The 115,343-nt window shown below is 63.4% G+C and carries 103 protein-coding genes and 3 rRNA genes (2 of these 106 only partly in view); 66 read left to right on the top strand and 40 right to left on the bottom strand.

All coding sequences use genetic code 11. From position 1 onward, the window contains the following. Window positions 1–536, top strand: partial view of an ABC transporter permease gene (locus CXR25_RS18010; RefSeq protein WP_096178216.1) — the 3' portion only. The gene continues 199 nt to the left of window position 1, outside the view; 536 of the gene's 735 nt are visible here — the last part of the coding sequence; its start codon lies beyond the left edge, outside the window; it ends in the stop codon at window positions 534–536. Window positions 537–563: 27 nt separating this feature from the next. Here the strand turns inward: CXR25_RS18010 and CXR25_RS18005 are convergent, their stop codons facing one another. The 6 genes from CXR25_RS18005 to CXR25_RS17980 form a co-directional block, all read right to left on the bottom strand. Next, a complete protein-coding gene (locus CXR25_RS18005; RefSeq protein WP_101557461.1) occupies window positions 564–1,145 on the bottom strand; it encodes a GNAT family N-acetyltransferase in 582 nt (193 codons plus the stop codon). A 46-nt stretch (window positions 1,146–1,191) separates the two neighbouring features. Further along, on the bottom strand, window positions 1,192–1,935 hold the full coding sequence (locus CXR25_RS18000; RefSeq protein WP_096178221.1) for a hypothetical protein: 744 nt from the start codon (window positions 1,933–1,935) through the stop codon (window positions 1,192–1,194). Between the two features lie 149 nt (window positions 1,936–2,084). Beyond that, window positions 2,085–3,035, bottom strand: coding sequence for a hypothetical protein (locus CXR25_RS17995; protein ID WP_125240844.1), 951 nt, complete (start codon window positions 3,033–3,035; stop codon window positions 2,085–2,087). Beyond that, window positions 3,032–3,676, bottom strand: a complete 645-nt coding sequence (locus tag CXR25_RS17990; RefSeq protein WP_096178227.1) for a SipW-dependent-type signal peptide-containing protein — start codon at window positions 3,674–3,676, stop codon at window positions 3,032–3,034. Before CXR25_RS17990 ends, CXR25_RS17995 begins: the two co-directional genes overlap by 4 nt. 95 nt (window positions 3,677–3,771) lie before the next feature. Next, complete coding sequence (locus CXR25_RS17985) at window positions 3,772–4,362, bottom strand: alternate-type signal peptide domain-containing protein (protein WP_164513861.1); 591 nt, start codon at window positions 4,360–4,362, stop codon at window positions 3,772–3,774. 147 nt (window positions 4,363–4,509) lie between these two features. Then, a complete protein-coding gene (locus CXR25_RS17980) occupies window positions 4,510–5,154 on the bottom strand; it encodes a signal peptidase I (RefSeq protein WP_164513860.1) in 645 nt (214 codons plus the stop codon). A gap of 207 nt (window positions 5,155–5,361) precedes the next feature. Between CXR25_RS17980 and CXR25_RS17975 the strand changes: the two genes are divergently transcribed. Genes CXR25_RS17975 through CXR25_RS17960 form a run of 4 tightly spaced genes read left to right on the top strand, consistent with a single transcriptional unit; the run spans window position 5,362 to window position 8,980 of the window. Then, complete coding sequence (locus CXR25_RS17975; RefSeq protein ID WP_338027621.1) at window positions 5,362–6,288, top strand: ABC transporter ATP-binding protein; 927 nt, start codon at window positions 5,362–5,364, stop codon at window positions 6,286–6,288. A 1-nt stretch (window position 6,289) separates the two neighbouring features. Then, a complete protein-coding gene (locus CXR25_RS17970) occupies window positions 6,290–7,174 on the top strand; it encodes an ABC transporter permease (protein WP_096178238.1) in 885 nt (294 codons plus the stop codon). Window positions 7,175–7,205: 31 nt separating this feature from the next. Continuing rightward, complete coding sequence (locus tag CXR25_RS17965; protein ID WP_096178241.1) at window positions 7,206–8,378, top strand: sensor histidine kinase; 1,173 nt, start codon at window positions 7,206–7,208, stop codon at window positions 8,376–8,378. Beyond that, window positions 8,375–8,980 (top strand): response regulator transcription factor, encoded by a 606-nt coding sequence (locus tag CXR25_RS17960; protein WP_096178244.1) that lies wholly within the window; start codon window positions 8,375–8,377, stop codon window positions 8,978–8,980. Before CXR25_RS17965 ends, CXR25_RS17960 begins: the two co-directional genes overlap by 4 nt. A gap of 4 nt (window positions 8,981–8,984) precedes the next feature. On the opposite strand, the gene CXR25_RS17955 is transcribed toward CXR25_RS17960, so the two are convergent. The 3 genes from CXR25_RS17955 to CXR25_RS18730 all read right to left on the bottom strand — a co-directional run bounded on the left by CXR25_RS17955 (window position 8,985) and on the right by CXR25_RS18730 (window position 11,699). Further along, window positions 8,985–10,154 (bottom strand): ABC transporter permease, encoded by a 1,170-nt coding sequence (locus CXR25_RS17955; protein WP_096157782.1) that lies wholly within the window; start codon window positions 10,152–10,154, stop codon window positions 8,985–8,987. After that, window positions 10,151–11,038 carry an ABC transporter ATP-binding protein gene (locus tag CXR25_RS17950; RefSeq protein ID WP_125240841.1) on the bottom strand — a complete coding sequence of 296 codons (888 nt, stop codon included), beginning with the start codon at window positions 11,036–11,038 and terminating at the stop codon, window positions 10,151–10,153. Before CXR25_RS17950 ends, CXR25_RS17955 begins: the two co-directional genes overlap by 4 nt. A 253-nt stretch (window positions 11,039–11,291) precedes the next feature. Then, window positions 11,292–11,699, bottom strand: coding sequence for a hypothetical protein (locus CXR25_RS18730; protein ID WP_164513999.1), 408 nt, complete (start codon window positions 11,697–11,699; stop codon window positions 11,292–11,294). A 145-nt stretch (window positions 11,700–11,844) separates the two neighbouring features. On the opposite strand from CXR25_RS18730, the gene CXR25_RS17945 reads away from it, so the two are divergent. Genes CXR25_RS17945 through CXR25_RS17935 form a run of 3 tightly spaced genes read left to right on the top strand, consistent with a single transcriptional unit; the run spans window position 11,845 to window position 16,146 of the window. Next, a complete protein-coding gene (locus tag CXR25_RS17945) occupies window positions 11,845–13,824 on the top strand; it encodes a SpaA isopeptide-forming pilin-related protein (RefSeq protein ID WP_164513998.1) in 1,980 nt (659 codons plus the stop codon). 10 nt (window positions 13,825–13,834) lie between these two features. After that, complete coding sequence (locus CXR25_RS17940) at window positions 13,835–15,217, top strand: SpaH/EbpB family LPXTG-anchored major pilin (RefSeq protein ID WP_125240933.1); 1,383 nt, start codon at window positions 13,835–13,837, stop codon at window positions 15,215–15,217. After that, window positions 15,214–16,146 (top strand): class C sortase, encoded by a 933-nt coding sequence (locus tag CXR25_RS17935; RefSeq protein WP_125240839.1) that lies wholly within the window; start codon window positions 15,214–15,216, stop codon window positions 16,144–16,146. The genes CXR25_RS17940 and CXR25_RS17935 overlap by 4 nt, the downstream gene beginning before the upstream one ends. Here CXR25_RS17935 and CXR25_RS17930 read toward each other — a convergent pair. The 7 genes from CXR25_RS17930 to CXR25_RS17900 form a co-directional block, all read right to left on the bottom strand. Further along, window positions 16,118–18,802, bottom strand: a complete 2,685-nt coding sequence (locus CXR25_RS17930; protein ID WP_125240838.1) for a helix-turn-helix transcriptional regulator — start codon at window positions 18,800–18,802, stop codon at window positions 16,118–16,120. The two genes, CXR25_RS17935 and CXR25_RS17930, sit on opposite strands and share 29 nt — an antisense overlap. 165 nt (window positions 18,803–18,967) lie before the next feature. Then, window positions 18,968–19,618 (bottom strand): response regulator, encoded by a 651-nt coding sequence (locus tag CXR25_RS17925; RefSeq protein ID WP_125240837.1) that lies wholly within the window; start codon window positions 19,616–19,618, stop codon window positions 18,968–18,970. Further along, entirely contained in the window at window positions 19,615–20,955 is a 1,341-nt protein-coding gene (locus CXR25_RS17920) for a histidine kinase (RefSeq protein WP_125240836.1), read from the bottom strand. The genes CXR25_RS17925 and CXR25_RS17920 overlap by 4 nt, the downstream gene beginning before the upstream one ends. Before the next feature lie 142 nt (window positions 20,956–21,097). Further along, a complete protein-coding gene (locus CXR25_RS17915) occupies window positions 21,098–21,982 on the bottom strand; it encodes an anti-sigma factor (protein WP_125240835.1) in 885 nt (294 codons plus the stop codon). Continuing rightward, window positions 21,979–22,608 (bottom strand): sigma-70 family RNA polymerase sigma factor, encoded by a 630-nt coding sequence (locus CXR25_RS17910; protein ID WP_069601116.1) that lies wholly within the window; start codon window positions 22,606–22,608, stop codon window positions 21,979–21,981. The genes CXR25_RS17915 and CXR25_RS17910 overlap by 4 nt, the downstream gene beginning before the upstream one ends. 169 nt (window positions 22,609–22,777) lie before the next feature. After that, window positions 22,778–23,455 (bottom strand): fasciclin domain-containing protein, encoded by a 678-nt coding sequence (locus CXR25_RS17905; RefSeq protein ID WP_069601115.1) that lies wholly within the window; start codon window positions 23,453–23,455, stop codon window positions 22,778–22,780. Between the two features lie 260 nt (window positions 23,456–23,715). Further along, on the bottom strand, window positions 23,716–25,245 hold the full coding sequence (locus CXR25_RS17900) for a molybdopterin-dependent oxidoreductase (protein WP_125240834.1): 1,530 nt from the start codon (window positions 25,243–25,245) through the stop codon (window positions 23,716–23,718). Between the two features lie 125 nt (window positions 25,246–25,370). Between CXR25_RS17900 and CXR25_RS17895 the strand changes: the two genes are divergently transcribed. The 3 genes from CXR25_RS17895 (at window position 25,371) to CXR25_RS17885 (ending at window position 27,651) form a co-directional block, all read left to right on the top strand. Further along, the gene (locus CXR25_RS17895) at window positions 25,371–25,871 is read left to right on the top strand and encodes an OsmC family protein (protein WP_125240833.1); all 501 of its coding nucleotides are present in this window, start codon (window positions 25,371–25,373) and stop codon (window positions 25,869–25,871) included. 143 nt (window positions 25,872–26,014) lie between these two features. Continuing rightward, entirely contained in the window at window positions 26,015–26,698 is a 684-nt protein-coding gene (locus tag CXR25_RS17890; RefSeq protein WP_125240832.1) for a trimeric intracellular cation channel family protein, read from the top strand. A gap of 89 nt (window positions 26,699–26,787) precedes the next feature. Then, complete coding sequence (locus CXR25_RS17885) at window positions 26,788–27,651, top strand: PPK2 family polyphosphate kinase (protein WP_009884512.1); 864 nt, start codon at window positions 26,788–26,790, stop codon at window positions 27,649–27,651. A 19-nt stretch (window positions 27,652–27,670) separates the two neighbouring features. Here CXR25_RS17885 and CXR25_RS17880 read toward each other — a convergent pair whose 3' ends face one another. Continuing rightward, window positions 27,671–28,093, bottom strand: a complete 423-nt coding sequence (locus tag CXR25_RS17880; RefSeq protein ID WP_069601111.1) for an OsmC family protein — start codon at window positions 28,091–28,093, stop codon at window positions 27,671–27,673. A 19-nt stretch (window positions 28,094–28,112) separates the two neighbouring features. Beyond that, the gene (locus CXR25_RS17875; protein ID WP_050773420.1) at window positions 28,113–28,697 is read right to left on the bottom strand and encodes a cysteine hydrolase family protein; all 585 of its coding nucleotides are present in this window, start codon (window positions 28,695–28,697) and stop codon (window positions 28,113–28,115) included. A 22-nt stretch (window positions 28,698–28,719) separates the two neighbouring features. Here CXR25_RS17875 and CXR25_RS19170 point away from each other — a divergent pair, with 22 nt between their 5' ends. Next, a complete protein-coding gene (locus CXR25_RS19170) occupies window positions 28,720–28,854 on the top strand; it encodes a hypothetical protein (RefSeq protein WP_257784999.1) in 135 nt (44 codons plus the stop codon). Further along, window positions 28,851–30,125, top strand: coding sequence for an MFS transporter (locus CXR25_RS17870; protein WP_125240831.1), 1,275 nt, complete (start codon window positions 28,851–28,853; stop codon window positions 30,123–30,125). The genes CXR25_RS19170 and CXR25_RS17870 overlap by 4 nt, the downstream gene beginning before the upstream one ends. Before the next feature lie 72 nt (window positions 30,126–30,197). On the opposite strand, the gene kynU is transcribed toward CXR25_RS17870, so the two are convergent. Then, window positions 30,198–31,463, bottom strand: coding sequence for a kynureninase (gene kynU / locus CXR25_RS17865; RefSeq protein WP_125240830.1), 1,266 nt, complete (start codon window positions 31,461–31,463; stop codon window positions 30,198–30,200). A 110-nt stretch (window positions 31,464–31,573) separates the two neighbouring features. Here kynU and CXR25_RS17860 point away from each other — a divergent pair, with 110 nt between their 5' ends. After that, a complete protein-coding gene (locus CXR25_RS17860) occupies window positions 31,574–32,056 on the top strand; it encodes an Lrp/AsnC family transcriptional regulator (protein WP_241212353.1) in 483 nt (160 codons plus the stop codon). A gap of 57 nt (window positions 32,057–32,113) precedes the next feature. Here CXR25_RS17860 and CXR25_RS17855 read toward each other — a convergent pair whose 3' ends face one another. Continuing rightward, a complete protein-coding gene (locus tag CXR25_RS17855; RefSeq protein WP_009884519.1) occupies window positions 32,114–32,818 on the bottom strand; it encodes a CPBP family intramembrane glutamic endopeptidase in 705 nt (234 codons plus the stop codon). A gap of 261 nt (window positions 32,819–33,079) precedes the next feature. Here CXR25_RS17855 and CXR25_RS17850 point away from each other — a divergent pair, with 261 nt between their 5' ends. Together CXR25_RS17850 and CXR25_RS17845 are read left to right on the top strand one after the other, a co-directional pair. Next, window positions 33,080–33,661 carry an OsmC family protein gene (locus CXR25_RS17850; protein WP_009884520.1) on the top strand — a complete coding sequence of 194 codons (582 nt, stop codon included), beginning with the start codon at window positions 33,080–33,082 and terminating at the stop codon, window positions 33,659–33,661. An 86-nt stretch (window positions 33,662–33,747) separates the two neighbouring features. Beyond that, complete coding sequence (locus CXR25_RS17845; RefSeq protein ID WP_096158901.1) at window positions 33,748–34,179, top strand: VOC family protein; 432 nt, start codon at window positions 33,748–33,750, stop codon at window positions 34,177–34,179. A 30-nt stretch (window positions 34,180–34,209) separates the two neighbouring features. Here CXR25_RS17845 and recQ read toward each other — a convergent pair whose 3' ends face one another. Continuing rightward, window positions 34,210–36,045, bottom strand: a complete 1,836-nt coding sequence (recQ, locus tag CXR25_RS17840) for a DNA helicase RecQ (RefSeq protein ID WP_069601107.1) — start codon at window positions 36,043–36,045, stop codon at window positions 34,210–34,212. Between the two features lie 743 nt (window positions 36,046–36,788). On the opposite strand from recQ, the gene CXR25_RS17835 reads away from it, so the two are divergent. The 4 genes from CXR25_RS17835 to CXR25_RS17820 all read left to right on the top strand — a co-directional run bounded on the left by CXR25_RS17835 (window position 36,789) and on the right by CXR25_RS17820 (window position 42,854). After that, window positions 36,789–38,322 (top strand): 16S ribosomal RNA (locus CXR25_RS17835). Window positions 38,323–38,732: 410 nt separating this feature from the next. Beyond that, a 23S ribosomal RNA gene (locus tag CXR25_RS17830) occupies window positions 38,733–41,845 on the top strand. A 157-nt stretch (window positions 41,846–42,002) separates the two neighbouring features. Beyond that, window positions 42,003–42,121: ribosomal RNA gene (rrf, locus tag CXR25_RS17825) — 5S ribosomal RNA — on the top strand. The 16S, 23S and 5S rRNA genes sit together here, the layout of an rRNA operon. Before the next feature lie 304 nt (window positions 42,122–42,425). After that, window positions 42,426–42,854, top strand: a complete 429-nt coding sequence (locus tag CXR25_RS17820) for a Rieske (2Fe-2S) protein (protein ID WP_205676721.1) — start codon at window positions 42,426–42,428, stop codon at window positions 42,852–42,854. A 97-nt stretch (window positions 42,855–42,951) separates the two neighbouring features. On the opposite strand, the gene CXR25_RS17815 is transcribed toward CXR25_RS17820, so the two are convergent. From CXR25_RS17815 to CXR25_RS17800, 4 genes are all read right to left on the bottom strand, one after another. After that, complete coding sequence (locus tag CXR25_RS17815; RefSeq protein ID WP_125178470.1) at window positions 42,952–43,224, bottom strand: hypothetical protein; 273 nt, start codon at window positions 43,222–43,224, stop codon at window positions 42,952–42,954. An 88-nt stretch (window positions 43,225–43,312) separates the two neighbouring features. Then, window positions 43,313–43,690, bottom strand: coding sequence for a hypothetical protein (locus CXR25_RS17810; protein ID WP_101597962.1), 378 nt, complete (start codon window positions 43,688–43,690; stop codon window positions 43,313–43,315). Then, entirely contained in the window at window positions 43,687–44,862 is a 1,176-nt protein-coding gene (locus CXR25_RS17805) for a serine hydrolase domain-containing protein (RefSeq protein ID WP_101597961.1), read from the bottom strand. The genes CXR25_RS17810 and CXR25_RS17805 overlap by 4 nt, the downstream gene beginning before the upstream one ends. Window positions 44,863–44,891: 29 nt before the next feature. Further along, window positions 44,892–45,470 carry an ArsR/SmtB family transcription factor gene (locus CXR25_RS17800; RefSeq protein WP_164513855.1) on the bottom strand — a complete coding sequence of 193 codons (579 nt, stop codon included), beginning with the start codon at window positions 45,468–45,470 and terminating at the stop codon, window positions 44,892–44,894. 103 nt (window positions 45,471–45,573) lie between these two features. Between CXR25_RS17800 and CXR25_RS17795 the strand changes: the two genes are divergently transcribed. Beyond that, window positions 45,574–46,317: an HdeD family acid-resistance protein gene (locus CXR25_RS17795; protein ID WP_009882204.1), complete on the top strand. Its 744-nt coding sequence runs from the start codon at window positions 45,574–45,576 to the stop codon at window positions 46,315–46,317. A 105-nt stretch (window positions 46,318–46,422) separates the two neighbouring features. After that, the gene (gene otsB, locus CXR25_RS17790) at window positions 46,423–49,068 is read left to right on the top strand and encodes a trehalose-phosphatase (RefSeq protein WP_101597960.1); all 2,646 of its coding nucleotides are present in this window, start codon (window positions 46,423–46,425) and stop codon (window positions 49,066–49,068) included. 50 nt (window positions 49,069–49,118) lie between these two features. Here otsB and CXR25_RS17785 read toward each other — a convergent pair whose 3' ends face one another. Next, window positions 49,119–49,571, bottom strand: a complete 453-nt coding sequence (locus tag CXR25_RS17785; protein WP_009882206.1) for a MaoC family dehydratase — start codon at window positions 49,569–49,571, stop codon at window positions 49,119–49,121. Window positions 49,572–49,725: 154 nt separating this feature from the next. Between CXR25_RS17785 and CXR25_RS17780 the strand changes: the two genes are divergently transcribed. After that, window positions 49,726–50,229, top strand: a complete 504-nt coding sequence (locus tag CXR25_RS17780; protein ID WP_009882207.1) for a DUF1990 family protein — start codon at window positions 49,726–49,728, stop codon at window positions 50,227–50,229. Window positions 50,230–50,297: 68 nt separating this feature from the next. Here CXR25_RS17780 and CXR25_RS17775 read toward each other — a convergent pair whose 3' ends face one another. From CXR25_RS17775 to CXR25_RS17765, 3 genes are read right to left on the bottom strand one after another with little or no spacing between them, the layout of a single operon-like run. Further along, window positions 50,298–51,578, bottom strand: coding sequence for a sensor histidine kinase (locus tag CXR25_RS17775; protein WP_096146097.1), 1,281 nt, complete (start codon window positions 51,576–51,578; stop codon window positions 50,298–50,300). Window positions 51,579–51,582: 4 nt separating this feature from the next. Next, window positions 51,583–52,599: a response regulator transcription factor gene (locus CXR25_RS19165; RefSeq protein ID WP_009882209.1), complete on the bottom strand. Its 1,017-nt coding sequence runs from the start codon at window positions 52,597–52,599 to the stop codon at window positions 51,583–51,585. Then, the gene (locus CXR25_RS17765) at window positions 52,599–53,276 is read right to left on the bottom strand and encodes a hypothetical protein (RefSeq protein ID WP_240517934.1); all 678 of its coding nucleotides are present in this window, start codon (window positions 53,274–53,276) and stop codon (window positions 52,599–52,601) included. Before CXR25_RS17765 ends, CXR25_RS19165 begins: the two co-directional genes overlap by 1 nt. Before the next feature lie 141 nt (window positions 53,277–53,417). On the opposite strand from CXR25_RS17765, the gene CXR25_RS17760 reads away from it, so the two are divergent. Both CXR25_RS17760 and CXR25_RS17755 read left to right on the top strand, forming a co-directional pair. Further along, a complete protein-coding gene (locus tag CXR25_RS17760; RefSeq protein ID WP_009882211.1) occupies window positions 53,418–53,681 on the top strand; it encodes a hypothetical protein in 264 nt (87 codons plus the stop codon). Between the two features lie 114 nt (window positions 53,682–53,795). Continuing rightward, on the top strand, window positions 53,796–55,442 hold the full coding sequence (locus CXR25_RS17755; protein ID WP_125240828.1) for a long-chain-fatty-acid--CoA ligase: 1,647 nt from the start codon (window positions 53,796–53,798) through the stop codon (window positions 55,440–55,442). A gap of 13 nt (window positions 55,443–55,455) precedes the next feature. On the opposite strand, the gene CXR25_RS17750 is transcribed toward CXR25_RS17755, so the two are convergent. The 3 genes from CXR25_RS17750 to CXR25_RS17740 are packed head-to-tail and all read right to left on the bottom strand — an operon-like array spanning window position 55,456 to window position 58,186. Then, on the bottom strand, window positions 55,456–57,663 hold the full coding sequence (locus tag CXR25_RS17750; RefSeq protein WP_096146094.1) for a heavy metal translocating P-type ATPase: 2,208 nt from the start codon (window positions 57,661–57,663) through the stop codon (window positions 55,456–55,458). Then, window positions 57,663–57,875 (bottom strand): heavy-metal-associated domain-containing protein, encoded by a 213-nt coding sequence (locus tag CXR25_RS17745; protein WP_009882214.1) that lies wholly within the window; start codon window positions 57,873–57,875, stop codon window positions 57,663–57,665. The genes CXR25_RS17750 and CXR25_RS17745 overlap by 1 nt, the downstream gene beginning before the upstream one ends. Before the next feature lie 17 nt (window positions 57,876–57,892). Next, window positions 57,893–58,186: a metal-sensitive transcriptional regulator gene (locus CXR25_RS17740; RefSeq protein WP_009882215.1), complete on the bottom strand. Its 294-nt coding sequence runs from the start codon at window positions 58,184–58,186 to the stop codon at window positions 57,893–57,895. Between the two features lie 92 nt (window positions 58,187–58,278). Here CXR25_RS17740 and CXR25_RS17735 point away from each other — a divergent pair, with 92 nt between their 5' ends. From CXR25_RS17735 to CXR25_RS17715, 5 genes are all read left to right on the top strand, one after another. Then, the gene (locus CXR25_RS17735; RefSeq protein WP_096161884.1) at window positions 58,279–60,075 is read left to right on the top strand and encodes an MOSC domain-containing protein; all 1,797 of its coding nucleotides are present in this window, start codon (window positions 58,279–58,281) and stop codon (window positions 60,073–60,075) included. Between the two features lie 100 nt (window positions 60,076–60,175). Continuing rightward, window positions 60,176–62,182: a sensor histidine kinase gene (locus CXR25_RS17730; protein WP_096168248.1), complete on the top strand. Its 2,007-nt coding sequence runs from the start codon at window positions 60,176–60,178 to the stop codon at window positions 62,180–62,182. A gap of 148 nt (window positions 62,183–62,330) precedes the next feature. Next, entirely contained in the window at window positions 62,331–63,548 is a 1,218-nt protein-coding gene (locus tag CXR25_RS17725) for an acetyl-CoA C-acetyltransferase (RefSeq protein WP_069601095.1), read from the top strand. Between the two features lie 207 nt (window positions 63,549–63,755). Then, entirely contained in the window at window positions 63,756–64,490 is a 735-nt protein-coding gene (locus CXR25_RS17720) for a response regulator (RefSeq protein WP_125240827.1), read from the top strand. A gap of 103 nt (window positions 64,491–64,593) precedes the next feature. Continuing rightward, window positions 64,594–66,513: a penicillin-binding transpeptidase domain-containing protein gene (locus CXR25_RS17715; RefSeq protein WP_226823882.1), complete on the top strand. Its 1,920-nt coding sequence runs from the start codon at window positions 64,594–64,596 to the stop codon at window positions 66,511–66,513. A gap of 36 nt (window positions 66,514–66,549) precedes the next feature. Here the strand turns inward: CXR25_RS17715 and CXR25_RS17710 are convergent, their stop codons facing one another. Next, a complete protein-coding gene (locus CXR25_RS17710; RefSeq protein ID WP_180959453.1) occupies window positions 66,550–68,142 on the bottom strand; it encodes a succinic semialdehyde dehydrogenase in 1,593 nt (530 codons plus the stop codon). A gap of 69 nt (window positions 68,143–68,211) precedes the next feature. On the opposite strand from CXR25_RS17710, the gene CXR25_RS17705 reads away from it, so the two are divergent. The 3 genes from CXR25_RS17705 (at window position 68,212) to CXR25_RS17695 (ending at window position 72,334) form a co-directional block, all read left to right on the top strand. After that, entirely contained in the window at window positions 68,212–69,417 is a 1,206-nt protein-coding gene (locus CXR25_RS17705; protein ID WP_125240826.1) for an amino acid deaminase/aldolase, read from the top strand. Then, on the top strand, window positions 69,381–70,781 hold the full coding sequence (locus CXR25_RS17700) for a D-arabinono-1,4-lactone oxidase (protein WP_236850549.1): 1,401 nt from the start codon (window positions 69,381–69,383) through the stop codon (window positions 70,779–70,781). Before CXR25_RS17705 ends, CXR25_RS17700 begins: the two co-directional genes overlap by 37 nt. Window positions 70,782–70,936: 155 nt before the next feature. Then, window positions 70,937–72,334, top strand: coding sequence for an MFS transporter (locus CXR25_RS17695; RefSeq protein WP_125240825.1), 1,398 nt, complete (start codon window positions 70,937–70,939; stop codon window positions 72,332–72,334). A gap of 2 nt (window positions 72,335–72,336) precedes the next feature. Here CXR25_RS17695 and CXR25_RS17690 read toward each other — a convergent pair whose 3' ends face one another. Both CXR25_RS17690 and purB read right to left on the bottom strand, forming a co-directional pair. Then, window positions 72,337–73,269 (bottom strand): alpha/beta hydrolase family protein, encoded by a 933-nt coding sequence (locus CXR25_RS17690; RefSeq protein ID WP_241212352.1) that lies wholly within the window; start codon window positions 73,267–73,269, stop codon window positions 72,337–72,339. A gap of 69 nt (window positions 73,270–73,338) precedes the next feature. Next, window positions 73,339–74,772: an adenylosuccinate lyase gene (gene purB / locus CXR25_RS17685; RefSeq protein WP_009882229.1), complete on the bottom strand. Its 1,434-nt coding sequence runs from the start codon at window positions 74,770–74,772 to the stop codon at window positions 73,339–73,341. A gap of 222 nt (window positions 74,773–74,994) precedes the next feature. On the opposite strand from purB, the gene CXR25_RS17680 reads away from it, so the two are divergent. From CXR25_RS17680 to CXR25_RS17655, 6 genes are all read left to right on the top strand, one after another. Further along, on the top strand, window positions 74,995–75,246 hold the full coding sequence (locus CXR25_RS17680; protein ID WP_226823884.1) for a hypothetical protein: 252 nt from the start codon (window positions 74,995–74,997) through the stop codon (window positions 75,244–75,246). Next, on the top strand, window positions 75,243–75,995 hold the full coding sequence (locus tag CXR25_RS17675; RefSeq protein WP_101584374.1) for a hypothetical protein: 753 nt from the start codon (window positions 75,243–75,245) through the stop codon (window positions 75,993–75,995). The genes CXR25_RS17680 and CXR25_RS17675 overlap by 4 nt, the downstream gene beginning before the upstream one ends. Next, window positions 75,992–77,509 (top strand): hypothetical protein, encoded by a 1,518-nt coding sequence (locus CXR25_RS17670; RefSeq protein ID WP_096146087.1) that lies wholly within the window; start codon window positions 75,992–75,994, stop codon window positions 77,507–77,509. Before CXR25_RS17675 ends, CXR25_RS17670 begins: the two co-directional genes overlap by 4 nt. 348 nt (window positions 77,510–77,857) lie before the next feature. Continuing rightward, entirely contained in the window at window positions 77,858–79,012 is a 1,155-nt protein-coding gene (pdhA, locus tag CXR25_RS17665; protein WP_069601087.1) for a pyruvate dehydrogenase (acetyl-transferring) E1 component subunit alpha, read from the top strand. After that, window positions 79,012–79,989 carry an alpha-ketoacid dehydrogenase subunit beta gene (locus tag CXR25_RS17660; protein ID WP_096157744.1) on the top strand — a complete coding sequence of 326 codons (978 nt, stop codon included), beginning with the start codon at window positions 79,012–79,014 and terminating at the stop codon, window positions 79,987–79,989. The genes pdhA and CXR25_RS17660 overlap by 1 nt, the downstream gene beginning before the upstream one ends. 16 nt (window positions 79,990–80,005) lie before the next feature. Further along, window positions 80,006–81,430 (top strand): dihydrolipoamide acetyltransferase family protein, encoded by a 1,425-nt coding sequence (locus tag CXR25_RS17655; protein WP_125240824.1) that lies wholly within the window; start codon window positions 80,006–80,008, stop codon window positions 81,428–81,430. Between the two features lie 237 nt (window positions 81,431–81,667). Here CXR25_RS17655 and CXR25_RS17650 read toward each other — a convergent pair whose 3' ends face one another. After that, window positions 81,668–82,612 carry a protein kinase gene (locus CXR25_RS17650; RefSeq protein ID WP_125240823.1) on the bottom strand — a complete coding sequence of 315 codons (945 nt, stop codon included), beginning with the start codon at window positions 82,610–82,612 and terminating at the stop codon, window positions 81,668–81,670. A gap of 611 nt (window positions 82,613–83,223) precedes the next feature. Here CXR25_RS17650 and rpmB point away from each other — a divergent pair. The 7 genes from rpmB (at window position 83,224) to CXR25_RS17615 (ending at window position 89,051) form a co-directional block, all read left to right on the top strand. Next, a complete protein-coding gene (gene rpmB, locus CXR25_RS17645) occupies window positions 83,224–83,460 on the top strand; it encodes a 50S ribosomal protein L28 (protein WP_009882238.1) in 237 nt (78 codons plus the stop codon). Beyond that, on the top strand, window positions 83,460–83,627 hold the full coding sequence (gene rpmG, locus CXR25_RS17640) for a 50S ribosomal protein L33 (RefSeq protein WP_009882240.1): 168 nt from the start codon (window positions 83,460–83,462) through the stop codon (window positions 83,625–83,627). Before rpmB ends, rpmG begins: the two co-directional genes overlap by 1 nt. 6 nt (window positions 83,628–83,633) lie before the next feature. Next, the gene (rpsN, locus tag CXR25_RS17635; protein WP_009882241.1) at window positions 83,634–83,939 is read left to right on the top strand and encodes a 30S ribosomal protein S14; all 306 of its coding nucleotides are present in this window, start codon (window positions 83,634–83,636) and stop codon (window positions 83,937–83,939) included. Between the two features lie 69 nt (window positions 83,940–84,008). Beyond that, window positions 84,009–84,296 (top strand): HU family DNA-binding protein, encoded by a 288-nt coding sequence (locus tag CXR25_RS17630; protein WP_009882243.1) that lies wholly within the window; start codon window positions 84,009–84,011, stop codon window positions 84,294–84,296. Window positions 84,297–84,452: 156 nt separating this feature from the next. Further along, window positions 84,453–86,531 carry a bifunctional copper resistance protein CopD/cytochrome c oxidase assembly protein gene (locus tag CXR25_RS17625; RefSeq protein ID WP_101557183.1) on the top strand — a complete coding sequence of 693 codons (2,079 nt, stop codon included), beginning with the start codon at window positions 84,453–84,455 and terminating at the stop codon, window positions 86,529–86,531. 256 nt (window positions 86,532–86,787) lie between these two features. Next, a complete protein-coding gene (locus tag CXR25_RS17620) occupies window positions 86,788–88,143 on the top strand; it encodes an MFS transporter (RefSeq protein ID WP_096157741.1) in 1,356 nt (451 codons plus the stop codon). A 161-nt stretch (window positions 88,144–88,304) separates the two neighbouring features. Then, window positions 88,305–89,051: a 3-hydroxybutyrate dehydrogenase gene (locus CXR25_RS17615; RefSeq protein WP_096157740.1), complete on the top strand. Its 747-nt coding sequence runs from the start codon at window positions 88,305–88,307 to the stop codon at window positions 89,049–89,051. 29 nt (window positions 89,052–89,080) lie between these two features. Here the strand turns inward: CXR25_RS17615 and CXR25_RS17610 are convergent, their stop codons facing one another. Further along, window positions 89,081–89,956 (bottom strand): LysR family transcriptional regulator, encoded by an 876-nt coding sequence (locus CXR25_RS17610; RefSeq protein WP_101557182.1) that lies wholly within the window; start codon window positions 89,954–89,956, stop codon window positions 89,081–89,083. A 141-nt stretch (window positions 89,957–90,097) separates the two neighbouring features. Between CXR25_RS17610 and mmsB the strand changes: the two genes are divergently transcribed. The 3 genes from mmsB (at window position 90,098) to CXR25_RS17595 (ending at window position 94,108) form a co-directional block, all read left to right on the top strand. Continuing rightward, window positions 90,098–91,003 (top strand): 3-hydroxyisobutyrate dehydrogenase, encoded by a 906-nt coding sequence (gene mmsB / locus CXR25_RS17605; protein WP_125240822.1) that lies wholly within the window; start codon window positions 90,098–90,100, stop codon window positions 91,001–91,003. Window positions 91,004–91,264: 261 nt separating this feature from the next. Then, on the top strand, window positions 91,265–92,023 hold the full coding sequence (locus CXR25_RS17600; protein ID WP_009882249.1) for a YggS family pyridoxal phosphate-dependent enzyme: 759 nt from the start codon (window positions 91,265–91,267) through the stop codon (window positions 92,021–92,023). Between the two features lie 141 nt (window positions 92,024–92,164). Next, window positions 92,165–94,108 carry an NHL domain-containing thioredoxin family protein gene (locus CXR25_RS17595; protein WP_009882251.1) on the top strand — a complete coding sequence of 648 codons (1,944 nt, stop codon included), beginning with the start codon at window positions 92,165–92,167 and terminating at the stop codon, window positions 94,106–94,108. A 71-nt stretch (window positions 94,109–94,179) separates the two neighbouring features. Here CXR25_RS17595 and CXR25_RS17590 read toward each other — a convergent pair whose 3' ends face one another. The 3 genes from CXR25_RS17590 to CXR25_RS17580 form a co-directional block, all read right to left on the bottom strand. After that, complete coding sequence (locus CXR25_RS17590; RefSeq protein ID WP_009882252.1) at window positions 94,180–95,139, bottom strand: hypothetical protein; 960 nt, start codon at window positions 95,137–95,139, stop codon at window positions 94,180–94,182. A gap of 118 nt (window positions 95,140–95,257) precedes the next feature. Further along, window positions 95,258–96,262: an ATP-binding cassette domain-containing protein gene (locus tag CXR25_RS17585; RefSeq protein ID WP_226830077.1), complete on the bottom strand. Its 1,005-nt coding sequence runs from the start codon at window positions 96,260–96,262 to the stop codon at window positions 95,258–95,260. Window positions 96,263–96,358: 96 nt separating this feature from the next. Continuing rightward, window positions 96,359–97,840, bottom strand: coding sequence for an LPXTG cell wall anchor domain-containing protein (locus CXR25_RS17580; protein WP_125240821.1), 1,482 nt, complete (start codon window positions 97,838–97,840; stop codon window positions 96,359–96,361). A gap of 287 nt (window positions 97,841–98,127) precedes the next feature. On the opposite strand from CXR25_RS17580, the gene dcd reads away from it, so the two are divergent. The 17 genes from dcd to CXR25_RS17495 all read left to right on the top strand — a co-directional run. Further along, window positions 98,128–98,706 (top strand): dCTP deaminase, encoded by a 579-nt coding sequence (gene dcd, locus CXR25_RS17575; protein ID WP_125240820.1) that lies wholly within the window; start codon window positions 98,128–98,130, stop codon window positions 98,704–98,706. Then, on the top strand, window positions 98,703–99,704 hold the full coding sequence (locus CXR25_RS17570) for a hypothetical protein (RefSeq protein WP_009882256.1): 1,002 nt from the start codon (window positions 98,703–98,705) through the stop codon (window positions 99,702–99,704). The genes dcd and CXR25_RS17570 overlap by 4 nt, the downstream gene beginning before the upstream one ends. Window positions 99,705–100,003: 299 nt before the next feature. Then, a complete protein-coding gene (locus CXR25_RS17565) occupies window positions 100,004–103,066 on the top strand; it encodes a Na+/H+ antiporter subunit A (RefSeq protein WP_125240819.1) in 3,063 nt (1,020 codons plus the stop codon). Then, window positions 103,063–103,695: a Na(+)/H(+) antiporter subunit C gene (locus CXR25_RS17560; protein WP_009882258.1), complete on the top strand. Its 633-nt coding sequence runs from the start codon at window positions 103,063–103,065 to the stop codon at window positions 103,693–103,695. The genes CXR25_RS17565 and CXR25_RS17560 overlap by 4 nt, the downstream gene beginning before the upstream one ends. Then, entirely contained in the window at window positions 103,692–105,275 is a 1,584-nt protein-coding gene (locus CXR25_RS17555) for a Na+/H+ antiporter subunit D (RefSeq protein ID WP_009882259.1), read from the top strand. Before CXR25_RS17560 ends, CXR25_RS17555 begins: the two co-directional genes overlap by 4 nt. 17 nt (window positions 105,276–105,292) lie before the next feature. Further along, window positions 105,293–105,862, top strand: a complete 570-nt coding sequence (locus tag CXR25_RS17550; protein ID WP_241212351.1) for a Na+/H+ antiporter subunit E — start codon at window positions 105,293–105,295, stop codon at window positions 105,860–105,862. Next, complete coding sequence (locus CXR25_RS17545; protein WP_069601074.1) at window positions 105,859–106,569, top strand: MrpF/PhaF family protein; 711 nt, start codon at window positions 105,859–105,861, stop codon at window positions 106,567–106,569. Before CXR25_RS17550 ends, CXR25_RS17545 begins: the two co-directional genes overlap by 4 nt. Continuing rightward, window positions 106,566–106,961: a monovalent cation/H(+) antiporter subunit G gene (mnhG, locus tag CXR25_RS17540; protein WP_009882262.1), complete on the top strand. Its 396-nt coding sequence runs from the start codon at window positions 106,566–106,568 to the stop codon at window positions 106,959–106,961. The genes CXR25_RS17545 and mnhG overlap by 4 nt, the downstream gene beginning before the upstream one ends. Beyond that, window positions 106,951–107,703: a response regulator transcription factor gene (locus CXR25_RS17535; protein ID WP_009882263.1), complete on the top strand. Its 753-nt coding sequence runs from the start codon at window positions 106,951–106,953 to the stop codon at window positions 107,701–107,703. The genes mnhG and CXR25_RS17535 overlap by 11 nt, the downstream gene beginning before the upstream one ends. Further along, window positions 107,700–109,040 carry an ATP-binding protein gene (locus CXR25_RS17530; RefSeq protein ID WP_009882264.1) on the top strand — a complete coding sequence of 447 codons (1,341 nt, stop codon included), beginning with the start codon at window positions 107,700–107,702 and terminating at the stop codon, window positions 109,038–109,040. The genes CXR25_RS17535 and CXR25_RS17530 overlap by 4 nt, the downstream gene beginning before the upstream one ends. Beyond that, window positions 109,040–109,732 carry a hypothetical protein gene (locus CXR25_RS17525; protein ID WP_009882265.1) on the top strand — a complete coding sequence of 231 codons (693 nt, stop codon included), beginning with the start codon at window positions 109,040–109,042 and terminating at the stop codon, window positions 109,730–109,732. Before CXR25_RS17530 ends, CXR25_RS17525 begins: the two co-directional genes overlap by 1 nt. Window positions 109,733–109,815: 83 nt before the next feature. Next, complete coding sequence (locus CXR25_RS17520; RefSeq protein ID WP_069601072.1) at window positions 109,816–111,837, top strand: S9 family peptidase; 2,022 nt, start codon at window positions 109,816–109,818, stop codon at window positions 111,835–111,837. A gap of 16 nt (window positions 111,838–111,853) precedes the next feature. After that, window positions 111,854–113,095, top strand: a complete 1,242-nt coding sequence (locus tag CXR25_RS17515; protein ID WP_240513647.1) for an N-acetylglucosamine-6-phosphate deacetylase — start codon at window positions 111,854–111,856, stop codon at window positions 113,093–113,095. Between the two features lie 5 nt (window positions 113,096–113,100). Then, the gene (locus tag CXR25_RS17510) at window positions 113,101–113,736 is read left to right on the top strand and encodes a hypothetical protein (RefSeq protein ID WP_125240817.1); all 636 of its coding nucleotides are present in this window, start codon (window positions 113,101–113,103) and stop codon (window positions 113,734–113,736) included. A gap of 117 nt (window positions 113,737–113,853) precedes the next feature. Beyond that, window positions 113,854–114,501, top strand: coding sequence for a hypothetical protein (locus CXR25_RS17505; RefSeq protein ID WP_009882271.1), 648 nt, complete (start codon window positions 113,854–113,856; stop codon window positions 114,499–114,501). A gap of 230 nt (window positions 114,502–114,731) precedes the next feature. Continuing rightward, window positions 114,732–115,340, top strand: coding sequence for a copper chaperone PCu(A)C (locus CXR25_RS17500; RefSeq protein WP_009882272.1), 609 nt, complete (start codon window positions 114,732–114,734; stop codon window positions 115,338–115,340). Continuing rightward, window positions 115,330–115,343: the 5' end (the start) of a Dyp-type peroxidase gene (locus CXR25_RS17495; protein WP_206430639.1), read on the top strand. It continues 1,306 nt past the right edge of the window; 14 of the gene's 1,320 nt are visible here — the first part of the coding sequence; its start codon is at window positions 115,330–115,332; its stop codon lies beyond the right edge, outside the window. Before CXR25_RS17500 ends, CXR25_RS17495 begins: the two co-directional genes overlap by 11 nt.

The raw sequence follows: 115,343 nt of genomic DNA, 5'->3' as shown, positions 1-115,343 counted from the left end.
TCACGAGCATCGCCACGCTGCGCGAACGTCGCAGCGGAACGCTCGAGAGACTGCTGTCGATGCCGATGGGGCGCGGCGATTTCATCCTCGGCTACACGCTGGCTTTCGGGCTGCTCGCCGTCATCCAGACGGCGATCGCGGTGGGCTATGCCACGTGGGTCTGCCGACTCGAAATCGAAGAGTCGGTGCTCCTGCTCTTCGCCGTCGCAATAGCCGATGCGCTTCTCGGTACGGCCTTGGGATTGCTGGCCAGCGCCTTTGCTCGCACCGAGTTCCAGGTTGTGCAGTTCATGCCGGTATTCGTTTTCCCACAGATTCTTCTCGGCGGCATCTTCCTGCCTCGGGACCAGCTGCCAGATGTCCTCGAGACGATCGGCGACTGGTTGCCGCTCTCCCATGCGATCGATGCACTGACGGCGGTGTCGACGGGCAACGAAGACGCCGCGTACATCTGGCTTCGCATCCTCTTCATCGGATGCTGGATCATCGGTGCCATCATCGTCGGTTCGCTGACTCTGCGCCGGCGGACGCCGTAGGACTCACACGCTCACACTCTCTGAAGCTCACGCCACCTGACGGTCGCTGCTCAGCATCCCGAAGATGAGGGTGTCAGTCCACTCGCCCTTCGACCACCAGTCCCGGCGCAGGTGAGCTTCCTGCTGCATGCCGATGCGGGTGGCCAGCTTCGCCGAGGCGGTGTTCCGGGCATCCATCTGTGCAACGACCCGATTGAGTCCGTAGTGGTCGAAGCCGATATTGAGCATGGCAGTGGCCGCTTCAGAGGCGAATCCATGGCCGCCGGCCGCAGGGTTGAGAACCCAGCCGATCTCGGCCTTCTCCGATGACTCGCCATCGAACCAGATCGCGATGTCGCCGATGACGACCGAGCCCTCGATGCCCTCGAGCCCGTCCGCAGTTTCGATGACCAGCGCGAGTGCGCGAGCCTCAGTGCCCAGGCCGGTTCTCGGAATACGCTTGGACACCTCTGTTCGCGCCACCTCGGCGGTCCAAGGCTCGCAGAGGAGGAATCGCGCGACGTCTTCGCGGGAGTAGATGGGCAGCAGCGCCTCGGCGTCGGATTCTCGATATGCACGCAGATTGAGTCGGTTGGTGGACAGCGGCAGTGGCAGCTCCGGCGAATTCATATGAGTAACGCAATCACGAGTCACAGCGGTGTGCAAGGGGTTGGAGTCAGCTGTCCCGGCTGCTTGAGCTGCTGCGTTTCCGGGCTGTGCGGACGGCGAAGGTGCCTGCAGCCAGGAGTCCTGCCGCTAAGAGGAGCGCAGCGAAGACATTTGCACCGGTGCGAGGCAGATCCCCACCTGGATCGGATGATCCGTCGGCATCGGCAGACGACGTCGAATCAGCGGACACGCTTGCCTCGGCAGAAGTGCTTGTTTCTGCGGATCCTCTGGAATCGGTCGAAGTATCAGCGGAGCTGGCAGATGAACCAGCAGACGAGTCGTCGGCATCTGCGGAGCTCCCTGCATCAGAAGAGCCATCGGCAGTGGAATCCTCGTCGCTGGACGCATCGCTGGGGTCAGTCGGTGAGTCTGTGGGCGTCGGTGACGAAGTAGGGGTCGGAGCGGTGCCGCCTTCACCTTGAGCGGTCACGATGATGCGGAACCGTGCCTGTTCTCGCTGTGTGTCGTTTCCCGAAGACTCTGGAAGGTGAACGCGGATCGTAATGGTGGCCTCGTCGTCAGGCGACAAGCTCCCGAGCCAGAAGGGGGATTCGGCATCGAGTCCCTCGCCCAAGGGGACCGTTGTCGAGCTTCCGAGCCCATCGATTGTGAGGTCAGCGTCGTCGTGCAGCGGTCCATGTGGCGACTGTGATTCGAATCGGACGCCTGTCTTCACAGATTCGTCGGTGTTCTGGGAGACGATGAGCGTCTCTTCGGTAGTGCTGCCAGGGACGAGGGTCGTATCTGTCAACAGTTCCTTAGGCGTGCTGCCATCCGGGAGGGTGACAGCGAGCTGTCCTTGGGCGTTGGCGGGGGACGGGGGAGTCGCCGTTAAGACAAGGAAAACAGCTGAGGCTATTGCAACAGCCTTCGTAAGAGCCGCTCGAGGAGTGCTGAGTCTCATCGGACGAAAACCTCGAGGACCATGTCATCGGTCGGGGCAGTTGATCCCCACCATTCCATGACGACCCATTCCACCTGGCGTCCGTCTGTGCTTGCCGGGCCTGTGCCGTTTGCGAAGGGCGGTTTGGGCGAACCGGAATAGGCGGTGAGATTCACGGGCTGTTCTGTCGGTCTGGTAACAACTCCCCCCGTCCAGGTCCCAGCATTTTTCCAGTACGACGAGGCGAGGTACTCAACACTGTTCTTCGCCTCCCGTGTGCCTGCCGTGTCGGCTTGGAAGCCAGCGGAGAAAGTGGGGTAGGGGTCGATGTTCAGTGTGCACAGGATAGTGAGGCACGTGGGCGACGCGGAGGTGGACGATCTGTCCCGGCCTGACGACATCAGCCATGTATAGCGCTGTCGATCATTGAGAATGAGCCCTGCGCCCAGGAGGTTGGTCGAACCTTCTCGATGGAGCTTTGCCAGTTGGGCGCCGAAATCGCTGGTGAGGCTGAGACGGTGCGAGGCGAATCCATCGCCTCCCACTCGATTGAGCCAGTTCATGGTGCCTTGATTGCTCGAGGCATTCCTCCAGGAGGTGATCTTGATCGATGAACTGGTGGTGAGCGAGCTGCTTTGGCAAGCCCAAGCGCGCACACCAAGACGACCATCACCCCCGCCTGGCCCGAACTCTCCGTTGCGGACGACGGGGACGATGATCATGGATGAAGTGCCGGATCCGCTCCATTGGTGAGTTGGGAAATCTTTGAGCCGGTAGACATTCGGTTGCTTCTCCGGGGTCGGCACCGAGCACCACCGGCCTGTACCTCCGGACGTGTCGGCTGCGGTCTTTGTGTCGGTGAGGTAAGCCGTGGTGAACCCGATGGGGAGGACGAGGATGAGCGCGGCGAACACGGCCGCAATGGTCCAGACTTGCCGCGCATGCCCGTTCGAGCTTGGATTTCTCATGAACGGCCGGCTTGCTTCAACTTCGCGGAGTTCTTCATTGTGAAGACTTGATGGGTAGAAGTGTTCGCGCTGCGGTATTTGAGCAGTTCAACGGCGACATCGACTGTTTTGCCCTGCGAATTCGTAATCGTGGCAGGCATTGAGATGGTGAGTTCGACGTTCACCGTTTTACCGGGTTTGAGCGGCTCACCGAGTGCGATCGTGTGAGAGAAGCCTGTAGAAGTGAACGCGGAGTTCGGAATCGTGCGCGCGTTTCCTGCGACAGTGGCCGAGGCGCGAAGATAGGGAAGGATCGCTGCGTAGTCAGCCGCACTCGAGATCGATCCCTTGATTTCGAGTGTTCCGCCGGCGGCGACGTCAGAGTCTGAGGAATTTGTCACGGTGTAGGTCCAGCGCTGCGCTTGGATTCCCGGGATGATTCCGCGGCTGCCATTTGTCGGATAGATGCCTGGGCTGGTTCCGGTCTTGACAGCGCTCGGACCGGTCTGCGCGATTTCGGCTCGGAGATCGCCGGCGGTGATCGTCGTGCGTTCGGAACTGTCGGAATCCGACCACGCCGCGTAGGTGGCATTGCCGCCGAGGAGGAGAGCACCCGCGGCCGCAGCAGCGACGGCGACGAGTATGGCGCGGCGTACGGGCATGCGCAGACTCCTCGGACTTTGAAGCGATGGAAGGTGAAACGATCACCGAGGTTGGGGCACGGCCGATGCCGACCCCAACCTCGGCTGCGTCAGATTCAGTTGCCTGGAACCTGGGTGAGTGTGTAGTCGACAGCGAAGTTCAGTGATCCGAGCTTCGCCGGGTTGTAATCGCCTTCGGCACCCCATGGGAAATTGACCGTTGTGGTGACTTCGACATTCCCGGTGCCTTCGCCCGTCAGCTTGCCATTGTCGAATGAGAGGTCGCCCGTCGCTCCAGTGATTCCGGTAGCGGCGAGATCTTCTGTCTCAAGCGCTTCTGCCAGAGCCGCGTCGTTTGCTTCGCCGCCGGCTGCGGTGACATCGATGGCGCCGTCGAACTGTGCCGCGATGTTCTCACCCTCAAGGGTGACAGGGATGTCCTGGGTGTAGGTGAGGATGTCGCCCGGGACGATCTGATCGGACGCGGGGGTGAATGCGACGGGGTCGGTAGCAGCGCCTGAGCCGTCGCCGGCGTGGCTGATCTCCCAACCGCCGCCGGCCGGAGTGCCGAGCTCGAGAGTGCCGGCAGTGATCACTCCGTCACCTCCTGACTCTTCGTCGGTCCAGAATGCGACGGTGCTTGCACCGCCGACGAGGAGAGCGACGCCGATGCCGCCTGCGATGAGTGCTTTCGTGGATTTCTTCAAGGTCAGTCCTGAGGGTGAGTGGATGAAAAAGGAATGAAAGTCGCCGCGAGCCACCCGCTCCTACTATGGCAGGCGTTGTCTACAGCTACTACTTAGATGGTAGCCAATATCAGGCGGACCAGCAATGTAGTTTTGCGCACATGCTTTTTAATGTCTGGCGCGCTTCGATTGAACCGTTTCGCCAGAATTCCTTGTATCCTCAGAATTATTTCTATGACCTAAAGCGCTTCTGATCAGAACAATCACTGCATAGGCGATGAGCGCGATGCCCAGGCCGGTGGCAAGCCCCTCCCTCGCCCCCATCGGAACGAGCTGACCCAGGTAGCCGACGAAGGGCACGTGATAGCTGACAACTCCACGGATCTGCTCGGGCCGTACCGGCTCAGGATCGGGAGAGGTGTTCGCGTCCCCTTGTGTTTTGAACCGAGTCTCTCCGTCAATGTTGTCGACCCCGATGACGCGGTGAGTGACCGTCAGCGGCTCACCTGAATTCAACTGATACGTGACCACATCGCGAAATGCCACCGTGTCGGGACTGACATGTTTGGAGACGACGACCGAGCCGGTCGGAATGGTCGGCTCCATCGAACCGGAGACGACAGTGAAAGGCTCGGCTCCGATGATGCGGGGGACGAGCACCGTGACCACGATGATGAGAGCGAAGACGCCTGCGATGAACCAGGCGATGGTCTGCAGCCCGATGCTCAGTACTCGCCGCCACGCTGGCTGCGATACCTTCGTCTCCGCACGCGAGCGCTCCTTGCGACTCAGCTCAGATTGCTCTTTCGCCACTGCTGCGGACCCCTTTTGAGAAATGATTCACGGTTCTTAACGTCCAGTGTGCCAGGAGACGAAGAGAATCGTTCGCGAACGTAGTGACAAATGGCATCATCAGGTGCGCCTGTATCTTCCTAATCTGAAGTCATGAGCACACAGACGAATAATCCACTTAAACGATCTGAGCAGGCAGCCATGCCTCCAGCCGTGACCCTTGACCACTTGACGAAAAGCTTCGGCAGTCTCACAGCCGTCGACGACATCGACCTGAGCATCCGGCCCGGTGAGGTGGTGGCCTTCCTCGGCCCCAACGGTGCAGGCAAGACTACGACCATCGATATGCTCCTCGGGCTCTCCCGACCCGATGAGGGATCGGTCGAGATCTTCGGTATGCCGCCTCGGCGAGCAGTCAGTCGTGGACTGGTCAGCTCGGTGATGCAGACCGGGGGGCTCCTCGATGACCTCACGGTGCGCGAAACGGTCGAATACACCTCGGCGATCTTCGCTTCCTCACTAGACGTCGATGTCGTCCTCGAACGGGCCGGCATTGCCGACATCGCCCACTCGGTGGTCAAGAAGTGCTCGGGCGGACAGAAGCAGAGGCTGAGATTCGCCATGGCACTGCTGCCGGACCCTGCGCTCATCGTCCTCGACGAACCGACCACAGGCATGGATGTCACCGGGCGCCGGGATTTCTGGCATGAGATGCGCGCCGACGCACTGCACGGGAAGACGATCCTCTTCGCCACCCACTACCTCGAAGAGGCCGACGAATTCGCCGACAGAGTCATCCTCGTGTCAGGCGGTCGCATCGTCGCCGACGGTCCCGCTCATGAGATCCGGGCCATGGCCTCGGCAAAGACCGTCAGCGCCACCCTTCCCAATTCAGGTGCCGATGACCTCATCACGCTGCTTCGCGGCTTGGCCGGAGTCGAATCCGTCGATAGGCAGGGACGGCGTCTGAAGATGCGGACCACGGACTCGGATTCGGTCGCACGCACAATGTTCGACCATGCCTGCACCGCCCTGGAGATCACCTCCCACTCGCTCGAAGACGCCTTCATCAGCCTCACCTCAAGCAGCAGTCCCGCCTCAAGCAATAGTCCCAGCCCCACCTCGAACAGCACTCTGACCTCGAAAGGGGCATGACATGTCCACCCCGATACCTCACCCGACAGCCACCGAGACCGCAAGCTCAGCGACCGCAGCCACCGAGACCGCCAACCCTGCGACAGCCAACCCAGCGACCGCCTCGGCGACGGCCTTCCTCGAATCTCTTGACGCACGCAGACCACCGCGACTGGGCGGATTCTCTTCGACACTGGTGCGACTCGAGTTGCTGCGCAAGCTGCGCAATCGACGCACCCTCATCTTCACCATGGTCATGCCTGCGGTCTTCTACCTCATCTTCGGACTGACCAACCGCGGTCAGATGCTGGGCAACACAGACGCGGCACTCTACATCTCTGTGTCCCTGGCGACCTACGGGGCGATGGTGGCGACGACCACCGGCGGTGCCCAGGTAGCCGTCGAGCGGGCACTGGGCTGGAGCCGACAGCTGGCACTGACCCCGTTGCATCCGGCGGCCTACATCATCACCAAGGTGCTCGTCTCGATGGTCCTGGGTGCGATGTCCGTCATCGTCGTCTTCGGGCTCACCGCGGTCACCGGAGTTCATGCACCACTGGGCACCATGGTCGTCTGCGGTCTCCTCGTCGTTCTCACGTCCTCAGTGTTTGCGGCCTTCGGCGTCATGCTCGGCTATCTGCTTCCTGCCGAAAACGCCATTCAGATCTCCAGCATGGTCCTCGGCATTTTCTCCCTCATCGGCGGACTCTTCGTTCCCCTCGCCGTGTGGCCCGAAACTCTGCAGACGATCGCCCGCTTCACTCCGGCATACGGGGCGGGGGAAATCGCCCGCGCGCCACTCGGCGGGGGTTACGATCAGTGGGCAGTGGTCAATATCCTCGTCTGGTTGGCTGTCTTCATCGCCGGTTCGGCCTGGGCTCTGCGCAAAGACACCACCAGGGTGTGAGCGATACCAGCAGCGAAGGAGGGAAGTCGCAGTGACCTCAGAATCACCAGTGCGACTTCCCTTCATCAGGTGGTTCTTCCCCGCCATCTGGATGGTCTTCCTCGTCTACCCAGTGACCGGGGCATGGGACCAGACCGGTGCCGTCCGGTACTGGGGTGTGGGACTGACTGTCCTCTTCGCAGCGGTGTTCTACCTGGCTATGTGGGTCAGCGGGCTCAACCTCGGCACCTTGTCTCGAAGCACAGGTTCCGACCCTGTGGGTGTAGGACAGAGGGGGCCACGGGGTGAGGTTGGTTCCCGGCGACTCCCAGTCATCATCTGCCTCGTTGCGATGATCGTCATCGGCCTCATCGTCACCGATCTCATCGGTGAGGAGGGACTGTCGTTCCTCGCCTACGTCTCCGTCATCCTCGTCATCGTGGTCCGGCGGTTGGTGCCTGGACTGATCGTGGCCGGTCTGACGCTCATCGCCGCCGAGGTGACCCAACGTCTCGTGCCCGGCTGGACCCACGACTACGCCACCACCTTCGGCATCTCCATCTCGAGCTTCGCCATGGTCATGGCCATCATGGCCGGCGATCGAGCCCGTGCAGCGCGTGCGGCCGAGGAGGAGAACCGCCGACTCGAACACGAGGCTGAACGGCTGCGGGTATCCCGGGACGTCCACGACGTCCTCGGCCACTCCTTGACCGTCATCGCACTCAAAGCCCAGTTGGCCGCGAAGCTTCAAGCTGCTGGTGCGCCGGAGGCTGCGAAGCACATCGGCGAGATCGAACAGTTGGCGCGGGGTGCCCTGGCCGATGTGCGCACCACGGTGCAGGGAACACGATCGATCTCCTTGGCAGAAGAACTCGTTGCGGCCACCCGAGCGCTGCGCGCCGCTGGCATCGAGGTCGAGGCGCCCACGTCGGTGGACAGTGTCGATGCGCAGCTGCGTGAACTCTTCGCCTGGAGCGTGCGCGAGGGCAGCACCAATGTCCTCCGCCATGCCCAGGCCAGACGCTGCGCGATCACCCTCGAACCCGATCGGCTGACGATCCGAAACGATTCCTCAGGTGAACGCTCCGACCTCGCCGAGGTGGGTGCCGGTTCCGGTCTGCGTGGCCTGAGCGAGCGGGCGAAGGCGGTGGGCGCCGTTGTCACGACTGAGAACACCGACGAGGGATTCGTCCTGAGCGTCGAACGCCAGGAGGCATCCGCATGACTACATTGCTTATCGCCGATGACCAGACCATGGTCCGAGAAGCGCTCGCCGCACTGCTCGGAATGGAACCAGACTTCGAGGTCATCGCCCAATGCGCGCGCGGTGATGAGGTGCTGCCAGCAGTTCGTCACCGGTCTCCTGAGGTGGCGCTGCTCGACGTCGATATGCCCGGCCTAGACGGTCTCGAGGTTGCGGCCTTACTGGCCGAAGAGTTTCCGCAGGTCAGAGTTGTCATCGTCACGACCTACGGGCGTCCGGGGTGGGTGAAGCGAGCCCTCGACGCCGGCGTGAGCGGGTTCATGGTCAAGGACGCACCGGTCGACCGCCTCGCCGAGGGGATCCGCCGTGTCATGGCAGGCCTTCAGGTCATCGACCCCGAACTCGTCGTCGAATCCACCGTTCACGGGCGCTCGCCGCTGACCGAACGGGAGACCGAGGTCCTGCGGGCCGCTGCAGACGGTGGCAGCGTCGGCGAGATCGCCTCGGCGCTGTTCATCTCCTCCGGCACCGTGCGCAATCGACTGTCGGCAGGCATCGGCAAGACCGCCGCCCGCAACCGCGCCGACGCCGTGCGCATCGCTCGCGACAACGGCTGGCTGTAGAAACTCACCCCTTCGACCTGCTCAGCGCCTGCTTCCACGACACCTTCGGACCCGACTGCAGGATGGAGCGTTCGAAGATCCGGGTCGCCAGCAGCAGAGCCAGAATCGTGGTGACTGCCAGGATGAGCAGCGATACCAACGGCTCCCACCATTCGATCGTGCCGAGGAAGACGCGCATCGGGACCGCGACCGCTGCGGAGAACGGTATGTAGGACATCACAGCCATCACGGCCTCGTTGGACGAGAAGAGGATGACCGCCATATAGGGCAGGAAGATGAGCATCATGATCGGGCTGGACGTCGAGCCCAGATCTTCCGTCCGAGAGACCATCGATGCGGCCGCTGCATAGAGGGAAGCAATCATGACGAAGCCGACGATGAAGAGTGGAATGAACCAGGCGATCGGCTCCGTGACCTTGCCGAGGACCAGATCGTTTCCGCTGATGGCGGCGCCGATGAGGACGGAGAGCGCGGTCAGTCCGATCTGTGCGAAGGCGAGGAGGGAACACGCAAGAACCTTGCCGAACATCAGCACCTTCGCCGAGGTGGAGGCCAGCAGGATCTCGACGATCCGGGACTGCTTCTCCTCCACCACAGAGGAGGCGATGGTCGTTCCGAAGGTCACCGCCGACATGAAGAACACAAGGCCGAGGCCCAGTCCGATCATGTAGGTCAGGCCCGGATCCGGGGCGTCGGGGTCGAGGAGTTCGACAGTCGGGACCTGGCTGAGCTCGCCGGTCAGCGACTCGGGTGCGGAGCGTTCGGCGATGACGGTGACACCGACCGGGGACGCCGGGTCATCGACGACAGCAGCCGTGACGTCTTCCGACTTCACAAGTTCCTTCGCCTCATCGACGCTGTCCACGGAGACGAGTTCGATCCCGTCGATTCCTTCGACAGCCTGTGCCCCCGCCGAGGTGACCGCCACTTTGTCCGTGGAGGAGAACAGTGAGGGCAGCGACCCTGACACCGCGACGAGTGCACCGAAGAGGACGATGCTCAGCAAGGTCGAGACCATGAACGCCTTCGACTTGATGCGGACCATGATCTCGCGTTCGATGACGAGGCCGATGGCGGTGGTGAAGCTGGCGCGCGGTGTCTGCGCTGTCGTCGCCAGCCCGGACTTCTTGGGGACGTTGGTGTCGAGCGAGTTCGAATCCTGTTGGATGCTCATGCCTGCGTGACCTCCTGGAAGAGACGGTTGAGGGCGACGGTGTGCGGGGCGAAGGACTTCACGGAGGACACGGTGATGGCCTGGTGCAGGACCGCCTCGGCGATGTCCGGATTCGGTGCGGCGAAGCGCACCCAGTTGCCGTCGAACTCGACGACGGTGATGTCGGGGATCTCGCGCACCCAGCCCATGTCCGTATCGGTCTGCAGTATCCACTCAGGGGTGCTGCGCTGACTGCGCAGCTCATCGGCGGTGCCGCCCGCAACAAGCCGGCCGCCGTCGATGATGACGAGGTCGTCGACGAGACGCTCGACCAGGTCGAGCTGGTGACTGGAGAAGAGGACGGGTGCACCGGTGTCGGCGAAGTCCTTGAGCACCTCGAGGGTGCGTTCGACGGCGACGGGATCGAGTCCGGAGAAGGGCTCGTCGAGGACCAGGGCACGGGGGCGGTGGATGAGCGCGGCAGCGATCTGCACCTTCTGCTGGTTGCCGAGGCTCACGGCCTCGAGGTTGTCGCTGGGTTTGCCGTTGAGGTCGAGCTGCTCGAGGAGTTCGAGGCCACGTCGACGGGCGGAATGGCGGCTGAGGCCGTGGAAGCGGGCGAGGTAGATGAGCTGATCGATGATCGGCATCTTCGGGTAGAGGCCGCGCTCCTCGGGCATGTAGCCTATCGCGCTGCGGTGCGCGGGAGTGATGGTCTCGCCGTCGACGGTGATGCTCCCGGAGTCCGCGGCGAGCACGCCGAGGATGATGCGCATGGTCGTCGTCTTGCCGGAGCCGTTGGAACCGACGAACCCGGTCATCCGCCCCGAGCCGATGGAGAAGGACAGGTCGTGAAGAACCTGTTTGTCGCCGAAGCTGCGAGAAATTGAGTCCAAGGTGATCATGACTCAAACCTATGCGGTGCCTCGGCGATGCGAATCCGTCGTTCGGGCTATTTCGGCCTCACCGGTACGGGGGAGGCCGGTGGTAGTTGAATTGGGAACTACTGAGTAGTTCCTGCTGCGGGCGTGATGTCACACAGCAACTACTGATCTATTGCTGAAGTGGCCGCTCCCAGCAATGTCTTTGCGCATTCAACTTCCTAATCTGAAGAAGTTCGTCAAGCTCTGCCCCTCTGTTTCCCTGCCTGTCCGCAGCTCACACGCTGTCGTGTGCGCGGACGGGATCGTGAGGTGCCACGGGCGAGATCGTTTGGTACCGGAATGAGGAAAGTATGCCGCTGACACGTTTGCGTGTGCGTTCTGTATGGGCTGCGTTGACCGCATTGGTCATGGTTCTTTCCGGTATGGGCATCGTGCTGATGCCGGCTGTGCCCGCGCACGCTGGCATGTCGGCTCCCGCTACGTCGGCACCCGCAACGAAGGCCCCTGCGACGGACGCTCCGGAAACGAAGGCCCCCGCAGCAGCACGTGCAGCCGCGAGTCCTGTCTCGCTGACCTGCGAACCGGGGAATGTGTACTCGGTGTCGAGTTCGGGGCAGATGCGCAGAATCACCCAAGGAACGAGCGGTGTCGAAGCAGGCTCGCCAGCTAGCAATGTCAGCAATTTCAACGGTTTAGGCATCGGTAAGAACGGCTCGACAGCCTTCGCATACGAGCGCAATTTCAGCTGGTGGACCGGCGCAGAAACTGGCGTTACCGTCTACGAATTCTCACCCTCCACCGGGAACTGGTCGTCGACCGGAAGAACGGTGAATACCAGCGGCATCGGATTTGTCGGTGGTGCCGTGGATCTGGCTGCAGGTTCGTACTATTTCGGTGGATACAGCAGCAGCGGCACACGATTCACCCTTTATCGCTATGATTCGTCATCGAGCAGCATCTCGATCAAGGGATGGATCGACACCAGCGCAGGCGCCGGAAGCGCAGCCAACGGTGACATCGCCTTCGATTCCAACGGCAATCTGTTCGTGATTCGTGGGTCGGACACCACCACGACCGTGTTCTCTGTGACGGCAGAGAATTTGGCAGCGGGCAGCGGAGGAAAAATTGCCGCTGCAAAGTCCTCGGGGTTCACTACCAACTCGAACGTCAATGGTGTGGCATTCGATTCGGCGGGCAAGGCGTATCTCGGCACAGGTACAGCAGTCACGAACTATGACATGCCGGACTGGTCGAACAAGTCCTCGTTCGCCAGCAATAACAACTGGGGCAGCACAGACCTTGCCTCGTGCTCCTCGCCAGCGACCCTCACCCTGCAGAAGGATGTCGTAGGTGGACGTGCAAAAGCGGATGACCAGTTCGGGTTGTCGCTCAAGCAGGGCAGCACTGATCTTGGAACGGCCACCACCACCGGCAGCTCCACTGGCCTGCAGGAGGAGATCGTCGGGCCTCAGCCTGTCAAGCGTGGAGCGACGATCAAGTTCTCCGAAACCGGAGCCAACGGAGCTGACCTCGATGACTACGCCAGCGCATATTCGTGCACAGTAGATGAAAAGCCGATCAGCGGCGCCTCCGGAACCGGCACCTCGGGCACTGTGACCATCCCCAACACCGGCAAAGCGGTCGTCTGCACGATCACGAACTCGCCGCTGACTGCCAACGTGTCGATCCACAAAGATGTCGCCGATGAAGACGGCAAGAACGTCAAGCCGGGCAAGGACTGGACCGTCGGAGCGAAGACGACTGCCACAACCGACACCGTCACTTCGACACCCACTGCAGCCACGCAGAAGACCAACGCCAACGGCGACGCCAAATGGGCACTGAAGTTCAACAAGACGACGGGCCGAGCCACCCTGGCAATCTCCGAGACTCAGCAGGACGGCTTCGAATTCTCCTCCGGCTCCTGCGAGATCACGCATCTCGACGGAACTAAGGGCACGAAGAAGCTCGACAACGAGAAGAGCACCAACCTCACGGGCATCAAGCCCGGTGACGATGTGAAGTGCGGCTACCTCAACAAGGTCAGCGACACCTCGCTCACCCTCGTGAAGAAGGTCGACAACAAGGACGCAGCCGGTACGGCCAAGGCCACCGACTGGACGCTCAAGGCCATCGGTGACAAAGCCACAGGCGACAAGACCATCTCCGGCAAGACCGGCACGAACGACATCACCGACGTCAAGGTCAAGGCCGGCGAATACGCACTCTCCGAACTCGACGGACCCGAGGGTTACGAGGCTTCTGCCTGGGACTGCGGACCGAAGAACACGGTCACGGCGGACAAGGTCACCATCAAGGCCGGCGAGACGGTGACGTGCACGATCACGAACACCGCGAAGACCGGAACCGTGACCTGGAATAAGACCGACGAGGGCGGCAACGCACTCAAGGGATCCGTGTGGACGATGACCGGCCCCGACGGAACCGCGGTCGAGGTCGAGGACTGTACGGCCACCTCGGCGGACGGATGCACCGGTCCTGACAAGGACCCAGCCGCGGGCAAGTTCGCGCTCAGCAGCCTCAAGTGGGGCGAGCACACACTCGTCGAGAAGTCCGCCCCGGCGGGATACGTCCTCGACGACACCAAACACACCTTCACGGTCTCCGGATCGACGCTCAAGCAGTCGATCGGATCGTTCACCAACAAGCAGAAGCCGCAGGTCGCGCTGCCGCTCACGGGTGGAACAGGAAGCCAGATTTTCATCATCGCCGGAGTCGCACTGTGCGCAGCCGGTGGTGTGGGAGCACTTCTCAAGGGCCTGCGCCGCAGGAACCGGAAGCACTGAAAGGGAAAACATGAAAAGCAGGAAACTGGGTCTGTGGCGGCGTCTGACCGCTGTGGCAGCAGTATCGGCGCTGAGCGTCCTTGGGATGGCTGGCACGGCGCAGGCCACTGACCATGTGGGCAATATCGATTCGAGCAAGTCCGGGTCGATCGTCATCCACAAATTCGACGGCAACGAGGGAGGCGACGGCGGCAATGGCTCCGTCCTCGCAGACACCTCGGGAATGGGCAAGCCGCTGGCCGGCGCCGGATTCACCGTCAAGCAGGTCACTGCCAAGGGTGGTCAGGCCATCGACCTGACCACGCCCGATAGCTGGGATGCGATCTCCGGTCTGCAGGCCTCGGCGGTCACCGAAAGCGGCTACACGCTCGTCGACAAGGGAACCAAGACCACCGACGCCAACGGGCTCGCGACCTTCGGTGGACTGCCGCTGGGTCTCTACCTCGTCACGGAGTCGAGCGCTCCGGCCAATGCCACCTCGACGACGGCACCCTTCCTCGTCACCCTGCCGCTGTCACAGAACAACGGCAAGTGGCTCTACGACGTCAACGTCTACCCGAAGAACTCGGTCAACGACACGACGCCCACCAAGACGGTGGCGAACCCGGCCGCACCAGTACTCGGTTCGACCGTCGACTGGACGATCACCGCTCCGGTCCCACGCGCAAACCACGGCTACAACTCTTTCGTCATCTCCGACAAGCTGGACAAACGACTGGAGTTCCAGTCCGCGTCGCTGGCCGGATTCACCTCCGGCACCGACTACACCGTCAGCAACTCGGACGGCACCGTGAAGATCAGCTTCACCGCCGCCGGACTGCAGAAGCTCAAGGCCGGCAATGATGTCGTCGCCACGATCACCACGAAGGTGACCAGCCAGGGTGACGGCACCATCGAGAACACCGCACTCGTCAACGTCAACGACTCCGGCGTCGAGACCCCCGCTGTCAGCTCGAACTGGGGATCACTGACGATCCACAAATTCGCCAAGGGCGACAAGACGAACACCCTCGCCGGTGCCGAATTCGCGATCTACTCAGACGCCGCGGCCACCAAGTCCGTCGGCAAACTGACCACGAAGGCCGATGGCACCGCCTCGATCACCCTGTGGGTCGGCAACAATGACGACACCACCCAGAAATACTGGATCAAGGAGACCAAGGCACCTGCCGGCTACGTCCTCGACGACACCGTCAACGAGGTCACAGTGAAGGCCGGAGAGACATCCGCAGCCGTCGGGTTCGACTTCGCGAACACCCAGCAGGGTCACCCGAACCTGCCGCTGACCGGTGCCGATGGCAAGATGCTCGCGATGATCGCCGGCATTGGCCTGATGCTCATCGCCGGTGGTGCAGCCATCGTCGTGGCCAACCGTCGCAAGAACCAGGTGTGACACTCTCACCTGAACGCACGCGGCGCCCGTCAACCGACGGGCGCCGCTGGCGCGTCCCCGCATTCGCCCTGGTCATCGCCCTCATTGCGTTCACCGGCCTGGGCATCTGGACGTACCCGAGCGCCGCAGCCTGGTTCTCGCAGCTGGATCAGTCGAAGATCCTCGGCGACTCAGCGAAGACCACCGAATCCGACCGTGTCGAAGACGCCCGGCAGCTGAAAGACGCACACCTGTACAACGACGCCCTGCAGTCCGGTGCCCTGCTCGAGTCGAACCACCGCCTGCCCTCAGGCAGCGGCACCTCGTCCAACGGTGCTCCCGTCTACGACGAGGTCCTTAACGACGGCAGCACCGAAGTGATGACCCGGCTGCGGATCCCCTCGATCAAGCTGGATCTGCCCACGTACCACGGCACGAGCGATGAGACCCTGCTCAAGGGGTTGGGGCACCTCGAAGGCACGAGCCTGCCCGTCGGCGGAGATGACACCCACTCCGTGATCACCGGCCACCGCGGGCTGGCCGACGCAACCATGTTCACCCACCTCGACAAGGTGACCAAGGGCGACATGTTCACTCTGACCACGTTCGGGGAGGTCCTCGCCTACCAGGTGGTGCGCACTCAGGTCGTCGAACCCGATGAGACCGAATCACTGCAGCCGGTCATCGGGAAGGACCTCGTCACTCTGGTCACCTGCACCCCTCTGGGGATCAACTCACAGCGCATCCTCATCACCGCCGAACGCGTGCTCCCGACTCCGGCCGCCGACCGCGAAGCAGGCACCGCCGAACCCGACCTTCCGGGCTTTCCGTGGTGGATCGTCATCATGGGGGCCGGGCTAGTCGTTGCGAGTATCTATGTGCGGTGGTCGGGGCGACCGGTGAAAGTCAGACCCGTGAAAGTCACCTCGGCGAGCGGTCCACGGCATTGATCCGTCCGGCATCGCGAAGCTTGAGCATCTCCATGGGGATGTCACGGCGGCGATCGGCACCTAATTTCGCTCGCGCCTGCAGCACGTGCGATTCGACCGTTCGCACCGACAGCACGAGCCGCTGGCTGATCTGCACATTGGTCAGCCCCTCGGCCACCAGGCGGCAGACCTCGAGCTCGCGTTCCGTCAGTGTCACGGCGGGTGAGGAATCGGTCGACATCACCGATGCATCGCTCGTGGGGCGGGGGTCCTCGGGTGCTGTCGAAGCTCTGATGCGCAGCGCGTCCAGCGCTTCACCGGCGACTCGGGCACGGGCACTCATCCGCTCACCAAGGAACATAGCGCGAGCCTGCCCGAAGGCGTGACGAGCTGCTCCCCGGTACCCGACCTGCTGCAGTTCATGACCGGCCGCAAGGACCGCCTCGGCATCGTCACCGGCGACCGCATCAATATGTCTGCGAGCTGCGCGAGGTCCCGGCAGATTGATGTCGGGGTCTCCGCTCAGGGACGCGCTCGCCTCCGCGGCGGTGATGGTGCCGTCGAGGAAGCGTGCGTGGGTGAAGACGGTCCGCATCCATGTGGGCATCTCCGCCGGAGTCGTGGCTCCGGGACCGAAGAGCAGGGCTGTCAGGCCGTCATGGAGTCGGTATCCCTGTGCTGCTGTCTCCTCGCCCGAAATGGACAGACGGTAATAGGGAGCGTTGCTGCGCTGCCAGCGGTCGACGGTGTCGCGCAGGCCCCAGCCGACGGCCAGCAGCGCAGGGTTGATCGATGCTGCACATGCCTCGTAATCGCGTGCTGCGGTGTCGACTTCGCCTTCGAGCAGGCGCAGAATCCCGGTGCACCACGCGGCCGTGGCCGTCAGCTGCCATCCGCTGTGCGCCGATGCCCCGCACGCAGTTTCGAGCAGCTGCCGCACGGCGAGCTCGGAACGCTCGGGCTCGATACCGGCGAGGAGACAGTTGGCGGTGACTCCGATGGCGAAGTACCAGGCCATCGTGTGGGTGAAGTCGTCAAGGATCCGCGACTGGACGGTGACGAGTTCGGTGATGTATTCGAATCCCTCCACCGCGGCGGAGGCGAGGCCATCAGCGTCGTCATTCTTGAGGTGATGCTGGCACACGGCCGCCATAGCAGCCAGCCGGAGCGCCGGTGATGCCTGCGGAGAATCGAGGACCGCTCGGACCTCGTCGACGTCGGTCATCACACTGCCGGTGAAAGACGAGACGAGGTTCGCGGCTCCAGGCACCAGCGGGTCAATTACGTCCCGGAGGAAATCCGTCCACCACTGCGGGAGTTCATTGTTCGAAGCCAGTGCTGCGCTTGCGACGAAGAGCAGCTCGACGCAGACCGGGTCGCGTTCACGTCCCATGGGTCCGTGGTCGATTCCAGTCTGGATGAGTTCCACTGCGCCCTCGCGGTCGCCGTTGACCAGCCGCGCGGTGATCGACTGCAGTTCCCATTCGAGGAACAGTTTGGGATCGTCCTTGACCTCGTCCTCGACGGTCAGGAGCATCACCGTGGCTTCCATCGGGTCGCCGAGGCGGTTGAGCGATCGGGCCGCTGCGAGCAGCAGGCGCACTCGAGACGGGTTGAGCTCACGACCGTCGTTGATGAGTTCGCGGGCCAGGCTGATTGAGGCGACCTCACCGACGGGATAGCCCGCCCGCCACATCGTCTCCAGTCTGCTGCGGAACCTCTTGTCCTCCTCTTCGCTGGCTTCGCCGACTTGCGCGTTGTCGATCGCCGCAACGTGCAGCGGCGAGACCGCGACCGAGTGCTGGCCGGTGACCTCGAACTCTCGCGCCAGCCTCAGATCGATGAGGCGAGCGATGACCGTGTTGCCGAAGAGCTGTTTGGCGGTACTCAGGGGCAGGGGGCTGATCGAACCGAGTCGGCGCGCGGCGACGAGAGTTTCCGTCTGCAGGTGCGGATACTGGGGCGACAGTCGCGACAGCGAGCGGAGACCGAAGGTGGGGAAGTCGACGCTGGCGTGGGGATAACGCTGGGGGGCTCTGTGCGGCGAGTCCTCGGCCCACGCAACGAGATCGGCCGCAACCAGTGGGCGCCCTGCGGACAGTGCTGCCAGGGTTCGCAGCTGCAGGTCATCCAACGGCAGGGTGCCCGCCAGTCCGGTCACCAGTGCAAGCGCTTCGCTGCCGGTCAGTCGCGCCAGGTCGATTCGCTCGAGTTCGCCGTTGCTCCAGCCGGTCGCGATCTGACTGAGCGGTCCGCTGCCGTTGCCGCCTCGGTGAACAGTGCGCAGTCGATCGCCGTCGACGAGGTAGGCGATGGGCACTCGAGAGACGTGAAGGGCATGGTCGATGATCGATTCGACCTCGGGTGGAAGCAGGTGAGCGCCGCAGACGATGCGGGCACCGCCGTCCAGCCGTGCCGGATCGACGAATTCCTCGACCTCAGCAGCACTCGTGTGGGTGGTCACTCGCAGCATGGAGAGCTGAGGCTGTCCGAGTGAGGCCGCCAAAGACCGAGCGAAGTCGAGGGCGCTGTCGCCGGTGAGACAGACTACGACGACGGAGCGACCGGTACGGAGAAAGTCGAGGATCTGTGCCGATTTTCGACTGCGGGTCGGCGCTTTGTGCACAAGTCGGTCGTGGACGGGGTCGAACGGCGTGCTGGTGTCCGTGCCGCGCATGCAGGTGCGTCCTTTCCTTCCAGCGGGGAACTGGTGCCGAAGAAGTGCTGAATCGGCTGTGCTGGGGGTCAATCGTGGGGAGATATGGGGGAGAGTCTGTTGAGGAATGGTGGGAAAATTCCGCAATACGAAATTATGCTACACCCGTTGTATATGAATCAGCGTTCACCTCCCGACGATCCCGTTCTCGTAGGCGAAGATGACGACGTGAATACGGTCGCGGATGTCGAGCTTGGTCAGCAGGTTGGAGACATGCGTCTTGACGGTGGCCTCGCCGACGAAGAGCGTGCCTGCGATCTCCGAGTTGCTCAGCCCCTTGGCTACGAGGTGGAGGACCTCGAGTTCTCGGTCGGTGAGGAGTTCCAATTCGGGAGCCGCCGAGGTGGTGGCTTCGGGGGAGCGCAGGGAGCGTTCGATGACGCGTCGGGTCACCTCGGGGGAGAGGAGCCCATCGCCGGCCGCCAGTGCGGTGACTGCGTCGATGAGCTGTTCCGCCTCGGCGGTCTTGAGCAGGAACCCGCTGGCACCGGCGGCCAATGCCTGGAACAGGAAATCGTCCCGGTCGAAGGTGGTGAGCATGAGGACTGCTCCGGCCGCGCCGCGGCGTACGATCTCCGCGGTGGATTCGAGCCCGTCCATGACCGGCATCTGGACGTCCATGCAGATCACGTCCGGTGCGAGGTCGAGTGCGCGGTCGATCGCGACCTGACCGTTCTCAGCCTCGCCGACGACGATGATACCGTCCTCGCTTTCGAGGATCGTGCGGAAACCGGTGCGGACCATCGCCTGGTCATCGACGAGGAGGACTCTGATCACTGTTCGGCCTTTGCTGTGGAGTCGGTGATGGAGGAAGCAGCTGGGTGCTCGGCGACGTCGGCATCGGGGTCGGCGAGGCTCCGAGGGTAGGGGATCTGTGCCCGTACAAGCCAGCCGCCACGGGACTTCGGACCGGCTTCGAGGGAGCCGCCCATGGCGCTCATCCGTTCGCGCATGCCGATGATGCCGAGGCCCAGGCCCGGTTGCTTCGCCGGAGGTTCGGAGTCGGGGTGCGATTCCTCGTGGAGCCCGCCGGGAGACCGGGTGTCGCTGATCTCGACTTCGAGATTGCTGGTGCCGTACCGCAGGCGGACATCCACCTCCGCGTGCGATCCCGCATAACGACGACAGTTGGTCAGGGACTCCTGGATCACCCGGTAGATCGACATCTCCGTGATCGGCGTCAGCGGTCTCGGCTCACCGATCGTGACAACGTCGACCTGCTGTCCCGATCGACGTGAGGCGTCGACGAGTTCGGGAATGTCGCCGAGGCCGGGGTTGCCCTTCGTGTTGTGCTCACCGGTGCTCGCGTCGTCCGTGTCCCGGAGGGTGTAGACGAGCGCACGCAGTTCATCGACGGTTTCTCGGGTGGAGGATTCGATGGTTTTGAGGGATTCTCGTGCCTTGTCGGGGTTCTTCTCGAGACTGCGCCGGGCGGCTGCGGCGTGGATGCCGACGCCGGTGATGTGGTGGGCGATGCCATCGTGGAGCTCGCGAGCGATGCGCACTCGCTCGAGGTCAAGAGCCTGACGCGTCAGCTGCTGTTCCTGACAGCGGACCTCGGCGTTGGCGGAGAGCAGCTCGTCGAGGAGCAGACGCTGGTTCCAGGCTCGGTTGCCGAAGAGCCATGCACCGCCGAAGTAGGCGATATTCGTCAGCAGACTGACACCGAAACTCGCGGTGACCTGCAGAACTGTCATGCCCGAAAGACCATTGGATTGGAATAACACGGACGCGACAAGGTAGATGAAGATGGCTGTGCACAGCAGTGTTCGAGAGACGAGAGCCGCCCGACGATTGCTCTGCCACGCGCCGATTGAGTACACGCCCATGAAGAGGATAATCTGCGTGACGCCGGGTTCCATGGCGCCGCCGAACTGTGCGGTGACGAAAATCGCGGTTTGGATCCAGGCGACTTGGCTGGGGTACCGCCGCCTCCAGATGAGGGGAACTGTGACCGCCACTGAAGCTAGGCACAGAACCCACAACGGCGCCTGGAACGGCCAGTAGCCTGTCGTCACATAGAGGACGGCGAAGATCACAGAGGCAACGGCCAGCCCAAACACCAGATACACGTCGCCGCGTGTAGGACTCAGCGATGTCGGGTTCTCTGCCATCCCTCCAGCTTAGACAGCCGAGCCGCGTTGGGGCATCCGTCGCTGTGGGGATCTGGTGCGTGCAGTCTCCGGCGCAGGGTGGAGCCTCGGCCGATCACGTTCGCTCGGCGATGCCTCCAGACATCTCTGCAAGGGTCATTGACTACAGGCTGATCGCCACGATCGGATCTGTCGTCGGCTGGTCCGAGCCGCCTTCCGGCTCCACAGTGACGCCGAACAGACTTCCTTTGGCGAATGGCTCATCGGCGATGGTCACCGGTGCTTTCGTCATCAGCCCCACACTCTCGGGACCCTCGTTGCCGATCACCCACATCTGCAGGGATTTTCCTGATGGAGAGACTTCGACGTCGCGAGGACTGAGGCGAATGAGCTGTTCCTTCTCGGACGAGACCACAGTGACCGATCCGCCCTCGGGCAGCTCTGCAGTGCTGGTCTTCAAATCGCCAGCTTCCATGAGACGAGCTGAGTCGTCGAGCTGTTGCTGAGCAGCTGCCAGGTCATCTTCCAGCTCGTTCTGCTTCTGCCAGGAATTCACTCCGACGCCGGCGGCGACGATGACAGCGGCAGCGGCTGCAGCCATCGGCACCCATGCGCTGCGTTTCCGACGGTGCTCGGCCAGGTCGGCAGGCGGCGGCACGTCCGAGGACGACTGATTGTCTGCCTGCGATGCGGGTTGAGCCGGGGCGTTGAGCTGAGTCGGTGCTGAGGGCTGAGTCTGCTGCTGTTCAGAACCAGCCTGTTCCAGGCTCTGTGGTTGCGCGGCCTCATCCTCTTGAGCATGTGTGCTCGGGATGGCGAGAATTGCGTTCCGGGTGGCTGCACTGATGGGTTCAGAGACATCTGTGCCTGAGGATTCAGACGCTTCTGCATCGGATTCGGCCATGAGCGCCATGGTGTCGTCATACTCGGCGACCTCGGACCGGAAATCAGCATCGGATTCTGCGAGAGCCTGCGCTTCGGCAAGCTCAGCTTCGCTGAGTCCACCCAGGGCCAGGCCGGCAGCAAGATAATCTCGATCGGCACTCATCGGCTTGCCTCCAACTCTTCTCGCAGCTTCTTCATTCCGTCTCTGATTCGTGACTTGATGGTGCCGAGGGGCACCTTGAGATTCTCCGAAATCTCAGCGTGGGTCAGGCCTTGGTAGAAGGCCATGACGATGGGTTGTGCCTGGTCCGGCGGAAGTATCTTCAGCGCGGTGGCGATTCTGTCCGATTCGGATCTGTCGATGACCGTCTGTTCGACCTGCTCTCCCTCTTCCGCCGACGATCTCAGGCCGTCGGCGTAGTCGCGATCCTGTTGGGCCTGAACACTGCGGACGCAGTCGATGGCTCTCCTCCGGCACAGCGTGATTAGCCATGCCCTGCCCGTCCCGCGTTGTGGGTCGAACCCGGAGCACCGGGTCCACACTTCGGTGAAGCATTCCTGGAGCACCTCTTCGGCGAGCGACTGACTTCTCACAATCCGCAGGATCACGGCCATGAGGATTCGGGATTGTGCCACGAAGAGTTCCTCGAAAGCGGACCTGTCACCGGCGGCGATCCGCAGCAGCTGGTCGCTGCTCGAGTCTGCTGCTGTGGTGACGGTGCCGTCTGACGCTCGGGAATCATATCCCGGGGGTCCATGGCCTGGAGCCGAAGGATCATCTGAACTCATTGCCCAATCATGTCATTCGATCGGCTACTGTTCTTCGATTGTCCACACATCGTATGAAATCGGCTACTGTTCTTCGATTGTCCACACATCGTATGAAAAAGGTGGTGGCCAAGGGCCGATCCGAGATGTCGAAATCGGTCCTTGGCCACCACCTCGTGAAGCTCTGGTGTCACTTAGATGGCATCATCACACTGTCGACCATGTACACGGTGGCATTTGAGGTGGCCACGCCACCGCAGACCAGACCGGCATCGTCGAACTTGAGGTCGTCTCCTTCACCGGAGATTGTCACCTTCGAACCTTCGACGGTCTCGTGCTCACCGGCGATCTCGTCGGGCGACAGCTTTCCTGGGATGACGTGATAGGTGAGGACCTTGGTCAGCATGTCCGAATCCTTGGCCAGCGCGTCCAAGTCGTCCTTGGGCACGTCGCCGAAGGCATCATCGGTGGGTGCGATGACGGTGAACTCGTCTCCGTTGAGAGTGTCGACGAGGTCGACGTCGGGATTGAGCTTGCCCGAAACGGCCTTGGTCAGGGTCTTGAGCATCGGGTTGTTCGATGCCGCTGTGGCGACAGGATCCTGTGCCATTCCTTCGACCGATCCGCCGCCCTTGGGATTGGCCTCGGCGTAGGCGGCACAGTCCGGTCCGACGAGATCCCCGCCGGCCATGGCGTCGTCGCCCGACTCTTCTGATGCGGCAGGGCTTTCTGCGGTATCACTGGACTTGGTCTCGGTGTCACCGGATTCGGAGTCGGAGCCCATGTCCGAGCAGCCGCTCAGAGCCATAAGCCCGATCGCCCCGGCGGCCAGGATGGTGGTGGTGCGAGTGCGAAGCAGCGTTTTCATCGTTATTCTCCTAATTGAGGTGGTGCATCAACGGTGGTGCGTATCAGCGCACAGCTTTGAAGTTGCCTTCATTGCTCGCTGTGTACCTGGTATTCGCAGCCCGTCTGGTTCTGGATGGGTGAAATTCAAGAATTCTTTGGACTTCTTTTTCACGGAGCCCCTGCAATGTCCTCAGACCTGCGCAGATCGGCCCCAGTCTCCGCCTGAGTGGGGAGTCTGGGTCCGTGACGGTGTGGTCCGGTGCGTGGCTGAGGATCGCTCTACTCAACACTGAACTGGATGTGGTGGTGACCGGTCGCGGAGTTGGGAATGGACTTCCTGCGCTCCGGGGTCTGGACGTTTCCGTCCTGATCGATCGCACGGACTGTGACTGTGTGCAACCCTGCTTCGACGTCGCTGAACCCCGTCTTCCACTGACGCCAGGTATCGATGTTGACCTCATCGCCGAGTTCTGCCGATGTCCATTCCCCATCGTCGAGTTTCACATCGACTCGCTTGATGCCGCTGCGCTGGGCCCATGCCGTGCCAGCGACGGCCACATCACCGGCAGGCACCTTGGCCAACGGCTTCGGCACTTCGACCCTGGACGCGACGAGGATGGGCGCCTTGGCATCCCACCCTCGATCAGTCCAATAGGCGGTCTTCTCATCGAATCGAGTGACTTCGAGTTCGGTGACCCACTTGGTGGCTGAGACGAAACCGTAGAGTCCGGGAACGACGAGGCGGGCGGGGAAGCCGTGTTCGGGAGGAAGCGGACTGCCGTTCATTCCGACAGCCAGCAGGGAGTCCCGGCCATCGGTGAGGGCTTCGACCGGTGTCGAGGCCGAAAACCCGTCGATCGAATGGGAAAGCACCATGTCTGCATCCTTGTTCGGATTCGCCCGGCGCAGCAGCTCACGCACCGGGTAACCCAACCAGGTGGCGTTGCCGACGAGGTCACCCCCGACGGGATTGGAGACGCAGGTGAGCGTGAGGTGGTGCTCGTCGAGAGGAAGGTCGAGCAGATCATCCATCGTCAAGGTCACCTCCGATTCGACCATCCCGTGGATCCTCAGCGACCATTCCTCGGGATCGATGACCGGAGGAGCCAACGCCGTGTCGATGCGATAGAAATCCTTGGGGTCCGTGACGAAGGGCGCAAGGCCCTTGACATCGGGATGCGCCGAGGTGGGGATCGGGGGAGCCTTCTTGGCAGGTGATGGCAGCACCAGTTTGGCCACCGCGGCTCCCGCATCCAGAGTCAATGCGGCCACAGTCTGTCCGGCCGCCATCGCAGCGGCGCCCACTGTCCCGATGATGCCGGTGATGATGAAGAAACGGCGACGAGACGGCTCTGAAGCCGGAGCTGTCCTATTCTCAGTGCGGCTCATTCCAAAGCTCATAAGGAGACGGAAGACGGCCAGGCCCAGTGCGAGCCCGATGAGCGTCGGGATGATGTCGACGACACTGGACTCGGGGCGGATGAGAATGACGATGATGGGAACCAGCCCGGCCACGCACAGCAGCGCCGTCGCCAGACGGAGCCGGTGAGAGGCCAGCCATCCGATGAGCCCTCCGAGCACCAGCGCGCCGAGACCTGTGGTGACAATGAGGAAGAGCTTGTCATTGGTGCCGAAGAGGTCGATGACAGGTTTGACGAGACCGGTCGGTGCCAGCGGAATGATCGTCTGACCCAATGCCAGCAGGGGGGCCGCCGGTGGACCGAACGCGCGGGCGATCAGGTCGGCGGCACCGAGCAGGACAAGGGTGGCGACGATCCCAGCGAGGGCGGCGCGAAATGGTCTTCTCATGTACAGGTATTCGGAGCGGATGACGGTCCGGATGGGCGATCAGGACGCGAAGATTCGCTCCTGGGGTGCGTCTCGTTCACGAAATTGTCAGTTAACTTGCCGTCACGCTGACGTAGCATGGTGCAATGACTGAGAACCCAGGATACGCCGAGCCGCAGGCGCCAAGCGGAGACTCGGATGAACCAAGAAGCGCAAGTGGCCCCATCTATACGGCCAAGGTCGAGAACCTCGGCGGGACCTCGGGTGAAGTGCGAGTCGAAGACGGTATGACACTGTCGACGGCCCCGACCTCTCATACCGATCAGGGCAGCAATCCGGAGCAGTTCCTTGCCATGGCCTGGAGCACCTGTCTCGGTGAGACACTCAAGGTTGTGTTGGCAGTTAACGACGTTGAAGCACAGTCCCGCGTTCGCGTTGAGGTCGACCTGCACGGTGAGTCCAACGCCGGGTTCCACTTCGTGCCCAGGGCCTATATCTCCATCGATGGTGTCTCTGCCGCAGACGCGGAGAAGTACGCGGGGCGGGCCCATGCCCGGTGCCCGATCTCGAAATTGCTCAAGGGGCAGGGCAGCCCGAGTGTCGAGATCGAGGACTACAAGAACCCGGACAACTTCCAGCTCAGCTGACCTCCCGGCTCACTGCCGCCTCGGCGAGGGGATACTACAGTGGTGACCAGGCGCCGAGACCTGAGATCCGGCGTCGGCAATGCTGACCGCGCACCGACCGGTGTGTGGGGCGCACCGTTGATGAGTCGGAAGGGGAGCAGGGCGTGGACATTCAGGAAGCAGTCTTTCTCGCACTCGACCTCACCGGCACCTTCGTCTTCGCCGTCTCGGGAGTCCTCCTGGCTGCCAGGCGCGGCTTCGACATCACCGGAGGCCTGGTTCTCGGGACGATGACGGGCATCGGCGGAGGCATGATCCGCGACGTCCTCCTCGACCGAGTCCCGAATGCGCTGGGCCAGCCGATCTATCTGGCCCCACCGCTCATCGCCACACTGCTCATCTACCTCATCGGCAAGCACGTCTCGAGAGCCCGAAGTCTGATCGTCACGTTTGACGCGATCGGGCTTGCGATCTTCAGTGTCACCGGGACGACGATCGCCCTCGGGGCGGGAGCGACCTACCCGGCGGCTCTGCTCATGGGTGCGCTCACGGCCTGCGGCGGCGGCCTCATGCGCGATGCAGTGGCCAGTGAGAACCCGGCGATCTTCACCGGCACCGATCTCTATCTCCTCCCGGCTCTCTTCGGGGCCGGTGGCGCGCTCCTCGCCGACGCGACGGGAATCCTCAACAACATGGTGTCGCTGATCATCGCCGGCCTCGCATTCGTCTTCCGCATGCTTGCCTGGAAGCTGCAGTGGAGAGTGCCGCAGCCGATGCGGCAATGGTCGTATCGGGAGACCGAGCGGAAGATGAAGAAACTGCCTTCAGTGTTTCGCAAGCCCGACTGATCACGCAGAACCCGGTGAGAACACCTCGGTAATCGCCGGAGATCACCAAAGATATAGACGCTGACCCTCCTGCCTGCAAAGATGAAGTCATGAGCGAGAAGACAACGCAGAGTTGGAGCAGCGATCCGCAGCCATTGCTGCGGGCAGGCAAAGGATTTCGGCTCGACGAAGTCGACCCGCATTCGACCCCCGGATACGAGGGCAACAAGAAATCCGGACGCAAGGACCTCAAAGCCTGCATTCCCGAACTCGATGATCTCCAGGAGCGACTCTTCGCCGCCCATCATGACGAGGAGTCGGGCCCGGCCGTCCTCCTCATCCTCCAAGCGATGGACACCGCTGGCAAGGGCGGAATCGTGCGCCACGTCGTCGGCTCCGTCGACCCCCAGGGAGTTGAACTCGCCGCGTTCAAGGCCCCGACGAAGGAGGAGCTCTCCCACGACTTCCTGTGGCGCATCCGACCACGCGTGCCCGGGCCCGGCATGATCGGCGTCTTCGATCGCTCCCACTACGAGGATGTGCTCATCGGCAAGGTCCGTGAGCTTGCCGATGACGAAGAGATCGAGCGCCGCTACACCGCCATCAACGACTTCGAAGCAGGACTCGCCGAGGCGGGTGTGCGCATCATCAAGGTCATGCTCAACATCTCCCCCGATGAGCAGAAGGACCGACTCATGGAGCGCTTGGATCGCCCCGACAAGTACTGGAAGTACAACCCGGGTGACGTCGACGAGCGACTCATGTGGCCCGATTACATGCGGGCCTACCAGACAGTGTTCGAACGCACCTCCACCGAGGTGGCCCCGTGGTACGTCGTCCCCGCCGACCGCAAATGGTACGCCCGGATCGCGGTTCAGCGGCTCCTGCTCAATGTGCTGCGGGACATCGACCCGCAATGGCCGGCGGCCGATTTCGACATCGACGTCGAACGGGAGCGGCTGGCCGAGAGCTGAGCCACTACCTCGGAGAGGGTCAGGCGCGGTGGATGCTGAAGTTGACGTTCGTCGGGTGCTCGACCGTGCGCGAGACAGTGCAGTACTTGTCATGGGAGAGGCCGACGAGCTTCTCGACGCGGGCATCGGCCTTGCGGCCGTCCTCGTCATCGGGGAAGTCGAGGTTGAAGTCGAGATGGACATTGTCCACGCGGGACGCGCCGTCTTCGTCGATCTTGTCGGCCTGGGCCGAGACGTCGAAGCGCGTCGGCTCGGTGTGCCTGCTGGTCACGGTGTCGACATCGATCGAGGAGCACCCGGCGACGGCCGCGAGCAGCAGCTCCACGGGTGTCATCAGGCCCTCACCGCGACCGAATTCGATGCTCGCACCGCTCGGTGCCGTGGCGCGGTAATGGTTCTCAGCGATCCTGGTCAGTTCGATGCTGCGCTTGTCTTCACTCATGGGCACATCATCTCAGGAATCACGGCGCAGTGAAGTCGACCTCGGCCGATTCCTGGACCCGGGCGGTTCGACCAGGTCCCGATTCGAAGCCCCAGTAGAGATTCGTGTGGGAGACCACCTGCTCCGGTGGTGGCGCGCCCCAGTCGCTGAGATCTTCGGTCGTGTGCGCATCGGAGACGAGCGTGACATCGTAGCCGCGGGCGAACCCGCCGTGGATCGTGGACCTTACGCACGCATCGGATTGGGCACCGGTGACGACGAGGTGGCCGACGTCCTTGGACGCGAGAACCTCCTCGAAGTCGGTGTCCTCGAAGGTGTTGCCGTGGGTCTTCTCCACGATGGCCTCGCCTTCGGCGGGCGTGAGCGCGTCGACGATCTGCCATTGCGGCGATTCCGGTGGCAGTTCTCCTGAAGAGTGTCTGACCCAGATGACTTCGGCACCGGTGTCGCGGGCGCGTTGAACGAGATCGGAGATCGTTCCGATCACCTCGTCTGCATGCCAGCTCTCGGCGAAGACGCCGTTCTGGACGTCGATGACGATGAGGGCGGTCTTCTCTCGCTGTGAGGCGAGCGGCGGCTGGTGCGTGGATGTGCTCGTTGACATCTGATCCTCCTCGATCAGTTCAATGGTGACCCCATTGTCGGGCGAGATCAAGGGTCACTTCCATGTCACGGCCAGCGCCACCTCGGCGACATCGGCTTCCACGCTTCGGTACCTCGGGTTCGGCCCGACCTCGACGGTGCCAGAATGGGCCGAGTGAGTGAGATTCGAGACGATTCAGCCGACAGCTCGGCGCATCCGCGCCGCTTCGGGGTGCTGCGCAGTTGGAAGACCGCGCCTTACCTGGTCGGGTCCGGGCTGGCGATGATGGGTGACAACATCGAACACGTCATCACCTACTGGGTGCTGTGGCAGAAGTTCGAGTCCCCGGCCCTCGTCGGGTTCCAACTCATCAGCCACTGGCTTCCGTTCCTCCTGCTCTCCGTCTACGCAGGCTCTCTAGCGGAGCGCTTCGACTGCAGGCGGCTGATCCAGATCGGGCAGGGCCTGTTCATGTTCGTGTCCCTGTGCTGGGGCATCCTCTTCCTCACCGATTCGCTCCAGCTGTGGCAGGCATGTGTGCTGCTCGTCATCCACGGCCTGGCCGGATGCCTGTGGGGACCGGCCGAGCAGATGATGCTGCATGACTTCGTCGACCGCAAGGAGCTGCCGAGCGCGGTGCGAATGAATGCGACCTTCCGCAGCCTCGGTATCCTGTTCGGGCCCGTCGTCGGTTCGGCACTTCTGCTCGCTTTCGGCCCGACATGGGGCATCTTCATCAATATCGTCTTCTACCTTCCGCTGACGATCTTCCTGATGCGCACACCCTTCACCGGGCACATCAGGAGCGGGAGTCCGAACAAGACGCGTACGACTCTGGTGCAGTCGCTGCGAGTGCTCGTCGACGTTCGACACAACCGCTCCATCATCGGCATGCTGCTGCTGGCCGCACTGGCCTCGATCACGATCGGCGCCGTGCTGCAGACGGCGATGCCGGTCTTCGGCGGCCTCCTGACAGGCCCCGGCGGAGACAGTGACTTCACGTACGGGCTGCTGCTCTTCGCACTCGGCGCCGGCGGTGTGCTCGGCGGGTTCTTCCTCGAGGCCACGGGCTGGGTGCGACCGACCCCGGCGGCGGCAGCGATCGCCGCAGCCGGACTCGGTGCCAGCTCGATCGTCTTCGCGCTGACCTCGCACCTGTGGCTGGCGCTGACTGTCCTCGTGCTTGCGGGGGTCTGTAAGATCACCGCCGAATCGACCGAGATGGCCATCATCCAACTCGAGGCGCCGCCCGAGATCCGCGGACGCGTCATCGGCTCCTACTCGATGTTCGGTCCCGGAATGCAGACGTTCTCCGGCGTGACCGTCGGCGTGCTCGGTACGATCGCGACGATCCCGCAGGCCGTGACGATCGGCGGCGCGGTCCTGGCGATCGGCGCATTGGGAATCGGCGCATATGCGGTGGCCGGACGCGAGCGCCGGGTCGGCTGACCGCGCTTGCAGCAGGCCGAAGTTCAGGCGAGGAGCGGGACGGACTGAGCTCCGAGCTCCGAGCCTCGAGCCTCAGGTGACGGCGCCGCGGACCTTGTGCGCAGGAGCGTCCCAGAGCCGGTTGTCGAGGATCTCGCGCAGCGCCTCGACGGTGTCCCAGACGTCGGTGAAGCCGATGTAGAGCGGAGTCAGGCCGAAACGCAGAACTTCCGGCTCCCGATAGTCGCCGATGATTCCACGCTCGATAAGGGCACTCATCACCGCAAATCCCTCAGGGTGGGTGATCGAGACCTGTGACCCGCGATGAGCGTGCTCACGCGGGGTGACAACCTGGACGGGATGATCGGCCAGGCGAGATTCGACGAGCTCGATGAAGAGGTCGGACAGCTGCAGGGACTTATGTCGCACGGCTGCCATATTGACGCTGTCGGCGATGTCGAGGCCCAATTCGGCCACCGCCATCGAGATGACGCCCTGCGTGCCGGTCAGATACCGGCGAATGCCCTCGGCCGGAGCGTAGTCCGGTGACATCTCGAAGGGTTTCGCATGCCCCCACCAGCCCGAGAGCGGTTGGGTGAAACGGTTCTGCAGTGCCTCGGAGACCCAGATGAATGCGGGTGAACCCGGCCCGCCGTTGAGGAATTTGTAGGTGCAGCCGATCGCCATATCTGCGCCCGATCCGGCCAGGTCGATCTCCAGGGCTCCCGCCGAATGGCACAGATCCCAGATCACCATCGCTCCACCAGCATGGATCGCCGAGGTGGTGGTGGCCATGTCGAAGAGGCGACCCGTGCGATAGTTCACGTGGGTGAGGACGACGAGGGCCACCTCGTCGGTCATCGTGTTCGGGAACCCGGCGGTCACCTCGGCGTCATCAACGAGACGCACCTCGTAGCCGTCGTCGAGCTGCTCGGCCAGGCCCTGCAGCATGTAGATGTCGGAAGGGAAATTCTCCCGTTGAGTGAGGATGACGCGACGCCCCGGCGCATCGGCAGCCTGCATCTTCAGTGCGGCCGATGCGGCTTTGAACAGGTTGATCGAGGTGGTGTCCGTGACGACGGTGCTGCCGGTCCCACCACCGACGACGCCGGCGACCTTATCGCCCAGCTTCGCTGGCAGATCGAACCAACCGGCAGTGTTCCAGGAGCGGATGAGGCCGGTGCCCCATTCGTCCTCGATGACCTCCTGGGCACGTTCGGCCGCGCCCTTTGTTCGGGCACCCAGCGAGTTCCCGTCGAGGTAGATCGTGTCGGAGGGGAGGATGAACTCGTCTCTGAGCTTGCGCAGAGGATCGTCGCGGTCGAGGAGTTCGCAGGCTGATCGCTCGAGGGTCGTCATGACTCACCTTCATTGGGTCGGTTGATCCGGTTCACCTCACAGACTACTCAGATCACGGATATCATCGAGGCAATCCGAACAGATGGCGAGAATTGGAAGTGATTTCTGTGGTGAATTCGGAATTGATCGTCGATCATCATGCTGAATCGAACAATTTCCACCTCGCCGAGGTGGACCTGGCGATCCTGCGTGAGCTCGGTTCCGATGCTCGGATCTCCAACAAGGACCTCGCCGGTCGGGTGGGGCTTGCCCCGTCGACCTGCTCGGGCAGAGTCAGTGCACTGAGATCGCGCGGCATCATCAAGGGATTTCATGCCGACATCGATTTCGAAGCGCTCGGCCTGCACGTGTTCGGCATGATCTCCGTGCGGATGTCACCGGTGGGGAGGTCAAAGATGAGCGATGTCATCGCGGGGCTGCTCCGGGCACCTGAGACCCTTGATGTCTTCCAGGTGTCGGGGGAGCGGGACCTGCTCGTGCACATCGCCGCCGCCCATCCGACGGGACTCAACGACTTCATCGACGAGCACCTCTCGGATCCGATGATCGCCCACACGCAGACCAGTCTGGTGTTCGGACATCACCGCCCGTGAGTGAGAGGACGGCCATGCCGAAAGGAACTCAGGCGAAGACGGCCCGCCTGAGCTTCCTCACGCGAAGACGGCTTGCAACAGAACCAGCGACGCCGTCGAATTGATCGTGATGTGCAGACCCAGTGAACCCCACAGATTGCCGTGGAACACCCGCAGCAGTGCTAGGCAGAGGCCGAGCGCAAGCATGTAGGGCAGGAGAATCGGCACGCCATGACACAGCGCGAAGATGACGGCGCTGATGACAACCGCGCATGTTGTGCCTAGGCGGCCACGAACGTAGCCGAAGATCAGGCCGCGGAAGAACAGCTCTTCCCAGGACGGGGTGATGACTGCGACGGCCGCGAACATCACGATCGCACCGGCAGCGCCGGCGTTTCCTGCCAGCGAATCGGTCGACGAGTCGCTGACAGGGTCCGAGCCGGTGATTGCGAAGACGAGGGCCTGCGTGAGGATCACCACGATCACCGCTGTGGGAATCTGCCACAGCAGATGGAAGAGGCGCAGAGAGGGGCGGGCGAAGCCGATGTCCGAGAGTCGGTGACCGCGGTGGCGCAGGATGAACGTCAGCGCCCATAGAGTCCCTGCGCTCTGCACGAGCAGCACAGCGACGATGAGGCTATCGAAATGTGCCCGGACACCTGGAACGGTGAGCCCGATGACGACGGCAGTTCCGAAGACGAGAGCAGCGATGCCGAGGACGGCTCCTGCCGCGATGAGAAGGGTCGTCGTCGAGAGTCGACTTCGAGATGGGGCTTCGCTCATGCCTCAACACTATGAGTCGTTGATCAGGCGTGTTGTCCGTCAGAAGTATGAGATTCGGTTCCCCCGATGGGACACGGGAACGAGCTTTTGACGAGCGTCAGCCTCGCCGAGCAGGCAACTGGGTTATGTCGGTATGCGTCGGCGCATTTCGTGAGTGTGACGGAGCGCGTCGGAATCTGACGAGCAGCCCGCTCGTGGGAGGCCTGTGTTCCTAGTCTGGGGATCACTCAGACGATTACCACCCACACCGAGGAGACGCTCATGACCGCCACAGCTGAAACCACCACAGGATCCACCACCGACGCTGGTTCGACCATTGCCATCAGTGCCGAGGATCGCGCCGCACGCCTCTCCTCGGCGGGGCAGGCATGGAACGACCGGATCGTCGCCTCGGTGAAGAACGCGCAGCTGGTCTTCTCTGCCAAGGGCAGTGCCCAGGGCTCGGTTTCTTCGGTCATCACTGCCGGCAAGCACACCTTCACCGTCGACGAGCCGGCCCCTTTGGCCGGCGACGATGTTGCACCGAACCCCGTGGAATACGCGCTCGGTGCCCTGATCTCCTGCCAGATCGTCGTCTACCGTCTCTATGCTCACAACCTGGGACTGACGATCGAGAACCTCGACGTCAGCGCAGAGGGCGACCTCGACGTTCGGGGACTCTTCGGTGCCGACGATTCGGTACGACCGGGGCTTTCCGCGGTCCGTGTCACCGTGAACATCACGGGCCCAGACAGTGACGAGGCCTACCAGGAGCTGCAGAAGACCGTCGATGCTCACTGCCCGGTCTTCGACATCTTCACGAATCAGACGCCCATCGACGTCACCGTGACGAAGACGAACTGATGAGTCTCGTCGGTCTATTGACATGCCGGTGAGCGAAGACGAGGATATTGAGCCCATTGCTGGACACCAGCTGCGAGGGAGCAGTCATGACCCAGATCTTCGTCAACTACCCGACCACCGATCTCAATCGATCAAAAGAGTTCTACGCCAATCTAGGCGCCGAGGTTGTTCCCGAGTTCACCGATGAGAACGCCGCCTGTCTCAAATGGGACGAAGGCATCTTCTTCATGATTCTGACGCGGGAGTACCTGGGGACGTTTACCGACAAGCCGATCGCCGATCCGCATTCGACCGCACAGGTGCTCACCGCTCTGAGTCGGGATTCCCGTGATGACGTTGACGCAACACGAGCGAAGATTCTCGACGCCGGCGGATCGGAGAACAAAGAGCCGCAGGACTTCGGATTCATGTACTCGATCAGCATGGCCGACCCAGACGGCAACATCATCGAGTTCATGTGGATGGATCCCGCTGCAGTGGAACAAGGACCCGAGGCATTCGCCGCAGGTCAGGAATGAGCGACTGGGCCCACGATCAGTGGGTCAAGTTCAGGCGGCGCTGGACTCAAGGACCTCGAGGACGCCGGGACCATAGCGGTCGAGCTTCTTCAGACCCACGCCACTGACCTGGCCCAGCTCGCCGATGGTGCTCGGTTTGGCCTCGACGATTCCGTACAAGGTGGCATCGGGGAACACGACATAGGCGGGGACCCCTTGTTCCTTCGCCTGCTCGGCACGCCAAGCACGCAGAGCCTCGAACAGGGCTGTGTCTGCGGTGCCGAGTTCGACCTCGGGGCCACCTCGGCGCTTGGCCGCTGCCTTCTTCGATCCGGATTTCTTCACGGGATCCACGCGCAGTGAGATCTCGACCTCGCTGCGCAGGACGGGTCCGGCGGCCTCGCCGACGACGAGGACACCGTAGTCGCCATGCGATTCGAGCAGACCGCGGGCAAGAACCTGGCGAACCACGGTCTTCCATTGGGTTTCACTGAGATCGCTGCCGACGCCCCAAACACTGAGGCTCTCATGGTCGGCGGAGCGGGACCGCTCATTGTCGTTGCCGCGCAGCACATCGATGACCTGTCCAGAGCCGAATTTCTGGCCGCGTTCTCGGTCGAGGCGGATGACTGCCGACAGCAGTTTCTGCACGGCCACTGTTGCGTCCCAGGTCACCGGGGGAGTGATGCAGGTGTCGCAGTTGCCGCAGGGTTCGGATTCCTCATCGAAGTAGCGCAGGAGCTGCACGCGTCGGCAGTCGACGGTTTCGCACAGAGCCAGCATCGAATCAAGGTGCGACATCGCTCGGCGTTGGTAGGTTCGATCGCCGTCTCCGGATTCGATGAGGCGACGTTGGGAGACGACATCGCCGAGGCCGTAGACCATCCACGCGTCAGCGGGCAGTCCGTCACGTCCGGCACGGCCGGTCTCCTGGTAGTAGCCCTCCACACTGCGCGGCAGGTCGAGGTGGGCGACGAAGCGGACATCGGGTTTGTCGATGCCCATGCCGAAGGCGATCGTCGCGACCATGACCAGACCGTCCTCGCGGAGGAACCGTGCCTGGTGCTCGGCACGCACTTCAGAGGGCAGGCCCGCGTGATAGGGCAGAGCGTTGATCCCCCGGGCCACGAGAGCGTCGGCGAGCTGTTCGACACCGCGGCGGGACAGGCAGTAGACGATGCCGGAGTCGCCGGGGTGTTCTGTGGTGATGAAGCTGATGAGCTGGGAGCGACCGGATTGCTTCGGTTCGATGCGGTAGGTGATGTTGGGCCGGTCGAAGCTGGCGACGAAATGCTGGGCCTCGCCGAGGTGAAGACGATCAGTGAGCTCTGCGTGGGTGGCAGGTGTGGCCGTGGCAGTCAACGCAATGCGCGGCACATCGGGGAAGCGTTCGGCCAGCACTCCCAGGCCGAGGTAGTCGCTGCGGAAATCATGGCCCCACTGAGATACGCAGTGAGCCTCATCGATCGCGAACAGTGCGACCTGGGCTCGTTCGAGCAGAGACATTGTGCGCGGCAGGACTAGGCGCTCCGGTGCCAGGTAGAGCAGATCCAGCTCGCCGGCCAGGAGTGCGCGTTCGACGTTCTGCGCCTCCTCGAAGTCGAGTGTCGAGTTGAGGTATGCCGCCCTGACACCCAGATTCTCCAGTGCGGCGACCTGATCGGCCATGAGCGCGATGAGTGGTGAGATGACGACGCCTGTCCCGGGCCTGACGAGACTTGGAATCTGATAGCAGAGGGACTTTCCTCCACCGGTGGGCATGAGGACGACCGCGTCTCCACCACCGACGATCTGATCGACGACCGCTTGCTGCTGGCCCCGGAATTCGTCATAGCCGAAGACATCATGGAGGACGTCGAGCGGAGAGGTTGTGGGAGCCGAAGTCATGAGACCAAGGCTAGTGGACGGCCCTGACTTGGCCGAACCTACCTAGCCCAGTGCACAGTGTTGCGCCATGAGCCGGTGCAGAGAGGTCTGCAATAAGAGGGACGCAGCGGCACACTGAGGCAGTCCCACAACGAGAGGGTCGCACCGGCAGAGCCACCGGATACTGGGCAACTCCTATGGCTCGGAGGGTTCAACGTCTAGCAACGAGACCGGCCTGCGGATCCAAGGGCCGGAGCCCTGCGGAATAGAGGGGTCCGGGCGGGGGAATTTCGGCCAATCCAAGGGGTGTGGTGGGCGTCACGATCAGATTTCCGGTTTCGAGTTGCACGCAGAGGCTGGCCTGGTCTAGAGTTGTATCTCGTTGCCCCGCAGAAAACGAACTCTTCGAGAACAGTTTTCACCGGGTGTGACCAGCACAAACACAGTTTGTCTGGTCCACACGGAAAATGTTGGTGGCAGCTAACAATTGAAACTGACACCCCCAGTGAACACGCCCCAATTGTGGGTTGTGGTGATGGGTGAGTGTTTGTGGTTTGAGAATCCAATAGCGTGTTTGTTTGAACAAATAGTGATGCCAGAAACATTAAGTATTTCTGGTAAGACAATCACATGTTCACATATTTGTGGTCACCCTTCGCCGGGTGGTCACGCCAGCATGTGTGGACATGATTAATTGGTCAGCCTCGGTCACCCCGTGATCGTTGGTTGGCTGTCTTGCTGGGATTCATTCGTAACATAATTTTTTTATGGAGAGTTTGATCCTGGCTCAGGACGAACGCTGGCTGCGTGCTTAACACATGCAAGTCGAACGCTGAAGCCCTGGTGCTTGCACCGGGGTGGATGAGTGGCGAACGGGTGAGTAACACGTGAGTAACCTGCCCCCGACTTCGGGATAAGCCCGGGAAACTGGGTCTAATACCGGATATGACCATCACTCGCATGAGTGATGGTGGAAAGTTTTTTCGGTTGGGGATGGGCTCGCGGCCTATCAGTTTGTTGGTGAGGTAATGGCTCACCAAGACGACGACGGGTAGCCGGCCTGAGAGGGCGACCGGCCACACTGGGACTGAGACACGGCCCAGACTCCTACGGGAGGCAGCAGTGGGGAATATTGCACAATGGGGGAAACCCTGATGCAGCGACGCAGCGTGCGGGATGACGGCCTTCGGGTTGTAAACCGCTTTCAGCAGGGAAGAAGCCTTTCGGGGTGACGGTACCTGCAGAAGAAGTACCGGCTAACTACGTGCCAGCAGCCGCGGTAATACGTAGGGTACAAGCGTTGTCCGGAATTATTGGGCGTAAAGAGCTCGTAGGTGGTTGGTCACGTCTGCTGTGGAAACGCAACGCTTAACGTTGCGCGTGCAGTGGGTACGGGCTGACTAGAGTGCAGTAGGGGAGTCTGGAATTCCTGGTGTAGCGGTGAAATGCGCAGATATCAGGAGGAACACCGGTGGCGAAGGCGGGACTCTGGGCTGTAACTGACACTGAGGAGCGAAAGCATGGGGAGCGAACAGGATTAGATACCCTGGTAGTCCATGCCGTAAACGTTGGGCACTAGGTGTGGGGGACATTCCACGTTCTCCGCGCCGTAGCTAACGCATTAAGTGCCCCGCCTGGGGAGTACGGTCGCAAGGCTAAAACTCAAAGGAATTGACGGGGGCCCGCACAAGCGGCGGAGCATGCGGATTAATTCGATGCAACGCGAAGAACCTTACCAAGGCTTGACATACACCAGACCGTTCTGGAAACAGTTCCTCCCCTTTGGGGTTGGTGTACAGGTGGTGCATGGTTGTCGTCAGCTCGTGTCGTGAGATGTTGGGTTAAGTCCCGCAACGAGCGCAACCCTCGTTCTATGTTGCCAGCACGTGATGGTGGGAACTCATAGGAGACTGCCGGGGTCAACTCGGAGGAAGGTGGGGATGACGTCAAATCATCATGCCCTTTATGTCTTGGGCTTCACGCATGCTACAATGGCTGGTACAGAGAGATGCGAGACCGCGAGGTTTTAGCGAATCCCTTAAAGCCAGTCTCAGTTCGGATCGTAGTCTGCAATTCGACTACGTGAAGTCGGAGTCGCTAGTAATCGCAGATCAGCAACGCTGCGGTGAATACGTTCCCGGGCCTTGTACACACCGCCCGTCAAGTCACGAAAGTCGGTAACACCCGAAGCCGGTGGCCCAACCCTTGTGGAGGGGGCCGTCTAAGGTGGGACTGGTGATTGGGACTAAGTCGTAACAAGGTAGCCGTACCGGAAGGTGCGGCTGGATCACCTCCTTTCTAAGGAGCACACATAAGAACCCCAACGTGTCACCCGTACGTGGTGCCGGTTGGGAGCTCAAGGGTGGAACATCATTATTTTCGCTCAACCCGCACAGCGTCGTTAAGGTTCATGCCTTGTCGACGGTGTGATGATGGTGGGCTAGAACTGACACGTTATTGGGTCCTGGAATCACAAACCAACCAGCAATGGTTGGGTGTGGTTTCAACCAACAGGACCAACCCGTCCAGACCAGCAGCCTTCGGTTGTGTGGGTGTGGGTGGTGTTTGGTAGTGGTTTGAGAATCGTATAGTGGACGCGAGCATCAACAACACAGGCAATGCCTGTGTTGTTATGTAATGTGATTTTTCTTGTGAAATCTTAGTGTGAAATTTTCGCACACACATTTTGCAACCAAATTTTTTGGGTGTGATGAGTGTGTAAGAGCGCATGGTGGATGCCTTGGCATCAGGAGCCGATGAAGGACGTGGAAATCTGCGATAAGCCTCGGGGAGCCGATAAACGGGCTGTGATCCGAGGGTGTCCGAATGGGGAAACCCCGCCACATGAGAGTGTGGTGACCCGCATCTGAATATATAGGGTGTGTGGAGGGAACGCGGGGAAGTGAAACATCTCAGTACCCGTAGGAAGAGAAAATAAAACATGATTCCGGGAGTAGTGGCGAGCGAAACTGGATCAGCCTAAACCGTGTGCGTGTCAAACGTGCTGGTGTTGCGTATGCGGTGTTGTGGGGAATGCGTGTTCGGTCCAGCATGACCGAGTCGTTGATGTGTGCTGCGTGTAGTCGAAGCTGGTGGGAAACAGTACCGGAGTGGGTGAGAGTCCCGTAGACGAAACATGTGGCCCCGACGATATGTGTTTGCCCGAGTAGCACGATACTCGTGGAATGTCGTGTGAATCTGCCAGGACCACCTGGTAAGGCTAAATACTTCCTGATGACCGATAGCGGATAGTACCGTGAGGGAATGGTGAAAAGTACCCCGGGAGGGGAGTGAAATAGTACCTGAAACCATGTGCTTACAATCCGTCAGAGCCTCCTTGTTGGGGTGATGGCGTGCCTTTTGAAGAATGAGCCTGCGAGTTAGCGGTGCGTGGCGAGGTTAACCCGAGAGGGGTAGTCGTAGCGAAAGCGAGTCCGAATAGGGCGTCTGAGTCGCGTGTCCTAGACCCGAAGCGGAGTGATCTAGCCATGGGCAGGGTGAAGCGTGTGTAAGAGCGCGTGGAGGCCCGCACCCACTTCAGTTGAAAATGGAGGGGATGACCTGTGGTTAGGGGTGAAAGGCCAATCAAACTCTGTGATAGCTGGTTCTCCCCGAAATGCATTTAGGTGCAGCGTTGCGTGGTTCTTGCCGGAGGTAGAGCTACTGGATGGCTGATGGGCCCCACCGGGTTACTGACGTCAACTAAACTCCGAATGCCGGTAAGGTTCAGCGTGGCAGTGAGACAGTGGGGGATAAGCTTCATTGTCGAGAGGGAAACAGCCCAGACCATCAACTAAGGCCCCTAAGCGTGTGCTAAGTGGGAAAGGATGTTCAGTTGCGAAGACAACCAGGAGGTTGGCTTAGAAGCAGCCATCCTTGAAAGAGTGCGTAATAGCTCACTGGTCAAGTGATTGAGCGCCGATAATGTAGCGGGGCTAAGTACACCGCCGAAGTTGTGGCAGCACCCCTTATAGCCGTAATGGTGGGGTGTTGGGTAGGGGAGCGTCGTGCTGGCAGTGAAGTCGCCGTGTGAACGAGTGGTGGAGCCGGTACGAGTGAGAATGCAGGCATGAGTAGCGAAAGACGGGTGAGAAACCCGTCCACCGGATGACCAAGGGTTCCAGGGCTAGGCTAATCCGCCCTGGGTAAGTCGGGACCTAAGGCGAGGCCGACAGGCGTAGTCGATGGACAACCAGTTGATATTCTGGTACCGACGCATAACCGTCAATACCAAAACACACGATACTAACCTCGGTGTTCTTCCGTGATGCCTTCGGGTGTCTGGTTGAAGGATTCTGTGGGACCTGAGTGTGGAGTCGGTAAGCGCGAGGTGTGACGCAGGAAGGTAGCCAGGCCACGCGATGGTAGTCGTGGTCTAAGGTCGTAGCACGTGGGGGTAGGTAAATCCGTCCCCACATTGAGTGTGAGAGCTGATGGGCGCCCCATTTTGGTGGGGTGATCTGGTGATCCTATGCTGCCGAGAAAAGCATCGGCGTGAGGTTGTGTGTTGCCCGTACCCTATAACCGACACAGGTGGTCAGGTAGAGAATACTAAGGTGATCGAGAGAATCGTGGTTAAGGAACTCGGCAAAATGCCCCCGTAACTTCGGGAGAAGGGGGACCATCCCGGTGAAGCAACCAAGCGTTGTGATGTGCTGGTGGTGGTCGCAGAGGCCAGAGAGAAGCGACTGTTTATTAAAAACACAGGTCCGTGCGAAGATGTAAGTCGATGTATACGGACTGACGCCTGCCCGGTGCTGGAAGGTTAAGAGGACTCGTTAACCCGTAAGGGTGAAGCGGAGAATTTAAGCCCCAGTAAACGGCGGTGGTAACTATAACCATCCTAAGGTAGCGAAATTCCTTGTCGGGTAAGTTCCGACCTGCACGAATGGCGTAACGACTTCTCTGCTGTCTCAACCACGAACTCGGCGAAATTGCATTACGAGTAAAGATGCTCGTTACGCGCAGCAGGACGGAAAGACCCCGAGACCTTCACTATAGTTTGGTATTGGGATTCGGTGTGGTTTGTGTAGGATAGGTGGGAGACTGTGAAACTATCACGCTAGTGGTGGTGGAGTCGTCAAGTGAAATACCACTCTGACTATTCTGGATTTCTTAACTTCGGACCCTGATCGGGTTCAGGGACAGTGCCTGATGGGTAGTTTAACTGGGGCGGTTGCCTCCTAAAGAGTAACGGAGGCGCCCAAAGGTTCCCTCAGCCTGGTTGGCAATCAGGTGTCGAGTGTAAGTGCACAAGGGAGCTTGACTGTGAGACGGACGTGTCGAGCAGGAGCGAAAGCTGGGACTAGTGACCCGGCCATGGCTTGTGGAAGCGTGGTCGCTCAACGGATAAAAGGTACCTCGGGGATAACAGGCTGATCTTGCCCAAGAGTCCATATCGACGGCATGGTTTGGCACCTCGATGTCGGCTCGTCGCATCCTGGGGCTGTAGTCGGTCCCAAGGGTTGGGCTGTTCGCCCATTAAAGCGGTACGCGAGCTGGGTTTAGAACGTCGTGAGACAGTTCGGTCCCTATCCGCTGCGTGCGTAGGAAATTTGTGGAGGCCTGTCCTTAGTACGAGAGGACCGGGACGGACGAACCTCTGGTGTGCCAGTTGTACCGCCAGGTGCATGGCTGGTTGGCTACGTTCGGGAAGGATAACCGCTGAAAGCATCTAAGCGGGAAGCCTGCTTCGAGATGAGATTTCCAACCCATTAAGTTGGGGTGAGGTGTCCTATAGATTATGGGTTTGATAGGCCGGGTATGGAAGCACTGTGAGGTGTGGAGTTGACTGGTACTAATACGCCGATCACTCATCAACCCATTTGTTTGGTTGGTGTGTGCGTGTTTCACGCTATGGGTTTTACGAGATATTAACGAGTCACATTGTGTGTGGTGTTCGCGTTCGCTGTACGGTTCTTGGACCGCTACTACACTCTTGAGGTGTGATTACTCGGGTGGTGGTGGTTTGTTGGTTTTGCGGTGGTGATAGTGGTGGGGAAACGCCCGGTTAACCGTTCCGATCCCGGTAGCTAAGCCCATTCGCGCTGATGGTACTGCAACTTGGTGGTTGTGGGAGAGTAGGTGACTGCCGCAATATTCTTTAAGAGTGAAGGCGACTCCCTTTTTGGGGGTGGCCTTCACTTGTTTGTGGTGGTGTGGATTTCGGCCCTTTTGACGGGGTGGGGTCCGCACCACCACTTTTTGCATTCACGACCGTGAGATATTCCGTTGATCGGGCGTTGCTGCCGGACCCGGCATCGCTGCTGGCGACGTCCCACGGGACAGGCTGACTCTGAGTGAATGGATATAGGAGAGTCAGTGCTTCGCGTTACCCTGGAAGCCGAACAGTCCTACGGATTCTGCACTGTTCACGTATGCACAGGAGGCTGAGGAGCACAGTGGAAACCAACAGACGCACGATCATGAAATCCGCCGGCATGGTCGGCTCCGCAGCTGTCGTCGGTTCGTCGGTGGCGTTGACCTCGGCGTGCGGGTCCGAGGACTCGTCCGAGGCACCGACAAGTGGTTCAGCAGAAGATGCCAGCGTCGCAGCGGGAGACGTTCCCATCGGTTCTGGAACCGTCATTGACGAAACGTATGTGGTCACCCAGCCGAAGGAAGGTGAGTTCCACGCGTTCTCCTCTGTCTGCACTCATCAGGGCTGCCAGGTCCGTATGATCACCGAAGACAAGATCACCTGCCCCTGCCATTCTTCACAGTTCTCGACGTCCACCGGTGAGGTCCTCGCTGGCCCTGCGACCGATCCATTGCCGAAATTTTCTGTCACCGACTCTGACGGGACGTTGACGATCTCAGGATCCTCCTGACGTCTCAGGTCGGTCGCAGCAACCAGTCGTTTGGCTGCACGTGGAGGAAAATAGTCGACCGGCAGGCTGTACTTGAGCATGCCCTCGATTGACGGTTCTATTCGTTGCCGTTGCCGTCTCGGTTTGCGTTGTCCTCGCCCTCGCCCTCGCCGTTGCTTCCGCGAGTGGTGTCGGTGGTCCGTGGCTCGGCCGGACCGTCGCCACGCAGGATCCAATAGATCCCCATCCCCATGGCGAAGCCGAAGATGGCGAACGGGATCACCAACCCAGGCTCTGTGGTCAGTCCCGCGATAACACCGATGACGGCGCCGATGGCGGCGTATATCCACAATCGCGGGAGACGACGACCTTCTTTAGGCAATGGGCTCATACAACGAAACTAGTTCGATGCCAGCTCCCGTAGGTCGCCGACACATGAAGCTCAGGTGAAATGCGACCGTCGCGTGCCATCGGCAGTCTTAACCCAGCATGAACCCGGGAATCACCAGCGCACCCGCAGCAGCCGCCGTCATTACGCTCGATACTCCGAGGCTGGTCACCTCTGACCGTTTGGCCGCTGCACCATTGGCGACCCAGGGAAGTTGCGACCAAGCCCTCGCTGCCAGATACACGCCGAAGACGTACCCGCCGAGGCAGAGCATCCAGACGTAGATGAACCAAGATGTCCAACCACCGTAGTCTGCAATCAATCGGACAAGCAGAAGCATGGCGAGAGCAACGAGGAGATTGCTCAGCAGCACGGTCCTGGTGGGAGCTCGAGATGCTTTGATCGCAGAGAAGGCACCCCAGACGATGACGATCGCACACGCGATCTGAGAGAAGAGTACTGGATTCATGAGTGCGCTCCTGCCTGATCGCCGTGCACCTGCGCAGAGTGCCGGGTCGCCACCGAGGCTTCACTTGTTGAGATCACGTCGGCGGCATCGTCAACGGAGATTGCCGAGTCGGCGAGGACGATGATCCCCTGCGAAGTCTTCGGATCGAAACCAAGGAACGAGCGGTACCCGCCGGTACCGCCGTTATGCCAGGTGAGATTGGGACTGCGATCCTTCGTGGTGAGCCACGCCCAGCCGATTCGATCCGATTCGTTGTAATCCTCACGCGGTTGGATTGACGTCGCGCCGGGGGCCGATCCGTCCATCGTCGCACGCAGCCAGATGCTCATGTCGTGGGCAGTTGATCTGATGGCACCCGAGGGCGCAGTCCCGCCCAGCGTCAATGGCGCTGCAGGCAATCCGGACGCCGTGTAGCCATGCGAGAGTCCCTCCGCCGATCCGGGCACGTAGGTGTCCGTCATTCCCAAGGGCTCCGTAATCCGGTCCCTGACGAGATCGCCGTAGCTGGAGTCCGTGACCGTCGCGAGTGCTTGTCCGAGGATCCCGAATGCGAAGTTCGAGTACTCCGGCTCCTGCTCACCCACGTCGACGTCCTTGAACGAGTCGACGAGGTCCGTCGCAGTCCCGCGATAAGGGTCGGTGTGGATATAGCTCGATAGGAATGTCGCCAGGCCATCACCGAAACTCAATGACGGTTCCTGAGCGGGCAGTCCTGAGCGCTGCGTGGCGATCGATGCCAGAGTCACCTCGGCGACCTCACCGTCGAGTTCGGGCCAGACCTCGCCGAGGTTGGTCTCCTCGTCGATCTCTCCGCGTTCGATCGCATCGGCGAAGAGCGCCGCGGTGATGGTCTTCGTGATCGATCCGATTTCGAACTCCGAATCGTCGTCGGCACCGACTCCTCCCCAGGTGACGTCATCGCCATGAATCTTCGCGGCTGCCACATGGTGCCAGTGCCCGCTATCGAGGGCGTTCTCGACCTGACTGACCAGTGCGGCATCGCCAGTGGTCTCGCCCTGGAACCCACGTGGAAACGGAGTGATGAGCAGAAGCAGGACACCCGCGATCGCGGCAGCGAGCACCGCGATCCATGTCCGCTGAGCCCGCGGCTCTTCTGAGGCCGAGCGTGGACGAGGATTGTTGGAGTTCGCGGCGGCGGAAGCGGTGTTCATGGGGGCTCCTGAGTGAGTGTCAGTGAGTGTCAGTGAGTGCCGATGAGGATGAGGGTGAGGAGGGGAACGATCTTCTGGCCAGGTACGCGCCAGTGGCCTCGGCGCGAGTTCTCGAGCCAGCCTGCCCCGGCCAGGGCGTGGATGTGGTGGTAGATCTGGCCGGTCGTGCCGAATCGCTCGTCCTCGCCGAGCTGGGCGACGGTAGTCGTCCCCTCATAGATGGCCTGCAGGAGTTCGAGGCGGACCGGGTGGCCCAGTGCTGCCAGGGCGGGGGCAGCCTCGGCGAAATTGAGGTCATTGATCGCTGCCGACGGCAGCCCCATCTGCCAGGACACCGGAGATTCCCCACCCGGGGGAGTGGTATGTCCGGTGTAGACGACTCCACCCTCGTCTCCCGCTCGATCGATGAGGCCGTTCAGCGCCCAGAAGGTGTCGTCATCAGCGGTCGGGTTCGTGCTCTTCGTGCCATTCGGCGCCCGATCGGACTCAGCCTCGGCGGCCGGTGCAGTCGTGGGAACGGCATTCTCCAGCTCGGCGATCTTGCGCTCGAGCTCGGCCACGCGCTCCTCGACCGTGCGTGCGGATTGACCCTTCGACGACGAACTCATAAGCCCAGAATACACAAAGTACGTAATTACGTAAATACATGAGGAGGTTGTGTCCAGGCCAACACCAGACAGACTCAGGTGAGAGACCTAAACTGGTGTCGTGATGAGTACCGACGAACCGCGCACCGAGTCCACGCAACCGCGACCCGAGGCATTGCCTCAGGCCATCTCCGAGTCGAAGGCACTCGGTGCTCCGATGGTCGTCCGCGGAATCCTCGGCGTCGCCTTCGGCTTCGCGACGGTCTTCTGGCCACGCGATGCCGCCAGCCCCAAGCACCTGTCGATGGGCGTCGACATCGTCGACATCCTCTCCATCAGCTACCTGGTGCTGTTCGCGCTGGTGCTCGTCTACCAGGGACTGCGTTCGCCGCTGAACGTGCGCACCGCGGTCTACGGCCAGGCGATCATCACGGTCCCCGCGATCGTGTTCCTGTTCCTCGCCGAGCAGCCGGCGGAACTGCGCGCAGCCATGAGCATCTGGGCACTGCTGCACGGTCTCCTCGAACTGTGGAACTACCGCCAGCTCAAGTCTCACCCCATGGCATCGGACTTCCTCATCGCCGCGGCCTGCCACGTGCTGCTCGGCGTGATCCTCATGTTCGGCGACGGCTTCGGTGCACTGTGGATCCTCGGGTTCACCGGCGTGGCCACGCTCATCGCCGGAGTCATCTTCATCATCGGCGGCTACTCGCGCATCAGCAAGGCCAAGCAGGTTGCGGCCGGTCAGGTAGGGGCAGCCGACGCCGACTACGTAACCTCAGACTCTTTCGATGAACTGAACACGACCGAGGATCTCAAAGCTCCCGAGGATCCAGACGATCAGAACCGGCCCGAGACCAAGAACTGACCCGGGCCGTGGACTCGGAGCAGCCTGCATGCTCGCCACGCCCTGCACTGCCAGCACGGTCCATCACATGAGGACCACAGCCGAACTCGAGAAGACCGAGGTGAGATGAGTACCGTCGAGCATGACTACGAGAATCTTTCTCCGCTGACTCCGATAGCCGCCTCCGTCAGCTCATCCGGCCTCCTGGGTGACCTGGCCGAGGCCAGCCGCGAACTCTCCCCGGAACTCTTCCGCCGCCTCTTCGAGGTCTCTCGTTCCTCCTCGCTTCTCATCGCCACAGACTACGACGGCACCATCGCACCGATCGTCGACCTGCCAGGTCAGGCGTTCCCGCTGGACTCCTCGGTCGACTCACTGCGCGCGCTCGCTCTGCTTCCGACCACCTCGGCGGGGGTGATCTCCGGGCGCAGCCTGCGCGACCTCGCGGCCATGTCACGGCTGCCGCGGGAGGTCCACCTCTTCGGCTCCCATGGTGGAGAGACGGACACGGTCGCCATCGACACCCTCGACGAGGAGCAGCGCACCGCCTTAGACGGACTCCGGCGAGACGTCTTCCAGACCCTGCCGACCACGATCATCGAACACAAGACCACCGGCGCCGCCGTGCACCTGCGCGGACTCGACGAGTCCGAACGTCAGGAGGTCGAAGACGCGGTCAACGACTTGGTCGAGGCCCACGTGATCTTCCCGACTCGGGGCAAGCAGGTCATCGACCTCTCGGTCGTCCCCTCGTCCAAGGCCGAGGCTCTGCAGCGCCTGCGGCAGCAGACCGGCGCCGAGGTGGTCGTGTTCATCGGCGACGACACCGCAGACGAATTCGCACTCGAAACACTCGGGGACCAGGATCTGGGGCTCAAGGTCGGCCGTGAACCCGGCGATACCCACGCCGACTACCGGATCAGCTCACCGGCCGAGGTCTCTGTCGTCCTCGCTGCGATCTACGAGCTGCGCAAATCCTGGCTCTTCGGCAGGCGCGCGACCCCGATCCATCGGCACAGCCTGCTGGGCAATGGGCAGTCGACGGCGCTCGTGGACCCGGGCGGCCGCATCTGCTGGATGCCGCACCCGCTGCCGCACTCCTCATCGATGTTCTCCGAGATCCTCGGCGCTGAGGCGGCCGGGTTCTTCGCTGTCGAAACAGAGGCCGGAACCGCGCCCTTGACGCAGCGCTACATCACCCACTCGACGTTGCTGGAGACCCGGTGGCCGGGGCTCAGCTGCCTCGACTACCTCGCCCCGGTCGATGCCAACAGTGATGACACCATCGTCGTGCGCGTGCTCACCGGCGACACCTCGGCCCGGATCCGCTTCGCCCCACGCCTCGACTATGCGACCGTGCCGACGCAGATGGTGCGCACCGACGACGGAGTGCAGGTGCTGGGGACCTCCGAGCCCATCTCCCTGATCGCACCGGGCATCGACTTCGAGATCAGCGATGTCGGGCAGTCTCACACCGCCGAGGCGGTCGTTGTGCCTTCGCAGCAACCCGGAGGGATCGTCGTGCTGGTCTTGGCCTGCGGCACCGGAACCGGTGACGCGAGGTACATGGCCACCGGCGGAGAGCACCATGTGCGCGAACGCGCCCTGAACTTCTGGACCAACTGGGTCGATACGCTCAACATCCCCGGCCACCACCGCGAAGAGGTCATCCGCTCGGCCATCACCCTGCGCGCCCTCTGTCACGAACCGACCGGGGGAGTCCTCGCCGCACCCACGACCTCCCTGCCGGAGGGCATCGGCGGCGTGCGCAACTGGGACTACCGCTACACCTGGCTGCGCGACGGTTCGATGACCGTGCGCGCCCTGCTTGCGCTGGGATCGACCGGTGAGGCCGAAGGTTTCCTGTCCTGGCTCACGGGAATCCTGGCCCGCACTGTGTCTCCTGAACAGCTCCACCCGCTCTACGCCGTCGACGGCTCCGCCCTGACCACCGAGGCGGTGCTGGCCCATCTGCCCGGATACGCGGGATCCCGGCCGGTGCGAGTGGGCAACGCGGCCGAACATCAGGTTCAGCTCGACGTCTTCGGGCCGGTCACCGAGCTCCTCAACGAGCTCAGCGAGCACCTCGGCGATCTTCCGGATTCCTATTGGCGACTGACCTGCCAGATGGTCGAGGCCGTGAGCAAGCGGTGGTTCGAGGCCGATCACGGCATCTGGGAGGCCAGGCGGCCGCCCAAGCACAACGTCTACACGCGTGTGATGTGCTGGGTGACGGTCGATCGGGCGCTGCAGATCGCCGAACGCTTCGGTCGTGAACTCCCCGGGGCCTGGCGGCAGCTGCGCGAGGAGATCGCCCACGATGTGCTCGAGAACGGGTACAACGAGGAGGTCGGGGCCTTCACCGTTGCCTACGGCGAGACCGATCTCGACTCGGCGTGCCTGTTCGTGGGACTCTCGGGTCTGCTGCCCGCCGATGATCCGCGCTTCATCTCGACAGTCGACGCCATCGAACGTGAACTGCGGGTGGGACCGACGGTCTTCCGCTACCGCTACGACGACGGGTTGCCCGGCCTTGAGGGCGGATTCCACATCTGCACGACCTGGCTCGTCGAAGCCTTCATCAAGGTCGGACGCATCGACGATGCCTGGGACCTGTTCCGGCAGGTGGACAACCTGCTGGGGCCGACCGGGCTGCTGGCCGAGGAGTACGACCCGGTCGCGGAGATGCACCTGGGCAACCATCCCCAGGCATATTCGCACCTCGGCTACATCCGCGTCGCGCAGATGCTCGACGAGTTCCGCCCCAGCTGAGCGTCAGTGTCAGCTGGGGCGGTGGGCGCCATTGTGCTGTGGAGGTCAGGTCACTCGACGAGGAGGGTGACCACCTCGGCGATGCATGCCGGTCGTTCCTGGCCTTCGATCTCGATGACGTGTTTGAGGATGACCTGGGTGCCCTTGTCCCCGGGGATGACCTCGTTGACGCTGACGGTGCCGCGCAGGCGCGAACCCACCGGCACGGGCTGTGCGAAGCGGACCTTGTTCAGCCCGTAGTTGACGCGGATGGACACACCTTCGATGGTGAAGATCTCGCTGGAGAACTTCGGGATCAGAGACAAGGTGAAGAAGCCGTGGACGATCGTCGCTCCGTAGGGGCCTTCTGCCGCGCGCTCCTCGTCGATGTGGATCCACTGGTGATCGTCGGTGACATCGGCGAAGGTGTTGATCGCGTCCTGGTCGATCGTCGTCCACTCGGACGAGCCCAGCTCGGTGCCGACGAGCGAAGTGATCTCATCGATTCCATTGAGTGTGCGCATTCTTGGTTCTCCTTTGATCCGTGACTGTCGTACGTGGTGGGTGTCAAGCGTTTTCTTAGCGGACATTCGATTGAGCGGATGTCGGTACTTGGCACCTTACTTGTTCGCAGGAGACTTGGCACCGGTGTGTCCGGGATTCGGTTAGGTTGGTGGCATGGACACTCTGACGCAGCCGCTCTCGCCTCGCTGGGTCGATCGGCCGGCAGGCTACCGGGACTTCGAGTCGGCCTTCTTCATCGGCCACGGGCGTGACACCTTTGACCGCTGTGCCGAAGAGCTCCTGCACTGGGAGGTGAAGATCCGCAGCGGCTTCGACATCGGGCTTGCACAGACTGGCCATGACATCCCACGGGTCGAGGCCGGCCAGGAGCCGACGATCTTCGTGCGGCTGGGGCCGTTTCGCCTGCCGGAGCCGGCTCGAGTCATCACCGTCTTCGAGTCCGAGACTCGTCGTGGCTTCACCTATGGGACGAAGCCCGGGCATCCGATCACGGGCGAGGAATCCTTCATCCTCATCCGCACTCCCGATGACCGCGTCTTCCTCGTGCTGCGTTCCGTCTCACGAGCGGGAATGGGGATCTGGCGCCTAGGCGAACCCTTCGTCCGTCTCGCTCAGATCATCTACCGCAGGCGATATGCTCGCGCACTGCGCAGCTGACGACGGCACACAGCGCTGCTGACGGCACACTGCGAAGCTGACAGCGCACTGCGACTGCCGCTGGGTGCTCAGGCGGTTTCGAGGTACTGCTTGAGGGCCTGGTCCTGAGCCTCGGGATCGGGGAAGATCGCCTCGGTCCGGGCACCGCCGGTGATCGGGTCGTTGCTGAAGATGAGTCGGATGCCCAGCAGACGGGCCTGACCCTGCGCGATCACGAGGCCAAGTCCCATACCGCCGCCACCGGCGGAGACGAAGCGGGTCGGGCCGGTGTTGACGATGTCGGGCGGGTAGCCGGAGCCGGAGTCGGTGATCGTGATGCTGCGGGTGCTCGTCTCCAGGCGGATCGGATCCGCACCGTGTTTGATGGCGTTGACCAGCAGGTTCGAGATGATGCGTTCGAAGCGGCGGACATCGGTGACCAGAGTTGAGTTCAGGGCCGCGAACTGTGTGTCGATGTCGTGGCCGGCCAGAGCACCGGAGGCCGTCATCGTGCCCAGCAGCGATCGGATCGCCTGGTCGATGTTGACGCGGGTGAACTCGGGGTTCGCCCGCCCCGCATCGAGGCGGGAGACCTCGAGGAGGTCCTCAACGAGCACCTGCATGCGCTTGACCCGGTCCTTGACGAGTTCGGCGGGACGCGAATCCTCTTCGAGCAGGTTGGCCGCGTTGACCAGCCCTGTCAGCGGGGTCCGCATCTCGTGGGCCAGGTCAGCGGTGAATCGCTGTTCGGAGTCGATGCGTTCGGTCAGGCGCGTCACAGCAGTGTCGACCGCCGAGGCGAAGGCCGCGACCTCCTGGTCCGTGTCGTCAACGACATCGGCGATTCTGATGCTCGTGTCCCCGGCCGCGATCTTCCGTGCGGCCTGAGCACCCAGAGTCAGCCTGCGGGAGATGCGCCCGGCCACAATGGAGCCGACACCGCCGACGACCAGCGCGGAGCCGATCATGCCCACCAGCAGCGCCTGGTCGATACGGCCGATGAGCTCCTGACTGTCCTTGGTCGAGGCACGCACGGAGATCACCTCGGTGTAGGAGCCGACCTCGATCGGAGCCGCCGCCCACACGATCTCCTCCCCATCGACCTCGGAGCGCATCGTCACGCTCTGACCCTTGAGCGCCTGGGCACGTGCATCCTTTGGCAGTGCCGGGTCATCGATGCGGGCGTTGAGGGTGAGCACCCCGGTCTCGGAGAAGATCGCGACGGAGTTCGCAAGCTGCTCGGTCACGGTCGATCGCATCCGGTCGTCCTCGGCACGGGCCGCGGATTGGCGCAGCACGATCGAGCAGGAGAGCACGGCGATGATGACCGAGGCAACGATGAGAAGGGAGATCTTCCAGCGCAGTGACATGCGATCAGCCCGCGAAGCGGTATCCGAATCCGCGGACGGTCTCGATCATGTTGGCGCCGATCTTCTTCCGCAGGCGCTGAATGTGGACGTCGACGACACGGGAGTCGCCGGCCCATTCGTAGCCCCAGACGGTGAAGGCGATCTTCTCACGCGAATAGACGTGTTCGGGCTGCTCGGTCAGGAGCAGGAGGACGCGCAGCTCGGTGGGGGTGAGGTGAACCTCTTCGCCGTCGATCTCCACGGTCAGGCGACCGGTGTCGAGGACCAGCGAACCCAGGCGAGTGCGGAACGGTCCGAGCTCGCCATCGGAGTCGGTGCCTCCGGATTGGGGCTGGCTCGCACCCATGTAGCCGCCCTGGCCTGACCCGGACTGCATGGCCGGTGAGCCGTCTGGGCGAGGAGGAACGGAGACGTCGCCGCCGATCATCTGCTCGTCTCCACCGGCGTTCATATCCGCCGAGGTGAATTTTCCGCCCGCACCCAAGTACGTGTCGTCGGACTCGAGCTGAGCCTTGAGTCGTTCGCGAGTGTCCATGCCGGGGCTGGCTCCGAGCACCTCGGGGATGCCGTCTCCGGTGATCATGCCGCCGGGGCCGATCACGGTTTCGTGCTCCTCGCCCATCTCGGTCGTCGGGGAGTAGCCGAGTTTGTCGGTGCCGGTGGTGATGAAGCGGCGAACGACGGCGCGGATGCGGGCGTTGAGCACCTGCATGTCGAAGGGTTTGGTGAGGTAGTCGTCGGCTCCGGCCTCGAGCGCCTGGACGATGTCGATCGCATCCGAGCGTGCGGAGATGATGATGATGGGAATGGTGGAGCGCTCACGCACAGCCCGGCAGATCGATGCGCCGTTCATGGTGGGCAGCATGAGGTCGAGAAGCAGAACGTCGGCACCATGTGCAGCGACGAACTCGTATCCCTCACGTCCGTCGGCAAATGCCGACACCGTGTAATCGAACCGTTCCAGGCCGATCTGGGTCGTTTCCCGGATGACCTCGTCATCCTCAACCAGAACAATATGCATTACGTTTCTCCATTTAGCCGCGTGAAGCGTTGACCCGGTTCAAACCTACCTTCATGCAGGCGGAACACCTGCACCGACCAACCCGAAGGGTAGCCGGCATCGTCGCCGTCGGCATACATCGCCTCCTGCACCACCAGTGTCCCATTCTTGCCTGGGTTGAGTTTCATCTGGTTACCGGTGGCGATGAGTTCAAGGCGTGGTTTGCCGTCCTTCTCACTGATGACGGCGCCGGCAATGTCCTCGCTCTTCTGCTTCGGGTTGGCCACAGTGACGACTTGGAACTTCTTGTCGCCGCTGAGGAACGGTTTCCCGAATGTGAGGCATTCCTCGCAGTCGTCGATGACCTGCGCGGACTCTGTCGCCCTTCCGGTGACTGCGATTCCCGAGGCCTCCACGATGGTCTTGCGGATCTCCGTGAGGGAGAACGGCTTGTTGGGCGGGCCGGCATCCGAGTTCCCCGGTTCGAACTGGGTGGGAGACGTCTCACCCTCGGGTTCCACCCGCAGACCCTTGTCCGGACCGCATGCAGCCACACCAGCCAACGTGATCGTTGCAAGGGTTGTTGCGATCAATGTCCTCACTGCGGTGCGCGGGCGCGACTTCTGACCAGGGGTGACCTGGGTGAAGTTCAACGAGCGCGCGGCCTCAGCGGAGGGGCGGCGAAAGGGGATGGGCACGTAGACATTTTTGCGTGTTCTGCCCAGGTAGTCCACCCGCACCACGATTCCGGCGATTCAGGAACGCTCCTGTCTCCTGCCGATCCGGTGCCGGGGGACCTCGGTGGCCCGATTCTCAGCTGGGGCCGGTATCCTGGGGACATGGCACCATCGAAGTCTGAGAAGAAGTCCACCAGCACCGTGTCCTACAAGGATGCGCTCAAAGTGGGGCTCGTCTGCGGCGTCGTCGTTCTGGTCCTGTCGATCATCGTCACCCGTGCGTGGCAGGACGGGACCGCATTCGGATTCGCCTTCATCTATGGCGGTGCCGCATTCGTCCTGGTCAGTGCCATGGCCTGCCTGCTCAACTGGGTGATGCGCAATGACACGCAGAATGAGGATCAGACCTACCCGATCCTCAAATGAGCTGATCGACCCTCACGTGATCTCCGGAAGCTGAGCCCCGCCCCGACGGCGGAGTCCTCCGGAAGCTGAGACCCACCTCGGCGGGGCCGTTGAGCGGTGTCGTAGGCTCTTTCTATGGAGACTTGGAACACAGAACTGACACCGTTGTCCTTCCTGCGCCGCTCGGCCGACGTCTTTCCCGACAAGCGTGCCGTGGTCTACAACGACCAGGAGCTGAGCTACCGCGAATTCGCCGCCGCTGTTGAGACCCGGGCGCATGCTCTGCGTGCGGCGGGCATCCAGCCCGGCGACCGAGTCGCCTACCTCATGCCCAACCTCCCCGAGGCGCTCATGGCCCAATTCGCCGTGCCGCTGGCCGGAGCCGTCCTCGTTCCGATCAACACCCGGCTCGCCGCCGAAGAGGTCCGCTACATCTGCAACCACAGCCAGGCGAAGCTGCTGGTCATCGACACGCAGCTGTGGCCCAGCGTTGCCCCGGTCCTCGATGGCCTCGACACGGTCGAAGCCATCGTCGACGTCGAGGATACGACGATCGCCGCCTCCGCCGAGGTGGCCCGCCCGAATTTCGCAGCACCGTCTGTGACCAGCCTGGATGAGTTCCTGGCCGGTGCCGAGGCTGACACCGACGAGCTCTCCTGGCTCGTCGAGGACGAGCGGGCGACGCTGTCGATCAACTACACCTCGGGCACCACAGGTCGACCCAAGGGCGTGATGTACTCACACCGAGGCGCCTATCTCAACGCACTCGGTGAGATCATCCACTCCGACCACGACGAGAAGAGCGTGTACCTGTGGACACTGCCCATGTTCCACTGCAACGGGTGGTGCACAGGCTGGGCGCTGGCTGCGGCCGGTGGAACCCAGGTGTGCCTGCGCGAAGTCCGCGGAGACGTGATCTGGGATCTCATCGATCGACACGAAGTCACCCACCTCAACGGTGCCCCGACCGTGATGAGCACGGTCATCAACGCCGAACAGGCGCATTCCCTCGACCGGGCGGTGACCGCCACGATGGCCGGTGCCGCACCCAGTCCCACCCTCATCTGGGAGATGGAGGCCCTGAACTTCCAGATCGTGCACGTCTACGGACTCACCGAGTCCTACGGTCCCTACACGGTGTGCGAGTGGCAGGATTCGTGGGATTCCCTTGATGACAAGTCCCGAGCCAGGCTGCGGGCGCGGCAGGGAGTCGGCATGGTCCAGGCCGATCAGGCCCGCATCGTCGCTCTCGAATCGGGTGACGAACTCATCGACGTGCCCGCCGACGGACAGACGATCGGCGAGATCGTCATGCGCGGCAACAACGTGATGAAGGGCTACTTCCGCGACGAGGACGCCACCGCGAAGGCCTTCCAGGGCGGCTGGTTCCACTCCGGTGATCTCGGCGTGATGCACGAGGACGGCTACATCGAACTGCGCGACCGCTCGAAGGACATCATCGTCTCCGGCGGCGAGAACATCTCCACCGTCGAGATCGAACAGGCGATCTCCTCACACCCGGCAGTCCTCGAAGTCGCCGTCATCGGTGTCCCTGACGACAAATGGGGCGAACGACCGAAGGCCTTCATCATCGTGCGTGAAGGCTCAGCGGTCACCGAAGCCGAAGTCATCGACCATGTGCGCACGCAGATCGCGAAGTACAAGGCCCCACGCGAGGTCGAGATCGTCGAGGCTCTGCCCAAGACCTCGACCGGCAAGATCCAGAAGTTCGAACTCCGCAACCAGGAATGGGGCGACCGTCAGACCCGCATCCAGGGCTGACAGGTGACGCGTCCTACCTGAACCGCAGCAATCGCAGGCTGTTGAGGACGACGAACACCGAGGAGAACGCCATCGCGGCTCCGGCGATCATCGGGCTGAGCAGTCCGAACGCGGCGATCGGAACGGCAGCCGTGTTGTAGGCGAAGGCCCAGAACAGGTTGCCCTTGATCAGGCCCAGGGTCTTCCGCGACAGGCGAATCGCCTGCGGGATCTGCCGGGGATCCGAGCGCACCATGGTGATGTCCGATGCGGCCATCGCCGCATCGGTGCCCGAACCCATCGCGATACCAAGATCGGCACCGGCCAGAGCCGCGGCGTCGTTGATGCCGTCGCCGACCATCGCCACCGCCTGCCCCCGAGCCTGCAGCTCATTGACCACGGCGATCTTGCCCTCGGGACGGACATCGGCGCGGATCTCGGTGATGGCGAGCGTGCCCGCGACCACCTCGGCGGCTTGGGCATTGTCCCCGGTCAGCAAGACGGTGTCGATGCCAAGCGAATGCAGCTCGGCGATCGCCTCGGCGGCTCCGGTCTTGATCTCATCGGAGACGAAGGTCAGGCCGCGGAACTGCGAGTCGATGGCCAGAGCGACGATCGTGGCACCGGTGGGCACAGAATCGGAGGTGTATGTCACGTCGATTCCGCGCTCTCGGAGCAGATCGGGCCGACCAGCGAGCACCTCGGCACCGTCGATCGTGGCCTGCAGTCCGCCGCCGGGGATGTTCTCGAAATCATCCCCCGCCGAGGCGGCAGTTCGTCCCAGCCCGGCGTTCGCCTGCTTAGCCGGCTGAGACTCAGCCCTCGTGTCAGCGGCCTCGACGATCGCGCGGGCCACCGGGTGCTCACTCTGTGATTCCAAGCGAGCCAGGACCGCGAAGTCGGTGTCGCTCAGTTGCGTGTCCAACAGGGTCATGACGCCGGTGGTCAGGGTGCCGGTCTTGTCGAGCACGACGGTGTCGATCGACCGCGTCGACTCGAGAGCCTCGGGCCCGGAGACGAGGATGCCCAACTGCGAACCGCGTCCGGAGGAGACGGCCAGGGCCGTCGGAGTGGCCAGACCCAGTGCACAGGGGCAGGCGATGATGAGGACGGTGAGGGCCGCGTGCAGCCCCATCGCCCAGTCGCCGGTGATCAGCCCCCAGGCCAGAAGCGTGAGAGCACTGATCGCGAAGACGATCGGCACGAACACGGCAGAGATCCGATCGGCCAGGCGCTGCACGGCGGGTTTGCCCGTCTGTGCCCGGCTGACCAGGTCGGCCATGGCCGCCAGGGTCGTATCGGATCCGACGCGGGTGGCTCTGACCTCGAGCACGCCGGAGGTGTTGATGGTGGCGCCGGTGACGGCGTCGCCGAGGTCGACCTCCACGGGCACAGATTCGCCGGTGAGCATGGCCTCGTCGATCGCGGAATGCCCCGCGATCACCTCGCCGTCGGTGGCGATCTTCTCGCCCGGACGGACGATGAAGACATCGCCGACGACGAGTTCGTCGATCGGGACCTGGACCTCAGCTCGGGTGTCTCCCGTGCCTTCACGCAGCACGTTCGCCGACCGTGCACCCAGGCCCAGCAGCGCCTTGAGTGCTGCGGTGGCCCGACTCTTCGCCCGATCCTCGGTGAGCTTGCCGATGAGCAGGAACACCGTGATCGCGGCCGCGGCCTCGAACCAGACATGATAAGTCGCGGGGATCTGCCAGCCGTAGCCGTCGGCGACGGCCCGGCCCAAGGTGATGTAGGAATAGGCGCTGGCGACGATGATCCCGACGCTGACCAGGGTGTCCATGGTCGTCGACCGTCCGCGGGCAGCCTTGAATGCGGCCGAGTGGAACGGCCAGGCGCCCCAGGTCACGACCGGCAGGGCGAGAATCGCGACGATCCACTCCCAGCCGGGGAAGTGCCAGCTCATGACCATGGAGATGGCCACGATCGGCACCGCCAGAATCAGCGAACCGATGAAGCGGGGCCGCAGATGGCGAGGATCGTAGTCGACGATCTCCGGTCCGCTCGCCGAGGTGGTCTTGACGGTGGCGCCATAGCCGGCCTTTTCGACGGCGGCAGTGAGGTCGGCGTCGCTCAGCTCGGATTCGACGATGACGTGGGCGGAATTCAGCGGCAGGTTGACCTCGGCGCTGACCCCGTCGAGGCGGGTGAGCTTCTTCTCGATACGAGCCGAACAGGACGCGCAGGTCATTCCCGTGATGTCGAGATCGACCTCGCGCGACATCACTTCACCTCGTAGCCGGCCTCATCGACGGCGGCGCTGATCGCGGCCTCGTCGAGATCCTTCTCGGAGGTGATGGTCACGGGGGAGTCCCCGCCGGCATTGAGCTCAACGGCGACATCGGTGACTCCGGGCAGTGCTCCGAGCTCTTCCTTGACGGCTGCCTCGCAGTGGCCGCAGGTCATTCCGTTGACGTTGATGGTGGTGGTCGTCATGATGTGTCTCCTGACATTCAGCTCTTGATGAGTCGGGCAATAGCGGCTGAAGCCTCTTCGATCTTCTTGCGGGCGGCGTCGTCATCCCCTGAGGATGCGGCGTCGACCACGCAATGAGCGATGTGCTCTTCTAAGAGGTTGATGGAGACCGCGTGCAGCGCGGCCGTTGCGGCGGAGACCTGGGTCAGGATGTCGATGCAGTACTTGTCGTCATCGATCATCTTGCCGATCCCACGGACCTGACCTTCGATCCGTTTCATCCGCTTCGCAAGGGCGTCCTTCTGCGGGGTATATCCATGGTGCTCAGTCATGACGATACTCTATACCCCCTTAGGGTATAGGTCAATTGTGCAATTGGTCTCACCGTGGGTACCGGGCGTCGTCAAGCTCCTACAATCGAATCATGCGCGTTGCCAGACTGTTCCGATTCCCCGTCAAGGGGTTCCCTGCCGAAGAGATCCCGGAGGCGGATGTGCGCACCGGCCGAGGCATCCGCGGTGACCGCGTCGCCGCGTTCACCAACGGCAGTCTCGACATCCCCGATGACAGCTGGCACCGATACTCCGCGTTCACGGTGCTCAAGAACGACACCGACCTGCAGAAGTGGCAAGTGGCACTCGACCTCGCCGAGGCGGCTGATTCCTCCCAGCCGGCCGTGGCCGATCCCTCGGCGACGGTGACCTTGACGTCTCCGCAGAACGAGACCACGACGTTTCGCACGGATGACCGGGACACACGGGCCACCTCGGCGGACTTCCTCTCTGCACGCATACCCCCTCAGGGTGACTTCCCGCGCGCACTGAGCGTCGCGGATCAGGGCATGTTCGACTCACAGGCCGCAGGTGTCTCGATCATCAACCCGGCCACGGTCGCCGCGATCTCCCAGACCGCCGACGGACAGGCGGCACTGGCGCCGGGCGAGACCGAACTCGACCCGCTGCGCTTTCGCGGAAACGTCCTCGTCGACGGACTCGCCCCCTTCGAGGAATTCGCACTCATCGGCAAGATCGTCCGCCTCGGCGGGGTTCGTCTGGCCATCACCCAGGCGATCGAACGCTGCCCAGCGACCACGGTCAACCCGACCACCACAGCCGTCGACGTCAACGTCCCCCGGGTTCTGGCCTCGGCGTGTGGGCACCTGCACTGCGGCGTCTACGGTCGGATCCTGGAATCCGGCCTGGTCAGCACCGGAGATGAGATCGAGATCGAAGGCGATGCCCCACGAGAGCTCGTCAAAACCGCACGGACCCCGCGCTTCATGACCGTGCTGGGCAGCCAGCAGATCTGCAACGACATCGTCGAAGTCTCCCTGCGCGATGACCAGGGCTGGATCCGCGAATTCGACGAACCCGGCACCAACCTGCGCGTCCACCTCGACCTCGGCGAGCCCTTCTGGCGGACCTATACGATCACGGATGTCTCCGATGACATCGTGTCGATCGCGGTGCGCACCCAGGGCAAGGGCTCCCGGGCGGTCGCAGAGCTTGCGGCCGGGCAGTCCGTCCTCGCCTCCGGGCCGCACGGCACCATGACCGCGAACCGTGTCTTCGGAGGCACGACCGCGCTGGTCACCGCCGGCATCGGCATCACCCCGAGCCTCGGCCTCATGCGCGGAGCCGAACTGTCGGGAACCGAGAAGATCAAGCTCTTCCACGTCGACCGCGACCACCGGACGGCCTGCCTCTGGGATCGGCTGCAGAAGCGCGCCCACTCGCGACAGATTCCCGTCGAGACCCACCACCGCGACACCGCGAGCCAGGGCAGGCCCGGTCATGCCGATCTCGTCGACTGGCTCGCCGGATGCGACAACGTCATGGTCTGCGGGCCCGCAGACTTCACCCGTGCAGTGCTCGACGCCAGCGCCGAGGCCGGAGTCCCGGCCGTGCACCAGGAGATCTTCGCCTCCCCGAACACCGGCATGAGCGAGGCCATCGCCCAATGCTCGCCCGCCGAGGTGACTCTGGAGAATTCGGGCACCAGCTTCCTCTGGGAACCCCAGCAGGGGACACTGCTCGAAGCACTGGAGGCGCGCGGACTGCGCGCAGACAACTCCTGCCGAGGCGGTTCCTGCGGCACCTGTGCTGTGTCCTTGGCCGCCGGGTCGGTCATCTACCCGGTCGAACCCGCGGCGCGGATCGCCGCCGATGAGGTGCTCGTGTGCTCCGCCGTGCCCTCCGGGCCCATCAGCCTCGGAATCTGAGTCCCCGGGCTCTGGTCGTTGCGAACGTGACCGTCGCGACCCTGATCCTCGCGAGTCCGGCTGACCCGGGGATTGGGGCAGTGGGTGGCAGAATGGACCCATGCCCAAGGATCAGCGTGCCGTGAAGTCAGGAGGACTGACTGGACCAGTGGCACGTGTGAGCAGGCGTCTGAAGTTCGGCGTTTCCGGGCGCATCATGTTCGCGAACTCGATCATGCTCGTGGGCATCATGGTGCTGACGACGAGCCTCCTCTACATCCAGCTTTCCCAGCTGAACCAGAAGCGCGAACAGGATCTGCTGGGCTCTGCGGCCGACAATATGTCGATGTCGCTGAGCCTGGTCGGGTCGGGTGAGGCCACCACGGATGACTTCATCGATGAGGGGTCTCAGGACGACGTCGAGACGATGCTCGAGAATGTGGTGAGCCAGTACGATTTCGATGTGGCCGCGGTTGTGCCCATCGACTACCTCGTCACCCCGCCGTCGTTGGGATCGTCGAATCGACAGGAGCGCATCGAGGCGAACATCGTGTCCTCGGCATCGGGAGATGTGCCCGATGACTCCGTCGATCAGCTCGCTGCGGCCGTCGACGGCTCGAAGGTCTCCGAGGGGGAGTCCGTGGTGCGCTTCCTCGAAGATGGTGGGCCCGGCAGCGGCACCATGTATGTCATCAGCCCAGTCTTCGCAAAGCACCTCGGCGTCGACGACACCGGACCCAACACCGTCGTCGGGGCCGTCGTCGTCGGCAACTCGGCCGATTCCGTGCGGGAAGGCTTCCTGGCTCAGAGCAATTGGCTCATCGGCATCGCCATCACCACTCTCATCCTGGGAATCGCCGCCTCCTGGGCGACCTCCCGTGGACTGCGCCGCGTCACCGGCGACTACGGCGCCAACGAGCTGCGCGGCATGCTCGAGTTCTACTCCTCGGTGCTCAAAGCCGTGTCGGAGGGGCTGCTGCTCCTCGACCGTTCGACGGGCATCGTCCTCATCAACGCCGAGGCCCGCGAGCTCCTGGGGCTGCCCGCAGCAGGCGAGGGGAAGGCGGGTGAGAAGATCGCTGACACCGACGATCCGGTCCGGGCGACCTCGCCGATCGGCGGCATCGCGCTGCGCAGCCTCAACCTGCCCGATGCCCTCAGGGATCTCCTCTCATCTGGCCGGTGGGCTCGCGACGAGATCCACTACACCGACGATCGGGTCCTCGTCGTCAACCAGCAGCCCACCGACGCCGCCAGCGACACCTGGGTTGTGACGATGCGCGACCACACCGAACTCGCCGAACTCTCCGGTGAACTCGTCTCTGTGCGATCGTTCTCCGATTCTCTGCGTGCACAGACCCACGAATATGCGAACCGACTCCACATGGTCGTCTCCCTGTTGGAGACCGGTCACGTCGACGAGGCGATCGAATTCGCCGCCAAGGACCTCGACGATCTCAACCGGGTCACCGGCGATGGTCAGATGAGCTTCGACCATCCTGTGCTCTCTGCACTCCTGCTCTCCAAGATCGCCCAGGCCGCCGAGGTGGGCATCGATATGACGGTCGATACAGCGGGACTCTCGGGCCGCCTCGGCGGGGATGACCGTGACCTCGCGACCATCCTCGGCAACCTCATCGACAACGCTTTCGACGCTCTGCGCAGGCAGGACGTTCTGCCCGAGGACAAGCGAGTGCATGTCCACCTGAGCGGAGCAGGCGGTGCCAGCGGGTTCACGATCGAGGTCAGCGACGATGGTCCGGGCATCGACGAAGAGTACGTTGACGCGATCTTCGAACGCGGCTGGTCGACGAAGCATGACGGCGTCGAGATCGACAAGGGACTCGGCCGCCAGGAATCCGGCACCCGCGGGGTCGGCTTGTCCTTGGTCGTCCAAGCCATCCGCCGTCTCGGCGGGGCCGTCGACGTCCAGGGCCGCGGTGAGGACTGCGACGAGTTCAAGGGCGCGGTGCTCACGGTATGGCTGCCCGACACCAGCGACGTTGACCCCGGGGAACTCGGGCAGGCGTCCGGGAATCCCTCGACTGGGCCCTCGTCATCGAGCCAGCCGCCGTCCGGGAATCCGCCCACGGGCCCGATCCAGATCGTGCGCGACGACCGCAGCTGAGGTGCTCAGCGGGGCCTCGCCTGTGCTGTGCGAGGTCCCAATGAATGAAACATTTCCGCGTCACCGTATGGATTCGGCTTAGGCTGAGCAGGAATGCCGGGCCGATGGCCATGTGCCATCGGCTGCCGCGAAATCGAGTGGAGGAACTATGGACCAGGACATCGTCGTTTGTGAACCGCTGCGCACCGCGATCGGAGGATTCGGAGGACAGTTCCGCGACATCCCCGCCCACGAGCTCTCCGCCACCGTCGTCCGCGAGCTCATCGCCAGGACCGGGCTCAATCCAGAACTCGTCGCCGACGTGATCATGGGTCAGGGTTACGCCACCTCGGAAGCTCCCTGCATCGGCCGAGTCACCGCCCTCGACGCGGGGCTGCCCGTGACCGTGCCCGGCAAGCAGGTCGACCGCCGCTGCGGTTCCGGACTGCAGGCAGTCATTGACGCCTCCATGGTCGTCGGCTCCGGCAACGGAGACTTCGTCATCGCCGGCGGCGTCGAATCGATGTCCCACGCACCCTTCTACAACGACACCATCCGCTGGGGTGTGCGCGGCGGCAATGCCGAATTCACCGATTCCCTGGGCCGTGGCCGCACCACTCCGGGCGGAAAGAACTACCCGGTTCCCGGCGGCATGCTCGAGACCGCAGAGAACCTGCGCCGCGAATATTCGATCGGCCGCGACGAGCAGGACGAACTCGCCTACAACTCACATCAGCGGGCAGCCGCAGCGGCCAAGGACGGACGCTTCGCCGAGGAGATCGTTCCCGTGACGATCCCCGCCACCCGCAAGGTCGCCGAACATCAGATCGACGCTGATGAGCACATTCGTCCAGACACCAGCATCGAGAAGCTCGCGAAGCTGCGCCCCATCCTGGGCAAGGACGATGACCAGGCGACGGTCACCGCAGGAAACGCCTCCGGACAGAACGACGGAGCGGCCGCGAGCATCGTCACCACCCGTGCGGCCGCCGAGGCACAGGGGCTCAAGCCGCTGGGCCGCCTGGTCAGCTGGGCCGTGGCCGGAGTGCCACCGAAGACCATGGGCATCGGCCCCGTGCCTGCCACCGCAAAGGCCCTCGAGAAGGCCGGACTGAGCTTGGCCGACATCGACCTCATCGAACTCAACGAGGCCTTCGCCGCCCAGGCACTGTCCGTGACCCGCGAATGGGGCTTCGGCAAGGACGACTTCGACCGTCTCAACGTCAACGGCTCCGGAATCTCCCTGGGCCACCCCGTCGGCGCGACCGGCGGTCGGATCCTGGCGACGATGCTGCGCGAGATGGAGCGCCGCGACGCACGCTACGGACTCGAGACCATGTGCATCGGCGGCGGCCAGGGCATCGCCGCGATCTTCGAACGCGCCTGAGGTCTGCACCTCTGATAGTCGGTGTCTGAGGCCGACGCCACTGATAGTCGGTGCCTCCGGGTCGAAATCCGCGCGATTTTCGACCCTGAGGCACCGACTATCGTGCATCTGGCAGCTCACGACGCGTTCCAGTCCTGTGTCACGGATGTGCCCAGGCTGTAACACGATCCACCGCGACCCCGCAACGGTGTTGGTTAGACTGGCGGCATGTCAGATACAACTACGCCTGAGTCGAGCATCGGTGTGCTCGTGGTTGAGGACGAGGCGGTCGCCGCCCGGGCCCACGCGAAGTACATCGATCGCATCGACGGCTATCACCTTGCCGGTGTAGCGAAGAACGCCACTCAGGCGATGTCGGCTCTGACCGGAAAGATCTACGGTCTCGACGCGGACTGCATCAACCTCGTCCTCCTCGACATGAACCTTCCCGACGGACACGGTCTGCAGGTCTGCCGGGCCATCCGCGGCCACCGCGTCGATGTCGACATCATCGCCGTCACCGCCGCCCGCGACATGCAGATCGTCCAGGAGGCGCTGTCCTACGGCGTCGCCCAGTACATCATCAAGCCGTTCACCTTCCCGGTCTTCAAGTCCAAGCTCGAGGCCTACTCCTCCTACCGCAACAGCCTCGGCGGAGACAGCACCGAGGGTGAGGTCACCCAGACCGACGTCGACACAGCGATCGCCGCACTGCGCACCCACACAGTGACCGCGACCGCTAAAGGCGTCCCCGACGCCGTGCAGGCAGAGGTGAAGTCGGTCCTCGGCGACAAGCCCGGCCAGTCCGCCGCCGAGGTGGCCGAAGGTCTCGGTGTCTCCCGAGTGACCGCACGCCGGTACTTGGAAGCCATGGCCGATGCGGGCATGCTCAACCGCCGACCCCGATATGGAGCCGCAGGCAGGCCCGTTCTCGAATACACCGTCGTCGCCGACGACGCCTGAACCACCCCCTCGATACCCGGGCCCCATCCCCACAGGGCTCAACCAGCCGCCCAACAGCATGCGGCAAGTGGACTTCCCGGCCGAGCCCATTGATAATTGTTCTATGACAAAGAAGTCCACAATGTGGTTGGCCATCGCCCTCGTCGTCGCGCTGCTGGTCGCTGCCGGTGTCTTCGCCTTGTTCACACTGCCGCTGAGGGCAGAGACAGCTGCAGAAGACGCCGCCGCCGACCTGAACAGCGGAACCATCGAATCCAGTGTCTGGTCGGATCAGACGACGGCGACGAAGCTGCACGGTCTGATTCTGGGGACACTCGACCAGAGCATGAAGGATCGCTCGGTGGAGCTCAAGGGCACGAAGAAGCACGGTGATGACGTCGTCGCGACGCTGAAGTGGTCCTGGACGAACCAGGAAGGCGAACCCTGGGAGTACACCTCTGAGCTTCCCCTGCACAAGAAAGGTCTGCTCTGGTCGGCCGAGCTGACTCCCACGGTGCTGCATCCGAAATTGGACGACGGTCGCGTCCTCGTCTCGCAGACCACCCCAGGGCAAAGAGGTGCGATCCTCGGCGAGGACGACGAAGAACTGATGGGCGAAGGTCCCGTCGTCGACATCGGCATCCACCCGGCCAAACTCGAGAAAGCAGGGGACGGCGATGACACCCTGAGCACGCTCAAGGACGAACTCGACATCGATCTCACATCGTTGAAGGAGCGTGTCGACAAAGCGGAGCCCGATCAGCTCGTTCCCGTCATCACCCTGCGTGAGAGTGACTACAAAAAAGTCAAGGACTCGATCCACTCCCTGCCGGGCACCGTCTTCAACAGGCACACTCAGCCGCTGAGTCGGAAGAAGGGCTTTGCCGGTCCGACCCTGGGAACGGCCGGAGCCGCCAGCGCCGAGGAGGTCGAAGCCTCTGACGGAAAGCTCACCGGCGAGTCCGTTGTCGGAAAGAGCGGATTGCAGAAGGCCTATGAAAAGCAGTTGAGCGGACCAGGCAGCGAAGCGATCTACATCAGCGACGCCGAGGATGCTGAGGCCAGCGACGAAGCCAAGTCTGCCGATCCCGTCCTCGTCCACGAATTCCCCGACCATGACGGTAAGAACATCACCACGACACTCAACGTCGACGTGCAGGAAGCCGCAGACAAAGCGGCCGAAACAGGCAAGAAGCCGACAGCGCTGGTGGCGATCCGGCCCCGCGACGGTCACATCCTCGCGGTGGCCAACCAGGACCCCGAGGGTGCTGCCTGGGACCGGGCGTTGACCGGCCAGTACGCACCCGGATCGGTGTTCAAGGTCGCCTCCGGCCTGGCTCTGCTGGAAGCCGGAGTCACTGCGAAGACCACTCTCGACTGCCCGAAGACCACGACGGTCGATGGAAAGAGCTTCAAGAACGCCGAAGACCACGTCCTGGGCGAGGTGGCCTTCGAAGACAACTTCGCCGAATCCTGCAACACCGCCTTCGTCGATGCCGCGCAGAAGGTTTCGGGCTCAGAGGTCACGGATGCGGCGTCGAGCCTGGGCATGGACGACGTCGATCTGGGGCTGGGTGCGAAGATGGCGACCGTTCCCAGTGATGATGACGCGGTGACGCATGCGGCGCAGATGATCGGTCAGGGCAAGGTCGTCTCCAGCCCGCTGGCGGTCGCGGCGATGGCCGCCTCCGTGGCCGAGGGCGACACGGTCAAGCCCCTGCTCGTGACCTCGGACAAGGGCAAGGACGACGACAAGGGTAAGGACAAGAGCACGATCGACGCCGACGCGGTCACGACGATGCAGAAGCTGATGCGACGTGCCGTGACCGATGGCACCGCCAGCGCGCTGCAGGACGTTCCCGGCGAACCGGTCCACGGCAAGACCGGCACCGCCGAATACGGTGACGAGACCCCACCGCGCACCCACTCCTGGTTCGCCGGGTATCAGGGCGACGTGGCCGTGGCCGTTCTCGTCGAAGACGGAGGATTCGGCGCCGAGGCGGCTGTGCCGGTGGCGAAGAAATTCTTCGAATCGCTCAACTGAGGAAGAACCTCACCTCATCCGTGCTGAGGGAGCACCTCACTTCATCCGCAGGGCGCGCATGACCTCAAACGCGGTGGTCAGTGTGCGGGCGAACCGCGACTGATCGAGCGGGCCGAACGGAGCGATGGGAACCAGATTCTGCTCGGCGATGTTGTGCGTGTGCATGAACTGGTGCAGACCCTCAACTCCATGCCGATGGCCCATGCCTGAGGCTTTGACGCCGCCGGCCGGAGAGTCGATCGAACCCCAGGCGGCGACGTAGGCCTCATTGACATTGACCATCCCGGACTCGAGCTGCCTGGCAGTTTCGCGCCCGCGGGACTGGGAGTAGACGCTGGCGTTGAGACCGTATTCGGAGGCGTTGGCCCGCTTGATCGCCTCGGCGTCGCTGGCCACCGGGTACACGGCGACGACTGGGCCGAAGGTCTCCTCGGCGAACAGCTCGGCCTCCTCGGTGACATCGGTGAGCACGGTCGGCAGGTAGAAGTAGGGGCCCAGTTTCGGGACCGGGCTGCCACCCGCGATGACCTGAGCTCCGCTGGCTCGGGCCTGTTCGACGTGTTCGCTGACTCGGGCCAGCTGCTTCGGCCCGGCCAAGGAGCCCATTCCGGGGCCGTAGGAGTAGTCGGGGCTGAGCTCGAGGTTCCGGGTCGCCTCGGCGAAATGGGCACAGAACTCGGGGTAGAGATCCTCGTGGACATAGATGCGCTCGATGGACAGGCACAGCTGACCGGCCGAGGAGAAGCACCCGCGGACGGCCCCGTCCACGGCCGAGGGAAGATCGGCATCGGAGAGGATGAGCATCGGGTTCTTGCCGCCGAGTTCAAGGGCGGTGGGAAGCAGACGCGAGGCAGCCTCGGCGGCAATGGAGCGACCCGCAGCGGTCGAGCCGGTGAAGGAGATCCCATCGGCACCGGACATCAGTGCCGGGCCGACTTCGCTGCTGGGGCCGGGCACCAGCTGCCAGACTTCCGCGGGCAGGCCGCAGGCAATGGCCAGACGGCGCATGATGATGGCGGTCAGGGTTGTCTGGCTGTCGGGTTTGTGCACCACGGCGTTGCCGGCGACCAGGGCCGCGAGCAGGTCGGTTGCGCCCAAGGTCAGCGGATAGTTCCAGGGGGTGATGAACCCGACGACGCCCAGCGGTGTGCGGGTGACCTCGGTACGAGTCAGGACGGGAACGGCACCGCGACGGCGTTCCGGGCGCAGTCGGGCGGGAGCGGTCACGCCGTAGTGGCGGCACACGTTGTAGGTGTCGAGGATCTCGTCATAGGCGTGGATGCGGGCCTTGCCGGTCTCGTACTGAATGATGTCGAGGAGGAGATCTTCGTGGCGGCGCAATGCAGAATGCAGTCGCAGCAGCACCCGAGCCCGGTGTTCGGGGGATCGGGCTGCCCAGGCGTCGGCGGCGATGCGCGCGGTGGCATAGGCCTTCTCGATGTCGGCCGGGGTGTTCTTGGCGAAGCGGGGAAGTTCGAGGCCGGTGAACGGGTCGGGGCTGACCATGCGATCACCGCTGCCCGAAGCCTCGGCGTAGGGGTTGGTGTCGAGGAATTCGCGGAGCCGATCGGTGACATGTGTGAGTTCGTCCGAGGGGGTGGTGGTGCTGGTGACGTCCGTGTGCATCATGCCTCCGTGTCGTCAGTGAATGGGTGGATTGCTGCCTATGGAACCGCTAACTTACGCTACAGTATCTTCATGGTCTCACGTGAACTGCGTCACGCCCTGCGGGGGGTCGAGGCTCCTGTCGCGGTGATCGATCTGGAGGCGTTCGACGCGAACGTCACCGCCTTGGCTCAGCGCGCTCAAGGGCTGCCGATCCGCATCGCCACGAAGTCCCTGCGCACTCCCGCAGCGATCGAGCGTGCGCTCGCCCACCCCGGCTACTCCGGTGTCTTCGCCTTCTCACTTCCGGAGGCGCTGATCCTCCATGCCCGCGGGGTCCGCGATATCCTCGTCGGCTATCCCACCGTTGACCGGGGCAGTCTCACCCAGATGTTCGCCGAGGCGGGGGCCACCGAGAACATCACCCTGATGATCGATTGCCCCACCCACCTCGACATCATCGACAGCGCCCGCCGCGATGCTGCGGCAGCCGGCGGTACGGCACAGACGGTGCGCGTGTGCATAGACATCGATGCCTCGTACCGCCTCGGCTCAGGGGTGCTGAGCAGTCGGATCCACATCGGGGCCAGGCGCTCTCCGATCCGCGATTCGGCCTCCGCCGTCGACCTCGCCGAACATGTCATCGCCCGCCCGGAGACCAACCTCGTCGGGCTGATGTCCTATGAGGGCCAAGTCGCCGGCACGGCCGATGCCGGTCCAACGGCCAAACAGGCCATGGTGCGTATCATGCAGAAGCGTTCGATCGCCGAGCTGAAGGTGCGGCGCAGAAGCGTCGTCGATGCGGTGCGTGAACTCACCGACCTCGAATTCGTCAACGGCGGCGGCACCGGATCCTTCGAATCCAGCGTGGCCGAGGGCACGCTGACGGAACGGGCCGCCGGCTCCGGACTCTTCTCCCCGGGACTCTTCGACGGCTACACCCACTTCCGACACGAGCCGGCCGCCTACTTCGCCACCCCCGTGGTGCGCCGACCAGGGCCCGGCTGGGTCACGGTCTTCAAAGGCGGTTTCATCGCCTCCGGCGTGCCCGGGGCCGACCGTGTCCCGACGATCGCCTGGCCCCCGGGACTCGACTACGCGGGCCTCGAGGGCGCGGGTGAAGTCCAGACCCCGCTGACCGGTCCCGGCACCGAAGACCTGCGCATCGGCGACCTCGTCTGGTTCAGACATGGCAAGGCCGGTGAGCTCGCCGAGCACTTCAATGAGTTCCTCGTCGTCGCAGGAACCCAGATCATCGACTCGTGGTCGACCTATCGTGGACAGGGGTGGGTGCTGTGACCCGCAGCGGCAGACCGACTCAGCGACAGCTCTTCCGGAACTGGTCCGGCCACGTCCACTCCCATCCGCACACCTTCCTCAGACCCACCTCGGCGGGGGAACTGGGCGATATCCTACGGTCCGCGGCCGACGCCGGCCAACGGGTCCGACCCGTTGGTGCGGGGCACTCGTTCACCCCCGTGGCAGCGGGCGATGACGTCATGATCAGCCTCGACCACCTCAGCGGAATCATCGCCGTCGACGAGGAGTCCGGGCGGGTGCGCTTCCACGCGGGCACCCGGCTGCGCGACATCCCGGCTCTGCTCGCGCCCTTCGGGCTGGCCCTGGCCAATCAGGGCGACGTCAATCCGCAGGCGCTCGCCGGGGCGATCTCGACGAGCACCCACGGGACCGGGCTCGGGTTCACCGGGTTCGCGGGAACCGTCACCGGTCTCTTGCTCATGGCTGCTGACGGCACCGTGACCGACCTGTCGCCCACGACCCACCCGGAGATCTTCGACCTGGCCCGCGTCAGCCTCGGCGTGCTGGGCATCGTCACGGAGATCGAGCTGCAGTGCGTGCCGGCCTTCGACCTCATCGCCGAGGAGATCGTCAGTGATGTCGACGAGCTGCTGGCCGACCTCGAACCACGGATGCGCGCGGCCGACCATTTCGAGTTCTACTGGTTCCCGCACACCGACACCGCGCTGACCAAGACGAACACCCGTGTCGGGCTCGGTGAGATCGGCCCCGGCCACCTCGCCGAGGCGGGGGTGCGCAACCGTTTCCTCAACCTCTTCGACAAGGAAGTCATCGAGAACGGCGCCCTGCGCCTGGCCGTCGAGCTCGGATCGGCGGTGCCCAGCCTCGTCCCGCGCATCAATCGGATCGCCCAATCCGCCGTCTCGGACAGAACCTATCGAGCACCGGGACACGACGTCTTCGTGACACCGCGGCGGGTGCGGTTCAACGAGATGGAGTACGCGCTTCCCTTCGAAGCCGGCGCCGAGGCGATCCGTGAGATCCGGCGCACGATCGAGTCGAGAGGATGGTCGATCTCCTTCCCGATCGAAGTCAGATCTGCCGCCGCCGATGATGTTCCGCTCTCGACCGCCTTCGGCCGCGAGACGATGTACATCGCCGTGCACCGGTTCGTGAAGGACGACTTCGCCGAGTACTTCCGTGTCGTCGAACAGATCTGCCGACGTCACGGGGGCCGCCCGCACTGGGGCAAGATCCACACTCTGGGCGCCGACGATCTGCGCGAGCTCTATCCGCGCTTCGAGGACTTCTGTGCGCTGAGACAGAAGCTGGACCCGAACGCGATGTTCGGAAACCGATTCACCGACTCCCTGTTCGGGCTCAGGTCGGTGGGGCTCAGTTAGTTCGGACTCGGTTCGCGTGCGGGCTGAGAGTTCCCTGCTGACCTGCGCACAGGTTCCCACCAGCAGTAAGGTGGTCAGGAAAGTCGCGATGAGCAGCTTTGTCCGTGGTCGTTGGGAGAGATGGCCGCAGCATTCCCTAGGAAATGGACTCCTCGATGTCAGATTTCGAACCGCAGGCCCAGTCGGACCCAGCAGCATCCACCAGCCCGGAGAAGGAGAAGGGACGCCGTCGATCGATGATGGTCGCGGCCTTCGGCACCATCGTCGAATGGTATGACTTCTCGATCTTCTTCTACGTCGCGACCATCCTGACCAAGGAATTCTTCGGCGATCGGCCCGACTCGCTCCTGCTCACCCTGGGCGTCGGAGCCGCCGGGTTCCTGTTCCGGCCACTGGGCGCCATGGTCTTCGGCCACCTCGGCGACAGGGTCGGACGCAAGTCCGCATTGGTCGTCTCCGCTGTGCTCATGGCCGTCGCGATGCTCGGAATCGCGATCATGCCCGGATACGACACGATCGGCATCTGGGCCGGCGTCGGCATGGTCTTCTTCCGCTGCCTCTCCGGGTTCTCCGTCGGGGCCGAGTACACCGGCATCATGGTCTTCCTGATGGAATCGGCCGGCAGCAAGCGCCGGGGGCTCGCTGTCAGCTGGGCGGCGGCCAACAGTGAGGTCGGAGCTCTCCTGGCAGTCGGGTCGGGGGCATTCTTGGCCAGCACACTCTCGGCCGAGGCGATGAGCACTTGGGGCTGGCGCGTCCTGTTCATCCTCGGTGCAGTGCTTGCCGCGCTGATGATCCCGCTGCGTCGCATGATGGAGGAGACCGACACCTTCAAGCGGTTGCAGGCCGCGGAGAAGACGAAGGAGGCGCAGGCTGCCAAGAGCGACAAGCCTGTGGTCTCACGCGGTCGCTCTCCGCTGCTCATCGCATTCCTCCAACAGCCCCGTGCGATCCTCGTGGCGTTCCTGATCTCTTCGATCGGATCGGTCAGCTACTTCCTCAACATCACCTATGTGCCGACCTATATCGAAGAGGTCTCGCAGGTGAAGAACTCCGGGTCACTGGCGCTGGGCACCATCGCAGCCGTCGTGGCGATCGTCATCACGCCGCTGTTCGGCATCGCCTCCGATCGTTTCGGCCGCAAGAAGACGCTGGCGGTGCTCATGGCCGTCTTCATCCTCACCACCATTCCCGCCTACGCGCTGTTGGCCGATGGGAACTCCGGAGTCGCGATCTTCGGCGTAGCCTTCCTCGCGGTGCCGGCCGCGGGATGGAGTGCTGTGGCAGCGGCCATGGTCCCCGAACAGTTCACCGGCACCAGCCGCTTCTCCGGAATGGCGATCGGCTACAACGTGGCCACGGTCCTCTTCGGCGGACTCTCACCACTGATTGCGACAGCCCTGATGAGCTCGACCGGCCTCACCTTGGCCCCGGCGATCTATGCGACCGTCATCGTCGTCGTGGCCGGCGTTCCGACCCTGTTCCTGGCTCGCAATATGGCGGGCAGGCCCCTGGCGGAAGTGGACCGCGACAAGGATCTCGTCCCGGCCTGAGGTCAGTGTCGGGGGAGTCGCCGCAGCAGCCAGGTGATGATCTCCGGCCAGGCCTTCTCGGCGACCCGGCGCCTGAACAGACCGTGATGCGCGATTCGGTCGACCTCGAGTTCCTCAGGGGTGATGGTGCGTCGCTGCACCTCGGCGAGGCGGACATGATCGACGAGTGCGTCGATCTGGAATGCTGAGGCCCAGTTGTCGTCGCTGGCACCGATCGCGAGCACAGGTGTGCGCAAGCGGGCCATCCGCGCGGTGGCGCCCAGGCTCGGATCGTCGAAGAAGTACTCGGACATCTGCACCCAGCGACCCCATTCGAGCATGGCCGCGGTCGGGATGTCCTCACCGAGACCGAGGCGTTTGCCGGGAGCGTAGCCGACGAGCGGACTGATCAGGGGGCCGAGCGCCCTGAGAATGAGGCCCACGCGCAGTCGTTCGCTGCGGGGATTGATGTCTTGCAGTGCCGCCAGTGCGGTGCCCACGGTGACGATGCCGTGCAGGCCCGCGTTGGCGTTGCCCAACAGCAGAGCATGGCCTCCGAGGCTGTGCCCGATTGCCAGCTTCGGCAGCTCCGGGTATTCCCGGTTGGCCCAGTCTGCGACGGCATTCGCGTCCTCTTGCATCCAGTCACGCATCCGCAGCCTGGCGTGCTCGCTCGCCGGTCCCGAAGCGGCAACGCCGCGCACATCGTAGGTGAGCACCGCCAGCCCCTGATTGACGGCGTATTCGGCGAACTTCGTGTAGAAGCGAGCCGGAGTCGCCGTGGCGGGATGGACCGTGAGGAATCCGGTCGGGGTTTCTGGCGGCATCAGCACGGTGCCGACGACGTGACTGTGCCGCTCGGTATCGCCTGCCGCCTGGTCCCGGCTGCCGGTGGTTTCGCTGTGTGGGCCGCCGGTGACCGGAATGCGCACGGAACTCATCATTGTGCTCGTCATGAGCACAAGGCTAATGAAGATCCACCAAATTATCTACTGTTCAGTAACAGTGTCTTCCGTGCGCCGTGCTCAGCTCTGGGAGCGAGCCTTCCAGTCGGCGACCTCTGATTCGGCCAGCTGTGCGGCAACGCCGATGTAGGTGGCGGGAGTCAGCGCGGTCAGCAGCTGAGTCTCGGCCTCGGGCAGTCCGAGTCCGGCGACGAAGGTCTGCAGATCGGCCTGATCGATGCGTTTTCCGCGAGTGAGCTCCTTGAGCGTTTCGTAGGGGTTGTCCATTCCGGGTACACCCTGCAGCCCGGCGGCGCGCATGACCGACTGGATCGCTTCGCCGAGAACCTCCCAGTTGGAGTTGAGGTCGGCGTTCAGGGCCTCTTCATTGATGGCGAGCCGTTCGAGTCCCTTGACCAGGTTGTTCAGAGCCAGCACGGAGTGGCCGTAGGCGACGCCGATGTTGCGCTGTGAGGTCGAGTCGGTGAGGTCGCGCTGCATCCGGGACGTGACCAGAGTGGAGGCCAGCGAGTCGAGCAGAGCGCACGAGAGCTCGAGATTGGCCTCGGCGTTCTCGAAGCGGATCGGATTGACCTTGTGCGGCATCGTCGAGGAGCCGGTCGCGCCGGCGACGGGGATCTGCTTGAAGTAGTTCATCGAGATGTAGGTCCACATGTCCGTCGCCAGGTTGTGGGCGATGCGGTTGAACCGGGCGATGTCTGCGAAGAGTTCAGCATCCCAGTCGTGGGATTCGATCTGCGTCGTCAGCGGGTTGAATGTCAGCCCCAGGCTGCCTTCGACGAAGGTCTTGGCCAACTTGGGCCAGTCGGCACCGGGCACGGCAGCCAGGTGGGCCGAATAGGTGCCGGTGGCACCGTTGATCTTGCCGAGGAATTCGCTTGCCTCGACACGTTCGTACTGGCGGCGCAGTCGGTGGATGAACACCGCGAGCTCCTTGCCCATCGTCGTCGGCGTCGCCGGCTGACCGTGGGTGTGGGAGAGCATCGGGACCTCTGCCAGCGCCGAGGCGGTGTCGGCCAGCGAGTCGATGAGCGCCTTGGCGCGGGGCAGCCACACATCAACGGTGGCGCCCTTGACGCCCAGTGCCCAGGACAGATTGTTGATGTCCTCGGAGGTGCAGCAGAAGTGGACGAGTTCACTGAGATCGTCGGCGCCGAGTTCGACTAGCGCTTCTTTGATTGTGTACTCGACGGCCTTGACATCGTGAACCGTGACGGCCTCGTGGGCGGCGAGCGTAGCGATCGTATCGGCATCGAAATTCTCGGCAAAGGCGCGCAGTCCGCTGACCTCATCGTCGGTGAGGCGACGCACTCCGTCGATCACGGAGTTCTGTGCCAGGTGGATGAACCACTCGACCTCCACCGTGATCCGGTTGCGGTTCAGGGCTGCTTCGGAGAGGTGATCAACGAGGTCAGCGGTGTCTTTGCGATAACGGCCATCAAGCGGTCCGAGGGCGATGGCGGGTGTGATGTCAGCAAGCGAAACGGTCGGCATGCCCTCATTTTCTCATGAGCCGCACGCGGGTGTGGAACCGCCCGCCAAGTGGTCAGGGCCGCGCTGGCCGCCGATGAGGACTCGTGATCGTCCGGCGGTGGGATCTGCCCTGACTTCTGCGTGGAATTCCTGTGGATGGTCAGGGTGCTTCCACAGGGTGCTTGAGCGTGCTTTCGGCGGCGGACGCGGGTTCGTACGGTGAAGGCTGAATCGGACAGGAGGATGACAGTGATCACCGATGAGCTGGCACTCAACCGGGATGGATGGAGGCGACGAGCGAACGAGCTGCGGAGTCTGGCGCAGACCTGTCGGCAGGTCGAGGGGTGGGACTCTCCTGCGGGACGGATGCTCAGTGACCGTCTTCTGACGTGTTCGGACTCGATCAACACGCTGGCGGAGAGGGCCGACAAGCTCGCCGAAGCCTATGACCTGCATCTGCAGGTCGTCTCGGTGGGAGGCCGGATCCAGATATGAGCGACAGGACGAAGCTGGGAGCCGGGCCGGGGGACAAGTGGTTCGCCGTCGATGCGGCACGCATCATGAGGCTTCCCGAACGCCTGAGGGTGCTCTGGCCCCGCGAGCTGATGCCAGGTGCCCGCATTACCCGATCGGCCGTGACAGCCCCGAGTGCCCCCTCGGGTGTGATGTCGGGCGACTCCGCGGTCAGGGGGACGGCGATCAGAGAGACCGTGATGCTGGGGGAGCCTGCCGAGGGATCATCGCGGCGCGGACTCGACGTGCTCACGGCGTGGCTGGCCGGGTTCACCGCGGAGCTCAATCTCACCCGCTCGCGGATCACGATCGTCATCAGCTCCGGGGTTGAGACCGCTCACCTCGAGGTGTCCCTGTGCGATGACATCTGCCTGGCGATCCTGGTGCTGCACGGCGAAGGCTTCGAAGAGTTCGCTGACTTCCAACTTCTCAGACGCCTCCGGCCTCAGGACCTCGCTCAGGTCACCGAGGAGCTGTGTTCGCTGATCGAGAAGGACTGCGTGCTCACCCTGACCTACCTCGACGAATCCAAGGTCGCCGGCATGGAGTTCCTCCACCGAGTGGAAGGAGTCTGGTCCCGCCCGACGCTCGAGCGTGAGGGCGAGGCGATCACAGTCGGAGCCGAACACAAGCTCGGCGGCAACGCGGTGCGGCTCCTCCTTGCCTCGACCATGGCTCGACTGCAGACAGCGGTGTTCTCACGACCGCCGATGACCGGGATCCAGCCATGATCGACACCCGCACCACCGGCGGTCCGCAGCTGAAGATCGATGATCGAGCAGACACCAGCGGCGACGAACTGCAGCGAATCTGCGGCCACATCGGTGACCTGAGTGTGGAAGGCACGCGCGCCGACTTCGACCTGGCCACGCTTCTGACGCAGGTTCCCTCACCGCTCACCGCGATCAACCTCGATGCCGCCCGGACCGTCTATCACTACCAGTCAGCGCTCGTGCTCATCGAGCTCGAAGCCACAGTCCTCGCCGTCAGAGCAGCTGCCCTCGCCTACCGGCAGGCGGAGAAGGGAATCAGCGACACTTTCGGCGGGCTCCTCGACTACTTCGGATATGTCACCGGGCGAGTCATCGCCATCAGCCTGCCCGCGCTCATTCCCATCGGCATTGCAGTCGGAGCGCCGATCTACCTGGGGCTGAAACTCCTCGACGTCACTGGTCTCGACGATGTCGTGGCCAAACACTTCGGCATCGACCTGGTGCAGACGAAGGCCGCGGCTAAGGAGGCTTTCGTGGCCCTCGTGTTCGAGAATTCGGATGTCTCCGGGGCCGTCATCGAGCATGTGCTGCCGGGGATCGTCGTCGGCTTCATGGGGTTGCCGCCGACGGTGCTGGCCACCGACGGCGACCATGCGCTGTGGCCGCACGACTCGTCATCGATGACGGCCTGGGTCCTGGGAGGTGCGAACATGTTCGGGCTGTTGCTGCCCTCCGACGTTGAGGTCTGGAAGGCAAAGGGGATCACGGCGCCCGATGACGAGCCGCCGCGCGACATCGAAGACCTCTACCGCAGAGAGGCCGACCGTCACCGCGGCGTCGATTCCGGGCAGGTCCGGATCGAGGAGATCACCGACGCTGACGGCACGTCCCGCTATATCGTCTACATCCCGGCGACGAGCGATTGGTCGCCCGAGCCCGGTGAGAACACCACTGATCTGACGACGAACGTGCAGGCGATGGCCGGCAACGACACCGTCATGGCAGAGATGGTCCGCCAGGCTATCGCCGATGCGAATATCGGAGCTGACAGCGAGGTGATGCTGGTCGGCTATTCGCAGGGAGGGATCGTCGCCGGTTCGCTGGCCGCCGATCCGGCGTTCCTTAACGATGTCAACGTCACTGCGCTCTTCACCGTGGGCGCACCGATCTCAGACTTCCCGGTCGATGAGGGCATCGATGTCCTCTCGATCGAACACGAACAGGATCTGGTCCCCGACCTCGACGGCAATGAGAATCCGGCCGACGACCATTGGTCGACGATCACCGTCGACTACGACCCCGAGCAGCTGCGCCAGGCCCCGAACCTGAAAGGCAAGACAGATGCCGAGCTCGACGAGCTGTTCTCCTCCGCCGGAGCCGCACATTCCTCGGCCGCCTACAGCGCCTCAATCGGGCTCATGCTCGCGGGCGGGCATGCCGGTCTCAACCGTTTCACCGCGAAGAATTCGGGATTCTTCTCCGGTGACCTCAAGGAGACACGGGACTACCAGGGCAAACGCAGACGAACGTGAACACTGCCAAGGGCCGAGACAACCTCGGCGAGGGAGGGTTCTGAAGTGCTCGGACGTGCGTTTGTCGGACGTTGGAGCAACTCTGCGACCATCGACAATTCGGCAAGGAGGGCTTTGGATGGGGACCACACGCGCGGAGTTCGTCTCCTAGGCTGAACCCGACCATAACAATTGGCGCTCGACGCACGTTGCCGATGTGGCATGCAGTCGGTGGATTCGGTATCGTGGTATCACCTGTGAATCACATCACTCGAAGGCGAGATCTCACACCAGAGGCCTTGCCTGAAGGACACCGTCCACCACTGGTCACCTCCGGTGCGCTTGGACCTTGAACAAAGGAGAACTGGAATGACCTCCAACATTTCAGTGGGAACCGGGACTGCCCACAGTCAGTCTTCGGAACCTCGGATGATCCAGATGCTCACCGAAGACGGCAATCGCGTCGAATCCGGTGAATATGACGCCTTCGCAGCAGAACTCACCGATGAGGATCTGCGCGGCTTCTACCGGGACATGGTCCTGGTGCGTCGCATCGATGCTGAGGGTGCGGCCCTGCAGCGCCAAGGACAGCTCGGCCTCTGGGCGCCGATGTTCGGTCAGGAAGCAGCTCAGATCGGGATGGGCCGGGCGGCTCGCCCCCAGGACTTCGTCTTCCCCACCTATCGCGAACACGGCCTCGCCTACACTCGCGGAGTCGAACCGGAAACTCTCCTCGGCATGTTCCGAGGCCAGGACCACGGCGGTTGGGACCCTCAGGAACACCGTTTCCACACGTACACGATCGTCATCGGCTCGCAGACCCTGCACGCCACCGGATACGCGATGGGCGTGTCCATGGACGGCGACGTCGGCACCGGTGACCTGGAACGCGACACTGCGGCCATCGCCTGCTTCGGCGACGGTGCCACCTCGCAGGGCGATGTCTCGGAGGCGCTGACCTTCGCCGGAGCCTTCCACGCACCTGTGCTGTTCTTCTGCCAGAACAACCAGTGGGCCATCTCTGAACCCACCCACGTCCAGTCCGCAGCACCACTGTGCAAGCGCGGCGAAGGTTTCGGCGTTCCCGGCCTGCGCGTCGACGGCAACGACATCATCGCCATGTACGCCGTGGCCAGGGCCAGCCTGGATTCCGTTCGCGCCGGCAACGGTCCGATGCTCATCGAGGCCTTCACCTACCGTCGCGGTGCTCACACCACGGCAGATGATCCGACGAAGTACCGTGATGCAGCCGAAGAGGAGATCTGGGAGGACCGCGACCCGCTCAAGCGCCTCAAGGCCTACCTCGACAACCACACCGAGACCAGCGCGGAGTTCTTCGCCGAGGTCGACGCCGAGGCCGATACCCTCGCCGCCCGCATCCGCCACAACTGCATGACCATGGAAGATCCCGACCCCGTCGAGATGTTCGCCCATGTCACCTCCGAACCTCACCCCCTCGTCGACGAGGAACGTGCGGAATTCCTCGCATACCAGGCCTCGTTCGCCGATGCAGGTGAGGCCTGATGGAGAAACTTCCCCTGTCAAAGGCCATCACGGCCGGAATGCGCAAAGCCATGGAGGACGACCCGAAGGTCGTCCTCATCGGTGAGGACATCGGAAAGCTCGGCGGCGTCTTCCGCGTCACCGAGGGTCTGCAGAAGGACTTCGGTCCGCAGCGGGTCATCGATGCGCCGCTGGCCGAATCCGGCATCGTGGGCACCTCGATCGGCATGGCCATCCGCGGCTACCGCCCGGTCATCGAGATCCAGTTCGACGCCTTCATCTTCCCTGCCTACGACCAGATCGTGACGCAGGTGTCCAAGCTCTACAACCGCACCCTGGGCAAGGAACGAGTTCCGCTCGTCATCCGCGTGCCCTACGGCGGCGGCATCGGATCACCCGAACACCACTCCGAGAGCCCGGAAACCGTCTTCGCCCACCACGCGGGACTGCGTCTGGTCTCACCGTCGAATGCTCATGACGCCTACTGGATGGTGCAGGAAGCGATCAAGAGCGACGACCCGGTGATGTTCTTCGAACCCAAGCGCCGCTACTGGCTGCGCGGCGACGTCGACACCGCGAACCGCGGCGAGCTGGGCATGCACGACGCCAGCGTCGTCTCCGAAGGCACCGACGTCACCCTGGTGGCCTATGGCCCACTGGTGCCCACGGCCAAGGACGTTGTCGCAGCTGCTGCTGATGAAGGCAAGAGCGTCGAACTCATCGACCTGCGCAGTCTCAGCCCGATCGACTTCGCGACGATCGAGAAATCGGTGAAGAAGACCGGTCGTCTCGTCGTCGCCCACGAGGCACCGACGTTCCTGGGTCTCGGCTCCGAGATCGCGGCGCGAATGTCAGAACGCTGCTTCTTCAACCTCGAAGCTCCGGTCATCCGGGTCGGCGGCTATCACACGCCGTACCCCGGTTCGCGGATGGAAGAGCACTACCTGCCCGACCTGGATCGCATCTTCGACGGTGTCGACCGGGCACTGGCCTACTGACTCAAGGAGAGCTGACATGTCTTTTGAATTTCCTCTTCCTGACGTCGGTGAGGGCCTGACCGAGGCCGACATCGTGTCATGGAAGGTCGCCGTCGGTGACACCGTCACCGTCAACCAGATCCTCGTCGAGATCGAAACGGCCAAGTCATTGGTCGAACTCCCCAGTCCTCAGGCTGGTGAGGTCGGCGCCCTGCTCGTCGAGGAGGGCCAGACCATCGAGGTCGGGACACCGATCATCCGCTTCGGCGGCTCAGATGGCGGCTCCGACAACGCTGGAGCCTCGGCGCCGGCAGCCGGTGAAACCCAGGCCGCGACCGAAGGCGGTGGCGACGCCGAGGGCGGTGCCACCCTGGTCGGCTACGGTGCCAAGGCCGCCTCGTCGAAACGTCGACCTCGCAAGGGTGCAGGCGTCGCGGCGCCGGCGAACCCGAGCCAGGCTCCGGCCGCACAGGAAGCTCCGGCACCAGCTGCGGCCCCGGCAGCTCCCGCGGCTGCTGCAACGGCACCGGCTGAAGCTGCGGCACCAGCGACAGCCTCGGCGGGCAAGCCTCTGGCCAAGCCTCCCGTGCGCAAGCTCGCGAAGGACCTCGGCCTCGACCTGGCTGCCATCGTGCCGACGGGTTCGCGTGGCGAGGTCACCCGTGATGACGTCAAGGCCGCAGCCAGTGGCACCGGAGCGGCAGCCACCGCAGCCGCAGTCACGAGTGCAGGATCAGCAGTCGCCTCGGCGGGGGCCGGTTCCTCCGGCGAACTCGAAGAACGGATCCCGTTCAAGGGCGTGGCGAAGATGATGGCCAAGGCCATGGTCGAATCCGCGTTCACGATGCCTCACGTCACCGAGTTCCTCGACGTCGATGTCACCGAGACGATGGCCTTCGTGCGCAGGCTGAAGTCCACGAAGTTCCTGGGCGAGGACGTCAAGGTCTCACCCCTGCTGCTCGTTGCCAAGGCCGTGGCCTGGGCCGTTGCCCGCAACCCGCGGATCAACTCGTGCCTCGAAGGCGATGAGATCGTCGTCAAGAAGTACGTCAACCTCGGCGTCGCCGCAGCCACCCCGCGTGGCCTGATCGTGCCGAACATCAAGGGCGCACACGCAATGGGCCTGACCGACTTGGCACAGGGCATTCAGGATCTGACTGCACTGGCGCGTTCGGGCAAGACGCCTCCGGCCGATCAGTCCGGCGGCACCATCACGATCACCAATGTCGGCGTTTTCGGCGTCGACGCGGGCACCCCGATCATCAACCCAGGGGAAGCCGCGATCCTGGCCTTCGGGCAGATCCGGAAGAAGCCGTGGGTCGTGGGAGATGAGATCGTCCCGCGTGACATCACCACACTGTCGGTGAGTGCTGACCATCGCGTCGTCGACGGTGAGATCATCTCGAAGTTCCTCGCCGATGTCGGTCGTGGACTCGAGGACCCGACATTGCTGCTGGCCTAAGAGCCTGAAGCAGCAGTAGCAGTTCTGAGCGTTACTGCCCGGTGGAGCGGGTCAATCCTCCATACAGCGGTGGAGCGTCGAAACGCCTGTGTACACACAGGTGCTTCGGCGCTCCACCGCTGTTTGATGCTCATGGCTGTATAGGCGCTTCATAGATGTTTCGGCGCAGTGCCGGCGTATCTGTCGCACACCAAGTGCCGGGCCCTTGTCACAGGAAGCGATCGAGGGGGTGCAGCCCTACTTGTCGAGGTAGGCGCTGTTGTCGGTGGGGCTTCCGTCCTTGACCAGACGCTTCGCCAGGCAGTGGTCGCGGTCCAGCCCCCAGGAGCGGCACTGATCGAGTGCAGGCTCGGGATCGCTGTAGGGAGTGTCGATGACGGTGACCCAGTAGTTGTCATCCTTATAGGAATCCCAGTCACCGCTGTGGATGAGGATTGCGCCAGGGTATTTGACGCGGTTGGTCTCGAACTCGTTGACGATGTCCTGTGCCGACCATGTCTTGCCGTCGGCTTCCAGGCCGACGTCCTTCGCGCTCACCTGAGTCACCCACTGCCCTTCGAGGTCATTCGCCTTTGCGGTGCCTTCCTTCGTGTAGGTCGACAGGGCCTCCTGGGGGTTCGGTGTCGACTCCACCTTGGACTCGGACGGTGAGGGGGAGGGCGATGCGGACTCGTCTGCGCCGAAGTCGACAGGCACGGTTCCCGTCGACGGGGCCAACCAGCGGATACCGAAGAATGCCAACAGCGCGAGAACCATGACGATGGCAATGATGACGACGGTGATCTTGGCCCCGTTGCCCTTCTTCGGGGCGGGAGCGGGCTGGAGTGGGATCTGTCCGGATGCAGGGCCATCAGAGCCGTGCTCCGCCTGGGGTGAGTGAGTGGAATGACCATCAGGCAGCCACTGACGGGCCGCCGGTGCGCTTGACGCGCTCGGAGCCTGTCCCTGGAACGGGGAAGCGCCCGCGGGGGCGAAGACGTTGCGAGAACGGTTTTTGGATACAGGTACGTCACCGGTGTGCTTCTCGAGATACTCGTAATAGGTCGAGTTGTCGAAATCAGCAGCACTCTGGGTGGACTCCTGCCCCGGCGACGAGGTCAGACTGGCACGATCAGATTGGTCTTTCTGCCAGTCGTCGCTGGTCGCTGGACGGATTCGCGGCCTCGGTGGAACGTCGCTCATCGGTCCTCCTGAGTGCCAAATGTGGTGGCAATCATCTTCTTACCTTGGCACGTCATCGGCACGTGTTCAACATGGACGAGGGCAGGACGCATTGTGTCCTGGAGTGCGGGTGCGAACTTGCGTGCCGGATGAGCGCGAGGTGAGACCGGTGTCCGCCCCTGGAATCCGGGCGCAGGGTGTTCTCCGACCCTCAATTGCGACACACCTGAGGGGGCCTGGCGACAGCGAGTCAGTGAATTTGCTCTGAAGGCCTGTTTCTCTCTAAGATTGTTATCTGTTGTGTCGTAGCAGTTCGATCACCGATTGATCTGCTAAGGCCAACATGGTGCTCACCCACCGCTGCACTCCAGCTTCGGCCAATCTCTCACAGGCTACGGCTTCAGCGCTGGTGAGACATCTCGCCCGAACGGGCAAACCTGTTTTGGCGTACACAATTTTCATTGCGAACGCCGCATGCCGGGCAGCAGCTTGGCAAGTGGTCGGGCATCCGTCCGGCCGAGCAGCAATCGCGAAAATTTGTTGATGTCTTCCGACATCGGCGCAAGCGAGCGTGGAACCCACGCAGATCAGCTTGTTTCGAGAGTCGGTAACTTGTGAACTGGAGGAGAGTCATGGCAGCAAACTGCCAAGTAACCGGGGCCGTCCCTGGTTTCGGACACAACGTGTCCCACTCGAAACGAACAACCAAGCGTCGTTTCAACCCGAATATTCAGAAAAAGCGCTACTTCGTTCCGTCTCTGCGTCGCAGCGTCACCCTTAACCTGTCCGCCAAGGGCATCAAGGTGATTGACGTGCGCGGAATTGACGCCGTCGTCGGCGAACTCATTGCCAAGGGAGTGAAGCTCTGATGGCTAAGGCACAGGACATCCGTCCCATCGTCAAGCTCAAGTCGACAGCTGGCTCCGGGTACACCTACGTGACCCGCAAGAACCGCCGCAACAACCCGGATCGCATGGTTCTCAAGAAGTACGATCCAGTTGTTCGTAAGCACGTCGATTTCCGAGAGGAGCGCTGAGCGCACATGGCTAAGAAGTCAAAGATCGCACGCGACAAGCAGCGTCGCGTCATTGTTGAGCGCTACGCGGAGCGTCGTGCGACGCTCAAGCGTCAGCTGACACACCCGGACAGCACCGACGAGCAGCGTGAAGAAGCACGCCTCGGACTGCAGAAGCTTCCTCGCGATGCCTCACCAGTGCGTGTGCGCAACCGCGACCAGGTTGATGGTCGTCCGCGCGGCTACCTCCGCAAGTTCGGTCTCTCCCGTGTTCGTTTCCGCGAAATGGCACACAACGGCGAGTTGCCCGGCATCACGAAGTCAAGCTGGTAATCTCGAGGAAGTTCGTTATCGGAAAAACGGACCGGTAACCGACCGACTTGTCCTAAGGAGGACACTTTTATGGCTAAGAACCGCAGTGAGCTCGTAGCAGAAGTTGCAGAGAATTCCGGACTGACTCAGAAGCAGGTCTCGGACGTTCTTGATGGTGTCTTCGATGTCTTCTCCGACGTCGTCGGCAAGGGCGAAAAGCTCACCATCCCGGGATGGCTGTCCGTCGAGCGCACCGAACGTGCCGCTCGCAAGGGCCGCAACCCGCAGACCGGTGAAGAGATCCAGATCAAGGCCGGCTACTCCGTGAAGCTGTCCGCTGGTTCGAAGCTGAAAGCTGCCGCTGGCAGCCCTAACTGAGCCTCGAGCATCAGCGTGGAATGACCCGGACCATTTGGTCCGGGTCATTTCCTGTCTCCGTGCCGAGATCTCGGCCACGTCTTAGCCTCGCAGTTCGCCCAGCATCAGACTGCGGCGATATCCTTGAACCATGAATGAAGCGGCGGCCTGCCACCAGTGAGCACTCAAGTCTTCGAATCGATCACTCGATTCACGTCTCGCGCCGCCGTCCCCCTCGTCGTCGTCGGCGGGCTCGCCGTGGGCCTGCTCGCGATGCTCTTCACCGGAGCAGCCGAGGCGACACTGCTCAACGACCCCGGCCCCTACGTGCGCTACGGCCTTCCCGCGGCCAAGCTCGTCTTCAATGTGTCGATGTCGCTGACCGTAGGCGCACTGATGTTCGCCCTCCTCATCCTGCCCCGCACTGCGAAGAAGGGCAGGGGAAAACAGGCGAACCCCACGACTGCGAAATCGAGCACCCCCGACGCGGAGCCGCTCAATGCACTCTGGGAGAAGACCCTGAAGATCGCCGAGGTGGCATCGATCGCCTGGACGATCTCCGCCGTGGCCGTCCTCGTCTTCACCTTCGCCGACACCGTCGGTGCCCAGGCATACCTCGACTTCTCCAATCAGCTCGGCGTGTTCCTGACCCAGATCGCCTTCGGCCAGCTCTGGACCCTCATCGTCGTACTCATCGCCGTCGCCTCGACCCTGTGCTTCGGCACGCGCAGCTTCCTCGGCATCGCCGTCGCGGGTGTCCTTGGCGTGGGCGTGATGATCCCCCTGGCACTCATGGGCCACTCCGCTGAGGCCTCCGGGCACACCCAGGCCGTCAACAGCATCGGCCTGCATCTGCTGGGCGTGACGATGTGGTTGGGCGGCCTCTTCGTCATCGCGCTCCTCGGCTCGGACCTGGCGCGTTCGAACCTGCTGCGCTCGACGATCGAACGCTATTCCTCGATCGCTCTCATGGCCTTCGCGATCGTCGCCTTCTCCGGCGTCGTGAACTCGCTGCTGCGTGTCCACAGCTTCGATGACCTCATGACCCCGTACGGGCAGGTGATTGTGGCGAAGACGTTTGCGACGATTCTGCTCGGCCTCATCGGCTTCTGGCATCGGCAGTTCGTCATCCGACGTCTTGGTGCCGCCGCCTCGGCGACCAGAGAATTCTGGCGACTCATCGTCGTGGAATTCGTCATCTTCGGGGCCACCATGGGTCTGGCGGTTGCTTTGTCACGGTCTCAGCCACCGGTGTCTCAGGAACCCGTGGGCGATCCGACCCCGGCAGAGATCCTGACCGGTGAGCCGCTTCCCCCGCCGCCGAGCTTCGCCCGCTACTTCACCGAATGGTCCCTCGACCCGCTGTGGGTCGTCATCGCAGTCGGCCTGTCCGTGGCCTATATCGTCGGTTTCATCAATCTCCGGCGCCGAGGTGATTCCTGGCCGATCCATCGCCTGATCTGCTGGCTGCTGGGCATGATCTTCCTCGTCTACGTCACCTCAGGCGGTGCCCGGGTCTACGGCGAGATCCAGTTCTCCGGACACATGATCCAGCACATGCTCCTGATCATGGTGGTCCCCCTGCCGATGGTCCTCGGTGCTCCCATCACAATGCTCATGCGCGGAACGAAGGCCCGCACCGACGGATCACGTGGTGTGCGCGAATGGGTGCTCTGGCTCGTCCACACTCCCTATATGAGGTTCTTTGCGAACCCGATCTTTGCAAGCGTGAACTTCGCCGGTTCCCTCGTCGTCTTCTACTACTCGGGCGTGATGAAATATGCGCTCGAATGGCACTTGGGTCACGAGCTGATGATCATCCACTTCCTCGGCGCGGGCTACCTGTTCGCACAGGCGCTCATCGGCATCGACCCCGGCGTGGAGCGTCCCGCCTATCCGCTGCGGCTGCTCATGCTGCTCATCACGATGGCCTTCCACGCGTTCTTCGGCATCTCGATCATGAGCTCCGAAGTCCTCATCGAAGGTGACTGGTTCGGCAACATCGGTGCCGACTGGGGCTATTCGGCGATCGAAGACCAGCAGATGGGCGGCGGAATCGCCTGGGGCATCGGAGAGTTCCCCACCCTCTTCATCGCAATCATGGTCGCCTTCCAATGGTCGAAGTCCTCCGATCGTGAGGCCAAGCGCCTTGACCGACGTGAGGCACGCACCGACGACGCGGAGCTGCGCGCCTACAACGACATGCTCGCCAACATGGCGCAGCGCGACGCGAACTCCAGCCCGCGAAGCAGATGACTGCACACCTCGTGTGCGGGAATGTGCAGAGATAATTCCCGGATTCGAGCCCTTTCTGCACCCAATCACTCGCTGGATGGCGCAGACTGTTGCATGGATCATATTTATCCACAGCGTCACGCAACCCGCGCCGACGGCGTGGACCTGAAGCCGCATAGCAGGGGCTTGCAGGCTCACCTCCGCACGGGCCCAGACGCCACAGCGAGTCGATCCGCGCATTCAACGGTGATGCGGATCATGGAAATCAAGGAGAGTCATGAGTTCTTCGAACAATGCCGAGAGGAAGACGATCCGCGCACAGCTGCGCAAGGTCGTCGCCGCCTCGATGGCCGGAACCGTCGTCGAGTGGTACGAGTTCTTCCTCTACGGTTCGGCCGCCACCCTGGTGTTCAACCACATTCTGTTCCCACCGTCGGATGACCCTCTGACACCGATCCTGGCGGGCTTCGCCACCTACGCGGTCGGCTTCATCGCCCGCCCCATCGGTGGTATCGTCTTCGGGCACTTCGGTGACAAGTACGGACGCAAGAAGCTCTTGCAGCTGTCGATCGTCCTCGTCGGTGTGGCCACATTCCTCATGGGATGTCTGCCGACGTTCGATCAGATCGGGCCCTTCGCCCCGATTCTCCTCGTCCTGCTGCGCGTCGTGCAGGGCTTCGCCGTGGGCGGCGAGTGGGGTGGAGCAGTCCTCCTCGTGGCCGAACATGCACCGAACAAGGAACGCGGCTTCTGGTCATCCTTCCCGCAGTCCGGTGTGCCATTGGGCAACCTGCTCGCCACCGGGGTGCTCTTCGTCCTCACCGCAACGCTGACCGAAGAGCACTTCCTCTCGTGGGGTTGGCGTGTGGCCTTCTGGCTCTCGGCCGTCATCGTGCTCATCGGCTACTACATCCGCACCCGTGTCTCAGACGCACCGATCTTCGACGAGGTCCAGTCTGAAGAGATCGAAGAAGGTGTGGACTACGGAATCAAGGCCGTCTTCAAGCGCTACCCCCGCGAGGTCTTCGCCGCGATGGGCCTGCGCTTCGTCGAGAATATCCACTACTACATCGTCGTGACCTTCTCGATCACCTATCTGGCGCAGGTGGTGAAGATCGAGTCAAGTGAGATTCTGGGCCTCCTGCTCGGAGCCCATGCGATCCACGCTGTGCTCGTGCCCTTCGTCGGGGCCATGGCGGACAAGGTTGGGCGCAAGCTGCCCTACGGAATCGGCATCGCTCTCACAGCAACCTGGGGCTTCTTCGCCTTCCCGATGTACGACACAGCCAGTGCCGTGATGATCTTCCTCGCCCTGCTGTTGGGGCTCATCTTCCACGCACTGATGTATGCCGGCCAGCCGGCGATCATGTCGGAGATGTTCCCGACCCGCATGCGCAACTCGGGTGTCTCGACCGGCTATCAGGTCACGGCGATCGTGGCAGGGTCGTTCGCACCGATCATCGCGGTTGCGCTGCTGCAGAAATTCGAATCCTCAGTGCCGATCGCGATCTACGTTCTGGTGGCTGCCGCGATCTCGATGATCGCGCTCCTGTACACGAAGGAGACGAAGGGTATCGATCTGCGTTCACTGGACCAGGTGGACAAGGACCGTCGTCACGCAGCCAAGCGCTGATTCGCGTATCTCAGCACTCGAACACACGACAGTGAGTTCGGTCTTCGGGCGGTGCCGATGAACATCGGTGCCGCCCGAATCCATGACAGTGGACACCTCGACAGCTGACACCACCACAGCTGACTGCACTGGCGAAGCACACTACGATCGAAGGGACCGAAATGGTCGATCTCAGCAGCAAACGCGCCCTCGTCACAGGGGGAGCCTCCGGCCTCGGCAAGGCAATGAGCGAAGCCTTCGCCGCAGCGGGAGCTCACGTCATCGTCGCCGACGTCGATGCGGAATCGGCGGAAGCCGTGGCCGGCGACATCGGGGGAGAGGCGTGGACGGTCAACCTCGCGGACACCTCGGCGCTGGATGGAGTCGATCTCGACGTTGACATCCTCGTCAACAACGCGGGCATCCAGAGGATCCATCCGATCACCGAATTCCCCCTCGACGAGTGGCGGTTGATCAATACGCTCATGCTCGAGGCACCGTTCGTGCTCACGAAGGCGGCGCTGCCGAGGATGTATGAAAAGGGGTGGGGCAGGGTCATCAACCTGTCCTCGATCCACGGGCTGCGCGCCTCGGCGAACAAATCAGCATATGTGGCGGCCAAGCACGGGCTCATGGGACTGACGAAGACGACCGCGCTTGAGGCAGGACCACACGGGGTGACCTGCAATGCGATCAACCCCGGCTATGTGATGACGCCGATGGTCAAGGGTCAGATCGCCGATCAGGCGAAGACGAATGGCATCACCGAGGACGAAGTCCTCGAGCAGGTCTTCCTCGGCCATTCGGCGGTGCCGAAACTAGCCGATCCTGGTGACATCGCTGCACTCGCACTGTTCCTGGCCAGCGACGCGGCCGCGGTCATCAACGGCAGCGCACACAGCGTCGACGGCGGCTGGTCTGCGGCCTGACAGCTGCCGGTCCGGCACCTGGGCTCGGCTCAGAGGACCTCGAGGACGCTGCGGACCCCTGCATTGCGCAGGGACTCGTGGCGGACCGAGGCCCAGTAGGAGACCGGTTTCGAGAACTCCTCAGGCAGCACCTGCACCAGGCGACTGTTGTTCGCGGCGAGGAAATCGGGCAGGATCCCGATGCCGACCCCGTTCGAGGTGGCGAGTACGTGAGCATGCACGGACGTGGAGCGAAAGAAACCCTTGCTCCGCGGAAGAGCGTTGCCGGCCTCGTCGAGGTCGTCGACCTGAAGCGAGTTCTCAATGTAGTAGATGAGCCGATGCTCGGCGAGGTCGTCGATCGTCGTCGGTGTGCCGTGGCTGCGCAGATAATCATGCGAGGCATAGAGCTGGAGCCGGTAGTCGCGGATGTGCTTCGCGACGCTGCGCGGCGCGTTGGGCCGACCGACGACGACCTCGATGTCCACACCCGAACGGTACTGTCGGGCCCGTTGGGTCGCCGCAATGAGTTCGAACTGCAGTCCGGGATGGCTGCGCTGAAGCCGGGTCAGGGCCGGTACCGCGTACTCGAGGGCGAAGGCCTGAGGGCAGGCCAGGCGGATCGTGCCGGACAGCGCCGAGTTGGCGTGGGAGTCGATGCGTCCCAGCGCGGCCTCGATGTCCTCGGCCACTGGCAGCAGATGACGGCCGGCGGCACTGAGCTCCCACCCGTCTGGGGAGGCCACGAGCAGTCGTTCGCCGTAGCCCTTCTCCAGGGCGGCGATGCGTCGGGACACGGTGGTGTGGTTGAGTCCCAGGCTGTGGGCGGCGGCCGTGAACTTGCCCAACCGGGCCACGGCAAGCAGCGTCAGCAGATCCTCGGGTGAGATCTGCGAACCGGAAGCGCCTGGTGCATATGAAGCCATAGTCGTCCCATCCTATCTGCGTGTGCGCACATATCCGGTGCGGAATATGTGATTCTCCTCGACCTGTGTCGCCGCAGCGACTGGCGTAATGTGAGAGGCAACACTGAATCAGCATAAGAACATGATGCGAGGAGGCATTTTATGTCGACGATTGGATGGATCGGCCTGGGGAACATGGGCCGTCCGATGACTGCAAACCTGGTGAAAGCCGGTCACACCGTCAATGGCTTCGATCTCATGGAGATCGCCGTCGAAGAGGCAGCCAAGCACGGGGTGAACCCCGTCAAGTCCATCGCCGAGGCGGTCGCCGGAGCTGACATCGTCTTCACGATGCTGCCCAAGGGTGAGCACGCCCGAGCGGTCTACCTCGAGGCCGACGGCGTTCTGGCGCATGCCGATACCACGACCCTCCTTGTCGATTCTTCGACGATCGACTTCGATTCGGCTCGCGCCCTCCACTCCGAAGCGGTCAAGGCTGGGTTCCGTTTCGTCGACGGACCGGTCTCCGGTGGCGTCACCGGAGCCGAGGCCGGCACGCTGACCTTCATGCTCGGCGGCAGCGATGAGGACGTGGCCGAGGCGAAGACGTTCATCGAGCCGATGGCCGGCAACATGTTCCACGCTGGTGGCGAGGCAGCTGGCCAGGCCGCCAAGATCGTCAACAACATGATGCTCTCGATCAGCCTGCAAGGCGTCGTCGAAGGTGCAGTGCTCGCCGATCACTTCGGACTCGACCCGAAGGTCTTCTACGACATTGCCACCGTCTCCTCCGGAGACTCCTGGCCGCTGCGCACCTGGTACCCCGTGCCCGGCGTGACAGAGACAGCTGCGTCGAACAACTCGTTCAAGCCCGGGTTCGCAACAGCCCTCATGCACAAGGACGTCGGTCTGGCTCTCGCCGGCGCCGAGACACAGGGCCTCGACCTGCCGGCGGCTCAGCTCGTCCACGCTCAGCTGCAGAAGCTCGTCGACGCCGGACTCGAAGGCCTCGACACCTCGGCGCTGATCAAGAACATCGATGCAAAGGCCAAGGGCCTGCCCGAATAGCGGCTGGGCTGCCCGAGTAGGCGCGGGCCTGCCCGATCAAGGGGCAGCGCCGTTACGGCGAGTGGCTGGGACGAACGCCGCCGCCAAGCATGCGGCCGCTGACAGTCTGTGTTCCGCAGGACGAACACCAACGGTTGGTAAGTTCTCCTCGATCCCCGAACGGGCTTCGAGGAGAACTTACCAACCGTTTGCAGAGAACCGGGCCCCATGCCGCTGTGCCCTCGACCTGCAACTTCAGCGGGTACGTGTAAGACTGGAAGCATGAGTTCCCCAGACACTCCCGAACCACAGAACGCACCCGATTCGCTGTCCCCGGAGGCCATCGCCTCCATCAGGGACAACCTCGACGAGGTGGCTGCTCGTGCAGCGGCCGCCGCCGAGGCCAGCGGTCGGACGAGCACCGACGTACAGGTGCTGCTCGCGACCAAAACCCAGCCGGCCGACAAGATCCGCGTCGCACTCGAGCACGGGTTCACACTTATCGGCGAGAACAAGGTCCAGGAGCTGGTCGGCAAGGCCGAGGAGCTGGCCGATCTCGATCACGAGGCTCATCTCATCGGCCCGCTGCAGAAGAACAAGGTCAACCACACTCTGCGCCACGCGCACTGCATCCAGTCCGTCGACAACCTCGAACTGGTAACGAAGATCAACAACCGCCTCGAGGTGCTCGATTCGACGGTGGACATCTTCGTGCAGGTCAACACCTCACGCGAGGATTCGAAGTCCGGCATCGCCCCTGAAGAGGCCGAAGGTCTCATCACCGAGCTCCGCGGACTCTCACGCATGAAGCTGCGCGGGCTGATGACGATCGGCCTGCCAGGACGCACACCCGAAGAGATCCGTCCCAGCTATTCCGACCTGCGGGAACTGAGGGAGAAGCTCATCGCATCCGATGTCATGCCCGCGGAGGCCACGGAGCTGTCCATGGGGATGAGCAACGACTTCGAGCTCGCAATCGCCGAGGGCGCAACCATGGTCCGCGTCGGCTCCAGCGTATTCGGCGCTCGCGACTACTCCTGAGCCGCCGCCCAACCTCCCACCGCCCACCGCACTGCGCCGGAGTCGTGGCGCGGGGCCAGCCCGCACGATGAGGGCTGGGGCGTTGGTCACATGATGACACCGGGTCTCCCGTCGCGGCGGTGAATCTGTGAAGATGGAGCTATGAACTCCAGTCCGCAGGAATCCCCAGCATCCGCCCACCAGGTCAAGGTGCGTGCACCTGAACTCATCGGCCGCCGGTGGATGAATTCCGGCGGCAAGGACCTGAGCCTGGCCGACCTGCGCGGCAAGGTCATCCTGCTCGACTTCTGGACCTTCTGCTGCATCAACTGCCTCCATGTACTCGATGAGCTGCGACCGCTCGAGGAGAAGTACAACAAGGAGCTCGTCATCATCGGCGTCCACTCGCCGAAGTTCGAGTTCGAACGCACCGTGGAGGCCGTCGATCAGGCCGTCGAACGCTACCAGGTCGAGCACCTCGTCCTCGACGACCCCGACCTCGTCACCTGGCAGGCATACACCGCCCGAGCCTGGCCCACACTGGCCGTCATCGACCCCGAGGGCTACCTGGTCGCCACCCTCTCAGGCGAAGGCCACGGAGCAGGCCTCGGCGAAATCATCGAAGGCCTCATCGACGAGCACTCAGCCAAGGGGACGCTGCACTCCGGAGACGGCCCCTACGTGCCGCCACCAGCACCGGAGACCGAACTGTTCTACCCCGGCAAGGTCACCGAACTGCCTTCGGGCAACCTCCTCGTCGCCGATTCAGGACACCACAGCCTCGTCGAATACGACGCTTCCGGTCAGAACATCATCCGACGAATCGGCACCGGAGAGCGCGGAGCGAACGACGGGGACTTCACCTCGGCGAGCTTCAGCGAACCCGGCGGCATCACCGTCCTGCCCGATGACGTGGCCGCGAAGGCCGGCTACCACCTCGTCGTCGCCGACACCGTCAACCACACTCTGCGGGGCATCAACCTCGACACCGAAACCGTGACGACGGTCGCCGGCACCGGATCACAGCACATGGTCGGCGCGATCGACAATGTGGTCGGGACTCACGGAGAGCTCGGCCGCTACGACGGTCCCGCCCTCGACGTGAAGCTGTCCTCACCGTGGGATGTCCTCTACATCCCCGCCACCGCCGAGGTGGTTGTGGCGATGGCAGGCAACCACACCATCTGGTCGTTCGACCCGGAAACCGGCTCGATCCGCCTGCTCTCGGGCACCATGAATGAAGGACTGGCCGACGGTGAGGCCGAGGCCGCATGGTTCGCACAGACTTCGGGTCTCGATCTCAGCTCTGATGGCGATGTGTTCATCGCCGATTCGGAGACTTCAGCGATCCGTCGCCTCGACCCGAGCACCGGAGCAGTCTCCACGCTCATCGGCGAGGGGCTCTTCGACTTCGGCTTCCGTGACGGACCTGCCGCCGAGGCCAGGCTGCAGCACCCCCTTGGCGTGCGGAGCCTGCCCGATGGGTCGATCGCAATCGCCGACACCTACAACGGCGCAATCCGTCGCTATGACTTCACCACGAACGAGGTCTCGACGCTGGCTCGCGGGCTGCGCGAACCCTCCGATATCTTCGTCCTTGAAGCAGCCGGAAGCGCTGACGCCGCCACGGAGGCAGCCGATGCCGAACTCCTCATCGTCGAGTCCGCCTCGCACGCCCTGACCAGAGTGAAGCTGCCCAAGGACGCCCAGCGTGTCGACGAGGGTGCGCTGACCAGCAAGCGGCCGTCGACGGAGATTGCCTCGGGACCCGTGGGCGTGAGTGTGAGCTTCACGGTCCCCGCAGGTCAGAAGCTTGACGACCGGTGGGGTGACCCCACATACCTGCAGGTCTCATCCACGCCTCCGGAACTCATCGTCTCCGGCGGCGGGGGAGCAGAGGGGCTGAAGCGCGACATCGTCATCAACCCCGAACTCGAGTCGGGGGTCCTGCACGTGACCGCGCGAGCGGCCGCCTGCGATGGAGAGCCCGGCGGGGAGATCCCGCTGCACGCTGCGTGCCACCTCTACCAGCAGGACTGGGGCATCCCAGTCGACCTTGTCGACACGGCCCCGGCCGAGCTCACCCTCGACCTCCGCGGCGCCTGAAGACTCAAACGAGCACGCTCAAAGGCTCAGCCAAGCACGCCTGAAGACTCGCTCAGGCGCGCCCAAAGCCGTTACTTCACGGAGATGTCTCCGAGGCGGCGCGGATCGAAGCTGACCTTTGAGGACTTGACGACCACGGATCCTCCCATGACGAAGGAGAGCGTCTCGTCGAAGTCGTGTTCGGCGGCCGTGACGATATCGCGGTAGCGGCCCTGGATGCGCACCTCGACCGTGGACGGGGTGAGTTCGAGGTCGTTGCCCGAGGCGGTCAGGCTGACCTCGGGGTCGCGTGCCAGCGACCATTTCACGTCGCCGAGGATCTCATTGTCCGTGTCGTAGCCGAACACGCATCCGGAAGGGTAGAGGGTCTTCGACTTCACACACTTCTGCAGATGCTCGGTGATCTGCTCGTCGACAGCCTGCTCCAACTTCGCAGTGGGCTCGGGCGACATCGCGATCTCGGCGGTGTCGGTCGGAGCGATCACCTCGGCGCGTTCGGGCTTCGACTTCAGGTAGGTCGCATCGAAGCCGACGAGGTAGGTGGCCGGGAACAGCACGGGAACAGTTCCCGCGGAGACTCCATAGCCGTTGACCGTGGCCGTTGACGAACCTTCGACCTGCAGGTCGAGTGTGGGCCACTCCTTCTGCTCGATCGCCCAGCGATCGAACAGTCCGGCCCTCGCCGGAAGCTTGACCATGGACAGATCCACGGTCTGTGTCTGCGAGGACAGGACATAGCTCAGCGAGACCTTCGCATGATCGCCGTCCATCGACACCGTCGTCGCCTCGGGATCACGCGGCAGGTCGGGTGCGGCTGAGAGCACATCATGGTTGAGTGCCAGAGTCGAGGACGGAGTGGGGGAGGAGAGGTAGGAGAACGCCTGCTCGGCATTGGCGTCCTCGATCGCCGAAATATAGGCCTCTGCAGCTCGGGCAGGAGTGTAGACGGTGAGGTTGAGGAGCGGAACTGCGGCCACGGTGAGGACGATGATCAGGAGCGCCGAAATCAGAAGCTTGCGCGAAGTTCGCATTGCTCTCCTGAATCGGTGGGGATGAGGGAATTTCAGTTTAATGCCAATCGGCCGCAGCGAAGCCCCATCACCGGCGAGGACACGCGGGTCGCAGTGACCAGACGTACGCCGCCGGGCATCATTCCACTGAGTAGGCGTGCAGCGCCGAGGTGTCGACCTCGACGAAGACATGGGTGCCGACCTTGACGTTGGCACGCAGCTCTGCGATCGACGAACCGAGGCTGGGGTGAAGCAATCCGAACCCGCCCACCGTTCCGGATTGATCGCCATCGGTGTCAGCGCCGGCGGTTCCGGCGCGGCGAACCCCGGCCAGGTCGGCCAGGTCCACGTCGAGTGCGAGGCCCATCTCCGTGTCCACCGGCGACAGCTTCGCCTGCAGGCAGGATCCGCGATCGCGCAGTCCGATGACGATGGCCTCGAACACCGTCGCCGAGGTGAACGCCGGGTCGTGCTCGTCCAGTGACAGGAGGGCACTGCGCCACCCGAGGGTGACGAAGACCTTCCCGTCGAGTTCGGTCCGAGCCTTCACTGCAGAGTGGCCGATCGACAGCCACCCTTTGCGCGCCAGCCCGGAATAGACGTTGACTCCGCTGAGCTCGGCGGGCAGGGAGCCCCTGGGCTCCGTGACGACCTGTTCCAAAGTGCCGAACGCGACGAGCTCGCCTTTTTCGATATCGGCCACACCCGCCTCGGCGACGGTGAAGTCGGTCAGCGTATTCGAGGTGAAGACGATCCCGCGGCCGTGCGCGGCGGCCAGATCGGCCAGGCGACCGCGCAGACCTGCACGCACATGGCCCGGCACGGATGCGAAGGGGTCGATGAAGGTCAACCACGTCGCTCCGGTCGACCACGCCGCCGCCAGGCGGAGTTTTGCCTGTTCGTTGGCATCGAGTTCGCCGAACCGACGTGCCAGCACATCGGGTCGAAGCCCGAATTCCGTACACGCTTGTGCCAATGCCGCCTCCCCAGATCCGGCATTGGCTTCGCGAAGATATGACTTGACCCACCTGCGCACACGCATGAGACCCGACCGGATTCCGGTCGGGAACTGCGGTGGAGGTGCGACGTCGGAGCGCGCAGCAACGGACAGCACCACCTCAGTGGTGCTGTCCGTGCTGCCCATGAGACCGAGTATTGTCCCTGCTCGGAGACGACCGAGATCGATCTGGTGTCCGCCGAGGTGCAGCCCCGCTAGGGACAATTCATCGTTCAACGGATCTTAGAACTCCGCAGGATCGTCGGAGGCGGTCATCCGCCGACGGGTGATGACGACGGCTGCGGCACCTACAACGAGGAGGCCGACGCCGAGCGCGAGCCCGGTCATCTCTGCACCTGTGCGAGGCAGATCGCTGCCGTTGTCGCTGCTGTTCTCTCCGCCTTCGTCGACGGAGGTGCCGTTAGTGACGACGGTGAAGCTGCCGCCCTGTGGCTTGTCGAAGCTGTCAGCCTGAGCTGTGACGTTGTACGTGCCCAGCACTGCCTTGACCTTCGCCTGCACGCCGAAGGTCGCCTTGCCCTCGGAGTCGGCTTCCTTCGTCATGGTGTAGCGATCGACCTTGCCCTGAGCGTGTTCGACCGTGATCGTGATCTTCTCGCCCGGCTGTGCGCCGGTGATGCCGAGCTTGATGCCCTCGTTGAGGAAGTCCTCGGAGCTGATCTCGGTCGGATCGATGATGAGTGCCTGGGTCGCGGTGGCTGCGCCCTTCTTCTCACCGTCGTCGGCCTTCTTCTCACCGTCATCGGTGCCGGGGCTGGCCGGAGCTGTGGTCTCCGACGGTCCTGCTTCCGGAGCCTCGGACTCATCGTCGGCATCATCGGTTGCGGGGGCCTTGGGCTCCGCAGCATCGGACTCTGTCGGTTCGGGTGTCTGGGACTCCGTGTCGGTCGGCTCAGGAGACTTCGACTCCGTCTCGGTGGGCTTGGGAGCAGCGGGCTTCCGAGCCTCCTTGGTCTCAGTCGGCTCCTCGCTCGGCACTTCCGATTTCGGCGCTTCCGACTTCGTTTCAGAAGGAGTCGGCTTCGCGGTCTCGGGGGGCTCTTCCGACTTCGTCTCGGTCGGAGTCGGCTCGGCAGTCTTGCTCGGCTCCTCAGTCTTCGTCTCAGACGGAGTCGGCGCAGCGGATTCGCTGGGCTCGTCGGTCTCGGACGGATCCGAGGCCGGGCCGGTTGCAGGGGTGCAATCGGGTGCCTTGGCATCCTCGTCGATATCCTTGGCAGAGGCCACGACCTCGAAGGAGACTTTCGAGGAGTCCTTCTCGGTCTTCTCGTCTGCGAGGTAGAGCGAGTAGTTGCCCGACGGAACCTTGGCGTTGTCCGTGACCGAGAAGAAGTAGGTGCCGGACACCTTCCCCTTCTCGTCGACGGTCAGCTTGGTCTCTGGTGAGTACTTGGACCCATCGGTGCCGACGACCGTGACGGTCGCCTTGTTGTCGGGGGTGAATCCCGTACCGGAGAATCCGATGCCCTTCTTGCGGTCAGCAATATCGGCTCGGGTCACCTGTGCGGCGGACAGTGTCGCCTGCGGGTCCGAGCTGTCGGGAACCTTGGAATCGGGGTCAGTTGACTGCTGTGCGTCATCATACGCACAGAGCGGGCCTGCCGGCACCGGAGCGGACTCTGTCGCTGCGAACGCGGGAGCGCCAGCAAGACCTGTCAATGCAACGGCTACTGCGGGGGCAAGCACAAGACGCGAGGTCTTCACAGTAATGCCTTTCGTTCGTTGTCAACCCACGAAAGACGATGGACTCCCGGCATTCCTTGGCTTAAGAAGAGGAAGGCACCATCGTGCGCGGGTTCGTACAGCTCCTAACTCTAAAGCATTCACCAACGGCTATGGGGAGACACACGGGAGAAAACCAGCAAAAACTGCTGTTATCGTTATCAAGTCGTTACCTAAGTACGGCGTGTCGGGGCGTCTGTGACATTTTTCGCCCCCTCGGAAGCCCAGCTCACTGCACTCCAGAGCCCAGGGCGACTACCATTTGATACGTGACTCTCCTTTCCGATCGCGACATCCGCGCCGAGCTCGACTCCGGACGCATCGCCCTCGACCCCTATGACCCGTCTCTGATCCAGCCCGCCAGCGTCGATGTGTGCCTGGACCGCTATTTCCGTCTGTTCGACAATCACAAGTACCCGGTGATCGATCCGAGCCTCGACCAGCCCGAACTCACCCGCTTCGTCGAGGCGGCACCGGGGGAGCCGTTCGTGCTGCACCCCGGGGAATTCGTGCTGGCCTCCACCCACGAACTCGTCACCCTGCCCGATGATGTGGCCGCTCGCCTGGAGGGCAAGTCATCGCTGGGCCGCCTCGGGCTGCTGACCCACTCCACGGCCGGCTTCATCGACCCTGGGTTCACTGGTCACGTGACTCTTGAGCTCTCGAACGTCGCCACCCTGCCAATCACGCTGTGGCCGGGAATGAAGATCGGTCAGCTCTGCTTCTTCCGCCTCAGCTCGGCGGCGCTCAATCCCTACGGCTCGAAGTCCACCGGCAACCGCTATCAGGGACAGCACGGTCCAACGGCTTCCCGTTCGCACCTCAACTTCTACCGGAGGGACATGTGACCACACGCCGAGAGCTGCGGATGCAGCGTGAGGCTGCCGAGCGTGTCGGTGACACGGACGTCTCGGCGGACCTGCGCGGTTTTCATCTGCTTCTCCTCGACGAGGGGGTCGAGGTCTCCGATGTGCTCGCACTCGTGCACAACCGGCTTCCCGACATCATCCCCCGCTTGGACGGCAACGGTCAGCTGAAGCTGAGTCGACATTCACGTCTGAGCGAGGGGGTTGATCTCGACGCGGCTGCGATCGCCGCACTCGAGCTGCCCGACTGGGCCCACCACGCGGTCGTCGTCGACTGCCCTCGGGACCGTGAACCGGTTCCGCCGCCGGACTGGTTCAGCGATGCCGACGGACTCCACGAGGCGTTCCCGGCGGGCCTGCCCGACCGGGAGGAGGAGCGGACGCTCAGTCTCATCCTGGCTGTCGCATCACGCCTGCACACGGGTGTCCGCCTCGCGGACGAGGCGGATCTGCCGACTCGGATCCTCGTGCCCGATCCGGAGGCGAAGATCGACCTCTACCTCTATTCGTCCTACTGGCTCGAGCCCGACGTTGCACTGTCCCTGGTGCGCAGGCACGCCCCGCATGCCTTCCAGCAGGCGCTGCCGACCCCGGATGAGGCGGTCCTCGCTCAGGCCACGATCGACGATCCGCTCTTCGACGCCTCGGCGCCGGTGATCCTCGACGGCTATTCGCTCCTCGTGCCTCTCGGGGAGATCGCCGAGGCGGCCGGCCAGCTCGAGATTCGTGTGTCCGAGGCTGACTGGGTGCCGCCGATCATCGCCAAGCATCTCCAGATGCCGTTGATCGAGTACCACGTGCACTGGATGGATGCCGAGTCGAAGCGTTACCAGCCGATCCAGACCCGACGTTTCCGCCGGATGCGCAACGAGGTTGCCGGCCTCGTCGACAGCATCGGCGCGGAACTGCTCATCGGCTGTGACGGGACCGGCCTGGACGAAACAGGGTTCCTCGTCACGAGCAGCCAGCTCCGCAGCTGAACCAACCAGCTGCGCAGCTGAGTCAGCCTGCGGCTCGGTCTGCGAATCCCATCCCGCCGATGGACTGACGGAGCGTCTGATTCGGGTGTCGGCGAATGTCCCGATTCGCCCAGAACCTGTGCGAAAGCGGCGCGGATTTCGTGCGGAATGCGTGCGGAGACCGGGTAGAACGTGTTCAGAATGACTGCTGCGAACCGCCCCATTGATTGGGAGATACGCGGTGTGTCGTGAGAAAATACTGGTGAGAACTACATTCTGGCAAATCGTATAAATGACGGAGGTGTCCGCCGGTGATAGTCATGACAGGAGCCTTTTTCGGGGCTGCTGTCATTGCGTACCCACTGGTCAGACGCCTCGGCCGGGACGGGTTCTTCCTCCTAGCGCTGGTGCCGCTGGCCGGGCTGATCCTCAGTCTGGCCAAGGTCCCCGACATCTTCGGGCCCGGCGGCTCGCCGTGGGTCGAGAGCATGGGGTGGCTGCCGGCCCTCGGCCTCGACGGCATCTTCCGCCTCGACGAGCTCGGCTGGATCATGAGCCTCTTGGTCACCGGCGTCGGTGCTCTCGTCTTCGTCTACTGTGCCCGCTACTTCCCGCCCGATGAGCCGGGGTTGGCCAGGTTCGCCGCTGTCTTCATGGCCTTCGCAGGAATGATGTACGGACTCGTCCTCGCCGATGAGCTCCTCATGCTCTACCTGTTCTGGGAAGGCACCACGGTCTTCTCCTATCTCCTCATCGGGCACAGCCAATCCCGTCGCCGCTCCCGCCAGGCTGCGCTGCAGGCGCTCATCGTCACCACAGCCGGCGGACTGGCCATGCTCGTGGGCATGATCCTGCTGATGTCTGTGACCGGAACAGGTCAGATCTCCACCCTCATGGAGCGGGCGAGCCTCGGAATGGACACCGGGCCCGTCATCGTCACCGCCGTGATCCTCATCCTCGTCGGCGCGGTCTCGAAGTCCGCGCTGATCCCCTTCCACTTCTGGCTTCCCGGAGCCATGGCCGCACCCACCCCGGTCAGCGCCTACCTACATGCGGCAGCGATGGTCAAAGCCGGAATCTACCTGATCCTGCGTCTGGCACCGGGCTACCACACTCTGCCCGGTTGGTCGGAGGTCCTGCTCACGCTGGGCCTGCTCACGATGTTCATAGGCGGTTGGCAGGCCCTCAAACAGACCGACCTCAAACTTCTGCTCGCCTTCGGCACGGTCTCCCAACTGGGATTCCTCACGACTCTGGCCTCATTCGGCACGCCCGACATCACCAAGGCCGCACTGGCCCTGCTCATCGCACATGCGCTGTTCAAAGCCTGTCTGTTCCTGTGCGTGGGCATCATCGACCATCGGGCCGGCACACGCGACCTGACGAAGCTCTCCGGGGGCTGGAAGGCGTTCCCCGTCGTGGCCGTCTGCGCCACGATCGCCGCGGCCTCGATGTCCGGTCTGCCGCCGCTGCTGGGCTTCGCCGCCAAGGAAGCCGTCTATTCGACCCTGCTCGCCTCGGGCGACAAGGCGGCGATCATCGCGCTGGTCGGCGTGATGATCGGTTCGATGCTCACCGTCGCCTACTCGGCACGCTTCGTCTGGGGTGCGTTCTCAAGCAAAGACGGCGTCGACGATATCGCCCGCCGCGACGAGAAGATCACGCTGATCATCTCCCCTGTCATGCTCACTGTGCTCACCGTGGCGCTGGGGCCGGCCGTCGGACTCGTCGACGGCTACTTCGAGGCCTGGACATCGACGCTGCCGGTCATCGACCCCGGCGACGGCGACTATCATCTGGCTCTGTGGCACGGGTTCGAACCGGCCCTGGCCCTGTCGGCAGTCACGATCGCCGTCGGCCTCGGACTCTTCTTCGTCCGCGACTCGTTCGCCAAAGTCCAGTCGACGCTGCCATCGGGCCTTGATTTCCACGACCTCTACCGCAGGATGATCAGCTCGATGGAGAAGCTGGCGCTGTGGGTCACCTCGCGAACGCAGCGTGGCTCGCTGCCGTTCTACCAGAGCGTGGTCTACCTCGTCCTCGTCGCCGGCCTCGGCCTTGCGATCATCACGAACGACACCTGGAACATCGAGTTCGACCTCTTCAACACTCCACTCGACTTCATCGTCGCCGCGGTCCTCATCGTCGTTGCGGTGGCTGCGACCCGTGCCAAGAAGCGCTTCACCGCCGTGGTCGTCACCGGAATCTCCGGCTATGCGATGGTCGCGTACTTCGCCTTCGTCGGCGCCCCGGACCTGGCTCTGACCCAGGTCCTGGTGGAGACGATCACCATCGTCGTCTTCGTCCTCGTCCTGCGCAGGCTTCCGGCTCGGATCGGTCAGAGCACCGGGCGCTTCACACCGGCCTGGCGCGCCATCATCGGTGGTGGCGTCGGCGTGACCATGATGCTCGTCGTCCTCATCGCTGTCGGGGCCCGTGTCAGCGAACCGGTCTCCGTCGACTTCGGCCAACTCGCCTATGAAATGGGCCACGGCAAGAACATCGTCAATGTGACCCTCGTCGACATCCGTGTCTGGGACACCCTCGGGGAGCTCTCCGTCCTCGTCGCGGCCGGCACCGGAATCGCCGGACTGATCTTCGTCCGCGGCCGCGAAGGACACCTCCACCGGTTCGTCTCCCGCCGCGACGGCACCGAACTGCAGGGGCGGGTACGCTTCCAACCGGTCCCCGAAGAGATCAGTGACTACCACGCACCGGCACGCCGACACGATCCCGAACGCGAAGACGTGACGCAGCGGCGAGTCTCCTGGCTCATCGCCGGACGCACGCTGGCCCCACGCAACCGCTCCATCATCCTCGAGGTCACCGCCCGTCTGGTGTTCCACGCGGTCCTCATCTTCTCCCTCTACCTCCTGTTCGCCGGCCACAATGATCCCGGGGGCGGCTTCGCCGGTGGCCTCGTCGCGGGTCTGGCACTGGTCGTGCGCTACCTCGCGGGCGGCAAATTCGAACTCGCCGAGGCGGCCCGCTTCACCCCGTCGGGCTTGCTGGGCACCGGAATGATCCTGGCCGTGCTCACCGGAATCGGCGGATGGTTCTGGGGCGACGCCGTCTTCAAGTCCGTCTACTTCGAAGGAGACATACCGGTGCTCGGGCACCTGTCCTTCGGAACATCGACCTTCTTCGACATCGGCGTCTACCTCATCGTCGTCGGATTGATGCTCGACATCCTCAGGTCCTTGGGCGCCGAGGTGGATCTGCACCAGGAGCGCGATGAAATGGTGCTGACCAACCGGCTCAACCAGTCCTACCACCTGTCGGAGAACCTCAGCGCCAAGGCTGAGCACGATGCCGTCTCCTCGATCCTCGACCGTGTCAATCACCTCGATGTCGACAACGGCGCCGAAGGGGGGCGGCTGTGACTGTGCCCTTCATCATGGTGCTGGCGATGGCATTCCTCTTCGCCTGCGGCATCTACCTCATGCTCGAGCGGTCACTGACCCGCGTGCTGCTGGGCTTCATCCTCCTGGGCAACGGCGTCAACCTGCTCATCATCCTCACCGCAGGCAGAGGAGGGCCGCCGCTGACCGACGGCGAGGACCTGTCCACAGCGGGCATGTCCGATCCGCTCCCGCAGGCGCTCATCCTCACCGCCATCGTCATCACGTTCGCCGTCACGGCGTTCCTGCTGGCCATGATCTACCGTTCCTGGCGACTGGTCAGGGCCGATTCGCTGCAGGACGACACCGCCGACCTTCAGGTGGCGATCACGAAGATGATCGACTCCGAGGCAGAAGCGAGCACGGACTACGACGACACCGAGTTCGGTGACGAGGCCGAGAGCCCGATCACCGGCGCCATCGACCTCGACGATGACGGCACACCTCGTGAACGCGAAGACCCGAACGCCACGGTCGACGCGGAACGGTCTGGACCCGGTGAGGCTGGCACCACCTCGGCGCGGGAAGTCGGTGAGGCCACCACCTCGGCGAACACGAATGACACGAACGACACAGGGTCCGATGGAACCGGGACGGGGGAGAAGAAATGATCGATCTCCTTCCCGTGCTGGTGCCGCTGCCCGTCCTCCTGCCCCTCATCGGGGCCGGGCTGGCGCTGGTGCTGTCGAAGCATTCGCGGGCACAGAACATCGTGTCGATCCTGATTCTCAGCGCGGTCATGGTCATCTCGCTCATCATGCTCTTCGGCGTCGACGCCGAAGGTCCGCAGGTCGTGGCCATCGGTGGATGGGAGCCTCCTGCCGGGATCGTGCTCGTCGCCGACAGACTCTCCTCGCTCATGCTCGTCGTGTCCTCCCTGGTCATCCTGTGCGTGCTCATCTACGCACTGAGCCAGGACGCCAACGACGATTCGAACGAGACCCCGATCTCCGTGTTCAACCCCAGCTATCTGGTGCTGTGCGCGGGCGTCGCCAACGCCTTCCTCGCCGGTGACCTGTTCAACCTCTACGTCGGCTTCGAGATGTTCCTCGTCGCCTCCTACGTGCTGCTGACCCTGGGCGCCACGGCCGAGCGCATCCGGGCGGGCGTGACCTACGTCGTCATCTCGCTCGTGTCCTCGATCATCTTCCTGGCCGCAATCGGCGTCATCTATGCGTCGACCGGAACCGTGAACATCGCGCAGCTGACCGATCGGCTGGCCGAACTGCCGCCGGACGTGCAGATGATCCTGCACGTCCTTCTGCTCATCGGCTTCGGCATCAAGGCCGCGATCTTCCCACTGTCCTTCTGGCTGCCCGATTCCTATCCGACCGCTCCGGCCCCGGTGACGGCCGTGTTCGCGGGTCTGCTGACGAAGGTCGGCATCTATGCGATCATCCGCACCGAAACCCTCCTGTTCGCCGAATCCTCCCTGCGAGTGCCGCTGCTGATCGCCGCGGCATTGACGATGGTGGTCGGAATCTTAGGCGCAATCGCCCAGTCGGAGATCAAGAGGATCGTGTCATTCACCCTTGTCTCCCACATCGGCTACATGCTCTTCGGAGTGGCCTTGGGTACGACTGTCGGGCTCGCTGCCGCGATCTACTACACGGTCCACCACATCATCGTCCAGACCGCACTGTTCCTGGCCATCGGCATGGTGGAGATGCGAGGTGGTTCGACCTCGACGCGGTCACTCGGCGGACTCATGGTGCTCTCGCCGGCGCTGTCGATCATCTTCTTCATCCCGGCGCTCAATCTCTCCGGCATTCCGCCGTTCTCCGGGTTCATCGGCAAGGTCGGACTCTTCGCGGCCGGTTTCTCCGACCACGACTGGCTGGCCGTCGCTCTCATCGTCGCCGGCACCGTGACCAGCCTGCTGACCCTCTACGTCATCGGGCGTACCTTCAACCTGGCCTTCTGGCGCGACCCTGCGGATGCGGAGGAGCCGAATGAGGAGCTCGTTGCGGAGTTCGCCGAACGCAAGAAGGCCAAGCTTGCGGGCAAACCCTGGAAGGCGCATATCGGTGTGCCGGGGTCGATGGTCGTCGCCACCACGGTGGTGGTCGTCGCGTCGATCGTCCTCACGGTCTTTGCGGGCCCATTGTGGGACCTGTCCGATCGCGCCGCGGAGAACCTGCAGTCTCCCGTGAGCTATGTGACGAATGTGTTGGGCGGTGATGACCAGTGAACGCCAAACGGTCCCGGATGACGAAGGGCAGAAGCTTCGTCCAGCAGCTCGTGCTGGTGTTCTTCCTCGTGGTGCTGTGGGTGATGCTCTGGGACGCAGTGTCGCTGATGCACATCATCACCGGCGTCATCCTCGCCTTCGTCGTGACCCGGGTGTTCTACCTGCCCCCGGTGGTGCTCTCCGGCCGGTTCAACATCATCCACGCACTGAACTACGGTCTGTGGTTTCTGTACTCGCTCATCTACGCCTCCGTCGAGGTCGCCTGGTTCGCATTCCGTCGTCGCGCGGTGGGTGCCGGATCGGTGATCGCCTGTGATCTGCGCACGAGTTCGGACCTGCTGATGACGCTCGTGGCCGACACCGCGAGCCTCATCCCCGGGTCGATCATCATCGACAGTGACCGCGCGCAGGGCATCCTGTACCTCCACGTCCTCGACTGCGATTCCGAGGAGAAGATCCTGACGGCCAAACGGCAGGTCTACTACATCGAACGGCTGCTCATCCGGGCCGTCGGCTCCCATCGCGATCTCGCCGCTCTCAAGGTCGACCCCGACCCGGTGGCCGACGACGACGGAGGTGCGCGATGAGTCAGATCGTTCTCGACACCCTCGTCTTCGTGGCTTCGGTGCTGCTGGCTGCCTCGGCGATCATCGCCCTCTACCGCATCGTCCGCGGCCCCTCGATCCTTGATCGCATGATCGCCACCGACGTCGTGCTGGCCTCGATCATGTGCGGTCTGGGCGGGTTCATGGCCCTGTCCGGGCGCACGGATCTCCTGCCCGTGCTCATCGTGCTGGCGATGCTCGGATTCGTCGGATCCGTCAGCGTCTCCCGGTACGTGTCGAAGTCCGATTCCATGACTCCCGGCGCGGAGGTGGGCTCACTCAGTGACTTCTCCAGCTCCGACTGGCACATGCCCACGGAATCGACCGGCGAGGGGGATCGCCAGGGCGACGCGCAGAGCCGCCCACCGGCGGAGTCCGACAACGAGGATGCGTGGCCCGATGACGTGGCCCGCGGAATCTACGACAGCCCCGACGGCCCCGAAGCCATCACCGTTCAAGCAGACGAAGAGCCGGTCACTGTGGGCCTCGACCAAGGAACCGACCCCGGCACGGACGGCGAGGGCCTGGGCACCGGACCGGATTCGGGGCCGGATGACTCCGACGACGGTGCACGCACCGGGTCCGAGGCCGCCGACGATCACGCTGCCCGCGACCCCGACGAACACGCTGCCCGTGAAGCCGACGACGCTGCCCGCGACACCGACGACGGGGGAGGGGGACGCCGATGATCCTCGACATCATCTCTGCGGTGCTCATCCTCCTCGGCGGGGTGCTGTCCCTGGCTGCGGCAGTGGGTATGCTGCGTTTCGCCGATCTCCTCTCACGCATGCACGCGAGTGCGAAGCCCCAGGTGCTGGGGCTGATCGCGGTGGCCCTGGCGATTGCGCTTCAGTACCCGAACTGGGCGACTGTGACGACTCTGGCGATCATCATCTCCTTCCAGCTCGTGACGATTCCCGTGGCCACGCACATGGTGGGACGCGCCGGTTATCGCACCAAGCACCTGCGTCGTTCTATGCTGTACCGAGATGAACTCGCCGAGGCGGTCGATCGGGCAGAGGCCAGAGAAGTCGCGTGGGAACGCAGAAAAGGAATCGGAACGGACCACAATGACGGTTGACAATCAGCACGAACCCCAGCCCATGGTGCTGGTCGCCGATGACGAACCCGATGTCCTCGGCGCCGTCGTTCCCTTCCTCGAACGCTCCGGTTTCCGGGTGCTGGCCGCCAGCGACGGACTGCTGGCCCTCGACGAGATCCACCGGCACAATCCCGATGTGTGCGTCCTCGACGTGCTCATGCCCGGTGCCGACGGCCGACAGGTTCTGCGTCGGCTGCGTCAGGAGGAGAACTGGGTCCCGGTTCTGCTGCTGACCCAGGTCGGAGAGGCCGTCGAGCGGGCGATGGCACTCGAAGAGGGTGCCGACGACTACCTCAACAAACCCTTCGACCCGCATGAGCTCGTGGCACGCATCCGCGCAGTCCTGCGCCGGACCCACTCGGACGGGCCGCCCTTGGCGACGGCTCCCGTGCTGGTGTCGAGCTTCGGACTGCGCGTCGATCGTGTGGGCAGGCGCGCCTGGATGGGGGCCCGCGAACTGGTCATCACGCCCAAGGGCTTCACGCTGCTGGAATACCTCATGGTCCACCAGGACGAACTCATCGAACGTTCCCGTCTGCTCGAGATCCTGTGGGGATTCGAAGAGGCTGTGGGCACTCGCGCGGTTGACTCTCGAGTCGCCGAACTGCGCCGGGTCCTCGGCGAGGACGCCGCGGAACCCCGGTGGATCGCCACCGTGCAGGGGCGAGGCTACCGCTTCGTCGGTGAGGTCAGAGGCGAAGAGGGCCAGAGGACCCTATGACGAACTTCCTGGTCATCGAGGTCCAGATCTGGCTGTTCCTGCTTCTGCTGTTCCTCGTACTGGCAGGCTTGGCCATCGCCGCGTTCTTCATCTGGAGATACCTGCGACGGCGTGAGGCCGCGCTGCGGGAGTCGATCGAAACGGCGGCGAGCGAGGACTCCCTGGCCAAGCGCAACCGGATGCTGATCCGTCTGGACCACGAGCTGAAGAATCCGCTGACCGCGCTGCGCACCTCGGCGGCGAGCATCCGGGACGTCGTCCGTGAGGGCGGGACGATCACCGAGGTCGAATCCGGCGCCAAACAGGTCGACATCTCCTCCCGCCGAGTCGCACGCCTCCTGGCCGATCTGCGCAGACTCGCCGACGTCGAGACCCGCATCATCGACTACTCCCGAGTCGACCTCGATCGGCTCATCCACCAGGCCGTCGAGGACGCATCGACAGCACCGGGCGCTGAGGACCGGATGATCGTGGCCACCGTCGCCCGCGCCCCTTGGCGCCTGCCCGATGTCGCCGGTGAGGAGGATCTGCTGCTCACAGCGATCCTCAACCTGCTGGGCAACGCGCTGAAGTACTCCTCCCAGGCCGAAGTCGTCGAACTGCGTGCCAATGAGCAGATCATCGACAGCCATCGGTGGGTCGTCGTCGAGGTGGCCGACACGGGCAGCGGCATTCCGCTGACCGAACAGGAGCAGGTATGGGACGAACTCTCACGGGGGTCTCGCGTCCGCGCGGTGGCCGGTTCCGGCATGGGACTGTCCCTGGTCCGAGCGATCGTGACCCGTCACGGCGGCTCGGTGCAGCTGTTCAGCCAGGAGGGTGTGGGCACCTCGGTGCGCATGGTGCTGCCGGTCCTCGGCGACGCCGCACAGGTGACGGTGCCGCCGATGGCCGATCAGGTCGGGCAGGCCGCGGCAGGATCGCATCCGGTCCAACCCGTGCAGCTTCCCGACTCGGGGCAGACACCCGGCTTCCTACCTCCCCGGCAGCCCAATGAGGCCGAGCTTCAGGGACGCATCCTGGGCACTCCGCGGCGGACCTCGAAACGACGCCTCGAACGCGTCGATGGAGACCTGGTCAACCGTTCGACCGGGCAATCGGTCAGTGGTGGGTTCCCGCCGGACTCCGGACAGCACTCCCGGTTCAAGCCTGGCCCGGGCGTAGGCCGCGGACCAGCAGGCCCACAGTCTGGACCGCAGCCGGGCTCGCAGCCTGCCCCAGGCGCCGGTGATCCGCAGTCTGGACCGCAGCAACATTACGGCAGCCAGCCAGGCTCGCAGCAGCCCGACTCGGGACAGCAAGCTGATTCAGCACAGCAGCCGAGGACCGACCGGTGATGAGACACGCTGCGAAGGTGCGAACAGTCGCAGCAGGAGCGGCACTGCTCGGTCTCGTCCTCAGCGGTTGTTCGGCCCTGCAGATCCGCACCGCAGAACGGAACTCGGGACCGGTCCGTGTCGCCGTTCAGGAAAGTGCAGGCGAGAGCCCCACCACGGCACCACCTGAAGACGGAATCCCCGACGGGATGAAGGAAGTCTCGGTCAACCTCGGCGCCGAATGTCCGGTCGACGTCAGCCTTGCCATGGCAGACGGGTGGTCGCAGAGTTCGTCCACCGCCGAATTCCACTCGTTCTCGCGCGGAACCTCGGTCGCCGACAACGACGTCGTCCTCATCTCCTGCACTCAGGCCTACGATGAGTCGCCGCAATCGGTGGTCGAGGCGAAGAAGAAGTTCTCGTTCTCGAAGAAGGGCTCCTCGGTGGTCTCCGAGCGCACAGGGGGCCTCGCCGCCGGATACTACTGGTCGTTCCACGGTGTGCTCGGTCCGAGCGAGATCTTCGCGATCGACCAGAAGCCGACTCTCATGTACGGGGCCCGGATCGGGTACAGAGCCAATGGGCGTCTCGTTGAGATCGGTGTCGAGATGCGCGCTCTCGAATCGGACACGGCCGCCGCGAAGGAGTTTGAGAAGATGCTGCCGACGGTCACCATCGACGAAGCAGAGGTTCCCGCACCGAGATTCAAATAGACGGTGTCGGTCCGTGGCCCGTCGGCACAGGTCCTCGACAGATTCTGCGTCCCGATCCTCGGCGATGATCCTAGGATGGGACTATGACGACCAACGACGCTGTGACCACTCTCCTCGATGCGCGCCGCCTGCAGGGCCTCCTGACGAACCGGAGCGGTCGTGTGATCGCCCAGTACTCCTTCCTCAACTCCGACGGCAACAGCTACCTCACCCACCTTGCTGACATCGGCGGAGAGAGTCCTCGGCGCCTCACCCGTGGTGATCAATCCATCGGCCCGGCGACGATCGATGAGTCCGGAACGATCTACTTCGCGGCCAAACGCATCGGCGAAGACGGCAAGGACGCCCAGAGCCCGAGCCTGTGGGCGCTGCCGGAGACCGGGGAGGCGCGCAAGCTCGCCGATCACGACGGCGGCTACTCCCGGCTCGACGTAAAAGGTCAGACCCTGGTCGCGCAGCCCCCCGTCCACACCTGGGCTGCCGATGAGGACGAGCACCAGGAATACAGCCGGGAACGCAGAGAGTCCAAGGTCAGCGGCATCCTCCACTCCGGATTCCCCATCCGCCGCTGGGACCACGATTTGGGACCAGGGCGAGAGACCCTCGCGATCGCAGACCTGAACGCGGTTACCGCAGAGTTCGACGAGGCACCCGCCGCGGATGACGCACAAGGCGGCACCGGAGTCACCTTCCGCTACCTGTCACTGCCACCCGGACGACTTGTGGACTGGGCGGTTGACGATGAGGCCCGCTTTGTCCTCGTGCAGGTCGAGAAGCCGATCCCCGGTCAGCTCGAGGCCAGCGAGATCTGGCAGATTGACGTGCACAAGCATGGGGCACCGCGTCTCCTGATCGAGGCCGCTGTCGACCACGCCTACAGCATCGACGCCATCAGCCCCGACGGCACCCGCGCCCTTCTCACCCGGGAGCAGTTCTGGACGTCGACGACGAACCTGTCCGCGGCACTCACGGTCCTCGACCTCGCTACCGAGTCGCTGAGCCCGGTCTGGCCCGATGCCGATCACTGGTTCGACCCTGTCTGGGCCGACGATTCGACGATCGTGGCGACCGCTGACGATCACGGTCGGGGCAGTGTCTTCATCGGCGATGTCACCGACGAACAGCCTCGGCGACTGGTGGGCGGTCCCGGCCAGAAATATGCCTTTGCGGGGCTCCAGGTGCAGGGACTGCGGGTCGTGGCGACCGCCTCGGCGATCGACGTCGCACCCCTGCCCATCGCCATCGACCTGGTGTCCGGGCAGATCAGCGAGCTGGCCAATCCTGCCAGTGTCATCGACGGGACAGGCACCCTCGCCGAGGTGGCCGCCGAAGGTGATGACGGCACCGCGGTGCGTGCCTGGTTGGCTCTGCCCGATGGGGAGGGGCCGTTCCCCCTCGTCGTGCTTGCCCACGGTGGACCCTGGGGGTCCTGGAACTCCTGGACGTACCGGTGGAATCCGGGACCGTTCACCGCCGCCGGATACGCGGTGCTGCTGCCGGATCCGGCGATCTCCACCGGCTACGGCCAGGCGATGATCGATCGTGGCCAACAGGAGCTGGGCGGGGCGCCATTCACGGACATCCTCGCGCTCACGGATGCGGCGATCGAGCGACCCGACATCGACGCACAGCGCACGGCCCTGGCCGGCGGATCCTACGGCGGGTACATGGCGAACTGGGTGGCGGGACATACCAGTGAGCGCTTCGCGTGCATCGTCACGCACGCTTCCCTGTGGAACACGACGTCGATGGGCCGGACCACGGACAACGCCTCCTGGGACGTGGCCATGCGGACGCAGTCGTCGACCTACTCGCCGCACCTGTTCGCCGACCGGATCGAGGTGCCGATGCTCGTCATCCACGGCGACAAGGACTACCGGGTGCCCATCGGTCAGGGTCAGGAACTCTGGTACGACCTGCTCACCCGGTCCAAGACACCCCTGGATGCGGACGGACTGACCCAGCACCGCTTCCTGTACTTCCCCGACGAGGGCCACTGGATCACCGGTCGCGGCAACGCCGAAGTCTGGTACCGCACGGTCCTGGCCTTCCTCGACAAACATGTCCTCGACATCGACGCCCAACGTGCCCGCACTCTGGGGTGACGGCTCAACTGCAGCGATGACCTTGGAGAATACTCTGGTGAGCAACATGATGCCCGCAGACACGATCACCCACAACGCCGTCATCCTCGACGGCGATCCCACTGGGGTCGCCTCGGACGGGTCCATCTCGGACGGCCCTACTCCGGCCACCGGGGATGACTGGATCGCGTCGGCGGGGGGAACCGTCATCGCACGCGGACGTGGGATGGGCTGGAAGGACCTGAACACCTCGGCGACGGTGCAGATCATCGACGCCGAGGGAGCGTATCTGGCACCCGCCTACGTCGACATGCACTGCCATGGGGCCGGTGGCTCCAGCGCCGAGGACGGGGAACCCGGGCTCGCAGAGGTGCTGGCAGTCCACCGCCGGAACGGAACTCGGGCGCTCGCCCTGTCCTACGTCTCTGACACCGTCCCTGGCCTGTGCCGTTCCCTTGCTGCCGGGGCCAGGCTCTGTCGCGACAACCCCGCCGTATTGGGACTCCACGCCGAAGGGCCCTTCCTGTCCCCGGACTTCAAGGGCGCGCACGCACCCGAGGTGCTCACCGCACCCACACCCGAGGCCGTCGAATCGATCCTCGCCGCCGCCGACGGGGCGCTGGCCCAGATCACGATCGCCCCAGAACTGCCCGGTGCCATCGACGCGATCTCACGGTTCGCCTCGGCGGGGGTGAGCGTGGCTATCGGCCACACCGCTGCCGGGTATGAGGAGGCGGCGCGGGCCTTCGAGGCTGGGGCACGCATCCTCACCCACACGTTCAATGCGATGCCGGGCATCCACCACAGGGCACCCGGCCCGATCCTCGCCGCCGTCGATGCCGGACACGTCAGCCTCGAACTCATCAACGACGGAGTCCACGTGGCGGGGCCACCGGCACGGATGCTTGCGAAACTGGCCCCCGGCAGGATCGCTCTGATCACCGATGCCATGGCCGCGACGGGGATGGCCGACGGGGCCTACATGCTCGGTTCGCTGCCGGTGCAGGTCGAGGATTCGGTGGCACGACTGTTGGGCGAGGACGGGTCGACGGGGTCCATCGCCGGTTCGACCCTGACCATGGACGATGCGGTGATGAGGGCGGTCGCCGAGGTGGGGATGAGCCCGCTTGCAGCCGTCCAGGCCGCCAGCCTGGTGCCCCTGCGAGCACTCGGGCTCATCGCAGCAGACGAGCACTGTCTGCTGCGCGCCGGGATGCCCGCCGAGTACCTGCTGCTGAACGCGGACATGAGCATCCGGGCACAGAACATGGCACGATAGGACACATGGATGCCCTGCTCCTCATAGACACCGACGACGCCAGTTATATCTCCGACGAGAACGCCGAGATCTTAGTCGACATCGTCGGCCGCACTCGCACCGTCGGCGGTGTGCTCATCTTCGCCTCGACGAAGGACGAACTCGTCGATATCGACGATGAGGAACTGTCCATCTTCGTCCCCGACGAGGAAGATCTCGTGCTGCGCTCAGAGAAGCCCGATGTCTTCGACGGCATCCGCGACCTGGCTCCCGGCCTCCACGACATGGGCGTTGACCGCATCGTCATCGCCGGTGGGGACGTGACCACTGTTGCAGCCCTCGAGGACGCAGACGCTTCGGACGAGGCGGACAGCGCGGATGGTGCGGGTGCTGCTGATGGTGCAGGCACCCGGGAGAATGTGGGCGTCTCTGACGATGGAGACTCGGCTGGCGAAGCAGATCCTGCTGATGACGATGCGGGCGGCGAATTGCCAGGCTCGGTTCGTGCCTCGGCGATGGCCGCGCTGGTGTGCAACTTCGACGTCATCGTCCTCTCCGACGCGGTGATCGACCTCGAGGGCCAGCCCGTGACCTGGCTGGACGAGGCCGAGGCCGCCGGGGCCATGATCAAGAAGACCGCCGATACCTGGCTGAGGATGTAACCTCCCCATCGCTGTGGCGTCTGGGGCCCACTTGGTTCTACACTGAGTAGTAGTTTTGAGTCCTCTGAGGCTCAGCCATGATGTCATCCGTGTGAGAAGTCCCAGGAGAGGAGCGGCATGACCGGGTCGAACAAGTCTGTGCGTGCTCTCTTCGCCGCACTCATGACGACCCTGCTCGCCGTACTCATGCACGTCGGTGCCGGGGGTTCGATCTCTGTCGTCGGCATTGCGATCGTCTTCGTCTTCGCCCTGTGGGCCGCAATGATCCTCGCCGGTCGTCGGCTCGGCTATCTGGGACTGGGATCGCTGCTGGGCCTGGGACAGATCCTCATGCACCTGTCGATGGGCTGGTTCACTGCCGCACCTGCCTCCAGCGGTGCCTCGGCGACCGGAACCGCTATGGGCCACCACCACATGAATCATGGGGCCGGTGCCCTCGACCTGAGCCAGACCGGGTCGATGTCCCAGCCGATGTCGCACATGGCCGGTGACGGCTCGAGTGCGGGCCTGGCCATGGTGCTCGCCCACGTCGCCGCTGTTGTAGTCACCGCCGTCGTCCTCAAACGCGGCGAAGACATCATCCTGACCATCCTGCAGCTGGCTCTGGGACCGATCGCCACCGCGTTGCGGTCCCTCGCCGAGGCTGTCGGAGTCTTGGCCGAGTTCCCGGCCCGACTCGTCCACGGCGAATTTCATCTGCCGCAGGCGATCACCTCTGCCGTCGTCGGCCCGAACTACCGACGCGGTCCGCCCGCACTCGTCTGAGCTCAGAACTTCACCACCGGCGGATACTCCGCCGACCCACACATCATTGGTGACAGCCACACACTGTCGCAGACGAGCCGTCCCGTGTGCCCGATCGCGTCCATGCGACCGATCGCATCGGGCCGCGTCGGAACCAATCAGACCGCGTCCGATCGCGACTAAACGCGTCCGCGCCGACATTCGTCGAGACCTGTGCCCGGCTGCACCGACAAGCTGAAAGTGCAGACGAAATGCGAAAGAACACCACCTTGATGGCCACCCTGTCCGTTGCCGCCATGATCGGCCTCAGCGCCTGCGGCCAGAGCCAGGCCAGTGAACCGGAAGAAACGAGTAAGTCCCAGGTCAGCGTCGACTCACTGAGTCTCGACAACGCTTGGGTCAAGGCCGCCGACGACGGCATGACCGCTGTATTCGGCGAACTGAAGAACAACAGCGATGAGGACATCAACCTCGTCGAAGCGAAATACGATGACGCGGAGCAGGTCCAACTCCACGAGACTCTTGAGGACAACTCCGGAGGAATGTCGATGCAGGAGAAAAAGGGAGGCTTCACGGTTCCTGCGGGTGAGTCCCTGAGCCTCAAACCCGGTGGCGATCACATCATGGTCATGGGCCTGACGAAGCCGATCAAACCCGGTGAGGAGATCTCACTAGAGCTTGTCACCGCCGATCAGCAGAGTTTCCCGGTCACCGCCATCGCCAAGGACTATTCGGGTGCGCAGGAGGACTACGCCCCGGGCGAGGCCGACGACGAAGGCGACGGAGCCGACCACAAGGACATGGATCACGGGGACATGGACCATGACGAGATGGACCACGGGGAACACGGTGACCACTGAGTC

Origin of the sequence: Brevibacterium aurantiacum (genome assembly GCF_003932995.1) — a bacterium.
In the GTDB taxonomy this organism is placed as follows: domain Bacteria; phylum Actinomycetota; class Actinomycetes; order Actinomycetales; family Brevibacteriaceae; genus Brevibacterium; species Brevibacterium aurantiacum.
Note: the sequence above shows the minus strand (reverse complement) of the source record. Positions and strands in the feature narration are given on the sequence as shown.

Coding starts and splice junctions, on each gene's coding strand:
- CXR25_RS18005 (WP_101557461.1), bottom strand. CDS start 1,145: ATGAATTCGCCGGAGCTGCCACTGCCGCTGTCCACCAACCGACTCAAT.
- CXR25_RS17995 (WP_125240844.1), bottom strand. CDS start 3,035: ATGAGAAATCCAAGCTCGAACGGGCATGCGCGGCAAGTCTGGACCATT.
- CXR25_RS17990 (WP_096178227.1), bottom strand. CDS start 3,676: ATGCCCGTACGCCGCGCCATACTCGTCGCCGTCGCTGCTGCGGCCGCG.
- CXR25_RS17970 (WP_096178238.1), top strand. CDS start 6,290: ATGTCCACCCCGATACCTCACCCGACAGCCACCGAGACCGCAAGCTCA.
- CXR25_RS17960 (WP_096178244.1), top strand. CDS start 8,375: ATGACTACATTGCTTATCGCCGATGACCAGACCATGGTCCGAGAAGCG.
- CXR25_RS17955 (WP_096157782.1), bottom strand. CDS start 10,154: ATGAGCATCCAACAGGATTCGAACTCGCTCGACACCAACGTCCCCAAG.
- CXR25_RS17950 (WP_125240841.1), bottom strand. CDS start 11,038: ATGATCACCTTGGACTCAATTTCTCGCAGCTTCGGCGACAAACAGGTT.
- CXR25_RS17940 (WP_125240933.1), top strand. CDS start 13,835: ATGAAAAGCAGGAAACTGGGTCTGTGGCGGCGTCTGACCGCTGTGGCA.
- CXR25_RS17930 (WP_125240838.1), bottom strand. CDS start 18,802: ATGCGCGGCACGGACACCAGCACGCCGTTCGACCCCGTCCACGACCGA.
- CXR25_RS17920 (WP_125240836.1), bottom strand. CDS start 20,955: ATGGCAGAGAACCCGACATCGCTGAGTCCTACACGCGGCGACGTGTAT.
- CXR25_RS17915 (WP_125240835.1), bottom strand. CDS start 21,982: ATGAGTGCCGATCGAGATTATCTTGCTGCCGGCCTGGCCCTGGGTGGA.
- CXR25_RS17910 (WP_069601116.1), bottom strand. CDS start 22,608: ATGAGTTCAGATGATCCTTCGGCTCCAGGCCATGGACCCCCGGGATAT.
- CXR25_RS17905 (WP_069601115.1), bottom strand. CDS start 23,455: ATGAAAACGCTGCTTCGCACTCGCACCACCACCATCCTGGCCGCCGGG.
- CXR25_RS17900 (WP_125240834.1), bottom strand. CDS start 25,245: ATGAGAAGACCATTTCGCGCCGCCCTCGCTGGGATCGTCGCCACCCTT.
- CXR25_RS17895 (WP_125240833.1), top strand. CDS start 25,371: ATGACTGAGAACCCAGGATACGCCGAGCCGCAGGCGCCAAGCGGAGAC.
- CXR25_RS17885 (WP_009884512.1), top strand. CDS start 26,788: ATGAGCGAGAAGACAACGCAGAGTTGGAGCAGCGATCCGCAGCCATTG.
- CXR25_RS17880 (WP_069601111.1), bottom strand. CDS start 28,093: ATGAGTGAAGACAAGCGCAGCATCGAACTGACCAGGATCGCTGAGAAC.
- CXR25_RS17875 (WP_050773420.1), bottom strand. CDS start 28,697: ATGTCAACGAGCACATCCACGCACCAGCCGCCGCTCGCCTCACAGCGA.
- CXR25_RS19170 (WP_257784999.1), top strand. CDS start 28,720: ATGGTGACCCCATTGTCGGGCGAGATCAAGGGTCACTTCCATGTCACG.
- kynU (WP_125240830.1), bottom strand. CDS start 31,463: ATGACGACCCTCGAGCGATCAGCCTGCGAACTCCTCGACCGCGACGAT.
- CXR25_RS17855 (WP_009884519.1), bottom strand. CDS start 32,818: ATGAGCGAAGCCCCATCTCGAAGTCGACTCTCGACGACGACCCTTCTC.
- CXR25_RS17850 (WP_009884520.1), top strand. CDS start 33,080: ATGACCGCCACAGCTGAAACCACCACAGGATCCACCACCGACGCTGGT.
- CXR25_RS17845 (WP_096158901.1), top strand. CDS start 33,748: ATGACCCAGATCTTCGTCAACTACCCGACCACCGATCTCAATCGATCA.
- recQ (WP_069601107.1), bottom strand. CDS start 36,045: ATGACTTCGGCTCCCACAACCTCTCCGCTCGACGTCCTCCATGATGTC.
- CXR25_RS17815 (WP_125178470.1), bottom strand. CDS start 43,224: ATGAGCCCATTGCCTAAAGAAGGTCGTCGTCTCCCGCGATTGTGGATA.
- CXR25_RS17810 (WP_101597962.1), bottom strand. CDS start 43,690: ATGAATCCAGTACTCTTCTCTCAGATCGCGTGTGCGATCGTCATCGTC.
- CXR25_RS17805 (WP_101597961.1), bottom strand. CDS start 44,862: ATGAACACCGCTTCCGCCGCCGCGAACTCCAACAATCCTCGTCCACGC.
- CXR25_RS17800 (WP_164513855.1), bottom strand. CDS start 45,470: ATGAGTTCGTCGTCGAAGGGTCAATCCGCACGCACGGTCGAGGAGCGC.
- CXR25_RS17795 (WP_009882204.1), top strand. CDS start 45,574: ATGAGTACCGACGAACCGCGCACCGAGTCCACGCAACCGCGACCCGAG.
- otsB (WP_101597960.1), top strand. CDS start 46,423: ATGAGTACCGTCGAGCATGACTACGAGAATCTTTCTCCGCTGACTCCG.
- CXR25_RS17785 (WP_009882206.1), bottom strand. CDS start 49,571: ATGCGCACACTCAATGGAATCGATGAGATCACTTCGCTCGTCGGCACC.
- CXR25_RS17780 (WP_009882207.1), top strand. CDS start 49,726: ATGGACACTCTGACGCAGCCGCTCTCGCCTCGCTGGGTCGATCGGCCG.
- CXR25_RS17775 (WP_096146097.1), bottom strand. CDS start 51,578: ATGTCACTGCGCTGGAAGATCTCCCTTCTCATCGTTGCCTCGGTCATC.
- CXR25_RS19165 (WP_009882209.1), bottom strand. CDS start 52,599: ATGCATATTGTTCTGGTTGAGGATGACGAGGTCATCCGGGAAACGACC.
- CXR25_RS17760 (WP_009882211.1), top strand. CDS start 53,418: ATGGCACCATCGAAGTCTGAGAAGAAGTCCACCAGCACCGTGTCCTAC.
- CXR25_RS17755 (WP_125240828.1), top strand. CDS start 53,796: ATGGAGACTTGGAACACAGAACTGACACCGTTGTCCTTCCTGCGCCGC.
- CXR25_RS17750 (WP_096146094.1), bottom strand. CDS start 57,663: ATGTCGCGCGAGGTCGATCTCGACATCACGGGAATGACCTGCGCGTCC.
- CXR25_RS17745 (WP_009882214.1), bottom strand. CDS start 57,875: ATGACGACCACCACCATCAACGTCAACGGAATGACCTGCGGCCACTGC.
- CXR25_RS17740 (WP_009882215.1), bottom strand. CDS start 58,186: ATGACTGAGCACCATGGATATACCCCGCAGAAGGACGCCCTTGCGAAG.
- CXR25_RS17735 (WP_096161884.1), top strand. CDS start 58,279: ATGCGCGTTGCCAGACTGTTCCGATTCCCCGTCAAGGGGTTCCCTGCC.
- CXR25_RS17730 (WP_096168248.1), top strand. CDS start 60,176: ATGCCCAAGGATCAGCGTGCCGTGAAGTCAGGAGGACTGACTGGACCA.
- CXR25_RS17725 (WP_069601095.1), top strand. CDS start 62,331: ATGGACCAGGACATCGTCGTTTGTGAACCGCTGCGCACCGCGATCGGA.
- CXR25_RS17720 (WP_125240827.1), top strand. CDS start 63,756: ATGTCAGATACAACTACGCCTGAGTCGAGCATCGGTGTGCTCGTGGTT.
- CXR25_RS17715 (WP_226823882.1), top strand. CDS start 64,594: ATGACAAAGAAGTCCACAATGTGGTTGGCCATCGCCCTCGTCGTCGCG.
- CXR25_RS17710 (WP_180959453.1), bottom strand. CDS start 68,142: ATGATGCACACGGACGTCACCAGCACCACCACCCCCTCGGACGAACTC.
- CXR25_RS17705 (WP_125240826.1), top strand. CDS start 68,212: ATGGTCTCACGTGAACTGCGTCACGCCCTGCGGGGGGTCGAGGCTCCT.
- CXR25_RS17695 (WP_125240825.1), top strand. CDS start 70,937: ATGTCAGATTTCGAACCGCAGGCCCAGTCGGACCCAGCAGCATCCACC.
- CXR25_RS17690 (WP_241212352.1), bottom strand. CDS start 73,269: ATGACGAGCACAATGATGAGTTCCGTGCGCATTCCGGTCACCGGCGGC.
- purB (WP_009882229.1), bottom strand. CDS start 74,772: ATGCCGACCGTTTCGCTTGCTGACATCACACCCGCCATCGCCCTCGGA.
- CXR25_RS17680 (WP_226823884.1), top strand. CDS start 74,995: ATGACAGTGATCACCGATGAGCTGGCACTCAACCGGGATGGATGGAGG.
- CXR25_RS17675 (WP_101584374.1), top strand. CDS start 75,243: ATGAGCGACAGGACGAAGCTGGGAGCCGGGCCGGGGGACAAGTGGTTC.
- CXR25_RS17670 (WP_096146087.1), top strand. CDS start 75,992: ATGATCGACACCCGCACCACCGGCGGTCCGCAGCTGAAGATCGATGAT.
- pdhA (WP_069601087.1), top strand. CDS start 77,858: ATGACCTCCAACATTTCAGTGGGAACCGGGACTGCCCACAGTCAGTCT.
- CXR25_RS17660 (WP_096157744.1), top strand. CDS start 79,012: ATGGAGAAACTTCCCCTGTCAAAGGCCATCACGGCCGGAATGCGCAAA.
- CXR25_RS17655 (WP_125240824.1), top strand. CDS start 80,006: ATGTCTTTTGAATTTCCTCTTCCTGACGTCGGTGAGGGCCTGACCGAG.
- CXR25_RS17650 (WP_125240823.1), bottom strand. CDS start 82,612: ATGAGCGACGTTCCACCGAGGCCGCGAATCCGTCCAGCGACCAGCGAC.
- rpmB (WP_009882238.1), top strand. CDS start 83,224: ATGGCAGCAAACTGCCAAGTAACCGGGGCCGTCCCTGGTTTCGGACAC.
- rpmG (WP_009882240.1), top strand. CDS start 83,460: ATGGCTAAGGCACAGGACATCCGTCCCATCGTCAAGCTCAAGTCGACA.
- rpsN (WP_009882241.1), top strand. CDS start 83,634: ATGGCTAAGAAGTCAAAGATCGCACGCGACAAGCAGCGTCGCGTCATT.
- CXR25_RS17630 (WP_009882243.1), top strand. CDS start 84,009: ATGGCTAAGAACCGCAGTGAGCTCGTAGCAGAAGTTGCAGAGAATTCC.
- CXR25_RS17620 (WP_096157741.1), top strand. CDS start 86,788: ATGAGTTCTTCGAACAATGCCGAGAGGAAGACGATCCGCGCACAGCTG.
- CXR25_RS17615 (WP_096157740.1), top strand. CDS start 88,305: ATGGTCGATCTCAGCAGCAAACGCGCCCTCGTCACAGGGGGAGCCTCC.
- CXR25_RS17610 (WP_101557182.1), bottom strand. CDS start 89,956: ATGGCTTCATATGCACCAGGCGCTTCCGGTTCGCAGATCTCACCCGAG.
- mmsB (WP_125240822.1), top strand. CDS start 90,098: ATGTCGACGATTGGATGGATCGGCCTGGGGAACATGGGCCGTCCGATG.
- CXR25_RS17600 (WP_009882249.1), top strand. CDS start 91,265: ATGAGTTCCCCAGACACTCCCGAACCACAGAACGCACCCGATTCGCTG.
- CXR25_RS17595 (WP_009882251.1), top strand. CDS start 92,165: ATGAACTCCAGTCCGCAGGAATCCCCAGCATCCGCCCACCAGGTCAAG.
- CXR25_RS17590 (WP_009882252.1), bottom strand. CDS start 95,139: ATGCGAACTTCGCGCAAGCTTCTGATTTCGGCGCTCCTGATCATCGTC.
- CXR25_RS17585 (WP_226830077.1), bottom strand. CDS start 96,262: ATGGGCAGCACGGACAGCACCACTGAGGTGGTGCTGTCCGTTGCTGCG.
- CXR25_RS17565 (WP_125240819.1), top strand. CDS start 100,004: ATGACAGGAGCCTTTTTCGGGGCTGCTGTCATTGCGTACCCACTGGTC.
- CXR25_RS17555 (WP_009882259.1), top strand. CDS start 103,692: ATGATCGATCTCCTTCCCGTGCTGGTGCCGCTGCCCGTCCTCCTGCCC.
- CXR25_RS17550 (WP_241212351.1), top strand. CDS start 105,293: ATGACGAAGGGCAGAAGCTTCGTCCAGCAGCTCGTGCTGGTGTTCTTC.
- CXR25_RS17545 (WP_069601074.1), top strand. CDS start 105,859: ATGAGTCAGATCGTTCTCGACACCCTCGTCTTCGTGGCTTCGGTGCTG.
- mnhG (WP_009882262.1), top strand. CDS start 106,566: ATGATCCTCGACATCATCTCTGCGGTGCTCATCCTCCTCGGCGGGGTG.
- CXR25_RS17535 (WP_009882263.1), top strand. CDS start 106,951: ATGACGGTTGACAATCAGCACGAACCCCAGCCCATGGTGCTGGTCGCC.
- CXR25_RS17530 (WP_009882264.1), top strand. CDS start 107,700: ATGACGAACTTCCTGGTCATCGAGGTCCAGATCTGGCTGTTCCTGCTT.
- CXR25_RS17525 (WP_009882265.1), top strand. CDS start 109,040: ATGAGACACGCTGCGAAGGTGCGAACAGTCGCAGCAGGAGCGGCACTG.
- CXR25_RS17520 (WP_069601072.1), top strand. CDS start 109,816: ATGACGACCAACGACGCTGTGACCACTCTCCTCGATGCGCGCCGCCTG.
- CXR25_RS17515 (WP_240513647.1), top strand. CDS start 111,854: ATGACCTTGGAGAATACTCTGGTGAGCAACATGATGCCCGCAGACACG.
- CXR25_RS17510 (WP_125240817.1), top strand. CDS start 113,101: ATGGATGCCCTGCTCCTCATAGACACCGACGACGCCAGTTATATCTCC.
- CXR25_RS17505 (WP_009882271.1), top strand. CDS start 113,854: ATGACCGGGTCGAACAAGTCTGTGCGTGCTCTCTTCGCCGCACTCATG.
- CXR25_RS17500 (WP_009882272.1), top strand. CDS start 114,732: ATGCGAAAGAACACCACCTTGATGGCCACCCTGTCCGTTGCCGCCATG.